Source organism: Polaromonas sp. C04 (assembly GCF_002002705.1).
Taxonomy (GTDB): Bacteria; Pseudomonadota; Gammaproteobacteria; order Burkholderiales; family Burkholderiaceae_C; genus Rhodoferax_A.
Window position 1 is genome coordinate 1 of the sequence record NZ_MUNS01000041.1, and the last position, 113,332, is coordinate 113,332.

98 protein-coding genes, 1 tRNA gene and 10 pseudogenes (1 of these 109 cut by a window edge) are annotated in these 113,332 nt (G+C 63.6%); 60 read left to right on the forward strand and 49 right to left on the reverse strand.

Going from position 1 to position 113,332, the window contains the following annotated elements:
* Positions 1-266, forward strand: a pseudogene (locus B0E49_RS16410) (MmgE/PrpD family protein); the annotation flags it as partial.
* Positions 263-1,126 (forward strand): HpcH/HpaI aldolase/citrate lyase family protein, encoded by an 864-nt coding sequence (locus B0E49_RS16415; protein ID WP_077563409.1) that lies wholly within the window; start codon positions 263-265, stop codon positions 1,124-1,126. The pseudogene B0E49_RS16410 and the gene B0E49_RS16415, both read left to right, overlap by 4 nt.
* A gap of 365 nt (positions 1,127-1,491) precedes the next feature.
* On the opposite strand, the pseudogene B0E49_RS20635 reads toward B0E49_RS16415, so the two are convergent.
* Both B0E49_RS20635 and B0E49_RS16425 read right to left on the reverse strand, forming a co-directional pair.
* A pseudogene (locus B0E49_RS20635) lies at positions 1,492-1,581 on the reverse strand (IS66 family transposase); the annotation flags it as partial.
* Positions 1,582-2,060: 479 nt separating this feature from the next.
* Entirely contained in the window at positions 2,061-3,029 is a 969-nt protein-coding gene (locus B0E49_RS16425) for a LysR substrate-binding domain-containing protein (protein ID WP_077563413.1), read from the reverse strand.
* A 186-nt stretch (positions 3,030-3,215) separates the two neighbouring features.
* On the opposite strand from B0E49_RS16425, the gene torT reads away from it, so the two are divergent.
* The 16 genes from torT to B0E49_RS16505 all read left to right on the forward strand — a co-directional run bounded on the left by torT (position 3,216) and on the right by B0E49_RS16505 (position 18,339).
* Positions 3,216-4,286, forward strand: coding sequence for a TMAO reductase system periplasmic protein TorT (gene torT / locus B0E49_RS16430; protein ID WP_144264604.1), 1,071 nt, complete (start codon positions 3,216-3,218; stop codon positions 4,284-4,286).
* 22 nt (positions 4,287-4,308) lie between these two features.
* On the forward strand, positions 4,309-5,880 hold the full coding sequence (locus B0E49_RS16435; protein WP_144264605.1) for a sugar ABC transporter ATP-binding protein: 1,572 nt from the start codon (positions 4,309-4,311) through the stop codon (positions 5,878-5,880).
* Positions 5,880-6,902 (forward strand): ABC transporter permease, encoded by a 1,023-nt coding sequence (locus B0E49_RS16440; RefSeq protein ID WP_077563417.1) that lies wholly within the window; start codon positions 5,880-5,882, stop codon positions 6,900-6,902. The genes B0E49_RS16435 and B0E49_RS16440 overlap by 1 nt, the downstream gene beginning before the upstream one ends.
* Before the next feature lie 85 nt (positions 6,903-6,987).
* On the forward strand, positions 6,988-8,529 hold the full coding sequence (locus B0E49_RS16445) for a 4-hydroxyphenylacetate 3-hydroxylase N-terminal domain-containing protein (protein WP_077563419.1): 1,542 nt from the start codon (positions 6,988-6,990) through the stop codon (positions 8,527-8,529).
* Positions 8,530-8,563: 34 nt separating this feature from the next.
* Entirely contained in the window at positions 8,564-9,505 is a 942-nt protein-coding gene (locus tag B0E49_RS16450; protein WP_077563420.1) for a VOC family protein, read from the forward strand.
* A 29-nt stretch (positions 9,506-9,534) separates the two neighbouring features.
* On the forward strand, positions 9,535-9,945 hold the full coding sequence (locus B0E49_RS16455; protein WP_077563422.1) for a RidA family protein: 411 nt from the start codon (positions 9,535-9,537) through the stop codon (positions 9,943-9,945).
* 22 nt (positions 9,946-9,967) lie between these two features.
* Positions 9,968-10,561 carry a flavin reductase family protein gene (locus tag B0E49_RS16460; protein WP_286138075.1) on the forward strand — a complete coding sequence of 198 codons (594 nt, stop codon included), beginning with the start codon at positions 9,968-9,970 and terminating at the stop codon, positions 10,559-10,561.
* A gap of 7 nt (positions 10,562-10,568) precedes the next feature.
* Positions 10,569-13,073, forward strand: a complete 2,505-nt coding sequence (locus B0E49_RS16465; RefSeq protein WP_168175080.1) for a xanthine dehydrogenase family protein molybdopterin-binding subunit — start codon at positions 10,569-10,571, stop codon at positions 13,071-13,073.
* Complete coding sequence (locus tag B0E49_RS16470; RefSeq protein ID WP_077563426.1) at positions 13,073-13,381, forward strand: YciI family protein; 309 nt, start codon at positions 13,073-13,075, stop codon at positions 13,379-13,381. The genes B0E49_RS16465 and B0E49_RS16470 overlap by 1 nt, the downstream gene beginning before the upstream one ends.
* A gap of 29 nt (positions 13,382-13,410) precedes the next feature.
* Complete coding sequence (locus B0E49_RS16475) at positions 13,411-14,040, forward strand: SRPBCC family protein (RefSeq protein WP_077563427.1); 630 nt, start codon at positions 13,411-13,413, stop codon at positions 14,038-14,040.
* An 11-nt stretch (positions 14,041-14,051) separates the two neighbouring features.
* On the forward strand, positions 14,052-14,555 hold the full coding sequence (locus B0E49_RS16480; RefSeq protein ID WP_077563429.1) for a (2Fe-2S)-binding protein: 504 nt from the start codon (positions 14,052-14,054) through the stop codon (positions 14,553-14,555).
* The gene (locus B0E49_RS16485; RefSeq protein ID WP_286138076.1) at positions 14,552-15,364 is read left to right on the forward strand and encodes an FAD binding domain-containing protein; all 813 of its coding nucleotides are present in this window, start codon (positions 14,552-14,554) and stop codon (positions 15,362-15,364) included. Before B0E49_RS16480 ends, B0E49_RS16485 begins: the two co-directional genes overlap by 4 nt.
* 44 nt (positions 15,365-15,408) lie before the next feature.
* Positions 15,409-16,272: a fumarylacetoacetate hydrolase family protein gene (locus B0E49_RS16490; RefSeq protein ID WP_077563431.1), complete on the forward strand. Its 864-nt coding sequence runs from the start codon at positions 15,409-15,411 to the stop codon at positions 16,270-16,272.
* On the forward strand, positions 16,269-17,021 hold the full coding sequence (locus B0E49_RS16495; RefSeq protein ID WP_077563433.1) for a ribonuclease activity regulator RraA: 753 nt from the start codon (positions 16,269-16,271) through the stop codon (positions 17,019-17,021). The genes B0E49_RS16490 and B0E49_RS16495 overlap by 4 nt, the downstream gene beginning before the upstream one ends.
* Positions 17,022-17,039: 18 nt before the next feature.
* Positions 17,040-17,477: a cupin domain-containing protein gene (locus B0E49_RS16500; protein WP_077563434.1), complete on the forward strand. Its 438-nt coding sequence runs from the start codon at positions 17,040-17,042 to the stop codon at positions 17,475-17,477.
* 7 nt (positions 17,478-17,484) lie between these two features.
* Entirely contained in the window at positions 17,485-18,339 is an 855-nt protein-coding gene (locus tag B0E49_RS16505; protein WP_077563436.1) for an FAD synthetase family protein, read from the forward strand.
* Between the two features lie 220 nt (positions 18,340-18,559).
* Here the strand turns inward: B0E49_RS16505 and B0E49_RS16510 are convergent, their stop codons facing one another.
* The 6 genes from B0E49_RS16510 to B0E49_RS16535 form a co-directional block, all read right to left on the reverse strand.
* Complete coding sequence (locus B0E49_RS16510) at positions 18,560-19,339, reverse strand: ABC transporter permease (protein WP_077563438.1); 780 nt, start codon at positions 19,337-19,339, stop codon at positions 18,560-18,562.
* On the reverse strand, positions 19,336-20,106 hold the full coding sequence (locus B0E49_RS16515) for an ABC transporter permease (RefSeq protein WP_144264606.1): 771 nt from the start codon (positions 20,104-20,106) through the stop codon (positions 19,336-19,338). Before B0E49_RS16515 ends, B0E49_RS16510 begins: the two co-directional genes overlap by 4 nt.
* Before the next feature lie 16 nt (positions 20,107-20,122).
* Positions 20,123-20,908 (reverse strand): ABC transporter ATP-binding protein, encoded by a 786-nt coding sequence (locus tag B0E49_RS16520; RefSeq protein ID WP_077563441.1) that lies wholly within the window; start codon positions 20,906-20,908, stop codon positions 20,123-20,125.
* A gap of 92 nt (positions 20,909-21,000) precedes the next feature.
* Entirely contained in the window at positions 21,001-21,963 is a 963-nt protein-coding gene (locus B0E49_RS16525; RefSeq protein ID WP_077563443.1) for an ABC transporter substrate-binding protein, read from the reverse strand.
* A gap of 167 nt (positions 21,964-22,130) precedes the next feature.
* On the reverse strand, positions 22,131-22,793 hold the full coding sequence (locus B0E49_RS16530; RefSeq protein WP_286138077.1) for an SDR family oxidoreductase: 663 nt from the start codon (positions 22,791-22,793) through the stop codon (positions 22,131-22,133).
* Between the two features lie 76 nt (positions 22,794-22,869).
* Entirely contained in the window at positions 22,870-24,453 is a 1,584-nt protein-coding gene (locus B0E49_RS16535) for an alkaline phosphatase family protein (protein WP_077563448.1), read from the reverse strand.
* A 169-nt stretch (positions 24,454-24,622) separates the two neighbouring features.
* Between B0E49_RS16535 and B0E49_RS16540 the strand changes: the two genes are divergently transcribed.
* Positions 24,623-25,033 carry a helix-turn-helix domain-containing protein gene (locus B0E49_RS16540; RefSeq protein WP_217349258.1) on the forward strand — a complete coding sequence of 137 codons (411 nt, stop codon included), beginning with the start codon at positions 24,623-24,625 and terminating at the stop codon, positions 25,031-25,033.
* Between the two features lie 47 nt (positions 25,034-25,080).
* Here the strand turns inward: B0E49_RS16540 and B0E49_RS16545 are convergent.
* Positions 25,081-25,740: pseudogene (locus tag B0E49_RS16545) on the reverse strand (Mu transposase domain-containing protein); the annotation flags it as partial.
* Positions 25,741-25,777: 37 nt separating this feature from the next.
* On the opposite strand from B0E49_RS16545, the gene B0E49_RS16550 reads away from it, so the two are divergent.
* Complete coding sequence (locus B0E49_RS16550) at positions 25,778-26,494, forward strand: IS6 family transposase (RefSeq protein WP_077563451.1); 717 nt, start codon at positions 25,778-25,780, stop codon at positions 26,492-26,494.
* Between the two features lie 78 nt (positions 26,495-26,572).
* On the opposite strand, the gene B0E49_RS16555 is transcribed toward B0E49_RS16550, so the two are convergent.
* From B0E49_RS16555 to B0E49_RS16565, 3 genes are read right to left on the reverse strand one after another with little or no spacing between them, the layout of a single operon-like run.
* Positions 26,573-27,493: a hydroxymethylglutaryl-CoA lyase gene (locus B0E49_RS16555; RefSeq protein ID WP_077563453.1), complete on the reverse strand. Its 921-nt coding sequence runs from the start codon at positions 27,491-27,493 to the stop codon at positions 26,573-26,575.
* A complete protein-coding gene (locus B0E49_RS16560) occupies positions 27,490-28,758 on the reverse strand; it encodes a CaiB/BaiF CoA transferase family protein (protein ID WP_077563455.1) in 1,269 nt (422 codons plus the stop codon). Before B0E49_RS16560 ends, B0E49_RS16555 begins: the two co-directional genes overlap by 4 nt.
* Positions 28,759-28,790: 32 nt before the next feature.
* Positions 28,791-29,753, reverse strand: coding sequence for a LysR family transcriptional regulator (locus B0E49_RS16565; protein ID WP_286138078.1), 963 nt, complete (start codon positions 29,751-29,753; stop codon positions 28,791-28,793).
* Between the two features lie 200 nt (positions 29,754-29,953).
* Between B0E49_RS16565 and B0E49_RS16570 the strand changes: the two genes are divergently transcribed.
* On the forward strand, positions 29,954-31,414 hold the full coding sequence (locus B0E49_RS16570) for an IS5 family transposase (RefSeq protein WP_144264607.1): 1,461 nt from the start codon (positions 29,954-29,956) through the stop codon (positions 31,412-31,414).
* Positions 31,415-31,557: 143 nt separating this feature from the next.
* Here the strand turns inward: B0E49_RS16570 and B0E49_RS16575 are convergent.
* Positions 31,558-31,734: pseudogene (locus tag B0E49_RS16575) on the reverse strand (IS6 family transposase); the annotation flags it as partial.
* A 54-nt stretch (positions 31,735-31,788) separates the two neighbouring features.
* On the opposite strand from B0E49_RS16575, the pseudogene B0E49_RS16580 reads away from it, so the two are divergent.
* From B0E49_RS16580 to B0E49_RS20955, 4 genes and pseudogenes are all read left to right on the forward strand, one after another.
* A pseudogene (locus B0E49_RS16580) lies at positions 31,789-32,675 on the forward strand (IS256 family transposase); the annotation flags it as partial.
* A pseudogene (locus B0E49_RS16585) lies at positions 32,671-32,982 on the forward strand (hypothetical protein); the annotation flags it as partial. The pseudogenes B0E49_RS16580 and B0E49_RS16585, both read left to right, overlap by 5 nt.
* Before the next feature lie 371 nt (positions 32,983-33,353).
* The gene (locus B0E49_RS16590; RefSeq protein WP_077563456.1) at positions 33,354-33,878 is read left to right on the forward strand and encodes a winged helix-turn-helix domain-containing protein; all 525 of its coding nucleotides are present in this window, start codon (positions 33,354-33,356) and stop codon (positions 33,876-33,878) included.
* Positions 33,808-34,419 (forward strand): IS630 family transposase, encoded by a 612-nt coding sequence (locus B0E49_RS20955; protein WP_168175081.1) that lies wholly within the window; start codon positions 33,808-33,810, stop codon positions 34,417-34,419. The genes B0E49_RS16590 and B0E49_RS20955 overlap by 71 nt, the downstream gene beginning before the upstream one ends.
* A gap of 88 nt (positions 34,420-34,507) precedes the next feature.
* Here the strand turns inward: B0E49_RS20955 and B0E49_RS16600 are convergent, their stop codons facing one another.
* Genes B0E49_RS16600 through B0E49_RS16615 form a run of 4 tightly spaced genes read right to left on the reverse strand, consistent with a single transcriptional unit; the run spans position 34,508 to position 40,660 of the window.
* Positions 34,508-36,670 (reverse strand): cytochrome P450/oxidoreductase, encoded by a 2,163-nt coding sequence (locus B0E49_RS16600; protein ID WP_077563459.1) that lies wholly within the window; start codon positions 36,668-36,670, stop codon positions 34,508-34,510.
* A 21-nt stretch (positions 36,671-36,691) separates the two neighbouring features.
* Positions 36,692-37,492, reverse strand: coding sequence for an SDR family oxidoreductase (locus B0E49_RS16605; RefSeq protein ID WP_077563462.1), 801 nt, complete (start codon positions 37,490-37,492; stop codon positions 36,692-36,694).
* A gap of 43 nt (positions 37,493-37,535) precedes the next feature.
* On the reverse strand, positions 37,536-39,026 hold the full coding sequence (locus B0E49_RS16610) for an aldehyde dehydrogenase family protein (RefSeq protein ID WP_217349260.1): 1,491 nt from the start codon (positions 39,024-39,026) through the stop codon (positions 37,536-37,538).
* A complete protein-coding gene (locus tag B0E49_RS16615; RefSeq protein ID WP_077563465.1) occupies positions 39,023-40,660 on the reverse strand; it encodes a sulfatase-like hydrolase/transferase in 1,638 nt (545 codons plus the stop codon). Before B0E49_RS16615 ends, B0E49_RS16610 begins: the two co-directional genes overlap by 4 nt.
* Before the next feature lie 277 nt (positions 40,661-40,937).
* On the opposite strand from B0E49_RS16615, the gene B0E49_RS16620 reads away from it, so the two are divergent.
* The 4 genes from B0E49_RS16620 to B0E49_RS16635 all read left to right on the forward strand — a co-directional run bounded on the left by B0E49_RS16620 (position 40,938) and on the right by B0E49_RS16635 (position 45,002).
* Positions 40,938-41,873, forward strand: coding sequence for a LysR substrate-binding domain-containing protein (locus B0E49_RS16620; RefSeq protein ID WP_077563467.1), 936 nt, complete (start codon positions 40,938-40,940; stop codon positions 41,871-41,873).
* 254 nt (positions 41,874-42,127) lie between these two features.
* The gene (dctP, locus tag B0E49_RS16625; protein ID WP_168175082.1) at positions 42,128-43,159 is read left to right on the forward strand and encodes a TRAP transporter substrate-binding protein DctP; all 1,032 of its coding nucleotides are present in this window, start codon (positions 42,128-42,130) and stop codon (positions 43,157-43,159) included.
* On the forward strand, positions 43,156-43,713 hold the full coding sequence (locus tag B0E49_RS16630; RefSeq protein WP_077563470.1) for a TRAP transporter small permease: 558 nt from the start codon (positions 43,156-43,158) through the stop codon (positions 43,711-43,713). Before dctP ends, B0E49_RS16630 begins: the two co-directional genes overlap by 4 nt.
* Positions 43,710-45,002, forward strand: coding sequence for a TRAP transporter large permease (locus tag B0E49_RS16635; protein ID WP_077563472.1), 1,293 nt, complete (start codon positions 43,710-43,712; stop codon positions 45,000-45,002). The genes B0E49_RS16630 and B0E49_RS16635 overlap by 4 nt, the downstream gene beginning before the upstream one ends.
* Positions 45,003-45,348: 346 nt before the next feature.
* On the opposite strand, the pseudogene B0E49_RS20960 reads toward B0E49_RS16635, so the two are convergent.
* A pseudogene (locus B0E49_RS20960) lies at positions 45,349-45,510 on the reverse strand (DUF1304 domain-containing protein); the annotation flags it as partial.
* A gap of 199 nt (positions 45,511-45,709) precedes the next feature.
* On the opposite strand from B0E49_RS20960, the pseudogene B0E49_RS16645 reads away from it, so the two are divergent.
* Positions 45,710-46,057, forward strand: a pseudogene (locus B0E49_RS16645) (transposase); the annotation flags it as partial.
* Positions 46,058-46,317: 260 nt separating this feature from the next.
* Positions 46,318-47,817 carry an amidase gene (locus B0E49_RS16650; RefSeq protein WP_077563474.1) on the forward strand — a complete coding sequence of 500 codons (1,500 nt, stop codon included), beginning with the start codon at positions 46,318-46,320 and terminating at the stop codon, positions 47,815-47,817.
* On the opposite strand, the pseudogene B0E49_RS16655 reads toward B0E49_RS16650, so the two are convergent.
* Together B0E49_RS16655 and B0E49_RS16660 are read right to left on the reverse strand one after the other, a co-directional pair.
* A pseudogene (locus B0E49_RS16655) lies at positions 47,804-48,168 on the reverse strand (transposase); the annotation flags it as partial. The gene B0E49_RS16650 and the pseudogene B0E49_RS16655 overlap by 14 nt on opposite strands.
* Positions 48,169-48,225: 57 nt before the next feature.
* Complete coding sequence (locus tag B0E49_RS16660) at positions 48,226-49,149, reverse strand: ABC transporter ATP-binding protein (RefSeq protein WP_353647363.1); 924 nt, start codon at positions 49,147-49,149, stop codon at positions 48,226-48,228.
* Positions 49,150-49,718: 569 nt separating this feature from the next.
* On the opposite strand from B0E49_RS16660, the gene B0E49_RS16665 reads away from it, so the two are divergent.
* Both B0E49_RS16665 and B0E49_RS16670 read left to right on the forward strand, forming a co-directional pair.
* A tRNA-Arg gene (locus B0E49_RS16665) sits at positions 49,719-49,794 on the forward strand.
* Positions 49,795-50,210: 416 nt separating this feature from the next.
* Positions 50,211-51,683, forward strand: a complete 1,473-nt coding sequence (locus B0E49_RS16670) for an RNB domain-containing ribonuclease (protein ID WP_077563477.1) — start codon at positions 50,211-50,213, stop codon at positions 51,681-51,683.
* Between the two features lie 75 nt (positions 51,684-51,758).
* Here B0E49_RS16670 and B0E49_RS16675 read toward each other — a convergent pair.
* Positions 51,759-51,932, reverse strand: a pseudogene (locus tag B0E49_RS16675) (universal stress protein); the annotation flags it as partial.
* Between the two features lie 120 nt (positions 51,933-52,052).
* Here B0E49_RS16675 and B0E49_RS16680 point away from each other — a divergent pair.
* The 9 genes from B0E49_RS16680 to B0E49_RS16720 all read left to right on the forward strand — a co-directional run bounded on the left by B0E49_RS16680 (position 52,053) and on the right by B0E49_RS16720 (position 59,738).
* Positions 52,053-54,353 carry a heavy metal translocating P-type ATPase gene (locus B0E49_RS16680; protein WP_077563479.1) on the forward strand — a complete coding sequence of 767 codons (2,301 nt, stop codon included), beginning with the start codon at positions 52,053-52,055 and terminating at the stop codon, positions 54,351-54,353.
* Positions 54,353-54,490, forward strand: coding sequence for a cbb3-type cytochrome oxidase assembly protein CcoS (gene ccoS / locus B0E49_RS16685; protein ID WP_077563480.1), 138 nt, complete (start codon positions 54,353-54,355; stop codon positions 54,488-54,490). The genes B0E49_RS16680 and ccoS overlap by 1 nt, the downstream gene beginning before the upstream one ends.
* Positions 54,491-54,570: 80 nt before the next feature.
* Positions 54,571-56,007, forward strand: a complete 1,437-nt coding sequence (ccoN, locus tag B0E49_RS16690) for a cytochrome-c oxidase, cbb3-type subunit I (protein ID WP_077563482.1) — start codon at positions 54,571-54,573, stop codon at positions 56,005-56,007.
* Between the two features lie 11 nt (positions 56,008-56,018).
* The gene (ccoO, locus tag B0E49_RS16695) at positions 56,019-56,645 is read left to right on the forward strand and encodes a cytochrome-c oxidase, cbb3-type subunit II (protein WP_077563484.1); all 627 of its coding nucleotides are present in this window, start codon (positions 56,019-56,021) and stop codon (positions 56,643-56,645) included.
* Positions 56,646-56,664: 19 nt separating this feature from the next.
* Positions 56,665-56,802 (forward strand): cbb3-type cytochrome oxidase subunit 3, encoded by a 138-nt coding sequence (locus B0E49_RS16700; protein WP_077563486.1) that lies wholly within the window; start codon positions 56,665-56,667, stop codon positions 56,800-56,802.
* 25 nt (positions 56,803-56,827) lie between these two features.
* Positions 56,828-57,745, forward strand: coding sequence for a cytochrome-c oxidase, cbb3-type subunit III (gene ccoP / locus B0E49_RS16705; RefSeq protein ID WP_077563488.1), 918 nt, complete (start codon positions 56,828-56,830; stop codon positions 57,743-57,745).
* A 34-nt stretch (positions 57,746-57,779) separates the two neighbouring features.
* Entirely contained in the window at positions 57,780-59,234 is a 1,455-nt protein-coding gene (gene ccoG, locus B0E49_RS16710; protein ID WP_077564160.1) for a cytochrome c oxidase accessory protein CcoG, read from the forward strand.
* A gap of 9 nt (positions 59,235-59,243) precedes the next feature.
* Positions 59,244-59,468: a FixH family protein gene (locus B0E49_RS16715; protein ID WP_077563489.1), complete on the forward strand. Its 225-nt coding sequence runs from the start codon at positions 59,244-59,246 to the stop codon at positions 59,466-59,468.
* A 33-nt stretch (positions 59,469-59,501) separates the two neighbouring features.
* Positions 59,502-59,738 (forward strand): hypothetical protein, encoded by a 237-nt coding sequence (locus tag B0E49_RS16720; protein WP_077563491.1) that lies wholly within the window; start codon positions 59,502-59,504, stop codon positions 59,736-59,738.
* A 26-nt stretch (positions 59,739-59,764) separates the two neighbouring features.
* On the opposite strand, the gene fnr is transcribed toward B0E49_RS16720, so the two are convergent.
* Entirely contained in the window at positions 59,765-60,484 is a 720-nt protein-coding gene (gene fnr / locus B0E49_RS16725) for a fumarate/nitrate reduction transcriptional regulator Fnr (protein WP_077564162.1), read from the reverse strand.
* A gap of 192 nt (positions 60,485-60,676) precedes the next feature.
* Here fnr and hemN point away from each other — a divergent pair, with 192 nt between their 5' ends.
* The 3 genes from hemN (at position 60,677) to B0E49_RS16740 (ending at position 63,260) form a co-directional block, all read left to right on the forward strand.
* A complete protein-coding gene (gene hemN, locus B0E49_RS16730; protein WP_077564164.1) occupies positions 60,677-62,059 on the forward strand; it encodes an oxygen-independent coproporphyrinogen III oxidase in 1,383 nt (460 codons plus the stop codon).
* Between the two features lie 9 nt (positions 62,060-62,068).
* Positions 62,069-62,746 carry a sulfite exporter TauE/SafE family protein gene (locus tag B0E49_RS16735; RefSeq protein ID WP_077563492.1) on the forward strand — a complete coding sequence of 226 codons (678 nt, stop codon included), beginning with the start codon at positions 62,069-62,071 and terminating at the stop codon, positions 62,744-62,746.
* A 109-nt stretch (positions 62,747-62,855) separates the two neighbouring features.
* Entirely contained in the window at positions 62,856-63,260 is a 405-nt protein-coding gene (locus tag B0E49_RS16740; RefSeq protein WP_077563493.1) for a ribonucleotide reductase subunit alpha, read from the forward strand.
* Positions 63,261-63,303: 43 nt separating this feature from the next.
* Here B0E49_RS16740 and B0E49_RS16745 read toward each other — a convergent pair whose 3' ends face one another.
* The 11 genes from B0E49_RS16745 to rsmI form a co-directional block, all read right to left on the reverse strand.
* Positions 63,304-64,101, reverse strand: a complete 798-nt coding sequence (locus tag B0E49_RS16745; protein WP_077563495.1) for a peptidylprolyl isomerase — start codon at positions 64,099-64,101, stop codon at positions 63,304-63,306.
* A gap of 12 nt (positions 64,102-64,113) precedes the next feature.
* Positions 64,114-64,848: a respiratory nitrate reductase subunit gamma gene (narI, locus tag B0E49_RS16750; protein ID WP_077563497.1), complete on the reverse strand. Its 735-nt coding sequence runs from the start codon at positions 64,846-64,848 to the stop codon at positions 64,114-64,116.
* Complete coding sequence (gene narJ, locus B0E49_RS16755; protein ID WP_077563498.1) at positions 64,845-65,552, reverse strand: nitrate reductase molybdenum cofactor assembly chaperone; 708 nt, start codon at positions 65,550-65,552, stop codon at positions 64,845-64,847. The genes narI and narJ overlap by 4 nt, the downstream gene beginning before the upstream one ends.
* A gap of 3 nt (positions 65,553-65,555) precedes the next feature.
* Positions 65,556-67,079, reverse strand: coding sequence for a nitrate reductase subunit beta (narH, locus tag B0E49_RS16760; protein ID WP_077563500.1), 1,524 nt, complete (start codon positions 67,077-67,079; stop codon positions 65,556-65,558).
* 20 nt (positions 67,080-67,099) lie between these two features.
* A complete protein-coding gene (locus tag B0E49_RS16765) occupies positions 67,100-70,882 on the reverse strand; it encodes a nitrate reductase subunit alpha (RefSeq protein ID WP_077563502.1) in 3,783 nt (1,260 codons plus the stop codon).
* A gap of 35 nt (positions 70,883-70,917) precedes the next feature.
* Complete coding sequence (locus B0E49_RS16770; RefSeq protein WP_077564166.1) at positions 70,918-72,333, reverse strand: NarK family nitrate/nitrite MFS transporter; 1,416 nt, start codon at positions 72,331-72,333, stop codon at positions 70,918-70,920.
* 34 nt (positions 72,334-72,367) lie between these two features.
* The gene (locus tag B0E49_RS16775) at positions 72,368-73,624 is read right to left on the reverse strand and encodes an MFS transporter (protein WP_077563504.1); all 1,257 of its coding nucleotides are present in this window, start codon (positions 73,622-73,624) and stop codon (positions 72,368-72,370) included.
* Between the two features lie 163 nt (positions 73,625-73,787).
* The gene (locus B0E49_RS16780) at positions 73,788-74,477 is read right to left on the reverse strand and encodes a response regulator (RefSeq protein ID WP_077563505.1); all 690 of its coding nucleotides are present in this window, start codon (positions 74,475-74,477) and stop codon (positions 73,788-73,790) included.
* Between the two features lie 5 nt (positions 74,478-74,482).
* Positions 74,483-76,405, reverse strand: a complete 1,923-nt coding sequence (locus B0E49_RS16785) for a type IV pili methyl-accepting chemotaxis transducer N-terminal domain-containing protein (RefSeq protein ID WP_077563507.1) — start codon at positions 76,403-76,405, stop codon at positions 74,483-74,485.
* 90 nt (positions 76,406-76,495) lie between these two features.
* On the reverse strand, positions 76,496-76,948 hold the full coding sequence (locus B0E49_RS16790) for an Lrp/AsnC family transcriptional regulator (protein WP_077563509.1): 453 nt from the start codon (positions 76,946-76,948) through the stop codon (positions 76,496-76,498).
* A gap of 268 nt (positions 76,949-77,216) precedes the next feature.
* Positions 77,217-78,140 (reverse strand): 16S rRNA (cytidine(1402)-2'-O)-methyltransferase, encoded by a 924-nt coding sequence (gene rsmI, locus B0E49_RS16795; RefSeq protein WP_077563511.1) that lies wholly within the window; start codon positions 78,138-78,140, stop codon positions 77,217-77,219.
* On the opposite strand from rsmI, the gene B0E49_RS16800 reads away from it, so the two are divergent.
* Genes B0E49_RS16800 through B0E49_RS16810 form a run of 3 tightly spaced genes read left to right on the forward strand, consistent with a single transcriptional unit; the run spans position 78,140 to position 79,823 of the window.
* Positions 78,140-78,544, forward strand: coding sequence for a YraN family protein (locus B0E49_RS16800; protein ID WP_077563512.1), 405 nt, complete (start codon positions 78,140-78,142; stop codon positions 78,542-78,544). The two genes, rsmI and B0E49_RS16800, sit on opposite strands and share 1 nt — an antisense overlap.
* 50 nt (positions 78,545-78,594) lie before the next feature.
* Positions 78,595-79,194 (forward strand): phosphoheptose isomerase, encoded by a 600-nt coding sequence (locus tag B0E49_RS16805; protein WP_077564168.1) that lies wholly within the window; start codon positions 78,595-78,597, stop codon positions 79,192-79,194.
* Positions 79,191-79,823: a BON domain-containing protein gene (locus tag B0E49_RS16810; protein ID WP_077563514.1), complete on the forward strand. Its 633-nt coding sequence runs from the start codon at positions 79,191-79,193 to the stop codon at positions 79,821-79,823. The genes B0E49_RS16805 and B0E49_RS16810 overlap by 4 nt, the downstream gene beginning before the upstream one ends.
* A 58-nt stretch (positions 79,824-79,881) precedes the next feature.
* On the opposite strand, the gene B0E49_RS16815 is transcribed toward B0E49_RS16810, so the two are convergent.
* The 3 genes from B0E49_RS16815 to B0E49_RS16825 are packed head-to-tail and all read right to left on the reverse strand — an operon-like array spanning position 79,882 to position 82,999.
* The gene (locus B0E49_RS16815) at positions 79,882-80,796 is read right to left on the reverse strand and encodes an NAD(P)-dependent oxidoreductase (RefSeq protein WP_077563516.1); all 915 of its coding nucleotides are present in this window, start codon (positions 80,794-80,796) and stop codon (positions 79,882-79,884) included.
* Between the two features lie 3 nt (positions 80,797-80,799).
* Complete coding sequence (locus tag B0E49_RS16820; protein WP_077563518.1) at positions 80,800-81,936, reverse strand: PilT/PilU family type 4a pilus ATPase; 1,137 nt, start codon at positions 81,934-81,936, stop codon at positions 80,800-80,802.
* A gap of 19 nt (positions 81,937-81,955) precedes the next feature.
* The gene (locus B0E49_RS16825) at positions 81,956-82,999 is read right to left on the reverse strand and encodes a type IV pilus twitching motility protein PilT (protein WP_077563520.1); all 1,044 of its coding nucleotides are present in this window, start codon (positions 82,997-82,999) and stop codon (positions 81,956-81,958) included.
* 34 nt (positions 83,000-83,033) lie between these two features.
* Between B0E49_RS16825 and B0E49_RS16830 the strand changes: the two genes are divergently transcribed.
* Complete coding sequence (locus tag B0E49_RS16830) at positions 83,034-83,813, forward strand: YggS family pyridoxal phosphate-dependent enzyme (RefSeq protein WP_077563522.1); 780 nt, start codon at positions 83,034-83,036, stop codon at positions 83,811-83,813.
* Between the two features lie 14 nt (positions 83,814-83,827).
* Here B0E49_RS16830 and B0E49_RS16835 read toward each other — a convergent pair whose 3' ends face one another.
* Positions 83,828-84,796, reverse strand: a complete 969-nt coding sequence (locus tag B0E49_RS16835; protein WP_144264609.1) for a hypothetical protein — start codon at positions 84,794-84,796, stop codon at positions 83,828-83,830.
* 142 nt (positions 84,797-84,938) lie between these two features.
* Positions 84,939-85,421, reverse strand: coding sequence for an Lrp/AsnC ligand binding domain-containing protein (locus B0E49_RS16840; protein WP_077563525.1), 483 nt, complete (start codon positions 85,419-85,421; stop codon positions 84,939-84,941).
* A 97-nt stretch (positions 85,422-85,518) separates the two neighbouring features.
* On the opposite strand from B0E49_RS16840, the gene B0E49_RS16845 reads away from it, so the two are divergent.
* Positions 85,519-88,521, forward strand: coding sequence for an L-glutamate gamma-semialdehyde dehydrogenase (locus tag B0E49_RS16845; protein ID WP_077564169.1), 3,003 nt, complete (start codon positions 85,519-85,521; stop codon positions 88,519-88,521).
* 33 nt (positions 88,522-88,554) lie between these two features.
* Here B0E49_RS16845 and B0E49_RS16850 read toward each other — a convergent pair whose 3' ends face one another.
* The 4 genes from B0E49_RS16850 to B0E49_RS16865 form a co-directional block, all read right to left on the reverse strand.
* On the reverse strand, positions 88,555-91,023 hold the full coding sequence (locus B0E49_RS16850; protein ID WP_077563527.1) for a sensor domain-containing protein: 2,469 nt from the start codon (positions 91,021-91,023) through the stop codon (positions 88,555-88,557).
* Between the two features lie 286 nt (positions 91,024-91,309).
* Complete coding sequence (locus B0E49_RS16855; RefSeq protein ID WP_077563528.1) at positions 91,310-91,702, reverse strand: DUF1850 domain-containing protein; 393 nt, start codon at positions 91,700-91,702, stop codon at positions 91,310-91,312.
* On the reverse strand, positions 91,699-93,756 hold the full coding sequence (locus B0E49_RS16860) for a TRAP transporter permease (RefSeq protein WP_077563530.1): 2,058 nt from the start codon (positions 93,754-93,756) through the stop codon (positions 91,699-91,701). The genes B0E49_RS16855 and B0E49_RS16860 overlap by 4 nt, the downstream gene beginning before the upstream one ends.
* A gap of 73 nt (positions 93,757-93,829) precedes the next feature.
* Positions 93,830-94,789: a TAXI family TRAP transporter solute-binding subunit gene (locus tag B0E49_RS16865; RefSeq protein ID WP_077563532.1), complete on the reverse strand. Its 960-nt coding sequence runs from the start codon at positions 94,787-94,789 to the stop codon at positions 93,830-93,832.
* A 137-nt stretch (positions 94,790-94,926) separates the two neighbouring features.
* On the opposite strand from B0E49_RS16865, the gene B0E49_RS16870 reads away from it, so the two are divergent.
* From B0E49_RS16870 to B0E49_RS16890, 5 genes are all read left to right on the forward strand, one after another.
* The gene (locus B0E49_RS16870; RefSeq protein ID WP_077563534.1) at positions 94,927-98,277 is read left to right on the forward strand and encodes a carboxyl transferase domain-containing protein; all 3,351 of its coding nucleotides are present in this window, start codon (positions 94,927-94,929) and stop codon (positions 98,275-98,277) included.
* Positions 98,278-98,367: 90 nt separating this feature from the next.
* Positions 98,368-99,501: an aminotransferase class V-fold PLP-dependent enzyme gene (locus B0E49_RS16875; protein ID WP_077563536.1), complete on the forward strand. Its 1,134-nt coding sequence runs from the start codon at positions 98,368-98,370 to the stop codon at positions 99,499-99,501.
* Between the two features lie 83 nt (positions 99,502-99,584).
* Positions 99,585-100,865 carry a DUF445 domain-containing protein gene (locus B0E49_RS16880; RefSeq protein ID WP_077563538.1) on the forward strand — a complete coding sequence of 427 codons (1,281 nt, stop codon included), beginning with the start codon at positions 99,585-99,587 and terminating at the stop codon, positions 100,863-100,865.
* Between the two features lie 55 nt (positions 100,866-100,920).
* Positions 100,921-101,769, forward strand: a complete 849-nt coding sequence (asd, locus tag B0E49_RS16885) for an archaetidylserine decarboxylase (RefSeq protein ID WP_077563539.1) — start codon at positions 100,921-100,923, stop codon at positions 101,767-101,769.
* A 62-nt stretch (positions 101,770-101,831) separates the two neighbouring features.
* Positions 101,832-102,608, forward strand: coding sequence for an enoyl-CoA hydratase-related protein (locus B0E49_RS16890; RefSeq protein WP_077563541.1), 777 nt, complete (start codon positions 101,832-101,834; stop codon positions 102,606-102,608).
* Positions 102,609-102,645: 37 nt separating this feature from the next.
* Here the strand turns inward: B0E49_RS16890 and purU are convergent, their stop codons facing one another.
* The 5 genes from purU to B0E49_RS16915 form a co-directional block, all read right to left on the reverse strand.
* Positions 102,646-103,494, reverse strand: a complete 849-nt coding sequence (gene purU, locus B0E49_RS16895) for a formyltetrahydrofolate deformylase (protein ID WP_077563543.1) — start codon at positions 103,492-103,494, stop codon at positions 102,646-102,648.
* 87 nt (positions 103,495-103,581) lie between these two features.
* Positions 103,582-104,388 (reverse strand): ChaN family lipoprotein, encoded by an 807-nt coding sequence (locus tag B0E49_RS16900; protein WP_077563545.1) that lies wholly within the window; start codon positions 104,386-104,388, stop codon positions 103,582-103,584.
* Between the two features lie 11 nt (positions 104,389-104,399).
* Positions 104,400-104,705 (reverse strand): BTH_I0359 family protein, encoded by a 306-nt coding sequence (locus B0E49_RS16905; protein WP_077564172.1) that lies wholly within the window; start codon positions 104,703-104,705, stop codon positions 104,400-104,402.
* A gap of 113 nt (positions 104,706-104,818) precedes the next feature.
* Entirely contained in the window at positions 104,819-105,982 is a 1,164-nt protein-coding gene (locus B0E49_RS16910; protein ID WP_077563546.1) for a DUF3108 domain-containing protein, read from the reverse strand.
* 14 nt (positions 105,983-105,996) lie between these two features.
* Complete coding sequence (locus tag B0E49_RS16915) at positions 105,997-106,803, reverse strand: IclR family transcriptional regulator (RefSeq protein WP_077563548.1); 807 nt, start codon at positions 106,801-106,803, stop codon at positions 105,997-105,999.
* A 119-nt stretch (positions 106,804-106,922) separates the two neighbouring features.
* On the opposite strand from B0E49_RS16915, the gene B0E49_RS16920 reads away from it, so the two are divergent.
* Positions 106,923-107,930, forward strand: a complete 1,008-nt coding sequence (locus B0E49_RS16920; RefSeq protein WP_077563550.1) for a fumarylacetoacetate hydrolase family protein — start codon at positions 106,923-106,925, stop codon at positions 107,928-107,930.
* Positions 107,931-108,134: 204 nt separating this feature from the next.
* On the opposite strand, the gene B0E49_RS16925 is transcribed toward B0E49_RS16920, so the two are convergent.
* Together B0E49_RS16925 and B0E49_RS16930 are read right to left on the reverse strand one after the other, a co-directional pair.
* Positions 108,135-108,452, reverse strand: a complete 318-nt coding sequence (locus B0E49_RS16925) for a high-potential iron-sulfur protein (RefSeq protein ID WP_077563552.1) — start codon at positions 108,450-108,452, stop codon at positions 108,135-108,137.
* A 157-nt stretch (positions 108,453-108,609) separates the two neighbouring features.
* A complete protein-coding gene (locus B0E49_RS16930; protein WP_077564174.1) occupies positions 108,610-109,218 on the reverse strand; it encodes a MarC family protein in 609 nt (202 codons plus the stop codon).
* Positions 109,219-109,320: 102 nt separating this feature from the next.
* Between B0E49_RS16930 and B0E49_RS16935 the strand changes: the two genes are divergently transcribed.
* From B0E49_RS16935 to B0E49_RS16950, 4 genes are all read left to right on the forward strand, one after another.
* Positions 109,321-110,139, forward strand: a complete 819-nt coding sequence (locus B0E49_RS16935; protein WP_077563554.1) for an enoyl-CoA hydratase/isomerase family protein — start codon at positions 109,321-109,323, stop codon at positions 110,137-110,139.
* A 30-nt stretch (positions 110,140-110,169) separates the two neighbouring features.
* Positions 110,170-110,523 carry a DUF2946 family protein gene (locus B0E49_RS16940; protein ID WP_077563555.1) on the forward strand — a complete coding sequence of 118 codons (354 nt, stop codon included), beginning with the start codon at positions 110,170-110,172 and terminating at the stop codon, positions 110,521-110,523.
* A 77-nt stretch (positions 110,524-110,600) separates the two neighbouring features.
* The gene (locus B0E49_RS16945; RefSeq protein WP_077563557.1) at positions 110,601-112,985 is read left to right on the forward strand and encodes a TonB-dependent receptor; all 2,385 of its coding nucleotides are present in this window, start codon (positions 110,601-110,603) and stop codon (positions 112,983-112,985) included.
* A 22-nt stretch (positions 112,986-113,007) separates the two neighbouring features.
* On the forward strand, positions 113,008-113,332 hold the 5' portion of the coding sequence (locus tag B0E49_RS16950) for a YcnI family copper-binding membrane protein (protein ID WP_077563559.1). The gene runs 224 nt beyond the window's last position; 325 of the gene's 549 nt are visible here — the first part of the coding sequence; it begins with the start codon at positions 113,008-113,010; its stop codon lies beyond the right edge, outside the window.

Sequence of the window (113,332 nt, forward strand, 5' to 3'; positions counted from 1 at the left end):
CCGAGGTGGACGGCGCCTACCCGCAGCGCTGGATCGGCAAGGTCACGGTCACCACCACGGATGGCCGCGTGCTGCAAGGCCGCGTCGACGAGCCCAAGGGCGACCCCGGCAACACCCTGAGCCGCGAGGAGATCACGGCCAAGGCGCTGCGCCTGGCCGCCTACAGCGGCGCAGCGACCCTGTCCGAAATGCAGGCGTCAGTCGATGCGCTGTGGCATATCGTCCAAGCCCCCAGCGTGGGGTCGCTGCTCGGGCGCCACGCATGAGCGCGCCGGCGGCATCGGCCATCGCGCTGGCACGATCCTTCCTGTTCGTTCCCGCCAACCGGCCCGACCGCTATGCCAAGGCGCTGGCCTCGGGGGCGGGCGCGGTGATCATCGATCTCGAAGATGCCGTGTCGCCGCAAGACAAGGGGCCGGCCCGCGGCCAGCTCGCAACGGCCTTTGCCAGCCTGGCTGCGGCAGGCCGCGCCCGGATGCTGCTGCGCATCAACGCCAGTGGTTCGCCCTGGCACGATGATGATCTGGCCCTGGCGCGACAGCTTGTGCCGCAGGGGCTGGCCGCCGTGATGCTGCCCAAGGCCGAATCGGCCGGCGCGCTGCAGCAGGTGGCCGGCGCCGTGGGCGCCGCATGTGCGTTGCTGCCTCTGGTGGAATCCGCCGCCGGGCTGGCTGCACTTGATGCGCTGGCCGGCACCGCGCAGGTGCTGCGCCTGGTCTTCGGCAATCTGGACTTCCAGGCCGATCTGGGCCTGGCCTGCGATGCCGACGAGGCTGAGCTGGTGCCGGTGCGCCTGGCGCTGGTGCTGGCTACGCGCCGCGCTGGCCTGGCCGCGCCCGTCGATGGCGTCACGCCCGCCACGGGCGACCTCGCGCAACTGCGCGCCGATGTGGCGCGCAGCCGCCGCGGCGGCTTCGGCGCCAAGCTTTGCATTCACCCCAACCAGGTGGCGGTGGTCAACGCCGCGCTGGCGCCCACGTCCGCCGAACTCGACTGGGCCCGGCGCGTACTGGCGGCATACGAGCAAACCGGCGGCGGCGTGTTCAGCCTGGATGGCCGCATGGTCGACCTGCCTGTGGTGCGACTGGCGCAGCGCATCGTGGACGGCGCGTCGGACAGCCCTTGAATCTGCGTTGACTGGTTTCTTGAGAGTAAAAACGGGCTGCAGCCATTTGCAGATCTCGGCATTAAGCTATTGATTCAGTAGCAAACTCAAGGCGCCGGCGTCTTCTCCTTGAAGTCGCAAAACTGTGCCACGCCGCAGCGCAGGCATTGCGGCTTGCGCGCCTGGCACACAAAGCGGCCGAGCAAGATCAGCCAGTGGTGCGCATCCGCCAGGTACGCGGGCGGCACGTGCGTCATTAACTGCATCTCCGCCTCGGAAGGCGTCTTGCCCGGCGCCAGGCCGGTGCGGTTGCCGACGCGAAAGATGTGCGTGTCCACCGCCATCGTGGGCTCGCCAAACGCGACGTTCAGCACCGCGTTGGCTGTCTTGCGGCCAATCGCAATCGGCCGAATCTGGTTCTCGATCCAGTTGTTGTCCACCGGCAGACGCCCGTCATAGATGGAGCGCGTGAGCGCCAGCTGTATTCCAGCATTTCGTCACGGCCGAGCCGCCCGTGAGCGGTGCAGATGACGGACCCGCCGCAAGATATCCCCCTACGTAAAAGTCAGAAAATTGAAGGCGATTGCCGTTGCCAGCAACAAGCGCGTCGCTTCGTTACCTTAGGGACTGACGTTCATTGACGGTGGTTTGGACGATTTCAGGTCGCAGTCTTGGGACGTCTGTTGGTGTGAACAGGCACTCTGAACAGCAACGTGGACACCCTGAACGTTGTCTTTGTCACGGCCATGAAGGTGCCCGCGATGCGTGAGAGACTCAAGGCTCTACGCCTTGATCTACACGGCACAACAGCCACTGACTTCGGACCCTCGATGCAAGCAGAATTAGCCAAATATTCGAGAGCCCGCGAGCTGTCGGGCGCGAAGATTGAGTCAAGGAATATGCAGTTCAGCAGTATGTGCAGTGAGAGTCAATGCCGCATTCATTGTCCGGAATGTTACCGCGCGAGCGACCGCGCAAAGGCCTCCATCTCCGGCAGCATCTCGTCACGCGTTTCACGAAACAAGCGGCTGACAAGCTGGTAAGCGACCGTCATGCGACGGTTTGTCATCCAAGTGAGGCCAACGCGCATCGTGAGATTCGAGACGTTCAGCGGCAGCACAGACAGTACGCCGAGCGACACAAAATGGCGTGCAATCTCGCCAGCTGTAAAGCCGACGGAATCGCTAAACTGCAGCACACCGATGTTAGTCGCGGTGGACACGGACTCCACATGCCGGCGCGCCGTGCTTACCCCATGTTGCGCAAGATAAGAATCGATCGGCCCACGTGTCAAGCTGTGTTCTGGCGGAAGAACCATCGGATAGCCGGCCAGCATATTCCAGTTCAATTTTCGCTCGTACGTCAGCGGGTGCGCGTGGCGTGCAACGGCGACGATACGGTCTTCATACAGAACCTCGGATTCGAACTCCACGCCAAGCGACTCCGACAAAATACCAACCGTCAGATCCAAATCGCCTGCCCGTAAGCTCGGCAGCAGCGAGCCCATGGCACCTTCGCGCACAGTAACGGCGACGTCGGTCGACTCCGCTTCCAAGCGAACGATGAATCGGGGGATCAAGAGTACCGTAGCGGACGGCAGTGCCCCCATCGCGACGCGGGTCACGCGGCCCTCACTGATGTCACGTAACTCGTCGCGCGCGCTTGACAAATTGCCAAGGATTTGACGCGCATGCCGAATGAGGCATTCCCCATGTTCGGTAGGCTCCATACCGCGCGCCGTGCGTTGAAACAGTGACATATTCAGTTCGCGCTCCAGCGCGCTCAGCGTCTTGGAAACCGCCGGTTGGCTGACGTTGAGATATGCGGCGACACGGCCAACGTTGCGCAACTCATCAAGGGTTACTACTAATTGAAGATGACGAAGCTTCAGGTTAGCGCGAATATACCAATCAAGATGCGCCATGGCTTGACCTAATGCAAAGCGGGGATATGACCAATTCTTCCCGATGCATGCATGCTGCTTTATCTATCAGTTGTGACATAACCTAAAGGTAATGGGCGTAGGGGTTAAATGTCAATAGATTTTATGTTCGTGTGCAGCGAAACTCCAGTCTCAAATCAATTTTCTGGCAACGACATGACACATCACATGAAGACGGTTTCTGCGGCTCGTAGCGTTGGAATAGGTTTCTTGCTGGTCGTTGCGGGCGCAATGGCAGCGCAGGCGGCGGAATGGTTTCCATTGCAAGTTCAATCCGTCGCGTCCGACGGAATAACACGTTTAGTGGATTACGTTCCGCTCACAAGGGCATCCAAGAAATGGTCTATTTGTGTTTCCTTTCCGCACATGAAGGACCCCTTCTTTGTGGCGGCAGACTACGGAATCATTGAGCAGGCAAAACAGCTTGGTGTCAGGGTTCAGGTTTTGGATGCCGGTGGCTATACAGGGTTGGCCAAGCAGGTGTCGCAAATTGAAGATTGCGTGGCGGGTGGCGCTCAGGCCGTTGTGGTGACGGCCATTGCTTACGATGGTTTAAACGATCTTCTGGCAGAGCTAAAGAAGAAAAACATTCCGGTTATTGACGCTATCAATGGTGTTTCGTCCAAGGATGTGGCTGCACACGTGCTGACGATTCCGCGGGCCGAGGCATATCGAGCTGGCGAATATTTGGCGAAGAAGTATCCCAGTGGCACTAAACCCGTCAAGGTGGCATGGCTGCCGGGCCCCGCAGGTGCTGGCTTCGTTCAGGCTTTTGACGCGGGATTTCATGACGCGATCAAGGGTAGTGCAGTGGATGTGGTCGAGACCAAAAACGGGGATGTGGGTAAAGAAGTCCAAGCGCGTCTTGTGGAGGACTTGCTTCAAACCCATAAGGACCTCGATTACCTCGTGGGCACTGCTGTGATGACGGAGGCGGCTGTGCCGATCCTGCAGGCGCGAAATCTGCAAGACAAGGTGAAGCTGGTGTCGGTTTATATGACGCCAGGCACCCTACAGAACCTCAGGAGTAAGCGAATAGAAGCGGCTGGTGCAACACCTGTAGTGCTCTTGGGTCGTGTCATGCTGGACTCCGCCGTGCGTGCATTGGAGAACAAGATCGAGTATCGCGATGTGGGTCTGCTCGGCAAAACGTACACGACGAGCACCATCGGCACGCTCGACGCCAACACGGTTTTGGCGCCGGCTAACTTTAGGCCCGTTTTTTCGCTCAACAAGTGAGTGACCTGACCCACGAGCCCACTTGAAATTCGATTTCCAAAGTAGCGTGTTGGCAATGCTGTCCGAAGCAAGTTTTGAACCGGTAACTGCGCCGGCGTCCAGCGCCGCCGTTTTGCGCGTGCGTGGGTTGAGTAAACGCTATGGGCAGAATTGGGCGCTGTCTCCAGTTGATCTAGATTTTCTGGCTGGCAACGTACATGTGCTGTTTGGCGAGAACGGCGCCGGAAAGTCGACTTTGATATCCATGCTGGCGGGCGCAAATGCCCCGAGCGGCGGAGAGTTTGAAATCGATGGTCATCGTGGTGCTTTTGAGTCGGTCGCCGCAGCGCGCAAACACGGCGTTCGCGCGGTCTTCCAAGAGTTTTCGCTGGTGCCATTTTTGACGGTGGCGGAGAACATTCTTCTGGGCGAAGAGCCTGTCCGCGGCATGGGCATACTTGACAAGAACAAGGCTTTTGACGAGGCGGCCAGGCTGGTGTCGGAACTAGGTTTCCATCTTGACATCCATGCGCGCGTATCGACACTGCCCCGCGGCAAGCAGCAGATGGTTGAAATCTGCAAAGCCTTGCGCGACATGCCGCGGGTGCTCATATTGGATGAGCCGACCGCATCGTTGTCGGAACATGACGCTCAAGCCTTGTTCGGGCTTGTGCGCCAATTGAAGGCGCACGGAACGGCCGTTATCTATATCACGCACCGGATGTACGAGATTCCAGTGCTTGGTGATCAAGTATCGGTGCTGCGCGATGGCAAGCTGGTTGCCACCGTACCTGCTCAAACGCCCGAACGCCGGCTTATCGAACTCATGACGGGGCGCAAACTGGAAAATATCTATCCCAAGCTTTACGACAAGATCGGCGATGTGCGGCTCGAACTGGAATGTGTAACGTTTGCTCGTCAAGAAGACTCGGAAACACCTAGGTCGGTGAATCTAAAAGTCCGTGCAGGCGAAATTGTGGGGGTAGCAGGTCTCGTTGGATGTGGCAAAAGTGAAATGGCGCAGGCTTGCTTTGGGCTGCACCGTTTGACGTCCGGCAGCATACGGATCGATGGCAAGTCGGTTCATCTCAGGCATCCGGCAGACGCCATTCAGAATGGCTTGTGGTACAGCCCGGCAGACCGCAAGGTCGACGGTTTGGCGCTGGACCTGACAGCCGGATTCAATATGTCGCTGTCTGGTTTGCGCTGGGGCGCAGCACGCGGATGGTGGCTTGCCCTGCGCCGCGAGGGGCGACTGCTACGAAACAGTGCGCAACGTGTGGGTTTTCCGATCAGTCGCCTGAGCGAATCAGTAGCCGAGTTTTCAGGGGGTAACCAGCAGAAAGTGTTGCTCGCCAAGGCGTTATCGCAGCCGATCGGCGTGTACGTGCTCGACGAGCCCACCGTGGGCGTGGACGTCGGAGCGCGGGAATCAATCTACAAATGCTTGGTGGAATTGAGCGCAGCGGGCGCGGCCGTCCTGCTGGTGTCTTCCGACCTCCCAGAGCTCTTAGGTATGACCCATCGCATGGTCGTGATGAACAACGGGCAGATTGCCAGCGAATTCCAGCGTGACGAGTACGACGAGCATCGCATTCTCGAGCAATTCTTTTGATGGACAGTATTATCATGAGTACGAGCTCTTCACCTATCGTCGGCGTAGCCGCCGAAGCGTCATTTGCCCTGGGTCCTTGGCTTCAGAAAAGGCGTCAGGCGATAGCGTTGCCACTTATGTTTGCGCTGGTCATCGTCGTCTTTTCAATTTGGGCGCCGGGATTTCTGAGCTCGGACAACATGACCAATGTCGCGCGTCAATCAGTCTTTCTGCTGATCGTCGCGCTTGGCCAGATGATCGTGTTAATTTGCGGCCAGATGGATCTGTCCGTCGGCTCGGTGGTGTCGTTGACTTCAGTGGTCAGTGCCACGCTCATGGCATCCGTGTACGCTGCCTTACCTGAATCCCAAGGCCTGGCAATCGCTGCGGGGCTGGGCGGGGGGCTGATAGTAGCCACGATCGTTGGCGTTCTCAACGGGCTGGGCACCGCCTGGTTGGGTATTCCCTCTTTTATGATGACCTTGGGCATGTCTTTGGTGCTCGCCGGTGTTACTTTGCTGATCAGCGGTGGCGCGCCGCTGTATGGTCTCCCCCCCAAGCTCGGCGACATCTTTGGCGTCGGCCAGTGGGCTGGGGTTCCGGTACCGGTGCTGGTTGCGTTGCTCCTGGTCGTGGCAACCTATGTTCTTCTGGAGTGGACGCGCTTTGGTCGCCACCTATATGCTGCCGGCGGCAACACGCGCGCCGCGCAATTATCGGGCGTGCGGACTGGCCGCGTGATCCTGGCGAGCTTTGTGCTGGCCAGTTTGATGGCAGTCCTGTCGGGCCTGTTAATGACCGCACGTTTGGGTACTGGCGAGTCAACCATTGGTAGCAGTCTGCCGCTGGAATCAATCGCAGCGTGTGTGATTGCAGGCGTTAGCCTGTTCGGTGGGCGGGGCCGAACCGCCGCAGTAGTGGTGGGAACCTTGCTCATCATGCTGGTGGAAAACGGGCTGAACCTGATGCAGGTTGGTGCGTATGCGCAATCGATCACCATTGGTTCCATCTTGATTTTCGCGATGGCGGTCGCGCGTCATTGATATCCGGCGCAATGGTTCTCGCTTGGCAGCAGCAATACCGAGTAGCGAAATTTTAATAGTTGTCCAACTTGTTAGGAGATAAGTGATGAATACACCAACGACGCAAACGGCCTTGATTCCGTTTACTGGGAAGGAGTACCTTGAAAGTTTGAACGACGGCCGTGAGGTCTGGATCTACGGGAAGAAGGTCAAGAACATCACCGAACATCCCGCGTTCCGGAACTCGGCCCGCATGATCGCGCGCATGTATGACGCGATGCACGATCCCGCCCGGCGCGAGATCCTTACGGCTCCAACCGAATGGGGCGGCTTCACACACCGTTTCTTCCAGGCGCCGCACACGGTGGAACAACAGGTCGCATCGCGTGACGCTATCGCTGAGCTCCAGCGTGTCGGCTATGGATGGATGGGCCGATCGCCCGATTACAAGGGGTCTTTCCTCGGCACCCTCGGCGCCAATTCCGGCTACTACAAGGGCTATGAAGAAAACGCCCTTCGCTGGTACCGCAAGGCGCAGGAGCGTACCTGGTACATCAACCACGCGATCATGAACGCCCCGGTCGACCGCAACAAGCCGACCGCAGACACGTCCGACGTCTACGTGCGTGTCGTCAAGGAAACAGACGCAGGCATTTACGTCAGCGGGGCCAAGGTTGTAGCCACAGGCTCGGCACTCACGCACTACACCTTCGTGGCGCACGCCGGCCAACTGCCGATCAAGGATCCCGCGTACTCGCCGATCTTCATGGTGCCCACGGGCGCACCAGGCGTGAAGATGATCTCGCGCATCTCGAACGAGTATCGCGCCGCCGTGCTCGGCAGCCCCTTCGACTATCCGCTGTCGTCGCGCCTCGACGAAAACGATGCCATCCTGGTGCTGGACAACGTGTTCATCCCCTGGGAAGACGTGTTCGTCCACAACAACGTGGATCTGGCGAACCGCTTTGCGCCCGACTCCGGCTTCAACAACCGTGCGGCGATGCACGGTTGCACGCGCCTGGCCGTCAAGCTCGATTTCATCTGCGGTGTCCTGTCCAAGGCGCTGGACCTGACGGGCACCAGCGCATTCCATGGCGTGCAGTCGAAGCTGGGTGAAGTCATCGCATGGCGCAACACGATGTGGGGTCTGTCGGACGCGATGGCTAAGAGCAGCGTGCCCTGGCACAACATGGTCCAACCTGACGCGCGTTTTGCGAGCGCCTATCGCGTGGTTTCGCAGATCGCCTATCCGTCGATCAAGAACATCATTGAAACCATCGTCGCCAGCGGCCTGATCTACCTCAACTCGCATGCGGATGACTTCAAGGTGCCCGAGTTGCGTGCCTATCTGGACAAGTATGTCCGTGGCAGCGGCGGCGTGGACGCCGAGGCGCGCGTCAAAACGATGAAGCTGCTGTGGGACGCCATCGGCACCGAGTTCGGCGCACGCCACGAGCTTTACGAGATCAACTACCTTGGCTCCAACGACGTCACTCGTCTGGCCAACTTGTACGACGCGCAGAACAGCGGCGACCTGGCAAACATGAAAGCCTTCGCTGATCGTTGCATGAGCGACTACGACATCAACGGCTGGACAGTGCCCGACCTGATCAACAACGACGACGTCTCGGTGCTGCGCACGCGCTGAAGCCCAACATCCCCTGCCCGAAGAGCTGACCACAATGCCCAACGCCATTGAAATCTCCTACGTCGTCTACGAGGCGACCGACCTCGACCGCATGGAAGCATTCCTGCGCGACTTCGGGCTCGTCACCGCGGAAAAGACCGCCGACACGTTGTACATGCGCGGTGCCGGCACCGTGCCTTACCTCCACGCCACCCGTCGCTCCAGCCGCAATGGCTTCGTCGGCGCGGCGCTCGACATGGCGAGCCGCGCCGAACTCGATGCCGTCGCCAGACTGCCGGGTTCGTCGGCGGTCGAGCCGAATCCTGGCCCCGGCGGCGGCTGGCGCGTGCGCATGAGCACACCCAACGGCGTGCCGATCGACGCGGTCTGGGGTCGCCAGCCAGCCCAGTCGATTGTGATGCGTGAGCCGAACCCGTACAACTGGGGCACCGTGAAAAACCGCCTGAACTACTCGCTGCGGCCCAAGCGCGTGCCCGGGCTGGTGATGCGGCTGGGACACTTCGGACTGCGGGTGACCGATCATGACCTGACGCGCGCGTGGTTCCGCGACCGCTTCGGCCTTGTCGACTCCGACTACCTGTGCGTGCCGGGCAACGAGGAGCGCGTGATCGGCACCTTCCTGCGCTTCGACTGCGGCGCCACCGCGGTCGACCATCACTCGATGCTGATCACGCAGTCGGTCAACCCGAACGATACAGGCGTGCACCACTGCAGCTTCGAAATGCAGGACATCGACGAACTGTTCGGCGCCCACGATCACCTGCTGGCGCAGGGCCACAAGCTTGAGTGCGGCGTCGGCCGCCACTTGGTCGGCAGCCAGATCTTCGACTATTGGCGCGACCCCTTCGACAACCGCATAGAGCACTACACCGACGGCGACGTTGCCAACAACCAGTACCAGCCGGTGCGCTATGCCGTCGCCGCCGACGACACCACGCAGTGGGGCATGGACCCGCCGCGCGAATTTTTCGACTAATCACTCTCAACCACCACTAGGAGGCCGTCATGGCACTGAAGCAGCAACACCCCGTTTCCCCCAACGTCGCCGAGTACCCGCCGGGTCACTGGTCCAACGTCACCCGCGTCGGTGACCTGATCTGGCTGTCGGGCTTCACCGCCCGCGCCAACGACCTAAAAACCATCCGAGGCGTCGGTAGCGCCTATGAACAGACCAAGGTGATCTTTCAGAAAGTCAAGGACTGTTTGGAGGCGGCCGACGCGCGCATGTCGGACATCGTGACCATGACCATTTACGTCACTAACATGGCCGATAACAAGGAGATCTGGCGCGCACGCCACGAATTCTTCAGCGGTGACTTCCCCTGCTCGACGCTGGTCCAGGTCGCTAGTCTCGCCAATCCCGAGATCAAGCTCGAGATCACCTGCCAAGCGGTGGCCGGCAGCGGCGCGGTCTGACCACCACACCAGGAGCCGGACCGTGCCCCCGATCGATCATGCAGGCCTCGTCGGTGTACAGCCGGCCGGTGTCGACCCGTTGCCGACATTCACCGCACGCGATTTTCGTGACGCGATGGGCGAGTTCACCACCGGTGTGGTGGTTATCTCCACCGAGTTCGAGGGTCAGGCGCACGCGATGACGGCCAACGCGTTCATGTCCGGCTCGCTTGAACCGCCGCTGGTGCTGGTGTCGGTGGCGCACACGGCGCGCATGCACGCGCGCATCCGTCAAGCGCAGGGTTTTGCGATCAGCATCCTGTGCCACACCCAGCTCAACTGCAGCAATCACTTCGCCGGAAAACCGCAGACCGACAACCCGCCGATATTCGAGCGGCTGCACGATCTGCCGGTGGTAGCGGGCGCGTCGCTGCAGCTCGCCACCGCGCTGGTGCACGACTACGACTGCGGCGACCATACGCTGTTCGTTGGCCACGTGCAGGCGCTGCGTGCCCACCCCGACAAGCCCAGGCCGCTGCTGTTCCACGGCGGCAAGTACAACCAGTTGGCTGCAGCCGACCGGAGCGCCGAAAACGTCCCGACCGGCTTCTGGCACGATGGTCATGAGGGCTGGTGAGACCGCAATGAAGCCCGTCGTCAACGCCGCCGTCGAGGCACCGCCAAGCCAGCGCACCGGCACGCATGTCGCCACGCTGGCGCACGGCATCGGCGCGCCGCTGGCGCGGCTCGAGGATCCGCGGCTGCTCACCGGCCGCGGCCGCTTTGCCGACGACGTCAACCGCCCCGGCCAAGCCTGGGGCTACGTGCTGCGCTCGCCGGTGGCGCACGCGAACATCAAGCGCATCGACGTGAGCGCGGCGTTGGAGGTGCCCGGCCTGTATGCAGTGCTAACCGGCGACGACTACCGCGCCGACGGCCTAGGCAACATCCCGTGCGTCAGCATCCCGCCCACGATCACCGGTAAGACCTACCACGCGACGCCGTTTCCGCCGCTGGAAGCCGAGCGCGTACTCGCGGTCGGCACCGGCGTCGCCTTCATCGTTGCCGATACGCTGGCCACGGCGATCGATGCCGCCGAGCGCATTGTCGTCGAATACGAGTCGCTACCGGCGGCGCCGACCGTCGAAGCCGCGATCGCCCACAACGCGCCACTGGTCTGGCCTGGTGCCGAAGGCAACCGCTGCTTCGTGCACGAACTCGGCGACCCCGCGGCGACCGAGCGCGCCTTCGCGCTGGCCGATCGTGTGGTGCGTGCCCGCGTGCGCAGCCAGCGCGTGGCCGGCAACCCGCTCGAGCCGCGCACCTACATCGGCGACTACCACGAAGGTGAGCAGCGCTGGACACTTGTCACATCCACCTCCAACCCGCACCGCATCCGCCTGCTGCTGGCCGAGCACATCTTCCGCGTGCCGGCGCACCGCCTGCATGTCGTTGCGGGCGACGTCGGCGGCGGTTTCGGCACCAAGGGCGGCCTGTACCCCGAGGAGATACTGGTGCTGTGGGCCGCGCAACGCGTCGGGCGCCCGGTCAAATGGGTTTGCGACCGCAGCGAGGCCTTCCTCTCCGACTTCAACGGCCGCGACCAAGTGGCCGATGCCGAGCTTGCGCTGACAAAGGACGGTACCGTGCTCGGCATGCGCGTCGAACTGAATCACAACCTGGGCTGCCAGCTCGGGCCGTCGACGGCGCACCCGCCGCTGGTCGGCGCGCGCATGCTTTCGGGTGTCTACGCCTTTCCGGCGATGCACGTCACGATCAACGGCATCTTCACGCATTCGCGCACCTTCACCACCTATCGCGGCGCCGGCCGGCCCGAGGCCGCGCTCGTCGTCGAACGCATGATGGAACTGGCTGCGGCCGAACTGGGCATCGACCCGGTCGATATCCGCCGCCGCAACTTTATTGCGCCGCAACAGATGCCCTATCGCACCGCGATTGGCGAGCGCTACGACTGCGGTGAATTCGAAGCGGTCATGGACGACGCGCTGAAACTCGCCGACTGGGATGGCTTCGAATCGCGCAAGGCCGTCAGCGCCGCGCGCGGCCTGCTGCGCGGGCGCGGCCTGTCGTGCTACATCGAGGTCTGCGCCACCATCAGCGAGCGCATGGAGTTGCGTTTCGACGCCACTGGAGGCCTTGCCATCCTGGCCGGCACCTTCAGTTACGGCCAGGGCCACCACACTGCCTACGCGCAGATGGTGCACCAGTGGCTGGGCGTGCCGCTCGCGAAGGTCCGCTTCGTGCAGGGCGACACCGACATCATCGCCACCGGCCGCGGCACCTTCGGATCGCGCAGCATGACGGTCGGCGGCTCCGCACTGAAGATGGCCTGCGACCAGGTCATCGAGCGCGGACGGCGCGTCGCGGCGATCCTGCTCGACACGGTGCCCGACGCGCTGGACTTCGACCGTGGCATCTACCGCACGAAGGATTCATCGGTGCGCGAGGTCACGCTCGACCGCGTCGCCAAGGCCACCTTCGCCTGGGGGGCGCCGAAGCCGCTGCCGCCCGAGCTGTGGTCCGGCCTCGAAGGTCGCGGCTACTTCAGTGCCGAGCCGCAGAACTACCCGAACGGCTGCTACATCGCCGAGGTAGAGGTCGAGCCCGAAACCGGCCAGGTCACGCTCGCCGCCGTGACCGGCATCGACGACGTCGGCACGGTGATCAATCCGCTAATCCTCGAGGGCCAGATGCACGGCGGCATCGCGCAGGCCGCGGGGCAGGCGCTGAAGGAGCGCATCGTGTACGGCGACGACGGCCAGTTGCTAACGGGCTCGTTCACCGACTATGCAATGCCGCAGGCGCAGGACTTCCCGCGCTTCAAGCTCGGATTCCATCCGGTGCCGACCAAGACGAACCCGCTGGGCGTGAAGGGCGGCGCCGAAGCCGGTACCATCGGTCTGCCGCCCGCCATCATCGGCGCGATCGTCGATGCGCTGCGTCCGCTCGGCGTCGTCGACATGAGCTTGCCCGCCACGGCGCAAACGGTGTGGAACGCGATCCGCGACGCGCGCGAGCGCCACGCCGGCAAGCCGCCGGGCACACGGTTCCATACGCATCCGCACCCGGACGGACAACAAAGCGACGGCGATGCGCTTCCGAAACCAACCGACAACGAAGACGCCTGATGAACCTCTATATGGTCTACCGGCTGGACCGCAGCGACGGCCAGGCCGAAACAATCCGCGCCTTGACGCGCCCGGCGCACCGCGCCTACATGGACCACTTCGCCGCGAGTGTCCGCCTCGGCGGCCCGGTGCTGGACGCCGCGGGCCAGGCCTGCGGCGGCCTGATGGTGATCGAGGCTGAAAACGAGGATGCGGTGCGCCGGATGGTCGCCGAGGATCCGTTCGAGGTCGCCGGCTTGTCATCGCGCATCGACATCTACCCCTTCCGCTGGCAAACCAAGCGGCCCGACGACTTGCCGCCGCTGTAAAGCGTGGCGCCGAAAAGAGAGATTCGACAATGGAACTCACCGGACACCAACTGCTACCGATCCCGCGCGACCGCGTGTGGTCTGCGCTGCTAGACCCCGAGACCCTGCGTGCCGCCATCCCCGGCTGCGAGTTCGTCACTGACGAAGGCAACGGCCTATACACTGTCGGCGTGCTAGCCGCGGTGGGGCCGGTGAAGGCGCGTTTCAAGGGCCGTATGCAGCAGCAGGACGTGCAACCGCCCAACCGCTACACGCTCAGCTTCGAGGGCGATGGCGGCATTGCCGGCTTCGCCAAGGGCAGCGCCGAGGTCGAGTTGCTGGAAGAGGGCGAGGGGCGCGATAACACCCGCCTGAACTACCGCGCGCAGGCGCAGATCGGCGGCCGGCTGGCGCAGATCGGGTCGCGGCTGGTCGATGCCGCCGCGGCCAAGATGTCGGCGCAGTTCTTCGATCGCCTGACGCAGGTGATTACAGCGCCTGCCGGAGCGCCCGAGGCCGCTGGGGCCGAGGCGCAAGTCGTCGCGCGCCCGGCCGCCGTCGGCGTGCCGGTCGCGGTGCAGGCCGCGCCAGGCATGGTCACGATCCAGATGCCCGCCTGGGCCTGGGCCTTCACGCTGGCCGCGCTGGCCGCGCTGATCGGCTGGCTGGCCGTCAACTGAGGCGCGACTTCATGCCTACGCTGAACATCACCCTCGCCGTCAACGGCCAGGTGCAGTCGCACGAGGTCGAGGCACGAACGCTGCTCGTGCACTACCTGCGCGACCACTGCGGTCTGACCGGTAGCCACGTCGGCTGCGACACCACGCAATGCGGCTGCTGCACCGTCCATCTCGACGGACGCGCCATCAAGTCGTGCACGGTGCTGGCAGCGCAGGCGCAGGGCGCCGAGATCACGACGATCGAAGGCATCGGCAGCGTCGAGCGGCTGCATCCGCTGCAAGACGCTTTCCGTCGCCACCACGCGCTGCAGTGCGGCTTTTGCACGCCGGGCATGGTGATGCAGGGCATCGACATCGTGCGACGAGGCCGTGGCGGCGACGAGGCCGCGGTGCGCCACGATCTGGAAGGCAACCTGTGCCGCTGCACCGGCTACCAGAACATCGTCGACGCGATCATGGACTACGCCGGCAGCGCTGCTGGCGACGCTGCGGTAGCGGTGGAGGGGCGGCGATGAGCAACGCGATGATTGACTTCGGCTACGTCCGGCCGCGCTCGGTGGCCGAGGCGGCGAAGCTGCTGGCCGACGAGCCGGAAGCCAAGGTGTTGGCCGGTGGCCAGTCGCTGATCCCGATCCTCAAGCAGCGGCTGGCGCGGCCGAGCTTGCTGGTCGACGTGCAAGCGCTGGACGCGATGCGCGGCATCGAGATCGACGACAGCCATGTGCGCCTGGGCGCCTTTACCCGCCACGCCGAGGTCGCGGCGAATGCGCGCATCGCCGAGGCGCTGCCGGCGCTCGCGCACATGGCGCGTGGCATCGCGCACCCGCAGGTGCGTCACATGGGCACGATCGGCGGCTCGCTCGCGCACAACGACCCGGGCGCCGACTATCCCGCAGCCGTGCTCGGGCTGGGGGCGACAATCGTTACCGACCGCCGTCGCATTGCGGCCGACGAGTTCTTCACCGGTCTGTTCGACACGGCGTTGGCGGCGGGCGAATTGCTGCTGCAGATCGAGTTCCCGCGCCACCGCCGCAGCGGCTACTGCAAGATACCGCACCCGGCGTCGGGCCTGGTCAACACCGGCGTGTGGATCACCCGGCTGGGCGACGGCGTGCGTGTTGCCGTCAACGGCGCGTCGCCCTGCGTGTTCCGCCATGGCGAGCTCGAGCAGCGGCTGGCGGCGCACTTCGACCCCGCGAGCCTGGACGACTTCCAGCAGCCGGCGCAGGGCCTGAATGCCGACATGCACACCAGCGCCGAGTACCGCGCCCAGCTGGTGGAGGTGGCCGCGCGGCGTGCGCTGTCGATGGCCCTGTCGCACTGAGCCGGACGCGTTTTTTTCTCTTCCCCCACATCGAGTCCGATACCATGAAACTCCTTTCCTTCGTCTCCCCCACGCGTGCGAGCTTCGGTGTCGTCGACGGCGACCGCGTGATCGACATGGGCGTGCGCCTGGGCACAACCTGCCCCGACCTGAAGAGCGCGCTGCAGGGCGGCGCCCTCGAGCGCATCGAGCGCCTGGCCGCCGGCGCGCCGGCAGACTACCGTCTCGACGAAATCCGCTTCCTGCCGCTGATGCCCAACCCCGGCAAGATCGTCTGCGTCGGCCTGAACTACGTCGCGCACCGCGCCGAAGGCGGCCACAAGACCGAGTCGCCGGCGCCGGTGATCTTCCTGCGCGTGCCCGAGTCGCAGGTCGGCCACGGCCAGTCCATGCTATGCCCGCGCGAATCGCACCAGTTCGACTTCGAGGCCGAGCTCGCGGTGGTCATCGGCAAGGCCGGCCGGCGCATTTCCGAGGCCGACGCGATGTCGCACATCGCCGGCATCAGCTGCTACAACGACGGCTCGGTGCGCGACTGGCAGCTGCAGACCCCGCAGTGGTCACCGGGCAAGAACTTCCCCGCCACCGGCGCTTTCGGTCCATGGTTGGTGACGCCCGATGAGGTCGATCCGGCGCGCTCGCTGCGCCTGTCGTGCCGCCTGAATGGGCAGACGATGCAGGACACGACGACCGATCTGATGATGTTCCCAATCCCCAAGCTCATCAGCTTCATATCGACCTGGACCACGCTGGAGGTCGGCGACGTGATCGTCACCGGCACGCCGGGCGGCGTCGGCCTGCGGCGCAACCCGCAGGTCTGGATGAAGCACAGTGACGTGGTCGAGATCGAGCTAGAGGGTGTGGGCGTGCTTCGCAATCCGATCGTCAAGGAAGGACCGGCGGCATGAGCCAGCAGACCAGCCAGCAAGCCTTCGTCCCGCTCAGCGACGAGACCCGCGCGCGCCTGGCGCGCTGCGGCGCCGCGACGCTCGCCAACGCGCTGTTGACGCGGGGCTTGCGCAACGCCTTCCTGCTCGGCCTACACGCGGTGGCACCCGACCAGCCGGCGCTGATCGGCCCGGCGTGGACGCTGCGCTTCATTCCTGCGCGCGAGGACAAGGACAGCATGGCGCTGTACGCACGCAATGACAGCCTGCACCGGCGCGCGATCGAGGAATGCCCGCCCGGCGCGGTGCTGGTGATGAGCACCGGCGGCGACCTCTCGGCCTCGTGCATGGGCGACATGATGGCGCTGCGGCTGAAGGTGCGCGGCGCCGCCGGCGTTGTCACTGACGGCGGCTACCGCGACACTCCGGGCATCATCGCCACCGGGCTTCCCTGCTTCCAGCGCGCGCCTTCGGGCCCGGCAACGCCGATCGCGCTGCACCCCGTGGAGTTCAACGCGCCTATCGGCTGCGCCGGCATCGCGATCTACCCGAACGACGTGATCGTCGGCGACGGCGAAGGCGTGGTCGCGATTCCGCGCCACCTGGTCGACGAGATCGCCGCCGAGTGCGGAGGCATTGCCGACTACGAGGCGTTCGTCTCGATGCATATCCGGCGCGGGCGTTCGATCTTCGGACTGTTCCCGGCCACGCCGGAGAGCACCCAGGAGTACCAACGTTGGGTCGCGGACGGCCGGCCCGCCCTTAACTGAAACGCAAGGAGAGAAACAATGACGAAAGAACAACACCCCCACGTCTTACTGGCGCACACACTCGAGGTGCTGCTGCACCGCGAGCAGTTCGACGACAGCAAGTGGGTCAATTTCCCCGAGTACGGCCTGCGTCAGTACTTCCTCTGGAAGAACCCCGACACCGGCGCCTCGATCGCGTTGCTGGAGTTCGACCAGGGCGGCCGCATCCCGGTCAAGCACACGCACGCGTCGAACCAGTTCATGTACTGCATCTCCGGCGACTACGAGTACACCGACGTCGGCCTGCGGCTGAAGCCGGGCTCGTACTACATGAATCCCAAGGATCACCCGCACGGCCCGACCATCGCTCACGAGAAGAGCGTGCTGATCGAGATCTACGACGGCCCGCACTACTACGAGAAGCCGATGTTTCACACTGACGAGACGATCGGCGACTTCCTGGCGAAGAAGACCTGAGCCGCGCATGCAACGCCTGGATGCCACCGGTCCCGCGCTGCCGCACGGCTCCGTCGTGTCGATCGGCATGTTCGACGGTGTGCACCGCGGCCATCGCGGCGTGCTAGAGCGGCTGGGCGAGCAGGGTAGGCGCTTCGGCCTGCCGACGGTGGTGCTGACCTTCGACCCGCATCCGCGCGCGGTCCTGAACTCGTCCGCCGCGCCGCGAATGTTGTCGCCGCTGGCCGACCGGCTCGAACTCCTCGCTGCTACCGGCGACGTCGACCACTGTCTGGTGCTGCCATTCGACCGCCGGCGCAGCGAGGAGCCGGTCGAGTCCTTCGTGCAGGACACGCTGCTCGGTCGGCTGCGGATGCGGGCGTTGGTGGTGGGCGAAAACTTCGCCTGCGGGCGCGGCCGCAGTGGCGACGTGCGACGCATGCGCGCGCTGGGCGAGCGGCAGGGGTTCGAGGTGCACGCGATCGCGCTGCACAGCGTCCCGGTGATCGATCAACTCGGCCCGTGCTCGTCGACCGCGACGCGTAGGCTGATCCACAGCGGGGATGTGCGCGCCGCGTCGCTGCTGCTCGACCGGCCGCATGAACTGACCTGCGCCGTGGAGGCTGTCTCGGCGATGCCGATCATGGCACTGGACGCACGCGTACCGGACGACATGTGCGCGCCACCGGCCGATCATTACGCAGGTGCCGTACGCAATCGGCGTAGTGGCGCTGGCTGGACGCCAGCGGTACTGCACATGCGCGAGGATGCTCGTACGCACCGGCGTTTGGTGCGCATCGAAAATGCGCTGGCGGCCGAATGTGGCGATCTGATCTCGCTGCGCTTCTTCGACAAGGCCGCTCCTTCAGAGCGGTTCGCTTAGCCTGCATATTTTCAGTGCACCTTGTCACGGCAAGCTGTAATATGCAGGGTAGCCGTTGCGTCCGTTGACTTGAACGCCCTTGCCAATCGAATCCGGGAACCGTCATTGACACCTTGGGTAGCGGCGGCAAGATGTTTTCGACATCCATGGCGCCCTGTTCATCGAAATAACGAGGCGAATCCTCTGAGGTTCCTGCGTGGCCCCCACCATTCAATGGAGATCAGTTCGACGTTGTCGAGGCCTGCCTGGCATGGTGCCAACGCAATGCGCGCCGTTCGATCCGCGCGACAACGCCATTGATGATGAGCGCCGTCACTGCGATGACAATCAACGCAGCCATTCCTGCGGCAACACGGAATGTCTCCTGCGAACGCATGATGAAATTACCGATCCCATCGGTCGAGAGCAGCATCTCGGCACTGACGCTTATCAAGAGCGCCAGTGCTACGGCAATTCGGATACCCACCATGACCTGCGGCAACGCTGCCGGCAGATCGATCTCAAACATGGTCTCGCGGCGTGACATGCGCAGGCTGCGTGCAACGTTCGACAACATCGGATGTGCGCCACGCACGGCGTCGATCGCGCTCAGAATGATCGGAAATGAAACGCTATAAAAAATCACCATGACCTTTGCGCCGCTGCCCACGCCAGCAAACAACATGGCAACCGGCACTATGGCTAGGGGGGGCAGGGGTCGGAGCATGTCGATAACGGGCTCGATAAAATCGCCCAAGGCGCGAAACCGGCCGATGAAAACGCCCAAAGGCAACATCGTTACCAAGGCAAGTAGCAACCCCGCTGCGGCTCTCCAGAGGGTGACCCCCATTTCTCTGAGCAATGTGGGACTCACTTCCCCAAGTTTCGATAGTACGGTCAGAGCGCCAGGAAAATTTGGAGAAGCGACCTGGCGGGCTGCCACCTCCCAGATCAGGAGCAGGCCAAGCAAAAAAAGGGTTCCCGGCCAAGCGGAGTCACGCAGTTGCGACAGTCTGTTCATCGCGCGTCTCCCAAATGATTGAGTGCATCTTGCCAGCCCGCCAAGGGCCGGCGTGCCCACAGCACGAGTTGATTGAACAGAATGCCGTTCAACGCCGCCATCAGCATCACGGCGAACATCGCGTTGGTGCGAAGCGAAAATGCAGTATCAAAAAGCAGGAAGCCCAAGCCGTCTTTGCCGGCGAGCATCTCCGAGGCGACGGAGGCGATCAGCGCCCCGCCGGCCGCTACCCGTATGCCCGTAAAAATCTCTGGCCACGCCGCCGGCAGACGCACCAAGAATAGCGTTTCCAGTCGACTGTAGCCCAAGGTTCGTGCCGCGTTGATCTGCACTGGTTCGGTGTTGATCAATGCGTTCAGCGCGGGCAGATAGACCATAGTAATTCCAGCGAACACCACGATGCCGATGAACAGCTTGGGCGTCAGGCCGAGTGCAAAGATGCCCAGGGGTACCAACGCAGCAGGCGGCACGGACCGCATGATTTCGACCAGCGGCGCCCACATGCGCGCGAGCAGCGGATAGCGCGCCGCGAGGATTGCTAGGCTAACGGCCAGGCCGATCGCCAACAGGAGCCCGACCAGTGCGCGCATCAGTGTCTGGCCTTCAGCCTGCAGCAGTTCACCGCTTAACAGCATCTCGCGCGCCGCAAGGGCAACCTGAGTTACGGTTGGAAAGTACTGATTTGGTACCAAGCCGCTATGGGCAACGCCTTCCCAGGCCAGCAGGAACAGGCCGACCCCTACGCTTTTTTTCATCCACGAGTTCACGTCCCACTCCTTCGCGTCAATGAGCCACTCGCATCGACCGAATCAGCGTGATCACTTCATGCCGTAGGTCTAAATATGTCCGATCTTCCCGGGTCCTCAGCTGGTCGCGCGGTTTTGACAGCGCAACGGGGATGTCCGCCACGACCGTCGTGGGGCGCTTCGAAAGGACAACAATGCGATCGGCCATGTAAACTGCTTCATCGACGTCGTGAGTCACCAGCACGCAGGTTTGGTCGTATTTTCTTGCCAAATCCAGCAGCAGATCCTGCATTTCAGCGCGCGTCTGTGCATCAACTGCCGCAAGAGGCTCATCGAGCAATAGCAGGCGCGAGCGCGCCGCAAGTCCGCGTGCGATAGCCACCCGCTGCTGCATACCGCCTGACACCTGCCATGGATAGCTCGCTTCGAATCCTTTCAGTCCTACGTTCGCTATCAGCTCGGCTGCCCAAGCATGTTTGCCGGCGGTATCCATGTCGGTGATGCGCTTCATCCCGAAGAGCACGTTGTCAAAGTTGGTCTTCCACGGTAGCAGGGACCGGCTGTAGTCCTGAAAAACGACGGAAACGCCTTCCGGCGGCGCTGTGACCGGCTTACCGTCAAATACCAGTTGACCGCCATCGACGGTATATAAGCCGGCAAGGCACATCAGGAGTGTCGTCTTGCCGCAACCGGACGGGCCTACGACGGAGACGAACTCCCCGCGTCGCGCTTCGAACGAGACCGAGCCAATGATCTGGGTAGATTGCTTTGCGTTGCCAAGTGCCTTGGAAATTCCTCGCACTGAAAGTAGTTGCGTGCTCATTTGATTACTTCATGTTTTCTAGGCACCAGCGCGTTGCCGGTTGACGATTCACCTTGATTCGGTGTCGATGTTCTTTTGCAGGATCGGTTTGGCTACTTCGAGTCTGCGAACATTTCTTGTGCCTTCATGGGGTTTTTTAGGATACCGACACTAAGCGCAGCATCCATCACCGCCTGAACGCCGGCAGGGTCGATCGTCGCGGTGTATGGGGGCAAAGTCAGCGCCGCTACCACATCGGCAGGCAACCTCAGGCGCTGCACGAGAATCGTCTTCGCTTCTGCAGGATTGGCCTTGATGAAGTCGTTGGCCCTATCAATTGACCGCTTCAGACGCGCCAACGTGTCAGCGTTGCCGTTAATCCACTGTTCGGTGGCGTAGAACACGCCAACGGGAACGGCCTTGGTCAAGTCCTTGTCTTTCACATACCCGCGGGCAATGACTTTTCCGAGTTTTGCTTGCAGGATGGCCGTCCGGAATGGCTCGACCGTAGCTACTGCGTCGGCATTTCCGATCTGAAGTGCGGCCTGCATTTGCGGGAACGGCACTGCCAGAATCTTGACAGACTCAATCGGAATGCCAGCCTCTGCGAGTTTCAACCGAACTTGCTGGTCGTTTACGCCACCGGCGTTATTCACCGCGATCACCTTGCCTTTCAGGTCAGCCGGCGAGTTGATGCCCAACTTGTTGCTGGCAATGATCGCAGTGTCGCTGGAAAGGGGGGCCTGCTCGTAGTAACCGCCCATCACGAACCGAAAGGGGATACTTTGAGAGCGTGCCAGGATGATGGGCAAGGCGCCACCATAACCCACGTCGGCGCTGTTGCTGGCGACTGCCGTCGCGGCGCCAGGACCGGTATTGATTGGTATTTCTTCTAAATCGAGATTTTCTGCTTTGAAGAAGCCCTTGACAGCAGCTACATAGATGGACAGGCAGCCAATACCCGGTACCAGCGCGATTCGCAGCTTTCTCACCTCTTGCGCTTGGGCAGGAGAGATTAGGGCGGCGCCAATGAGCGAGGCGGTAAGCCATGTGGCGAAGTGTCTTCTGGTATTCATCTGGATTCTCCTGAGAATGGGGACATTGATGGAATATAGCTGTCCGTAACTTGCTATCAGTTGCCGTAGTGGCGCATTAATCGGATCCGTTAGTCTTTAGAGTGCATGAGCCCAAATCTGCTCAGCCCGCTGGCGCTCATTTGCTAGCGCAGTTTCTTCAGCCGAACTCACCATGGAATCGACTCTCCGTCGTAGTTGCGGAAGCTACCGGTGTCGCTCGAATTTAAACTAGCAATCACCTTGCGCATCCCGGCAACGCTGTCGGCCACATCAATATCGGCAGCGACGCCGCCCATGTCGGTCCGCACCCAACCGGGATGAAGGCTAACGCATGTGGCGCGATGTCCGAGTGCAAGCGAGACGTCTTTTAGTATTGAATTCAAGGCCGCCTTCGATGCTCGGTAGACCCACATACCTGTTTGTGTTCGGCCACCAATTGAGCCCAGCCGGGAAGACAGCACGGCGACTTTTGCGCCAGGCGCCAAGGCGGTGACGACGGACGGTATGACGCGCATCGGACCCAGCACGTTGGCGTGCATGATGCTGTCGAATGCCGCTTCAGTCGGTGCTTCGAGCGCCTCCAAGTGCGAGGCGGCCCCAGCGCAGATGATCACAACGTCGAACCAGGAAGGTTTGAGCTCCGACGCCAGTCCTGAAACGCAGGCTTCGTCGACGACATCCAGGCGCAACGCGCTCGCACCAAGCTGCCGCAGACGGTTGAGGCCCGCGTCGTCGCGTGCGGTTGCGGTGACTGCACAATGATCCGCCCGGTACTGGCGCACGAATTCAAGACCGATACCACGCGACGCTCCAATGATGAGGACATTCATCGCCATACTTTGAGTTCTTTCCGGGTAGCCACAACAGACCCTTTGGAGCGATGACCGGTTGATGGATTTATCTGCTTCACCAGACGCCGATCTGCATATCGAGCGCTTTCCACCCCTCGGTGGTGCGCTCCACCGTCGCGTTGTCCAGCGTAATGCGGCGTTTGCGAGTCATCAGCCAATCGGCGAGCCGGTCCTTCAGCTCACCGCGCACGGTTGCAAAAATGGGGTCGGCACCCAGATCATGGAGCTCCTGCGGGTCTTCCTGCATGTCAAACAGCTGGGGACGCAAGCCTTGGTAGTGCACGTATTTCCAGCGTGCGTTGCGGACCATCCAGGCGTAACACTCATCGGGCCCTCGATTTAGCGCGCGTCGCGCGTCGCGGAACGCATAGTCCAGTTCGCTGAATACACAGTCGCGCCAATTTTCGACGTGAGCTCCATGCAGGAGCGGTACCAGCGAGCGCCCTTCCAGTAGATGATCCGGCTGCGGGAGACCCAGGGCATCAAGGATGGTGGGCAGCACATCGATAGCTTCGACAAAACGGCTCTCGGCCGTGCCGCGGGTGCTGTCTGCTGCGGCGCGAGGGTCGACCACAATCAATGGGGTACGCACCGCCTGTTCATAGAAGAGTTCTTTCTCGCCCAATCCGTGGTCGCCAAGCTGATCACCGTGATCGGAGCAGAAGATGATCAGGGTATCGTCAAGGCGGCCGAGTTGTTCCAGTTCAGCAATCAGCCGGCCGAGATGGTCATCCACTTCTTTGATCAATCCCATGTAGGTAGGTCGCACGTGCCGGACAACGCTTTCCTGTGCGTAACTCAGGCAATCCTCGTGCGCCGTACGGTAGGCCGCCAGCACCGGGTGCGGTGGACGCGTCTCGGCGCTGACCGCGATGATCGGGCCCGTATCCGCGTCGCGGTACAAATCGTTGTACGGCGCTGGAGCGAGCAATGGCCAGTGCGGCTTGACGTAGGACAGGTGCAGCACCCAGGGTTGATCGCCCTTGGCGCGAACGAAGTCCAGTGCACGATCGGTCATATACGCCGTTTCGGAATGATTGCGGTCGACACGCGCCGCAAGATGGGCGTTGCGCAGCAACCAGCCAGTGGCGAACTTGCCTTCTTCGTCCAGCGCGCCAATGGCGAAATCGGACCAAGGGTCGTCACTTTCATATCCCTTGCTGCGAAGGTAGTCGGCGTACCCGCTTTCGGCACCTGGCGGCGCGTGACCATCGTAGCGATCCATTTCGACGAACCCGCCTTCCAGATATCGGCGGCCGCGGGTCGACTCGGGGTCCATGCCGAAGCGCTGCAAGCCCAGCCGATCTGGAATGACGTGGGTCTTGCCGGCCAGGACCGCGTCCAACCCGGCGGCTTCGAGAAAGTCGCCGAGGGTGCGCTGCACCACCGAGAGTGGCACGTAGTTCCACGTCGATCCATGGCTGCTCACATAGCGGCCGGTGTAGTAGGACATTCGCGACGGTACGCAGACGGCGGATTGCACATACGCGGCGTCGAAGCGGACCCCACGCTTGGCCAGGTTGTCGATGTGTGGCGTTGCGAGCGTCGGATGTCCGTAGCAGGACAGGTAGTCCCAGCGCAGTTGGTCGCACATGATAAACAACACATTGCGGATGGTTTTCCGGTCGGAAGAGATCATCGGTCGCGCCTTACCTTGCCAAGAGTCATGGTGCAGAATATCTCAGCTAATCTCGTGGCGGGCCAATGAAATTTGGCATCTCTGCCATAACCTAACCGTAATACTCCTGTCGGGAGTAAATGATTTGTCCGGTCCGTAGCAAGTAATCTGTCCGGTTTGTGGAGGAGCGATGCAACACGTCCTCATGAGCCCCCGCTACATGCAGGAGAACCGGAAGATGAGATTCAACGAGGCCTTGGATGGCTGGACACAGGGGCAACTGACGCCGGCCGAGGCGGCCTTGTTACTGGGGCAGTGCGAACGCAGCTTTCACCGCCATATCGAACGTTGCCAAGCCGATGGGTTGGACGGGTTGCTGGACAAGCGGCTCAGCCAGATCTCCGGGCGTCGAGCCAGTAGGGCCGAGGTTGATCACGTCGTGGCGCTGTACAAGAGCGGCTTTGCGGGCTGGAACGTGGCGCACTTTCACACCAAGTACAAGGCCGAGTGTGCCGTCGCGCGCAGCTACAGCTGGCTCAAGACCGTGCTGCAGAGCGCCAGTGCGGTCAGGGCGTCCAAGCGCCGGGGTAAACACCGGTAACAAAACAGCTGAGTCAATGCGTGTTGGCGCTGTAATTGACGCCGTGCTCATAGGGCCGCCTCAAACAGGTGGTAATAAACGGCCAGCGTTGGCAGTGTCACGACCACCTGCGGAACATCTCCTTTGGGCGGTGCCAGCAACTGAGTCAAGGCGTTGAGGTCTGGCAATTGGTCCAGCTCAATTAACTGCTCCAGTTCCTGGGCCAATTGGGCTTCATGCCCGTCAGCGGCCAGGACCAGCAGGCTCACCATGGTTTTGCAGGCTTCGCGTTCCGGCCTTTGGGCGGCCAGTCGCTCCCATGTCTGGCGATACACCGCACGAGGGAAGGCGGCATCGCGCAGCACCCAGCGGGCAAATGCACCAGGCTTGCGTTTCAAAGCACCCACCAAATGCCGGTAGTCGATTGCGCGTCCAACGCGCTGCCCCTGAGCAGGCGTTGCCCTTGGTAACTTGAGGACGCATTGGCCGCCCAGCCAGCACTCCACATGCTGGGCATACTGGCGCACCATCAGCCGGTGACCAATGAGCGGGCTCGGCACGCTGTACAGAACCCCCTTGAGGGTGAAGACGGCGTATTTGCTGACCTTGGCAGGAATCTCTTCAAACTCGGCGGTGCGGCGCACCGGCAAGGGTTTGAGCATGGCGCGCTCGGTGACCAGGAACTTGGCCGCACGCGTATTCATGCGTTGAACGATGGTGTAGACAAAGGCGCTGTTGCAGCAAGCATAAACGACAATCTGGGCCATGCTTGATTTCGGCCAAAGTCTGATTAACAACAGCCTGCGCAAGGTCCTCAAACGGCTGCACTATCCGTTTGAGGTGATGCTCACCTGTGTGCGCTGGTATGTTGCTTACCCTCTGAGCCTTCGCCACATCGAGGAGGTGATGCAGAAGCGCGGTGTTTTCGTGGATTACGTCACGGTTCATCGCTGGGCGATTAAGGTGCTGCCGGTTCTTGCTGCCGTGTTCCGTCTACGCAAGCGCCCCGCGGGTCGAAGCTGGCACATGGATGAAACCTGCATCAAAGTTTCAGGCCAGTGGAAGTATCTCTATCGCGCCGTCGACCGCGCGGGTGATACGGTGGATTTTCTACTCACTGCCAAGCGGGATCTGGCTGCAGCCCGGCGGTTCTTGGAGCGCGCCATCAGCTTGCACGATGTGCCAGAGAAGATCTCCATTGGCAAGAGCAACGCCAACACGGCCGCCATTGAAAGCGTCAAGGCCGACGCGGGCGTCGATATCCTGATGCGTCAAAACAAGTACCTCAACAACATCGTCGAGCAGGACCACCGGGCCATCAAGCGGATCATCCGACCAACGCTGGGCTTCAAATCATTCTGGAGCGCCAGGATCATCATCGTGGGAATCGAAACCATGCACATGATCCGCAAGGGGCAGTTGGGCTGCCCCGAGGGCCAAACCATGTCCGCGGCACAGCAGTTCTACAGCCTGGCGGCTTGATCAACAGGCCGACCGCGCAACTCTTTTCGCCTCGGCCCCACTATCGCAACAAAACCGTCGATCATGCTGACGCCCTCCTCAGTTCGACGACGGACGCTGGCGCGGATACAGGTCAGTGGTGAGCCCGGCCTTCACCACCTGGCCCGGCACGTCGTGGCCCACGACCTGCGGCAGCCGGCGTGCCGCGGCCAGCAGCCGATGCATGTCGACGCCGGTGTCGTAGCCGACCGCCTCGAGCATGTGGATCGCGTCCTCACTGCTGATGTTCCCGCTGGCGCCGGGCGCATAAGGACAGCCGCCCAGGCCGCCCAGTGAGCCGTCGAAGCGGTCGATGCCGGCCTGTGCCGCGGCCATGACGTTGGCCAAGCCCATGCCGCGCGTATTGTGGAAATGGAAGGTGAGCGGCAGCGCGCCGAAGCGCTCGCGCAATGTCTGCGCCGTTCGGGTGACCTGCGCGGGGTGGGCCATTCCGGTCGTGTCGCAAATCGTCAGGCCGCGCACGCCCAGCTTGGCGAAACGCTCCGCCCAGCGTACCACTTCCTCATGCGGCACGTTACCTTCCATCGGGCAGCCGAAGCACGTCGACAGTGACACGTTCACCGGCACCTTGCCGGCGGCCATAGCGATGACCTCCCTCAGTTCGGAGAAGCTCTTCTCGCGCGGCATGCGCAGGTTGGCGAGGTTGTGCATCTCGGAAATCGACATGACCAAGTTGAGCTCGTCGGCGTGCGACTCGAGCGCACGTTCGGCACCGCGCACGTTCGGCACCAGCACGGTGTACTCTACGCCGGGCACGCGGCGGATCCGGCCCATCACTTCTTCCGCGTCACGCAGCATCGGGATGGCCTTGGCAGAAGTGAAGGAGGTCACCTCGATTTTGGTCAAGCCGCACAGGCTCAGCTCGTCGATCAGCGCGACCTTCGTATCGGTGGGGATGAACTCGGGTTCGATCTGGAAACCGTCGCGCGTAACGACGTCGTTGAAGTATATGCGTGTCATGCCTGCGGTCCCGCGACGATGCCCTGGGCCCTAAGTTGATCGATCTGCTGGGGCGTGAGGCCGATTTCGCGAAGGATGGCGTCGGTGTCCTGGCCGAGCTGCGGCGCGTTGCGCCGGTGCATCCCCGGAGTGAGAGACAGTTTCGGCACGATGCCCGGCACCGTGAGGCTGGTGACGTCATTTATGCGCACTTCGTCCAGCATGCCCCGCGCCTTGTAGTGTGGGTCGGCGGCGATGTCGGCCACGGTGTAAATGCGGCCGGCAGGCACCGACGCTTCGGCTAGGGCGTGCAGCACATCGCCCACCGTGTGGCTGGATGTCCAGGAGCCGATCACTTCGTCGAGTTCTGCGACGCGCGCCACGCGGCCGGCGTTGTCCGCCAGGCTGGGGTCATTGGCCAGGTCGTCCCGGCCGATCACACCCATTAGGCGGCGGAAGATGCTGTCACCGTTGCCGGCGATCAGCGCATAGCCGCCATCTTTGCAGCAGTAAGCGTTGCTCGGTGCGATGCCGGGCAGAGCGCTGCCGGCGGCGCCACGCACCGTGCCGAACGCGCTGAATTCAGGAAGCAGGCTCTCCATGCAGTTGAACACCGCCTCGTACAGCGCGACGTCGATGATCTGGCCTCGCCCCGTTGTATACCGGTATTGCAGGGCGATCAGGATCCCAATCACCCCGTGCAGCGCCGCCAGCGTGTCGCCGATGCTCACGCCCACGCGCACGGGCACCCGGCCGGGCTCCGCTGTCAGGTGGCGCAGCCCGCCCATGGCCTCGGCAACCACACCGAAGCCCGGCTGGTTCCTGTACGGCCCGGTCTGGCCGAAGCCGCTGATGCGCAGCACGATGAGGTGCGGGTTCAGCGCCAGCAGGTCTTCCGGCGCCAGATTCCACCGCTCCATCGCGCCGGGGCGGAAGTTTTCGATCAGCACGTCGGCTTCGGCGGCGAGTTGCCGCACGATCGCCTGGCCTTCCGCCTGGCGGAGGTCGAGCGCCAGCGAGCGCTTGTTGCGCGATTGGATCTGCCACCACACCGAGGTTCCGTCCTTCAACATCCGCCACTTGCGCAGCGGATCGCCCGCGCCCGGCGGTTCGATCTTGATGACGTCCGCGCCGAAGTCGGTGAGCGTCTTGGCGGCAAAGGGGCCTGCGATGAGCTGGCCGAGCTCCAGAACCTTTAGGCCCGCCAATGCAGCGGGGCTGGTGTGTTGCGTGTGCGTGTGTGAGGGTGAGGGTGAGGGTGAGGGTGAGGGTGAGGCAGTGTCCATGCGGCGAGTCTCCGCCGGATGCTTCCGTGCGTCTATTTGGATTTCGTCGAGGGAGTTTTCGCTTTTTGCGAAAGCGGCGCGCAGAGGAAATCGCGCAAGGCCGTCACCGCCGCATCACAATCGGGCTTGGTCGCGGCCAACAGGCGCCGCTTGGCCCAGGGGTCTGAGAAAGGGCGGAAGGTGAGCTTCATGGCACGAATGATCGGAAGTGTGGCGTCCTTGGGTAGCGCGGCGATGCCGAGGCCGGAAGCCACAATATGCGCCATGGCGTCGAAGCTGCGCACTTGCATGCGAAGCTTAAACGTGCGGCCGGCCGCGAGCGCCGCCTGTTGCTGCTGCTGCAGCATGGCGGCGCCGGCGTTTAGACTGATCCACTGCTCATCGAGCGTGTCGACGAACGAGATCGGGCTGCGGCCTGCAAGCCGGTGCCGCGGCGGCAGGACCAGTACCAGTTCATCGCGCCGGAAGTCACGCACTTCCAGGCCGCTGGTGTCAGACCCCTCGACGAACACGCCGACGTCGGTGCGGCCTTCCCGCACCGTCTTGACCACGACCTCGGAAACCTGTTCGTCTACGTCGATTCGGATCTGCGGATGCACCTCGGCATAGTGTGCCAGCAGCGGCGGCAGAAACTGGTTGATCGCCGCAGTGCCAGCGCTCATGCGAATGTGTCGCGCCACGCCCTGGCGCATGTCCGCCAGCTCGTCGACAAGGCTGTCCATCTCCTGCAGTAACGCCACCCCCCGCCGCACGAAGGCGCGCCCCGCCGCCGTGGGTGCGAGCCCGCGGGAATGGCGCTCGAACAGCGTGTCGCCCAGCGCGATTTCCAGCTCGCGAATGCGCCGGCTGGCGGCAGCGACCGCCAGATTGCACTCGTGCGCCGCGGAGGTCAGGCTGCCGCTCTGCGCGCACGCCACGGCGAGGCGAACTGAGACGAAGTCGAAGCGGGCGAGGTTGTAGCGGGGCGTGGGCAGAGAATCCTCCTCAAATTTCAATGGTAGGAACTTACATCAAATCGAGCCGGCCTGGTCGGATTAACGTCTGCTTCGGGTCTATCGTATTGAGTCGGCCCTGCAAAAGCTCTGAACCCCGCATAAACAAAGGCTCTGCGGGTAACTTCGATGTCTCGAATCCCTCAGATTTTGGATAATAGGGACTCAAAAGCTGAGAGTTTTCAGCCCTATTCTGAAGCACCATGACCGACGATTTTTTCCGCGCCAGGTTGGATGCCATGATCGATCCCAAGCATGCACTGGCCGTTTTGGCGCATCGCCTGCCCTGGGCTCAAATCGAGCGTGCCATCGCGCCTTGCTTTGCACGCAAGGCCCGCCCAGAGCAGTTGCAGATGCACGAGGACTTCTTCGGGGCCACTGCGCAATTGGCCGGTGGCGGTGTGAGCAACGCCGGGCGAGCGCGCCGTCCTATGCGCTTGATGATTGCGCTGACGCTGCTCAAGAACAGCTTTGACCTCAGCGACGAAGAGCTCGTGCAGCGCTTTGCCGAGAACGTGTACTACCAGTACTTCGCGGGCTACGAATACTTTGATCCCACGGCGCCGTGCGACCCGACACAGATTGGGCGGTTCCGTGGAGCCCTGGGCGAGGCCGGGATGGAGGAACTACTCAAGGCCACCATGGAGACTGCGCTGGACGTAGGCGCGGTGCGCAAGAACGAATTTGAGCGAATCATTGTCGACAGCACGGTCCAGGAAAAAGCCATTGCCCACCCGGTGGACAGCAGGCTGCTGGAGATCGCGCGCCACAAGGTGGTGACGGCGGCGAAGGCGGCTGGGATTGTGCTGAAGCAGACCTTCGCAGCCGAGGGCAAGCTGCTTCGCCGCCAGGCCGGGGGTTACGCTCACGCCAAACAGTTCAAGAGACTGCGCAAGGCAGTCAAACGCCAGCGCACGATCCTGGGCATCTTGATTCGAGAGGTGACACGCAAGCAGTCAATGGTGACGGGCAGCGCCAGTGCTGTGGCAGCACTGGGCGTGTGGCTGGAGCGCGCCGAGCGCATTCGCACCCAGCAGCGCAAAGACAAGAACAAGCTCTACGCCCTGCATGCACCAGAGGCAGAATGCATCGGAAAGGGCAAAGCGCGCAAGCCCTACGAGTTCGGTGTCAAGGTGAGCGTTGCCATCACGCACAAGCAAGGGCTGATGGTGGGCGCCAGGAGCTTTCCCGGCAATCCGTGGGACGGCCGCACGCTGGCCGAACAGATCGAGCAGAGCACCATCTTGCTCGAAGACATCGGCGTCAAACCCAAGCAGGTCGTTGTTGATTTGGGCTACCGTGGCAAAGAGGTGGACGCGGCCAACCCGGGTGTTGAAATCATTCACCGGGGGCGCTACAAAACAATGAGCAAACACGAGCGCAAATTGCTCAAGCGCCGCCAGGCCGTTGAGCCGGCCATCGGGCACCTCAAGGCCGACCACCGCATGAACCGGTGCTGGCTCAAGGGCAGCATTGGCGACGCGTTGCAAGCGCTCAGTTGTGCGGTGGGCTACAACCTGCGCTGGCTGATGCGGGCTGTAGTGCGCCTGGGCCTTACAGGCTTTTTGTTTGCCTTACTTTTGACGCGCTGGATGGCGTCGTTGGCCAGTCGGTATGTCGTCTATGAGCCGCAAACTGCTCCCGCGAAAATGGTGCAGGCTTGATGCAGCCTGGTCGTTGGCTGATTTGAGTGGAAAATGAATTTTGCAGGGCCGACTATTGAAGAACTCCGTTTGGCCGCCGGACGCTAGGGTTTTGTTGCGACAGTGGGGCCGAGGCGAAAAGAGTTGCGCGGTCGGCCTGTTGATCAAGCCGCCAGGCTGTAGAACTGCTGTGCCGCGGACATGGTTTGGCCCTCGGAGCAGCCCAACTGCCCCTTGCGGATCATGTGCATGGTTTCGATTCCGGCGATGATGATCCTGGCGCTCCAGAATGATTTGAAGCCCAGCGTCGGTCGGATGATCCGCTTGATGGCCCGGTGGTCGAGTTTGTCCTGAATTTTGTGTTTGAGGCATAAATATGACCTACAGGACCATTTATGCCAAGCAAGACGAAGTTGAAGAACGCGGCCATCGCGGCCAGGAGTGCGGCGCTGCCGAAGATCCCCAAGGAACGGATTGACCAGTTTGTCACTGGGCCGATGACCGGGGAGGCCGTCAACGCGGCCTCCATGGCCTTCAAGAAAGCCCTGATCGAGCGAGCCATGGGCGCCGAGTTGGGCCACCACTTGGGCTACAGCGCCGGCGCGGCCAAGCCCGAACCTGCGGCGAACCAACGCAACGGCAGGAGCGCCAAGACCGTGCTCACCAGTGAAGGGCCGCTGCGCATCGAGGTGCCACGTGACCGCGACGGCAGCTTCGATCCCATCCTGATCCCCAAGCACGAACGCCGCTTCACTGGCTTTGACGACAAGATCATCGTCATGTACGCGCGCGGCATGACCATGCGCGAGATCCAGGGCTATCTGGCCGAGATGTACTCGGTCGATGTCTCCCCCGATCTCATCAGCAAGGTCATTGATGCCGTCATGAGCGAGGTCACTGCCTGGCAGGCACGGCCACTGGAGACGATGTACCCGGTGGTGTTCTTCGACGCCCTGCGCGTGAAGATCAAGGAAGACGCGGTTGTGCGCAGCAAAGCCGTCTATCTGGCGCTGGGCGTCTTGCCGGACGGCAGCCGGGACATTCTGGGCCTGTGGATTGAGAACACCGAGGGCGCCAAGTTTTGCGATGTTGCGTCTTCAACGAGCTCAAGACCCGAGGCTGCAACGACATCCTGATCGCCGTCACCGACGGCTTGAAAGGCATGCCCGAAGCGCTTGGCGCGGAGACGTGCATCGTGCACCTGATCCGCAACTCTCTGGACTATGCCAGTTCGAAGGACCGCAAGCTGCTTGCTGCGGCGATCTGGCCGATCTACACGGCTGAACGACCTGTTTGAAGGCGAACTCACGGATCAGGACAAGCTGGTCTATGTGAACAACGTCATCAAGGGCAAGCTGCTGGAGTCGACCACGCTGCAGCAGCAGGCGACCAACAATACCAAGGAGCAGTTTGCCAACTCGCCCGACCTCAAGACCGAGCTGCTGAACGCCATCATGGGCGCGCTGGATGCGCACACGGCCATGAGCACGCAGGCGCTGAATTCAGCATCGGTGCAAGGGGGGCTCAAGGACATCTTGCTGAATCACGCCCAGCTGTACGAAACGCTCAGGGAGCGGGCGGCCGGCTAGCGGACGGCAGCACAGTCATAGCGCCGGCGGAAGCAAAAGTTGCGAGGTTGACCGCGGGTCCACTCCTGATCGAGGCTGATGGCATGGTTCCCAGAGGCAACTCCCGGCCATGACCGGGCCACCGGGTCGTCGAAGCCACTGCCTGAAAAAGACTGAGTGCGGTCGGTCAGCTTTGCACGTTGAATGACAGCGGCCGCCTGAAGCTGCCGTTCGACTTCCGGCCGAGTGGATGATCGCTGTTCCCAAGGACCTATCAGGCGTTGGCGCTCAAGGATAGCGCACCCATGGCTATCCTCAAATTCCCCACTTATACCAATTTGCGTTCAACGAATTAGATATTATGATCATACTCAGACTTTGAGGAGTTGGGCATGAAAGATCTGATTGCTTGTGACAAGCCGACGATTGCAGCGCTGGCGGATCGACTCAAGCGAGCCGCCAGCCATGCCGAATACCAGCGCATTCAGTGCGTGCTGATCCGCGCCACGCTGGGCAGCACGGCCGCCGAGATCGCGCAATTGCTGGGCTGGTCAACCGCTACCGTGCACGTCATTCATTCGCGCTGGGCCAAAGAGGGCGAGGCACTGTTCGAACTGCGCGGTCGCGGTGGCCGGCGCCATCAGCACATGAGTGCCGAGCAAGAGACTCGGTTATTGGCTCCGTTCGCCGCCAAAGCGCATGCCGGTGGGCTGCTCCATGTCAGCGAGATCAAGCAAGCCCTGGAGCAACAGGTGGGCAATACGGTGGCCGCCTCTACCGTCTATCGAATGCTGGACCGCCATGGCTGGCGCAAGGTCGTGCCTCGCCCGCGCCACCCCAAGGCTGATGGGCAAGCGCAGGGCGCCTTTAAAAAAACTGCGCCGCCTGGTACGCCAAGAGGTCGTGCGCCAGGCTGAGCGGGGTCGCCGCGTACGCTTGATGTTTCAGGACGAGGGGCGCTTCGGTTTGTTGGGCAAGCCCAGGCGCTGCTGGGCTCCCGTTGGGGTGCGGCCCGTGGTGGGCGCACGGCTTGTGCGCAAATTCAGCTACGCCTTTGCCGCGGTCAGCCCGCACGATGGTGTGATGGACAGTCTGATCCTGCCGTGGGTCAACGCGCACACCATGTCGCTGTTCCTGTGCGCCGTGGCGCAGCGCCACCCCAATGAATTCATCGTCATGGTGATGGACCAGGCGGGCTGGCACATCGCGCACGACCTGGAGGTGCCCCAGAACATGCGTCTGGTCTTGCTGCCGCCCTGGAGTCCCGAAATCAATCCGGCAGAACACATCTGGGAGGCGCTGCGTGAGGACTGCGTCGGCAACACCGTCTTCGCCAGCCTCGATGCCGTCGACAAGGCGCTCAGCGTCGGATTGCTATCCCTCGAATTGGACACCTCACGAATGCACAGTCTTACCGGATTCAAATGGATAACTTCTATATCATTGAATGCACATTAGTATTAGTCAGCGGCGACATGAACAGCCAGTTGTATTGCGACTTGGAGTTGGAGCTGTTTGTCACGTTCCGCCTTGGTGAAATCGGCATCTACACATCCAGCACCAGTCGGCGCGTCTTTGATCGCGAACAGCACACGGTGATCGTGCGGTTGCTAGCCTTTTCGGAGTCGGTCTGCACGAAATCGCGGTGATCTGGCATACCTTCGAGCACACGCGTGATGCAAGTTCCGCACACGCCAGACTGGCATGACATCGGCACTTCGATACCGTACTCGAGCAGCTTCTCAGCGATACGTTCCCCCGGCTGCACTTCGAACGACACCTTGCTGCGCGCGGCCACCACTGTAAACGGAGCGCCGTCGGTGTTGACTTCGGCGCCAAAGCGTTCGAGATGCACCTGCTCGTTCTGCCATCCTTGGCGCTTCGCTGCCGCCGTCACGAAATCCATGAAGCCGTTGGGCCCGCAGGCGTACAAGTGGCGCGAAACCGATGGCACGGCCAGCACGTCATCGACGTGCAGCAATTGCGCTGGCTGGCCGTCGTCGAGGTGGACTTGCACGCGCTCGCCGAATTGCCTCAGGTCGTCGAGAAAGGCCAAGCGTGACGCACTGCGCCCGCAGTAGTGCAGCTCGAACGCACGGCCGGCGGCCTGCAGCGCAAATGCCATCGACAGAATCGGCGTGATGCCAATGCCGCCGGCAAAAAGGATGGTGTGTTGGGCATCAAGCGTCAGCGGAAAATTGTTGCGTGGTCTGCCGATCTCGATTACTTGACCTTGATGGAGATCGGCATGGACGGCAGCCGACCCGCCGCGCGACTTCGGGTCGAGCAGAATGCCCAGCCGGTACCGACCGCGCTCCGCTGGATTGCCGGCCAGCGAATATTGGCGCAGCAAGTCGCTGCGTGCGCGCAGATCGACGTGGGCGCCGGCGTCGAATGACGGAAGCGGCTGGCCGTTGGCACTCTCAAGCTCGAGCGAGACGATGTCCTGTGCCACGTCTCGGCGCGCGACGATGCGCACCTTGATGGGGCCTTGCGGCGCCAGGGCCTCCTGCGTCGCGACAACTGTGCCGGCGGTGTCGGGCTCGACGACCACTGGCAGTGACGCCCAGGCGCGGATCGTATTGTTCATCGCCACCACCGGCTCACCGACCAGTGCGATGGTCTTGACCCGCCGAGTCAATGATTGCAAGAGACTGATGATTTCCAAGCGCGCCAGGTGCATACCCATGCACATGTGCACGCCGGAGCCGAAGCCCAGGTGATCATGCACATCGCGCGTGACATCGAAGCGGTCGGGGTCCTTGAACTTGCGCTCGTCGCGGTTGGCCGAGGCGTACATCACCATCACGCGCGCGCCCTTCGGAATCGTCACTCCGGCGATCTCGGAATCTTCGGCAACATAGCGCGTGAAGGCGCGAATCGGTGAGGCCAGTCGTACCACCTCTTCGACGGCATTCGGGATCAGCTCGGGGCGCTCGCGCACCAGCTTCCATTGATCCGGCTGATCGGCGAAGAACTTGATCGCCTGGCCGGTGGCAGAGATCGTGGTGTCCAGACTTGGGTTGATGTAGTCGCGCATCAATTGGGCGCAGGTGGCATAGGGGATGCCTCGCTCGGCGCCGACCTTGAAGATGCGATGGGCCCAGCCGTCCGGTTTGAGCTTTTCCGGTGTGCCGTATTCGTCGAGGAAAGCCTTCAGGTCACGCAGGTCTTCGAATGCCGCCTTGGAACGGGCGTTCTCTGGACCAAACAGGTTGAAGGTCGCCGACGCCCAGGTGAGCATTTTTTCGCGCCCTTCGGCTGGCAGGCCGACCAGTTCGGCGACGATGGTCACTGGCAGAAACTGTGCAAAGTCGGCTATGGCATCGAAGCGCCGGCGTTCGACGAGTCCGGCCACCAGCGTGTCGGCGGCCTGACGGATGCGCGGGGTGATCGCTTCCAGCGCGCCGGGCAGCAGCGGCTCGGCGGTCACGCTGCGCGTCTGGTCGTGCTCAGGGGGGTCGGAGTTCAGCGTATTGCCGGAGAGCATTTCATTGACCTTGACGTTCAGCGACACGCCGCGTGAATTGATGAAACGTTTGGGCTGGCGCAACGCACTGGCCACTTCGGCATAGCGCGGCAGCGCATAGACGTCGTGCTGCTTCATGTAGACCACAGGCCCCATCGCACGCAGTTGCGCATAGACGGGATCGGGGTCGCGGATTACCGCGTCTGCATAGAAATCATCGTTGTAGATGGGTGCTTTCATGTTGATACTCCCTGGATGCCTTCAGAGGCGAAGATCGGCCAGCGCCAGCGCATCGCCGACGGCAAATGCGCCCATGCCACCGTCCGGCGAAATCTCTGCGCCGCGCAGCCAGGTGCTTTGTGGCGAAAGCAGGAACGCCGCGATCGCCGCAATCTCTTCGGGCTTGCCAGGCCGACCCGCACGCGCCACATTGCGCGCCATCTGTTCGCCAAAGGCGGCGGCGAAATCATCGAGCAGGCCCGTCGCAACCGCGCCCGGGCACAGCGCATTGATGCGCATGTCACGACCGGTCATGGCTTCGGTTTCGGCCAATGTCCAGACAATCATCGCTTCCTTTGATAGGTTGTAGGCACGCACATGGTCGATGCCCTCATCGCGGATGAAGGTCGCCAAATCCTTGGCTGGATCTACGGCGAACAAGCGTTTGACTTGTTCGATGTTGTCGCGCCAGCGCGCACCGGCACGCGACGCCATGTTGACGATCGACGCTCCTGCGCCCAGCTGTGGCAGCATCGCCTTCGTGAAGCTGCGTTGCGCGAAGAAATTGACAGTGAGGATCACGGCCTCGCGTCCGGGCTTGGGCGACAAACCAGCGTTGTTGCACAGGCCGTCGAACGGACCTTCGACGTTCGCCACTGCGGCCGCAATCGAGCCAAGGTCGCCCAGGTCGATGCAGTGGCATGTGAACCCAGCCTTAGCCGGCGGCGCAATATCAAATCCGGTTACGCGTGCGCCGGCTGCCAGCAGCTGCGCAGCCAAAGCTGCCCCAATACCCGTGGCAACGCCGGTGACGGCAATGTGTTTGTCCTTGATCGAGTTCATCGTAATTCCTTCAGGTCGAGAATTGAGTTGCAGACTGGTGCGGTCACACCAGCCATCCGGCGGGACCGGAAATCGAGTGGTGGCCCTGGAATTGAGTCACGCCCTCGTAGCCCATGTTGCGTCCGATGCCCGAGTGCTTGAATCCGCCAAACGGCCCACGGCCATCCTGCACGGAAGGGCCATGTGCATTGAGATAGGTAAAGCCGGCTTCGAGCTGACGTGCGATCTTGACTGCGCGATCGCGGTCTGGCGTCCAGACCGACGAGCACAGTCCGAACTCCGAGTCGTTGGCCGCCGCGATGACCTCGTCCTCATTGTCGAATGCCATGATCGGCAGCACCGGGCCGAACTGCTCTTGGCGCACCACCCGTAGGCGCGGGTCGGCGTTGAGGACAAAGGTCGGCCGTTGGAAGTAACCGGCCTCGTAGAGTGCTTGGTCGGGCACGTCGCCGAACTCCTGGACGTCGGCACCGGCAGCCCGCGCTTCTTCGATCATGCCTCTGACGACGCCAAGTTGCTTGGCATTGTTTAGCGGCCCCATTGTCGTTTCCGGCAGCAAACCGTCGCCAACTACCTGTCTGGCCGCCACCGCAGTGATACCGGCCACCACTTCGTCGTAGCGCGAGCGGTGCACATACAGGCGTTTGAGCGCCATGCAGATCTGCCCGGCGGACATGAAGGCACCCATATACAGGCGGGTGAACGCCGCCTCGTCGAGCACAGCGTCTTCGAGCACAATGCCGGGGTCGTTGCCGCCGAGTTCGAGCGTCACCGGTGTCAGGTTCTCTGCCGCGACCTTCATCACATGGCGCCCGATGGCGACTGAGCCGGTGAAGTTGACAAAGCGTGTCAACGGGTGGCCGGTGAGCCGGTCGCCGATGCGCACAGAGTCGCCGGTCACGATATTGACAACACCAGGTGGCAGCGCTGCGGCGATCATGTGAAGCGTGATCGTCGGCGCCAGAGCCGCGTTCTCGGACGGCTTGACGACTACGGTGTTGCCAGCGATCAGCGCCTGTGGCAGCTTGGCGCCAAGAATGGCCAGTGGCCAGTTCCACGGCACGACCAGCACGGCCACGCCACGTGGGTGGCGCGTCACGATTGTGTCGAACGGCGGTCCAGAGATGTGCTCGTCCTGCGCCAACCGGCTGGCATAGGCCGCGTTCTGGCGAAAGCGGTCACCCAGGCGGGTGATCTCAAGCATAGTCTCGCGGCGGATCTTGCCGTGTTCGCGGGTGAATAACTGGGAACGCGCGTCGACCTCCGCCTCGTTGGCAGTCAGCAGGTCGGCAACGCGGTTCAGCATCGCCGCGCGTTCGTCGTACGACAGCGCCGCCCAAGCCGGGAAGGCACGATGTGCCGCCTCCACCGCAGCATCGACATCGCCTTCAGTGCCGGCGGCAACATGGCCCACCAGTTCGGCTGGCCTGGCGGGGTTGTGCAACAGATAGGTGCCGCGATCCGACGCCGGACGAGCCTCGCCGTTGATAAAAAGTTGCGTGGAGATTGGTGCGTCTGACATTGGCTTTTTCATGCGGTTACTCTGATTGCTGGCGGCCGTTGCGCCTCGGGTACTTCGGACTCCGACCAGAAGCCGATCAGCATCCCCTGGCGCGCGCTTTTGCCAGTAAGTGACTTCATCTGTGCCTCGTCAAGAGCGGTGCGATTGCGCAGGCCGGCGGACCAGTCGAGCATCAGATCCTTCATCCGTTCGCGCACGGCGGCGAGCCCTGGGTCGCGGCCGCGATCGTGCAGTTCCTGCGGGTCTTCCTGCAGGTCGTAGAGCATCGGAGCAAAGCCAAGTGCGTGAATGAATTTCCAGCGGCCGTCAAAGGCCATCGTCATGCGCGCCTCCAGTGGATCGCGCCCAAGGGCCTGAGCGACTGGCAGTCGTGCATAGTCACACTCGCTGAATATCCCATCGCGCCAGATCGCCGGCTGCTGGCCGTGCAGCCAAGGCAATAGCGAGCGTCCTTCGAGAAGCTGTCGCGGCGGCATGCCACCGAGGGTTTCAATGAAGGTCGGGATCAGGTCGATGGCGCCGACCAGGGCTTTGCAACTGCTGCCGCGGGTCGCCTCGGAGGCGCTGCTCGGATCAACGACGATCATCGGCAGCTTGGCTGAGGCATCGTGGAACAAGTCCTTCTCACCCAGACCGTGATCACCGAGGTAGTCGCCGTGGTCGGCGGTCAACACGATCAACGTATCGTCGAGTCGGCCGCACTCGCGCAGAAAGGCCGTCAGCCGGCCGATCTCGTCGTCGACTTGGCGAATCAGCCCCATGTAGGCGGGAATAGCCCGTGCGCGAACTTCTTCGCGTGCAAAGGTCTGCGCCACCCTTTGCTTGCGGAAGGCGGCGAGGATCGGATGGGCATCCTCCGCACCGGCTGGTGTGTGTACGGCCGCAGGAACATCGTCCGCACCGTATAGCTTGTGATATGGCGCTGGCGCGATCAGCGGCCAGTGCGGCTTGATGTACGACAGGTGCAGACACCAGGGCTTGTCGCCGGCGGCGGTGATTGTCTCGATTGCGCGGCTCGTCATATAGGCCGTTTCGCTGTGTTCGGCTGGAACACGTGCCGGACGATGTGCATGCTCCATGAAAAAGCCGTTCAGCACCCGGCCCTGCTCGTCCTCGGCCGAGTTTGCCCATTCCAGCCAGGGGTTGCGTCCACCCATGCCGTGCCTGCGCAGGTAGTCGTTGTAGCGTGGCTCCTTGGCCGAGTAGAAACCCAGCGGCCCCTCCGGATACAGGCCGTCGTCTCGTTCGCCTGCAACAAATCCGCATTCGGCTAGTGCGTGGCCGACGCCGTCATCTGCAGTCAGGTTCAGCCGCGCGAGGCCATTCGCATCGGCGCGCATGTGGGTCTTGCCCATCAGGATGGTCTGAAGGCCGCGCTCATGCATGTACTCGCCCAGCGTGCGCTGGTTCAACTCGAATGGAATGTCGTTCCATGTTGCGCCGTGGCTGCGGACATGGCGGCCGGTGTAAAAACTGGCGCGTGAATTGCCACAACTGGTACCTTGTGCATAAGCCCGATCGAATCGGACGCCGCGCGCTGCCAAGGCATCGATGTTCGGTGTCTGCATCGGGCTTTTGCCGTAGCAAGAGAGATAGTCCCAGCGCAGCTGGTCGACCATCAGGAACAGAATGTTCCGAACAGACATCAGGCGCCTCTCATCGCTTCTGGCCTGGAAAGTTTGTGGGCTGCGAACTCGAACTTGGTGCTGCCAGCGCCGGCCCGCAGCGGGAGATGGAAAAATCGTCGGATCATGGTTTGTCCAGTTACGCTTGTTTAGGAACAAACGTTGAGCTTATGGACTGCAGCCAAACTCGGAAAGATGGAGAATGCAGCCGGTAGATAATTAATTCACATCAGGGTTAACCCTGAAAATGGTGCATGGAGATCGGCGAACCGATCTAGAGTGACGAGGAAAGACGCGCATGAAATTGGCCTCCGTACAAGCCTTTGTTGAGGTAGTCAAGGCCGGCAGCATTCACGCTGCCGCGCGGCAGCTCGGTCTGTCTCAGCCTGCGTTGTCCAAGAGCCTGCGTGCATTGGAGGAGGACCTGGCCGCTCCCTTGTTGACCCGCAGCAGCTACGGGGTCGAACTAACCACCTATGGCAAGGTCTTCTATCAGCGCGCGCAGGTTGTGATTGATGAGTTGCGAAAAGGCAGAGAGGATGTTACGCAGCTGCGGGGGCCGTTCGAGGGTCGTTTGACCGTAAGCATCGCCCCTGCCAGCACCATGCAACTTGCTCCGATGGCGATTGTCGACTTCTGCCGCGAGTGTCCGGATGTCGAATTGCACATCGAGGAGGGAATATGGCCAGTGGTGTCTGAATCCCTCCGCGATGGCTCCATCGACATTGCCATTGGGCCGATGCGGGACGAACATCCACCCGCCGAGGTGGTGTTCGAACGTTTGCTTGATGTGCAAATGGCGATCGTACTGAGGCCCGGACACCCGCTAGCTGGTGCCACTTCACTCCGGGAACTGGTTGGGGGCCGCTGGCTTCATCAAGGCGTGGGCGGCTCCGGCTCCGCCAGCATCCTGACCAAGCGCATCTTCGCGGATCACGATCTACCCGTCCCGGCGGTCAGCGTGGAGAGTCGGTCCTTGACCGCGACGATCATGATGCTGCAGCGAATGGATCTCATAGCCGTCATGCCGCGGCGAATTCTGGATCTTCCAGGCGTGCGCGATGCGTTGGCGATAGTCGATCTCAAGGAGACCTTGGGATCAAACTTGATCGGCTTGATCTACCGGGGCGACCGTCCGCTTACTCGTTTAGCGCAGATTTTCGCCAAGCACACGCGCCGCGCCGCGGCGCATCTGGCACGAGAGCGCAACCAAGGTGAGGAATCGCGCAGTTAGCCTGAAACACCACGTTGGCTGCCGCTTCAAGTTGATTGGAATTTAAGGGAAGCCCCCGTGGCTCGAAATCCTAATGGGAGGAAGGAGGAAATACGTCGGCCAGACTACTGAAAGGTCGGCCGACCTGCATGCATCGTTATTGAGGGTTAACCCCAATGTGGATTAATTATCTAGCAGCTGAATTTTCCATCTTTGCGAATCCTGACGCAGCCCCTAAGCTCCATTCGCGTTCCTTAACAACCGTCAGGACATTCATGAATTACACGACTCGAATCCTCTGCAATGCGCTTGGCTTTTCCGCCTTACTTGCACTGAGCGCAGCCCCTGCGTGGGCCGACACCACGCTCGTCATCAACGCCTTCCTGCCCGCGCAGGACACGATGAACACCCAGATTCTCCGGCCCTGGGCAGACGCCGTGACCAAGGCCACCGATGGGCGCGTCAAGGTGCAGATTCCACCAAGCAGTGTGGCGGCTCCCGATCAGTTGTGGAATTCGGTACGCAGTGGCGTGGTCGATGGCGCTTATCTCTATAACGGTCTGTTGCCGAACCAATTGAAGCTGATGCAAATGCCCCAGTTGCCGTTCCTCGGCACAAGCGCCAAGGCCAACTCGGTCGCGCTGTGGCGCACCTACGACAAATACTTTAAGGCCGCCGATGAGTACAAGAGCGTGCATTTGCTGGGGGTCATGGTGATGCCGAGCGGGATTCTGTACAGCCTCAAAGGCCCGATTGAATCTGAGCATGACCTGCAAGGCGTCAAGGTCTGGGCGTTGCCCGGCGTGCCGGCCAAGATGATGGCAATGGCAAAGGCGGGCGTGAATGCCACGCCGGCGGCCAGGATGAGCGAGATTGTGGCGGGGGGCATGGTCGACGTCATGGTCGGCAACCCTGACATGTATTCGGATACCTTCAAGGTGATGCGCTACGCCAAGAGTGCCACGATGGTGCCGGGGGGATTTTCCACACCCTCTTGGTCTCTGGTTCTAAACCGCCCGAAGTGGGAGTCAATTTCACCGGCCGACCGCGAAATCATCACCAAACTTTCGGGCGAAGCACTTGCCGAACGGGCAGCGGCTTTTGATAACGTGGAAGCGGCGGCCCACGCTGCAGCCGTGCAAAGTGGCGTGAAATACCTATCCGCCTCGCCGCAATTCGTGACTGCCTTGGAAAAGAGCGGCGCGGTGTTGACAAACCAGTGGCTGGCAACTGCCAAGACCGAGAAGGTAGACGGCGCCGCTGCGCTGGCGTACTACAAAGCACAGTCTGCGGTAGTCGGCAAATGAATGCCGCCAAAGTGCCCCCTGGCGGGGGCACGCACGGGGTGGCGACCGCAGACGAGTCCGGCTTCGTCGGAACCTGCGCTTTCATCCTGCGCGTTATGTGCGCCGCGGCCATGCTGTTCATCATGGGCCTGACTTTCGTCGACGTGCTCATGAGTTACTTCTTTGCGTTCCCCATCACTGGCAGTGCCGAATTAGTCATGTTCGCGATGGCGATTCTCATCTTCTCGGCCTTTCCGCTGGTGACCCTGCGTGAGCAACACATCTCAGTGGGCATTTTGCACGGGCGCCTGCACGGCTTCTGGCTCTGGCTGCAGCGTCTGGTCATCCTTGCCGTGAGTCTGCTGGCCTGCACCGCCATGTCCTGGCAGCTGCTGCATGACGGCCATCAACTGGTGAGCGATCAGCAGGCGACGATGGTGCTGCAACTGCCTTTGGGTCCGCTGAGCTACTTCATGGGCGCTTTGAGCGGCGTCAGTGCGCTGGCGCTGGTCCTGCTGCTGGTGCGGCATTTGCGGGCGGGCGTCCCCCCCAACGCCCTGGAGAATCCGTCATGACCATGGCACTGATCGGCTTTGCGCTGGTGTTGCTACTGGCCTTCTATGGCGTGCCGCTGGGTTTTTCGATGCTCACGCTGGGCGTCTCGCTGTTCGCGCTGACGCGGGGTTGGGGGCCAGCCTTGGCGATGATGGGGCAAACCATCGCTGATCTGGCCGCCAACGACAGTCTGTCGGTGCTGCCGATGTTCATCCTGATGGGCACCTTCATCTACAAGGCCGACATGGCCGAGGAGTTGTACGACGCGGCCAACTCCCTTCTCGGGCATTTCAAGGGCGGGCTGGCCTATGCCACGGTGCTGGCCAGCGCCGGTTTCGCTGCCATCTCGGGGAGCTCCATTGCCACCGCTGCTACGATGACCAAGGTGGCCATGCCGCCGATGCGCGCGCGCGGCTACTCGGACAGCATGGCCAGCGGCTGCGTCAGCTCGGCTGGTACGCTGGGTGCGCTCCTGCCCCCCAGCGTGCCGCTGCTGGTCTACGGCATCATCACGCAGCAAGACATCGGCAAGCTGTTCATCGCGGGCATCATTCCCGGCGCGCTGCTGGGGCTGATGTTCATGGGCGCGATCTGGTGGACGGTATTTCGGCATCCTGAGCGCGGACCGGCGGGCGCGCACACGGCATGGCCCCATCGTCTGCAGGCATTGTCCAAGGTTTGGGGTGTGCTGGCCTTGTTCCTGCTGGTCGTCGGCGGCCTGTACGGCGGCTTCTTCACGGCTACCCAGGCGGGCAGCATCGGCGCCTTTGGCGCGCTCTTGTTTGCGCTGGCACGGCGCAAGCTGAGCCTGCGCATCGCATTCGAGGCTCTTTTCGAAGCGGCCAGAACCACCGGGATGATCTTTGTCATTGTGTTTGGCGGCAAGGTGTTCGCAAATATGGTCTCGATCTCAGGCCTCACCAGTCAACTGGTCAGCACCATTCAGTCCTTGCACCTGCCCGCCGTCGGGGTGATTCTGGTGATCGTGCTGATCTATATCGTGCTGGGCTCGTTGATGGAGGGGCTGTCCATGATGCTGCTGACCGTGCCCGTGTTCTCGGCCATCGTGCAGCCGCTGGGTGTCGACATGGTCTGGTTCGGCGTCTTTGTGGTGATGATGATGGAGATCGGTCTGATCCACCCGCCGGTAGGCATGAATATGTTCATGGTCAAGACCGTTATGCCCGATCTGTCGCTGAGAACCATCCTGATCGGCACCATTCCATTCTTGTTCGCCAACATCATCGCGCTCGCACTGTTGATTGCGTTCCCAGCCATTGCACTGTCGCTGGGAAGGCTGCTGGGGTGAGGAAAATATTCGATACCCCCCGAATACCGGAAAGGGCGAGCGGCTCTCATCAGTATAGCCTTCAAGGGAATAATGAAAATATGTCCGGCAGTTGACGCTGGATAAAGTGACCACGAGCTAGACTGAGTCCCAGTTGCAACTTGTGGATCGAGATCGCAAAATGGGTGAAGCAAAATGGCAGCAACTGGCATTGCAGAGGCAGGCGTTGCAGTGCATTGCGGTGGAGACTCCGGTCGGGCGAATTCTTGTGCATTGGGATCACGATGCCAGCGCCACGCCCAAAGCACGGTTGACTTTTTCCGCCGAACTCCTGGCAAACGCGGGGGCTACGACGCCCGGGTCAACAGTTATACACACCTTGATCGGCTGCGAGAACTTTGGTCGCAACTGCGACTTCCGGGGTTTGCCGAAAGGCTTTGAGCCCGGCAGGTTTGTCCCAAAGAAACATTTCGAGCACGAGAATATAAGCGTGTAACAGAGGGATGAGACCGATCACGACGCTTGCAATTGCGCCCACGGTCGTCTACTTTGAGGTAGCGATTTCTGACGACAGCTTACCCGCTTGCATCTGTATGACCGCAATGTGTCCGAGAGCGGGATTTCAGCGCGCCGCCGCCACCGCCCGCAACCGCTGGAGGCTGTGTGAAAACTCCTTGAACCTTGCAGGGGATTTGTTATCACATATCGAACCGTGGGGAGGGTTGGATATGGCGAGATTCATTGAGGGCGCGGATCGGCAACAAGTCACGCTGCTACCGGAGTGCTTGGACGACTTCATCACTGAAGACAACACCGTTCGGGTGGTTGATGCGTTCATAGGTGAGTTGGATATGGTGGCCCTGGGTTTCGAGGGAGCAACCCCGGCTGCAACGGGTCGACCTTCGTACCACCCATCAGTGCTGTTGAAACTCTACCTCTACGGTTACCTCAACCGCATCCAGTCCAGCCGCCGCCTGGAGCGCGAATGCCAACGAAATGTGGAGCTTATGTGGCTGACTGGGCGCCTGGCCCCTGACTTCAAGACCATTGCGGACTTTCGTCGTGATAACGGCAAAGGTACCTACGTAAACAAGTTCATTCATGACAGTTCTCCGGCTCCCAGCCTAATTAATACGAAATGTGTTCGATCAACCATTCGGGATGCAGCAGAACAAAGAGACCACCACCGTGCGCTTTGTGCTTTTGTACGGGCTCGCGCCCGAAGGAGACTCAAGCTGCACGACGGTGAGTCAACCCATTCAGCAATCAAGCCTGTGACCACAGGCTCCATGCCTGAAGTTTGAATCAATTTAAAGATATTAGGAGACACGATCCGATGGAACCATTGAAGGAATCAATTGATCATGCGTCACGCGGCCTGCCGGAATCTCTGCCGTTCTGGCAGTGGAGCGGTACCGACATGGCCCAGGCTGTCCGGACTGGAGTCGTGTCAGCGCGCGAGCTCACGCTGGCGCACCTGGAACGCATTGCGCAGACCAATCCCGTCATCAACGCGCTCGTCGAAGTCTCGGGTTCAGAGGCGCTGGTCATGGCGGATGCCGCCGACGCTGCGGTGGCGCGTGGCGAGCAGTTGCCGCCCTTGCACGGTGTTCCCGTCGCGATCAAGGTGAATGCGGACCAGCAAGGCCATGCGACGACCGACGGTATCGTTGCACTCAGCGAAAACGTTGCAGCATCCGATGGCCCCCAGGTGGCGACACTCAGGCGCGCGGGCGCGGTATTGATCGGACGCAGCAACACGCCTTCGTTTTCACTCCGATGGTTTACTGAGAACGATCTCCATGGCCGCACGCTGAACCCGTGGGATCCGGCACGCACACCGGGCGGCTCGTCGGGTGGGGCGGCCGCCGCGGTCGCAGCCGGAATGGTGCCAATCGCGCAAGGCAGCGATATCGGCGGCTCGATCCGCAACCCTGCGTATTCGTGCGGAGTTGTCGGACTTCGTCCCACCGCAGGCCGGGTGCCGGGCTGGTATGGACCCGTGGGTGCGGATCCCGCGCTCTCTTCGCAGCTGATGCTGGCGAACGGACCTTTAGCCCGTTGTGTAAAGGATCTGCGACTCGCGCTGTCCGTGATGAGCCGCTTTGATCCGCGCGACCCGCTGTCCAGCCCAGTCGTACCATGCGCACAGCCACTGAGCCACGCCTTACGCGTGGGCCTGGTTCGCGGGGACGATGTGGCGCGGCCGGCAGCTGCCGTCAACTCTGCGCTCGATAGTGCAGCGAAGTGGCTATCGGATGCCGGTTACCAGGTCGATGAAATCGCCCTGCCGCAGCTGCAAGAGGCGTACCGCCTGTGGTACCTCATCGCGCTGGAAGAATTTCGGCAGGTGCTACCTGAGATGCGCCGCGTGGGCGATTCGCGCGTATGCCGCGCCGCAGCACATTACTTCGCCATCGCGCGTGGCTGGTGGGGCAAAACCCCCGGACTGGAAGCCTACATGACCGGATATGCGCGGCGCGGGACGCTGATCGCGCAACTTGAACAGTTGCTTCATGACACTCCCCTCATCCTGCTGCCGGTTTCGAGCGAACAAAGCTTCGAGTATGACCTGGACATCGTCAGCGTCGATAGCATGCGCCGCGTCGCGGCCGCCAACTGGTCCATGATGGCTATTGCGCTTCTGGGTATGCCGGCGGCGGCGGTGCCGACCGGCATTGCGAACGGCCTGCCGGTCGGGGTGCAGCTGATGGCAGGCCGCTGGCGGGACGAGCTGGTCTTACACGCCGCTGATGTGATTGAAGAGCGTGCGGGTGTGATCACCCCCATCGACCCCATCGGGCGCGCACAGCCGACGGCTAGACCACGCGGCTGAGCTGGATCACAGCGCAGGCCTTGCGCATGCTGGCTCCATATCTCTTCATCAGATTGGTGGCCAGTTCACGCTTGCGCGAGGGCTTCAGAGCTTTTCTGCCAGAACGTCCTGCAGCATGGCCTTGTCCAGGCTCAGATCGGCCACCAGGCGCTTGAGCTTGGCGTTCTCTTCTTCGAGCTGGCGCAGCCGGCGCAGCTCAGACGGGCCAAGCCCACCGTACTTCTGACGCCACTTGTAGAACTTGGCGTCGCTGATTCCGATCTTGCGGCAGATCTCATCGACCCGGGTGCCCAGCTCCGCTTGTTTGAGGGCAAATGCGATCTGCTCCTCGGTAAACCTGCTTCTCTTCACGACATGTTCTCCTTCTCGCAAGGTGAAAATCATGCCGGATTTCCTACTTTTGGATGGTCAGTCTTCAAGCAGCACCACGCGGGCGGGGTCCAGGCCCACCGTGATCGTTTCACCCGGCGCTACCGTTTCGCGCGCGGTCGCCGTCGCAACGACGGATTGGCCGTCGGCGAGTCGTAGCCGGTGATCGACCGTGGTCCCCTTGTAAACTACTTCCTCGAGCGTTGCGGTCAGCTGGATCGGCTGGCTCGCACCCTGCGTAGCGAGTCGCAGATCCTCGCAGCGGATAGCCAGCCCGCGGACGCCACCGGCGGCGGCGGTCGCGCCGGGGACCGGCACCGCGATTCCGCCGAAAAGGACCGCGGCCCCGGGACCAGGATTCTGCACCGACGCGTCGAGCACGTTGCAGCTGCGAAAGAAGTGGGCGACGAAGCGGGTCTGCGGCCGGGTGAAGATCACCTCGGGTACGTCGCATTGGACGCAGCGACCGCCGTTGAGAACGGCGACCCGATCGCTCATGGTCAATGCCTCTTCCTGGTCGTGGGTGACATAGAAGAAAGTGGTTCCGGTACGGCGCTGGATGTGCTTGAGTTCGAGCTGCATCTCGCGTCGGATCTTTTCGTCCAGCGCGGACAGCGGCTCGTCCAGCAGCAGCATCTGCGGTGATGGCGCCAGGGCCCGAGCCAGAGCGACGCGTTGCTGTTCGCCGCCACTGAGCAGGGTGGCGTTCTTGTCACCTTTGCCAGTCAGTCCGATCAGGTCGAGCATCTCCGCCACCCGGTCGCGCTGGGCTTGCTGTGGCATCCGGTGCGCCTTCAGGCCGTAAGCAACGTTCTGGGCGACGCTCATGTGCGGAAAAATCGCGTACTGCTGGAACATCATTCCCAGGTTGCGGTTCCAAGGGGCGACGCCGACGAGGTCGCGACCCCCGTACAGGACCCGGCCCGAGTCAGGCTCTTCGAGCCCGGCCACCATGCGCAGGATCGTCGACTTGGCCTACCCGAGCCAGGGCCACGAGATGCTGTTCGACGCCCACACGAGGTCGTTCGCAGCCTTGGGCGGGGTGGCGCGCCGCGGGATCTACGACAACATGCGCACCGCGGTAGACAAGGTACACAAGGGCAAGGGCCGCACCGTCAATGCGCGCTTTGCGGTGATGTGCGCGCACTACCTGTACGACCCGGACTTCTGCAGCGTGGCCATCGCTTCTTGCACAGCAGCGCCAGCGCGAAGAAGCGTGTCAAGGCCAGGGAGCAGGCCCGCAAGGCTGGCGCCAACGCCGCAGCCACCGACGAAGGCAGCTGAATCGCCGCACGTGGCAAGCCGCTATGGGCTACGCCCTTCGCTTATTGCCACGTGCACCCATCACCAAGTTCGGGAGGTTAAAGACCAGGGAGAGACTTACACTTATCCACAGCCGGGCATCAAAAAACCGGTTTCCACCCCTGGCTCACGATTCAATCGGCACGGTGGCTCAGATTTACTTCGGCGCGGACAGTCTTGCTTGATGTTGCGGGTATTCGCACAGGCTCACGGTTATAATGAAACACGATGCGGCTGTAGCTCAGTGGATAGAGTATCGGCCTCCGAAGCCGAGGGCCGTGGGTTCAATTCCCGCCAGCCGCACCAGTGGTTTTTTTGGTCCAAATATTGGTCCAAAAAACTGGGTTCTGGATTCCGAAGCTTGCCGACGGTTTCCGAACATTTCTCATGTGCAACAATGAGTTAGGTCCAGTTCAGAGTGGTGGGTGCCAGTAGAGACTTGGCCTCCGAAGCCAAGGGTCGTGGGTTCGATCCCCGCCAGCCGCACCAGAGCGCAATGGACCTCAGTATTCATGCGGGGTTCCCGCCAATAGGGCCTCTCGATGGGTTCAGCGCCGCTGCCCGGCAGCACGCGGCCAATGCCGCGCCGGACGTGGGAGCCGATGGTGATCGGGGCGGCATTCCAGCGCTTGGCCGTGTCGACCACTGCCTCGCCCAGGCGCTCGCGTTGCCGACCGGGGAGGTGATTTCGGGTTTGAGACGTCGACCTAGTACAGTGCCTTATGGACATACGCCACACTTTCCGCCGCGACGATCTGGTTCGTATTGCCACTGAAGCCATGAAAGCGCGCGGGCTCGAGCCCGAGTTTCCGGAGCGTGCGTGGCAGCAACTGACGGCGATCGATGGGCCAGGCCGCGAAACCGATCCGCACATCCGCGACCTCACGGCGCTGCCATGGTGTTCCATTGACAACGACGACTCGCTCGACCTCGACCAACTCACGGCCTGCGAATCGCTGGAGGGCGGCGCCGTGAAGATCTTCGTGGCCGTGGCCGACGTGGATGCACTGGTCAAGAAGGGCTCGGCCATCGACGAGCACGCGCGCATCAACACCACGTCGGTCTACACCTCGGCGCGGGTGTTTCCGATGCTGCCCGAGCGCCTCTCCACCGGCCTGACCTCGCTCAACCCGCATGAAGATCGGCTGGCCGTCGTGACAGAAATGGTGATTGGTGCAGACGCTGCCGTTACCCACTCCACCGTGTATCGGGCGAAGGTGCGCAACCACGCCAAGCTGGCCTACGACGCCGTGAGTGCATGGATTGACGGTGCAGGCGCCTTGCCCGAGGCGGCGCGCGCCGCCCGCGGCATGGATGTGCAGTTGCGCACGCAGGACGCGGTGGCCCAGCGCATGCGCGCGCGGCGGCGCGCCGAAGGCTCGCTCGAATTCGAAACCTTCCAGCCCCGGGCCGTATTCGACGGTGACCGGGTGGTCGATATCCGTCAGCAGGTGCAAAACCGCGCACGCCAGCTCATCGAAGAATTCATGATCGCCACGAATACCTGCACGGCGCATTTTCTGGCGCACCACGGTGGCAGCTCGCTGCGCCGGGTGGTGCGCTCGCCCGAACGCTGGCTGCGCATTGTGGAGGTGGCGGGAAGATACGGCGAAGCCCTGCCCAAAGACCCCGATTCGCGCGCGCTGGAGGCGTTCCTGGCGCGACAGCACCAGGCGGATCCGCTGCGCTTTCCCGATCTGTCGCTGGTCATCATCAAGCTGATGGGCTCGGGCGAGTATGTGGTCGAGCGCCCCGGCGGCGAGCCCATTGGCCACTTTGGGCTGGCGGTGCGCGACTACACGCACTCCACGGCGCCGAACCGCCGCTATCCCGACCTGATCACCATGCGCATGATCAAAGGTGTGCTCTGCGGTGGGCGTTCGCCATATGCCGGCGCCGAGCTCGAAGCCCTGGCGGTGCACTGCACCCGGCAGGAGGACGCGGCAAAAAAGGTGGAGCGCAGCGTGCGCAAGTCCGAGGCGGCGCTGTACCTGCAGGACCATGTGGGCCAGGGCTTTGACGCCATTGTCACGGGCCGCACGCAAAGCGCTACCTGGGTGCGCATCTTCACACCGCCGGCCGAGGGCCTGCTGGTGGCGGGTGAGCCCAATCTGGACGTGGGCCGGAAAATTCGCGTGAAGCTGGTGAGCACTAACGTCGAGCACGGCTTCATCGACTTCGAGCAGGCGCACTGAGCCGGATCCGAGGTGGATGGCGTTCCAGTGACAGCGCTCGGTATTCGCAGGCTCGTTTGATGGGGTAGTTTGCTATTATAAAAATAGCGTAATGTGCTGATGTGGTATGGGCTTGGACCCGATTTGCCTTAAAATCAGCACCGGAATGTGCGAATGCGTCAGCACATGCTGCGTCTCGCCACCCAGCAGCAGGCGCTTGATGCCGGGCCGCCCGTGCGAGGCCATCACGATTACGTCGCACTTGTACGTCACTGCCTTGACCTTGACGTTCCGGGCCAGTTCGATGGCGCTGGAGGGTATCGTGAACATTGGCTTTTGTCTTGATTCAGGTCAAGCCCCTCGCGTGCAATGCCTTGTAGGCTTGTCAACATGCAGTCTGTCAGCCTTTCAATCCCGGGCTCAACCGGGGTTTCGCACGAGTCTTTGCGCCTGCTCGACGACCCGCAGGAATGGTCCTCATTCAGCCGGCTGGCCGGCCCCGGCGCCGCCTCCTGGGAGTCCAGCGTCATCATCGAAGGGATGCACTGCGCGGCCTGTGCCCTGACGCTGGAGCGTGCGCTGCTGGCGGTACCGGGTGTCGCCAGCGCGCAGGTCAGCGCGGCCAGTCACCGGGCCCGGGTGGTCTGGTCCGCCGAGCGGGTGCAGCCGTCGGGCTGGATGCAGGCCATCAAAAAGGCCGGTTACCAGGTGCTGCCCGCCAATGACGCGTTTGCCAGCGAGCGGCGCCAGCGCGAGAGTCGCCAGGCGCTGTGGCGCTGGCTGGTGGCGGGTCTGTGCATGATGCAGGTCATGATGTACGCCCTGCCGGCATACGTGGCCCGCCCGGGCGACATGACGGTGGACGCCGCCGGGCTGCTGCGCTGGGCTTCATGGGTGCTGACGCTGCCCGTGATGCTGTTTTCATGCGGTCCGTTTTTCGCCAGTGCGCTGCGCGACGTGCTGCATCGCCGCATCAGCATGGACTTGCCGGTGGCGCTCGGCATCGCGGTGACGTTTGCCGTCAGCAGCATGGGCACGTTCGATGCCGCGGGCATTTTCGGTCGCGAGGTCTACTTCGATTCGCTCACGATGTTCGTGTTTTTCCTGCTGACCGGGCGCTGGCTCGAACTTCGCCTGCGCGATCGCACTGCCGGCGCGCTGGAGGCCTTGATGAATCGGCTGCCGGACAGCGTGCAGCGCCGATGCCCGGATGGCCGCTTTGAACGTGTCGCCGTTCGCCGCTTGACCGCCGGTGATGTCGTGCTTGTCTTGCCGGGCGAGTCCTTTCCTGCCGATGGCGTGCTGACGCAGGGCCAAACCCACGCTGATGAAGCCCTGCTGACCGGCGAGTCGCGGCCTGTGCCCCGCTGCGCGGGCGAGCGGGTGATGGCGGGCAGCCACAACCTGTCGGCGGCCGTGCAGATGCGGGTCGAGCATACCGGCGAGGGCACCCGTTTCGCCCAGATCGTGGCACTGATGCAGAGCGCATCGCTCGACAAGCCCGCGCTGGCGCGGCTGGCCGATCGCATTGCCAGGCCATTCCTGGTCGTCGTGCTGCTGGCGGCTGCGGGCGCCTGCGCATTCTGGTGGCAGCGCGATCCGGGCCACGCACTGATGGTGGCTGTGGCGGTGCTGATCGTGACCTGCCCCTGCGCCCTGTCGCTGGCCACGCCGGCCGCCATGCTGGCGGCGGCCGGTGCACTGGCGCGCCGCGGTGTTCTGGTGCGCCGCCTGCAGGCCCTGGAGGCCCTCGCCGGCATCGATACCGTCGTGTTCGACAAGACCGGCACGCTCACCAGCGACGCCATGGTGCTGTGCGCCACTCGCACCCGTGACGGCGTCAGCGAAGCACAGGCGCTTGCCATGGCGGGCGCGCTCGCGCAGCATTCGCTGCACCCGGTATCGCGCGCGCTGGTAGCGGCCGGGCTGGCCCATGCGCAGATCGGCGCATGGGTCGCCGACTCGGTCGACGAAGTCGCGGGGCAGGGGCTGTCAGGACCGGTGCGCCGGGCTGCTGGCGCTGCTGCGGCATGGCTGCGCCTGGGCTCGGCATCGTTTTGCGGCGTGCAGGTGCCCGCGGTGCAGGCGTTGCACGCCTGTCTGAGCGATGGGCAAGGCTGGCTCGCCACGTTCGAGCTGACCGAGGCAGTGCGCCCCGATGCCCAGGCGATGCTGCACGCGCTGCGGGCCGACGGGATCGAGGTCTGCCTGCTCTCGGGCGATACGCCCCTGGCCGTGGCCCGCCTTGCGGCGCGGGTCGGCATCGAACAGGCCAGGGGCGGTTGTTCTCCTTCGGACAAGCTGGCGTTTTTGCGCGAAGCCCAACGGCGGGGCCGCAAGGTGGCCATGGTGGGTGATGGCCTCAACGATGGTCCCGTGCTGGCCGGCGCACATGCGTCATTTGCGTTTGGCCAGGCGGTTCCGCTGGCGCAGGCGCAGGCCGACTTCGTGGTCATGGGCGACCGGCTGGAGCCTGTGGCGCAGACCTTGCGGCTGGCGCGCCGCACGATGCGCGTCGTGCGTCAAAACCTGGCTTGGGCCGCGATCTACAACGCCGTCGGCATCCCTCTGGCCGTGCTGGGCTGGCTGCCGGCCTGGCTTGCCGGGCTCGGTATGGCACTGAGCTCCCTGATCGTGGTGCTCAATGCCTTGCGCCTGTCGAGCGACCCCAAACCGCTGAAGGCAAGTTGATGGACATCCTGTTTTTGCTGATTCCGTTGTCCGTCGTCCTGGTGTTCGTCATTCTGGGCGCGCTCTGGTGGGCCGTGCATCGTGGGCAATTTGACGACGTCGAGGCGGAAGGCGAGCGAATTCTCCACGATTCTTGAATGCCCTTGATATGCATCAAATTCGAGGCGGCATCGCTCTCTGAAACTCGAAACGAAGCCATTAATTTGAGGGGAATCTGATGAATTTGCCAAACAGGCAGGCAACTGAGTACAACGATACGGTGGTGCGGCAATTCGCCATCATGACGGTGATCTGGGGTGTCGTCGGCATGTTGGTTGGCGTGTTCATCGCGTCCGAACTGATCTGGCCCGACATCAACATGGGCATTCCCTGGCTCAGCTACGGCCGGCTGCGTCCGCTGCACACCAATGCGGTGATCTTTGCGTTTGGGGGGTCTGGCCTGTTTGCCGCCTCCTACTACGTGGTGCAGCGCACCAGCCAGGTTCGGCTGTTCGGCGACAAGCTTGCCGCATTCACTTTTTGGGGCTGGCAGGCCGTCATCGTGGCGGCGGCCATTTCGCTGCCTCTGGGCTATACGCAGGGCAAGGAGTATGCCGAGCTGGAATGGCCCATCGATATCCTGATTACCCTGGTCTGGCTGGCGTACGCCGTTGTGTTCTTTGGTACGGTCGGTACCCGCAAGGTCCGCCATATCTATGTGGCCAACTGGTTTTTCGGCGCCTACATCATCGCCATTGCGCTCTTGCATGTGGTCAACAGCGCGGCCATTCCGGCCGGGTTCATGAAATCCTACTCGGCCTATTCCGGCGTCCAGGACGCCATGGTCCAGTGGTGGTACGGCCACAACGCGGTGGGATTTTTGCTCACGGCGGGTTTTCTGGGCATGATGTACTACTTCATTCCGAAGCAGGCGGAGCGGCCGATTTACTCGTACCGGCTGTCCATCGTGCACTTCTGGGCGCTGATCTTCACTTACATGTGGGCGGGCCCGCACCACCTTCACTACACCGCGCTGCCGGACTGGGCGCAATCGGTGGGCATGGTGTTTTCGCTGATTCTGCTGGCGCCCAGCTGGGGCGGCATGATCAACGGCATCATGACGCTGTCGGGCGCCTGGCACAAGCTGCGTGACGACCCGATCCTGCGCTTCCTGATTGTCTCGCTCTCGTTCTACGGCATGAGCACGTTCGAGGGGCCGATGATGTCGATCAAGACCGTCAATGCGCTGTCGCACTACACCGACTGGGGCATTGGCCACGTGCACTCGGGGGCGATGGGCTGGGTCGGTCTGGTCACCATGGGCAGCATGTACTACCTGATTCCGCGCGTGTTCGGGCGCAGGCAGATGTACAGCGTGAAGGCCATCGAGCTGCATTTCTGGATCGCGACCATCGGCATCGTGGCCTACATCTCCGCCATGTGGATTGCCGGCGTGATGCAGGGCCTGATGTGGCGCGCCGTGAATCCCGACGGCACGCTGACCTATACCTTTGTCGAAGGCGTGAAGGCAACGTATCCGTTCTACGTGCTGCGTATGCTGGGCGGCCTGCTGTACCTCAGCGGCATGCTGGTCATGCTCTGGAACACGTTCAAGACGGTGGCCGCGGGTCGTTCGGTCAATGTCACCATTCCCGCCGCCGCGGCGCACGCCTGAGGAAACGCATCATGTCGAACAACAATAGTGCCGGTGGTTTCTCCCATGAGAGGATCGAGACCAGCAATTTCCTGATGATCGTGATGATCCTGCTGGTCCTGGCCGTTGGCGGGCTGGTGGAGATCGTCCCCTTGTTTTTCCAGAGATCCACCACCGAGCCGATCGAGGGGGTGCATCCGCGCACGCCGCTGCAGCAGGCGGGATTTGACATCTACCTGCGCGAGGGCTGCTATGGCTGCCACTCGCAAATGATTCGTCCGTTCCGCTCTGAAACCCTGCGCTATGGCCACTACTCGGTGGCCGGTGAATCGGTCTATGACCACCCGTTTCAATGGGGCAGCAAGCGCACCGGACCGGACCTGGCTCGTGTCGGCGGCAAGTACAGCGACGAGTGGCAACGCATCCATCTGAACAATCCGCGCGATGTGGTGCCCGAGTCCAACATGCCGGCGTATTCCTGGCTGGCCACCAGCAAGGTGGATGCCGATGCGCTGCCCCGGCACCTGAGGGCGCTGCGCAGTGTGGGCGTGCCCTATACCGATGCGCAGATTGCCAGTGCCGCGGACGAGGTCAGGGGCAAGACCGAAATGGAAGCGTTGATTGCCTATCTGCAAGGCTTGGGCCTTGCCCTCAAATAACCGTCAGGGAGATCACCTCATGAGTGTCAACACCGTGCATGCCATCGCCTACCTCATCAGCTTTGCCACCTTCATCGGCATCATGGTCTGGGCCTGTTTGGGGCGCAATGCGAAGGCATTCGAGGAAGCGGCCAATTTGCCGTTCGAGCAGGATTGAGTAACCGCGAAAGGGCAATCAGCAAATGAGTGACTTCACAAGCAACTTCTGGTCGGTCTATGTCGCGGCCATCACCCTCATCGGGATCGTGGCGTGCTTGCTGCTGCTGTGGTTCAGCGGCAAGGCCAAGGCGAACACGGCCGGTGACAACACGACGGGCCATGTGTGGGACGGCGACCTGCGTGAAATGAACAACCCCTTGCCGCGCTGGTGGGTCGGGTTGTTCATCATCACCGTTTTGTTTGCGCTGGTGTATCTGGCCCTGTACCCGGGACTCGGAACGTATCCGGGCCTGCTGGGCTGGACCTCGCGCGGCCAGTATCAAACCGAGGTGAGCAAGGGCAACGCAGAAGTGGCGCCCTTGTATGCCAGGTATTCCAGCATGAAGCCTGAAGATGTTGCGGCCGACGCGCAGGCCATGGCGATTGGCGAGCGCCTGTTCATGAACAACTGTGCCCAATGTCATGGATCGGATGCGCGCGGCGGCAATGGCTTTCCCAATTTGACGGACAGCGACTGGCTGTATGGCGGCACGCCCGACAAGATCATCGAAACGATCACTCATGGCCGGATCGGCAACATGCCGCCCATGGCCGCCGCCGTGGGCTCGGCGGACGATGTGAAGAACGTGGCGCAGTACGTCCTGAGCCTGTCGGGGAGCCCCCACGACTCGCTTCGGGCCGCGCTTGGCAAGCCAAAATTCGCGGTCTGCGCCGCCTGTCACGGCGTTGATGGCAAGGGCAATCAGGCCATCGGCGCGCCGAACCTGACCGATGACATCTGGCTCCACGGGTATGGCGAAAAGGCGATCGTGGCGATGATCAACAACGGCATGACGAACCAGATGCCGGCGCAGGAAAACAGGCTGACCGAGCCCCAAATTCATGTGCTTGCGTCATATGTCTGGGGGTTGTCCAACAAGCCGTCCCCTGTCTCCCGGTAGGCTATCTGGTGATCGCCAGGCACGCCTTTTGACCATGTCCGACCCGAGCGCGAGAAAGATCATCCCGATCACGGTGCAGTCCGCGCCGAAAGGCGGCCCCGCTGAACCCGGTCCGGCCATGCACTCGTTGTACGAGGCCCAGAAGAAGATTTACCCGCGCAGCGTCGCCGGCTTGTTCACCCGCTGGCGCTGGGTCATGGTGGCTTTGACCCAGTTGGTGTACTACGGCCTGCCGTGGCTGAATTGGGGGCAGCGCCAGGCCGTTTTGTTCGACCTGGGGACACGCCGGTTTTACATTTTCGGGCTGGTGCTGTATCCGCAGGACTTTATCTACCTGACGGGCCTGCTTGTGATCTCGGCGCTGTCATTGTTCCTCTTTACAGCGGTTGCCGGGCGGTTATGGTGCGGCTATACCTGCCCGCAAACGATTTACACCGAAATATTCTTGTGGATCGAGCACAAGCTCGAGGGCGATCGCATGGCGCGCATGCGGCTGGATGCGGCGCCTCTGTCGGCCAACAAGCTGCTGCGCAAAGGCAGCAAGCATTTCGTGTGGATCGTCCTGTCGTTGTGGACGGGCTTCACCTTTGTCGGCTACTTCTCGCCGATCAGGGCGCTTGGGACTGAATTTCTGCATGCCCAGGTGACGTCCTGGGAAGTGTTCTGGACGTTCTTTTATGGGTTTGCAACTTATGGCGCGGCTGGATTCATGCGCGAGCAGGTCTGCAAATACATGTGCCCCTACGCCCGCTTTCAGAGCGCGATGTTCGACCGGGACACGTTGATCGTGACCTATGACACCGCACGCGGAGAGCCACGGGGCCGGCGCGCACGCAGTGCCGACCCGGCGACGCTCGATCTGGGCGCCTGCATCGACTGCACGCTGTGTGTGCAAGTGTGTCCCACCGGCATCGACATCCGCGAAGGGCTTCAATACGAATGCATCGGTTGCGGAGCCTGCGTCGACGTGTGCGACACAGTGATGGACAAGATGGGCTACGCGCGCGGGCTGATCAAATATTCGACCGAAAATGCCGTCGAGCAGCGTTGGTCGCGCTCGCAGATATGGCGCCGGGTACTGCGTCCACGGGTCCTGGTATACAGCGCCATCCTGGCCGCCATCTCCCTGGCCGTGGTGTTCAACCTGGCGATGCGCACCCCGTTCCGGGTGGATGTGGTGCGGGATCGGGGCACGCTGGCGCGCGTCGTGAACGGCGGCCTGGTGGAAAATGTGTACCAGCTCCAGATCATGAATGCCACCGAGTCGGCCCAGCACTACCGCATCACGGCCACCGGCTTGCCGGGATTGAGCGTGGTGACCGACAACACCGTGATGGTCGATGCAACGAAGTCGCGCTGGGTGGCGCTGCGCCTGCAGCTCCCCCCGGATGCAGCCCCGGCGGGATCCCACCCGATCCGGCTCGCCATCGAGGCGCTGGATTCACCGGGGCGGCTGGTCGAAAAATCTGTGTTTCTGGTCCCCCGGTAAGGAGTAAATATGAAAGACGATCGTGCGCGGCGACCCTGGTGGAAATTCGGCCTTCTCTGGATGGTGATTGCGGGCCCTGCCTTGATGGTCATGATCAGTTTCACATTGGCCTACCTTGCCGTTACCTTCCCGGACCCCGTGGAAGACAGTTACTACCACCAGGGGGCCGGGACCCACCGCGGCGCGGCCACGCTCGGGGCTGTACCCAAGGCGCCCGTGGCGACCCAACCCTGAGGTGCGGCGGTGCACCAGCAACGGGAGAAGAGCATGTGGACGCGAAGGTTGATGTGGATCGTATGGCCGGCATTTCTGGTGGCCGGCGCGTTGGAGATGCTGGTGTTTGCCGTGGTGGATCCGCAAGATCTGCGCTGGTTTGGGCAGCCGGTCGCGATGTCCAGTCTGGGCGTTTACACCCTCGCGTTCTTCGCCTTCTGGGTCATTACCATGGTGTCGAGCGCGCTGACCGCGCTGCTGGCGATGTCAGCGGCCGAGGTCAATCACTGAACCCCGGCCGGTGCCGGCGCACCGGTTTAGTGGCAGGCCACGGGATGGGCCATGTGTTGCAAGGCGGGCGTATTCAGAATGCGGATATGGCGCTGCCTGACCTCGACAATGCCGTCTTCCGCAAATTTCGAGAATGTGCGGCTGACCGTTTCCAGCTTGAGGCCGAGGTAGCTGCCTATTTCTTCGCGCGTCATGCGCAGCACCAGCTCGGATGGCGAGAAGCCGCGTGCATGCAGGCGCTGCGCCAGATTCAGTAAAAATGCCGCCAGGCGCTCTTCGGCCCGCATGCTGCCCAGCAGCAGCATGACCCCGTGCTCGCGCACGATCTCGCGGCTCATGATCTTGTGGACATGGCGCTGCAGGGCATTGACTTCGCGCGACAGCTCCTCGATCCGCTCGAATGGCATGACGCAGACTTCGGCGTCCTCCAGTGCGACGGCATTGCAGGTGTGATGATCGTTGACGATGCCGTCCAGCCCCACGACTTCTCCGGCCATCTGGAAGCCCGTGACCTGATCGCGCCCGTCCTCGGCCGCCACACAGGTTTTGAAGAAACCCGTGCGAATGGCATAGAGCGCGTTGAACTTCTCACCATTGTGGAACAACGTGGCCCCGCGCTTGACCTTGCGCCTCGTGGTCACCAGCTCGTCGATACGGCGCAATTCTTCGGCATTCAGATCCAAAGGCATGCACAACTCCCGCAAGTTGCAATTGGAGCAGGCGACCTTGATGGTTTGCGGCTTCATGTTGAGCGGTACGACGCCAGCTTTGAAAACTGCGACGGGTTCCTTCGTTGGATCGGCAATGGGAATAAACATGCTGTCCTCCTGATGTGGCTCAATTGTTGATGAGCAAGTATCGCTCCAGGTTGACTTATGTCAATCGACTTTTGGGCAATCGACGGCACAGTGGGAACATGCAAGAACAGGATGCCGTTGATGAATGTTGTTTCGCCCGAGTTGCTTGCCCAGTTTGACGTACCGGGGCCGCGCTACACCTCATACCCGACAGCAGATCGCTTTGTCGAGGCGTTCACTGTAGATGACTATGAACTGGCACTCAAACAGCGCCGCAACGGGGGCGCCGCGATGGCGTTGCCGTTGTCAATTTACGTGCATATCCCGTTTTGCGAGTCGCTGTGTTACTACTGTGCCTGCAACAAAATTATTACAAAACACCATGAGCGATCAGCGCCCTATCTGCGTTACCTGAGTCGTGAAATCGATCTTCATACGGCGCAGTTGGGCAAGGGCCAGGTCGTCAGCCAATTGCATCTGGGCGGTGGCAGCCCGACCTTTCTCAATGACGCCGAGCTGCGCGAGTTGATGACCATGTTGCGGCGCAGTTTTTCGCTCGCTCCGGGGGGTGAGTATTCCATCGAAATCGATCCGCGAACGGTGAATGCTTCGCGTCTGGCGACATTGGCGGAACTCGGCTTCAACCGCCTGAGCTTCGGCGTTCAGGACTTCGATCCGGCGGTCCAGAAGGCCGTGCACCGTGTGCAGCCCGCCGAACAGGTGTTTGCGCTGGTGGATGCCGCCCGGCAGCAGGGATTTGAGTCGGTCAATGTGGACCTGATTTACGGTTTGCCGCAGCAAACGCCCGAGTCGTTCGACCGCACACTGACCCAGGTGGTGGCGCTGCGGCCGGATCGCATCGCGCTGTATGCCTATGCCCACCTGCCGGAGCGCTTCAAGCCGCAGCGTCGCATTGTCACGGAGGATTTGCCTGCGGGGGCCGCCAAGGTGGAGATGCTGTCTCGCTCAATTTCGGCCTTTCTGGATGCAGGTTATGTTTATGTAGGCATGGATCATTTTGCGCTGCCGAACGACGCCCTGGCGGTGGCCAAGCGCCAGGGGCGGCTGCACCGCAACTTCCAGGGCTACAGCACGCAGCCCGACTGCGACCTGATTGCGCTGGGCGTGTCTGCGATTGGCCGCATCGGGGCCACCTACAGCCAGAACGCCAAGACCCTGAACGAGTATTACGACCATCTGGACCAGGGGCGTTTGCCTATCGTACGGGGCTTGGCGCTGAACCGCGACGATCTGGTGCGCCGCGCGGTCATCATGGCGCTGATGTGCCAGGGGGAGCTGCAGTTTGAGCCGATCGAGCTGGCGTTTTTGCTGGATTTCCGGCGCTACTTTGCCGCCGAGCTCGGAGCCTTGCGGGCGCTGGAGGAGCAGGGTTTGGTGGAGTTCGGCGACGCAGGTCTCCAGGTCACCGCCCGTGGCTGGTTTTTTGTGCGGGCCGTGGCCATGGTCTTTGACCGCCATTTGCAGGCGGACCGCAACCGTGCGCGGTACTCCAGAATCATCTGAAACGCGTCCATGCAAACCTCGCTTGCCGTGACCGCATTGCTGATGGGCCTGGTGGGCGGGCCGCACTGCCTTGCCATGTGCGGTGCCGCCTGCGCGGGCCTTGGACAGGCGGCCGGTGCGCGCCCATCCCTCGCCATGGGAACATTCCAGCTGGGGCGGCTGTTGGGCTACTCTGCGCTGGGTGCGGTTGCAGCCGCTTCGCTGCAGGGGGTTGGCTGGCTGAGTACCCAATCGGCCGCCCTGCGACCGGTCTGGACGCTCTTTCATGTGGCGGCCGTCGTGATGGGACTGGCCTTGCTGTGGCGGGCCCGCCAGCCGGTCTGGCTGGAGGCGCCTGCCCGCAAGGTCTGGAGCAAGGTCAGGGCAGTCAACGCAGCGTGGGGGCACGGCGGCCCCTTGGTGATCGGCGCACTATGGACGTTCCTGCCGTGCGGTCTGCTTTATTCGGCGTTGCTGGTGGCCGCATTGACCAGCCGCCCGCTGGAAGGCGCGGCGGTCATGGCGCTTTTTGCGCTTGGCAGCAGCGTCTCACTGATGGCTGGCCCCTGGCTGCTGCTGCACCTGCGTGGCGATGGCTCGGGCCGCTGGGGCATCCGTGTGGCGGGCATGGCACTGGCGGCCACCTCGGGCTGGGCATTGTGGATGGGCTTTGCGCATAATACGGCGCCATGGTGTCTCACCTCCTGAGGGCCTCGCCCAGCTTGAGCGCCAGGTCATTTGGGCGGTCGACGTCTCCGGAGAACAGGGGAGACATTTTTGTGGCGTTCGCCGAACCTCAATTCAGTGGAGAGAACCGATGATGATTTCGAGCTTTGAAGACTTGTTGCTGGCGACCCGACAGCAGGTCGAGCCGCAGCGCTTGCTGTTTGTATTCTCGGGTGCGGATCTACCGGATGACGCCACCCCGGAACAACGCTCCCGTTTTCAGTCAGGAATGGGGGGCGCGTTGACGCCGCTCATGTGTGTGGACAAGGCGCCGGAAGAGCTGGGCGCGTTTTCCGCACTGGTCGAAGAGTCGCGCGAGTTCGGGCATGAATGGGCCATTGTGTTTGTCGCTGCATTGGCGGGGCGCGGTGGCGTGGCGCCGACCAGCGAGGATGCGCAGGCGCCATTGCAGCGCATGGTGGAATCCATCAAGGCCGGCTTGCTGGACTCCTTGATCCCGTTCGACCGCCAGGGACAGCCCGTGATACTGAGCTGACACGGGTAGCCGCCGCAAAGGCCGCCGGCCCGACGTGCTGGGGTTACTGCACCAATGGCGTGTCGGCTGCGTCGAGGTCGATGCCTTCAAGACGCGCCGCACCGGCCAGCAGGCGCAGGTACTGACGCAGTGCGGTGACATACGCCTGTTGTCGCAGCGACATCGTCACCGCGCCGCGTACCGACTCAAACGGCTGCGCGGTGCCGGGCTCGCGTTCCAGCACCTCCACCACGTGCAGTCCGAAGCGGCTGTGCACCAGGCGTGGCAACACCCCCACTTCGATGTGGCCAAACAATTCACGGGCGAATTCGGGCGCGCAGTCGCTGGCACTCAGCCAGCCCAGGTCGCCACCCTCGGCGCCGCTGGGACAGTTGGACAGCTCGCGGGCTGTGCCCGCAAAGTGATCCATATCGCCGTTGTGGCAGCGTACGTCGAGCAGCGCGGTTTCCGCGCGTTTGCGCAGCGCCACGACGTCAACGCCCGGCGTCACCGCAAACAGGATGTGCCGCACGCGCACTTTCTCGCCCGTGCGGTAGGTGCCCTGATGCGCGGCGTGATGGCGCCGACAGGCCTCCTCCGACGGTTCAGGCACCTTCAATTGCTGCTCGATCAAGCTGTCAATGGCCTGCGCCGCCAGTTCGCTGATAACGCCGTCAAAGGATGGCGCATCGTCATCGGCGAGGAGTCCGGCGACTTGTGCGGCCTGGCGCAACAGTTCGGTGCAACCGCGCTGGCGCAGTTCGTCGGGCGTGACCACTTCGTCGGGGCGGTTCAGGGCCACGCCGTTGACGTAGGCTACGGCAATGTCGGAGACGGGAGGTGTCAGGGTGTCGGTCGGCATAGTGGCTCCTGGTTACACGCCGGCGCCGGGCTGGCGTGGCAGGTTCTGGCCCTTGGGGACGTTCAGCCTGCGGCTGCGCACCACCTGATAGGGACGGACGAGATAAGTGATCGATGCAAATCCGCTCCATACATGCACCAGCCGGGTGAACGGAAAGATCAGGAAGATGGTCATGCCCAGGAACATGTGGAGCTTGAACACCCAACTCGCACCGGCAAGAAGTTCAACGGCGCCGGGACGGAAGGTCACGATGCGCTGCGCCCACTCGGCCAGAAGCAACATCATGCTGCCGTCCAGATGTTGGGCCGAGAGGGGAATCGTGGCCAAACCGAGCGCGAGCTGGAGCCAGAGCAAAACGACGATCGTGATATCGCTGGTTTTCGAAGTGGCCCGGATGCGCGGGTCGGCCAGGCGGCGATGCAACAGGATCGTCAGGCCAATGAAGCCGAGCACCCCGGCGATGCCGCCGCTCACCATGGCCGTCAATTGCTTGGCGCCGGCGCCGATGAAGTGCTCGTACACGACGTGGGGGGTCAGCATGCCAAAGAAGTGGCCGAAGAACAGGAACAGCACACCGATGTGGAAAAGATTGCTGCCCCAGCGCAGTTGCCCGGTGCGCAGAAGCTGCGACGAGTCGCTTTTCCACGTGTACTGGTCACGGTCAAAACGCAGCAGACTGCCAAGCAGAAAGACGGTCAGGCAGATGTACGGGTAGTAGCCAAACAGGAAGGTGTCGAGGGCGTTCATACGGAGGCTCCTTGCCCGGAAGTGGTCTTGGGCCTGGAGCGGCCGGGCTCCGCTCTGACAATGTGAATGGGCTGCGGTTGGCCGGGTTTGGCCTGTCCCTGCGATGAGCAGCCATCGAACGCCAGGGGCTCGACCCAGCTGGCATCCAGCGCCTCCTCTGGCGCCTGCTTGACCGGCTGGGCCTTTTCACCCGCCAGCTCCAGCAAGGCGCCGAGGATGCTGGCATAAGCGCTCTGGCGTTGCTGAAGAGCGCCAAACAAGATGTTGAAAATATGCGCCATCTCGGCCAGAAAGGCCCGGGCTTCCTTTGGTGGCTGGGTCGAGACAAACTCCAGCACTGCGGGCAGATAGTCGGGCAGTTCGTCGGGCGCCAGGTACAGCCCGGCCTTTTCATAGGTCTGCGCCAGATCGATCATGGCAGGACCGCGATCCCGCGAGTCCCCGTGGACGTGCTCGAAAAGATGAAGCGAGGTGGAGTGCCCCCGATCGAACAATTCCACATAGGCGGCTTCCGAGTCCATGGCGTCTGCCTGAATCAGCGAGTCGATCAGGGCGTCGAGCTCGACAAGCCGGTCAGCGCCGACGGCGCGCTCGTTGTGCAACACGTCGCGCATGGCGCCCAGGTGTGCGTGTAGTTCCGCGCCGGGGTAGGACAACAGCCTGGCGAGGACGCGCAGGGTCAGACTTGCATTTTGGATCGTCATGGTTTAGACCTCCGCCTTGATTGGGATCGTGCGCTTCTTGGTGCCGCCAAACAGGCTCGTTTCGCTGGCGCCGTCCGAGCACCCGTTGCCAAACGAGAAGCCACAGCCCCCCCGCATGTCGAACGTGTTCTCCGCGTATTCACGGTGTGAGCTCGGGATGACGAAGCGGTCCTCGTAGTTGGCAATCGCCATGGTCTGGTACATGTCTTCCACCACGGCCTGGCTCATCTGGACCTGATTCAGCGCCGTGAGGTTGATGCGGCCGTCCACATGCTTTTCACGCTGGTAGGCCCGCATGGCCAGCATGCGCTCGAGGGCGCGCACCACGGGCATGGTGTCGCCGGCCGTCAGCAGGTTGGCCAGGTACTTGACCGGAATTCGCAATTGGCTGACGTCGGGAATCTCGCCGTTGATACCCACTTGCCCCGCGTTGGCGGCGGCCGTGATCGGCGACAGCGGCGGCACGTACCAGACCATGGGCAGCGTGCGGTATTCGGGGTGCAGAGGTAGCGCCACTTTCCACTGCACCGCCATTTTGTAGACGGGGCTCTTGCGCGCCGCCTCCATCCATGCGTCGGGAATCCCGTCAGTGCGCGCCTGCTCGATCACCTTGGGGTCGAACGGGTCGAGGAAGATATCGAGTTGCGCCTGGTAGAGGTCGCGGTCGTGTTCCACGCTGGCCGCTTGCTGGATGCGGTCCGCGTCATACAGCAGCACGCCCAGGTACCGGATGCGACCCACGCAGGTCTCGCTGCACACGGTGGGCTGGCCCACCTCGATGCGCGGATAGCAGAAGGTGCACTTCTCGGCCTTGCCGGATTTCCAGTTGTAGTAGATCTTCTTGTAAGGGCAGCCACTCACGCACATGCGCCAGCCGCGGCACTTGTCCTGGTCGATCAGGACGATGCCGTCTTCCTCGCGCTTGTAGATCGAACCCGATGGGCAGCTGGCGACGCACGCCGGATTCAGGCAGTGCTCGCACAGCCGGGGCAGATACATCATGAAGGTGTTTTCGAACTGGCCGTAGATGTCCTTCTGGATGTCATCAAAATTCCTGTCCTTTGAGCGCTTGCTGAATTCCCCGCCCAGTATTTCTTCCCAGTTCGGGCCCCACTCGATTTTTTCCATGCGCTGACCGGTGATGAGACTGCGGGGCCGCGCGGTGGGCGTCGCCGTCATTTCCGGTGCCGATTGCAGATGGGCGTAATCGAAGGTGAAGGGTTCGTAGTAGTCGTCGATCTCCGGCAGATTGGGGTTGGCAAAGATGCGCATCAGCAATTTCCACTTGGCCCCCTGGCGCGGCTCGATCTTGCCGTTGGTCTTTCGAATCCAGCCGCCATTCCACTTGTCCTGGTTTTCCCATTCCTTGGGGTAGCCAATGCCGGGCTTGGTCTCGACGTTGTTGAACCAGGCGTATTCCATGCCGGGGCGGCTGGTCCATACGTTTTTACAGGTGACGGAGCAGGTATGGCAGCCGATGCACTTGTCCAGATTGAGGACCATGCCGATTTGGGCGCGTATTTTCATGCGGATTCTCCTTGTGCGGGTCAGGCGGTCGCGGGGGCCACGGGGGCGGGTGTGTCCAGCCAGTCGACCTTGGCCATTTTGCGAACCAGCACGAATTCGTCGCGATTGGTGCCGATCGTGCCGTAGTAGTTGAAGCCGTAGCTGAACTGCGCGTAGCCGCCGATCATGTGCGTCGGCTTGAGCACGATCCGCGTCACCGAATTGTGAATACCGCCGCGCGCGCCGGTGATCTCCGAGCCCGGTGTGTTGATGATTTTCTCCTGGGCGTGGTACATCATGACCATGCCGGGCAGCACCCGCTGGCTCACGACGGCCCGCGCCGTGAGCGCGCCGTTGACGTTGAACAATTCGATCCAGTCGTTGTCCACGATCCCGATGCGCTTCGCGTCGTCTTCGCTGATCCACACACAGGGCCCGCCGCGGCTGAGCGTGAGCATCAGCAGGTTGTCGGTGTAGGTGGAGTGAATCCCCCACTTCTGGTGCGGCGTGATGAAGCTCAGCGCAATCTCGGGATTGCCGTTGGGCTTGATGCCCTGCATACCGGCGGTCGTCTTCAAGTCCACCGGCGGGCGGTAGCTCGCCAGGCCTTCGCCGAACGCAATCATCCAGGGGTGGTCGAGATAGAACTGCTGGCGCCCGGTCAAGGTGCGCCAGGGAATCAGCTCGTGCACATTGGTGTAGCCGGCGTTGTACGAAACGGTCTCGGATTCGATGCCGCTCCAGGTGGGCGAGCTGATGATCTTGCGGGGTTGCGCCTGGATGTCGCGGTAGCGGATTTTCTCATCCTCGCGGTGCAGCGCCAGGTGGGTATGGTCAATACCGGTCTGCTTGCTCAGCGCAGCCCAGGCCTTGACGGCCACATGGCCATTGGTTTCCGGCGCCAGCATCAACACGGTCTCGCAAGCGTCGATGTCGGTATCGATCTTCGGCATGCCGCAGGTGGCACCTTCCGCCGTGACCAGGCCGCTGAGTTCGCCGAGTTGCCTGACCTCCGTCTGGGTGTTCCAGCCGATGCCCTTGCCGCCGTTGCCAACCTTGCCCATCAGGGGGCCCAACGCCGTGAAGCGCTTGTAGACATTGGGGTAGTCGCGCTCGACCACCTGAAGGTTCGGGGCCGTCTTGCCCGGAATCAAATCGCATTCGCCGCGCTTCCAGTCCTTCACCTCGAAGGGTTGGGCCAGCTCGGACGGGCTGTCGTGCATCAAGGGTGTGAGTACCAGTTCGCGTTCCATCCCCAGGTGTCCCACACAGATCTCGCTGAACTTCCTGGCGAAGCCCTTGTAGATTTCCCAGTCGCTCCTCGACTGCCAGGCCGGATCCACGGCGGTGGACAGCGGATGGATGAAGGGGTGCATGTCGCTGGTGTTGAGATCGTTTTTCTCGTACCAGGTGGCGGTGGGTAACACAATGTCGCTGTACAGGCAAGTGGTGCTCATGCGAAAGTCCAGCGTGACGAGCAGGTCGAGTTTGCCTTCCGGGGCCTTGTCGTGCCACACCACTTCGGTGGGCTTGGCCTGGTCCGCACCCAAATCTTTTCCCTGCACGCCATGGGTCGTGCCGAGCAGATGCTTGAGGAAGTACTCGTGTCCCTTGCCGGACGAACCCAGGATGTTGGAGCGCCACACGAACATGTTGCGCGGCCAGTTGTCGGGGTGATCGGGGTCGGTGCAACTCATCTTCAGGGAGCCGTCTTTCAGACCATTGACCGCGTAGTCCCTGGGATCGACTCCTGCGGCCTGTGCATCGCGCACGACCTGCAGCGGGTTGGTTTGCAGCTGCGGTGCCGATGGCAGCCACCCCATGCGCTCGGCGCGCACGTTGTAGTCGATCATGCTGCCGCCATATGTTTTCTTGTCGGCCAGTGGGGACAGTACTTCTTCCAGGCCGACTCTTTCGTAGCGCCACTGGTCAGTATGCGCGTAGAAAAAACTGGTGGAATTCATCTGGCGCGGCGGGCGGATCCAGTCGAGCGCAAAGGCGAGGGCGGTCCAGCCGGTCTGTGGCCGCAGCTTCTCCTGGCCCACATAGTGGGCCCAGCCACCACCGCTTTTGCCGATGCAGCCGCACATCATCAGCATATTGATGATGCCGCGGTAGTTCATGTCGCAGTTGTACCAGTGGTTCATGCCCGCGCCGATGATGATCATCGACTTGCCCTGGGTTTTTTCCGCGTTGTCGGCAAACTGCCGTGCCACCGTGATGACCTGCTCGCGCGGCACTCCCGTGATTTGCTCCTGCCAGGCCGGTGTGTACGGCGCGTTATCGTCATAGCTTTGCGCGGCGTGCTCGCCAGGCAGTCCCCGCGCGATCCCATAATTGGCTGCCAGCAGGTCGAACACGGTGGTCACGAGGACCTCGCGCTTGTCGCCCTCTTTGCCGAGCGAAATCAGGTGGGCCGGGACGGTGCGCACGGTGATGTCATCGCCGGGGTTGTTGGTGTAGTGCGGGTTTTCGACGTTGCCGAAATACGGAAAACCGACCTGGGCCGTGGTGGTGCCCAGTTTGTCGCCCTCCAGCAGTGACAGTTTGAGTTTCACCTCGTTGCCGTGACGCGCTTCCTTGGCTTCGAGATTCCACTGGCCCTCATCGGCGCGGCCTTCGGGACCCCAGCGAAAGCCTATCGCGCCATTCGGCAGCACGACCTTGCCCACCTCATCGAAGGCAACGGTCTTCCATTCAGGGTTGTTGGCCTGGCCCAGCTTGCCGTTGAAGTCCGAGGCGCGCACATAGCGATCCGGCACCATGATCTTGTCGCCGGCGGCAGTCGTGTGCTCCTTGAGCATCACCAGCATCGGCAGATCGGTATAGCGCCGTGCGTAATTGTCGAAGTACGCACTGCGCTTGTCGAAGTAGAACTCCTTCAGGATCACGTGGCCCATGGCCATGGCGACGGCTGCGTCGGTGCCCTGCTTGGGATGAAGCCACAGGTCCGCCAGCTTCGCGACCTCAGAGTAGTCGGGCGTGATCGAAATAATCTTGGCGCCCTTGTAACGCACCTCGGTGAAGAAGTGCGCGTCGGGCGTGCGCGTCTGCGGCACATTCGAGCCCCAGGCCATGATGAAGGTGGAGTTGTACCAGTCGGCCGATTCGGGCACGTCGGTCTGCTCCCCCCACACCTGCGGGCTGCTGGGCGGCAAATCGCAGTACCAGTCGTAAAAACTCAGGTTCACGCCGCCGATCAGCGACAGATAGCGGCTGCCCGAGGCGTAGCTGATCATCGACATCGCGGGAATCGGCGAGAACCCGACAATGCGGTCCGGCCCATGCTTCTTGATGGTGTAGACGTTGGCGGCCGCGACGATCTCGTTGACCTCGTCCCATGTGGAGCGCACAAAGCCGCCGAGCCCGCGCACGCTCTGGTAGTCGCGCCGTTTGGCGTCGGACTGGACAATGCTGGCCCACGCATCAACCGGGTCATGTGCGATACGTGCTTCGCGCCAGGACTTGAGCAGCCGGCCGCGCACCATGGGGTACTTGACGCGGTTCGCGCTGTACAGATACCAGCTGTAGCTGGCGCCGCGCGAGCAGCCGCGCGGCTCGTGATTCGGCATGTCCCAGCGCGTGCGCGGATAGTCGGTTTGCTGCGTTTCCCAGGTAACGATGCCGCCCTTGACGTAAATCTTCCAGGAGCACGAACCTGTGCAATTGACGCCGTGCGTGGAACGCACGATCTTGTCGTGCGCCCAGCGGTTGCGGTACGCATCTTCCCAGGTCCGGTCTTCTCCGGTGGTCACCCCATGATCCCCGGAAAACGTTTCTTTGGGGTTGGAGAAATAGTTCAGTCGATCGAGAAAGTGGCTCATCTTGTTTCCTCAAAGTAAGGGGTTGCGAGTGCGGTTCAGCACGGCCGTTCTGCGCCGCGGCGGGCGTAGAACCACCAGGTGATCGCGATGCAGGTGATATAGAAAACGATGAACCACCACAGCGCTGCATGAGGGCTGCCTGTCATGGCGATGGAGGTTCCATAGCTTTTGGGGATAAAGAAGCCGCCATAAGCGCCCATGGCAGCGGTAAATCCGAGGACGGCTGCGCCCTGCTTGGTGCCTTCCTTGGCCGCTTGAGCCTGCGCCTCGGGGCCTTGGCCGCGCACGGCGTCCAGGCATTCATCCATGAAAATCACCGGGATCATGCGAAACGTGGAACCGTTGCCGACGCCCGAGGCGAGGAACAGCGCCATGAAGCACAGGAAAAATCCGGTCAGATTCCCGCCGGCGCCGCCGTGCGGCAAATACTGCATCACGCCATAGACGCCCGCGGCCATCGCGACGAAGGTCCACAGACTCACGCGGGCGCCCCCCATCTTGTCGGCCAGCCAGCCGCCCACAGGCCGGATCAAGGCGCCTAGAAATGGCCCCATCCAGGCGAATTCCAGCGGATTTACGCCGGGGAACTGGCTCTTGATCAGTAGCGGGAACCCGGCTGAAAAGCCAATGAAGGAGCCGAAGGTTCCCAGGTACAGCCAGCACATCACCCAGTTGTGCTTGCGCTTGAAAATCACGGCCTGCTCGGAGAAAGAGGCCTTCGCGTCGGCGATGTCGTTCATCATCAGATAGGCCAGCAGCGACGTGATCAAGATTGGAATGACCCAGACGAAGGCTGCGTTTTGCAGCCAGATCTGCTTCATGACGCCGCCGGGCATCTGCACGGTTCGGGCGTCGCCGCCGAACCAGCCAAAAATCCCGACGGAAATCACCAGCGGCACCATGAACTGGACGGCGGAAACCCCCAGGTTGCCCAGTCCGGCGTTGAGGCCGAGGGCCGAGCCCTTGCGCTCCTTGGGAAAGAAGAAACTGATGTTGGACATGCTGGAGCTGAAGTTGCCGCCACCGAAGCCGCACAAGGCGGCCAGAGTGAGCATGACCCAGTACGGCGTTTGCAGGTCTTGCACGGCAAACCCGATGCCGATGGCAGGAATCAGGAGCGACAGTGTGGAGAGCACGGTCCAGCGCCGCCCGCCGACGATGGGCACCATGAACGAATAAAAGATGCGCAGCGTGGCGCCTGCCAGCGAGGGCAGGGCGGCCAGCCAGAACAGCTCGTCCGTGCTGTATTTGAAACCGACGGCGGGCAACTGCACGACCACGGCGCTCCACACCATCCAGACGGCGAAGGCGAGGAACAGGGCGGGAATGGAAATCCACAGATTGCGGTTCGCGATGGCGTTGCCTTCTTCTGCCCAGAAGGCCTTGTCCTCCGGAGTCCACAGGGTCAGCAGCTTGCCGGTACCGGTGGTTCCTGATGCCGATGTTGTCATGGTGAATTCCGTTTCTTGGTGGAAATGTTTGCCTTCAGCCTTGCAGGCCAAGGTCTTTGGCCTGATCGCCGACCACGGCGGCGCGCCTGACCTCGGTGAAATACATCCAGATGAGCGAGACCCAGACCACGCCGTACAGCAGCATGAAGGCGCTCGAACGGATGCCCGTCAGGTCCATCAGAACGCCGAACAGGATCGGCAGCACAAAACCGCCGAGCCCGCCAGCCAGGCCGACCACGCCCGAGATGACACCGATGTTGGCGGGGTAGTCGTCCGCGATGTACTTGAACACGGAAGCCTTGCCGAACGCCCAGGCAATGCCGAGCACAAACATGAGTGCGGTGAAGGCCCAGACATTCAGGCCGACATGGAATGTTTTCTCGCCGTTCGCGGTCAGAATGGTGAAGCTGGTTTGCGGGTAGCTCAGCAGAAACAGGCAGATCCAGCTGACCCACAGGACCCACCAGGTCACCGAATGGGCGCCGTACTTGTCCGACAGCCAGCCGCCGGCCGCACGCAGCACGCCGCCGGGCAGCGAGAAACAGGCGGCGAGCAATGCAGCGGCGCGAATGTCGAAACCATATTCACCCACGTAGTACTGCACCATCCACAGGCTCATGGCGACATAGCCGCCGAACACGATGGAATAGAACTGGCAGAGTTTCCAGACCTTGGGATCCTTCAGGGCGGCGAGCTGCTCGCGCCAGGTAATTTTCGAGTCGACCCGATGGGCCGGATCCTGGTAGCTGAAAAACCAGAACAGCAATGCGGCTGCGAGCATCACGACCGCATACACCTGGGGCACGACGGCCCAGCCAAAGGCCACCACCAGCGCCGGCGCCACGAACTTGTTGACGGCGGCGCCGGAGTTGCCGGCACCGTACACACCCATGGCAAAGCCCTGGCGGTTTTTGGGAAACCAGCGTGCGACGTAGGGCGTGCCGACCGAAAACGAGCCGCCGGCCAGACCGACGAAAAGACCCAGCGCGAGGTAGTGCCAGTACAGCGTGGCGTGGGAAATCAGGTAGATGGGCACGACGCACAGCAGCATCAGCGCAAACATCACGATGCGCCCGCCGAACTTGTCGGTCCACATGCCAAGCGGCACGCGCACCAGGGACCCGGTCAGCACGGGCATCGCGGCCAGCAGGCCGAACTCCGTGGCATTCAGGTGGAGTGCTTTTTTGATCGGGATGCCGATCACGCCAAACATCATCCACACCATGAAGCACACGGTGAAAGCCAGTGTGCTGACGATCAGCACCGACAGCGCCTGACTTTTCCTGCTCATGATCCAAACGCTTGTTTTCGCATGAGCTGACTCTAGGAGTCATTCGCCGGCTTCAACATCCTCCTGTGGAGCCACATGGGCACTTCAAAAGGATGAGAAGTGAGGCGACGACATGGTTCCAAAGAACCACCCCGCGGGCAATAAGCCCCTTACTTGCGCTGGATCAAGTCAGGCCGCCTTCGGTTGCGATAACCGCGGCGTGCACGCGTGAGCTCACATTGAGTTTGCGCAGCACCTGCTGCACATGGTTCTTGACGGTTGTTTCCGCAATCCCGAGGTTGCGGCCAATTTCCTTGTTGCTCGCGCCGTGTGCAATGCCGCGCAGGATCTCGAGCTCACGCGGCGACAGCGCATCAAACGGCGTTGCCGCCGCTGCCTCCTGCGCGGGCGTGTCATGCCCGGGCGCGCTGGCGGCGTCACGGTAGGCCGCGACAAGCTTGCCGGTCATCTCGTCGGCCACGATGCTCTCTCCGCGCATCGCGCGCTCGATGGCAGCCGCCAGGTGGTCGCCTTCGATGGTTTTGAGCAGGTAGCCACAGGCCCCACCGCGCAGGGCGGCCGCCAGATCGCGCTCGTCCTCGCTCACCGTGAGCATCAAGATGCGTGCTTGCGGTGCCGCCTCGCGCAGGGCCGGCAGGGCGTCCACGCCGTTCACGCCAGGCAGGTGGTTGTCCAGCAAGATCACGTCGGGCTGGAGTTCCTGGGCGCGCCGCTGGGCCTGGCCCGCGTCGGCGGCGTCGCCGATCACCTCGAATTGGGGCTCGCGCGAGAGCAGCGCGGTCAATCCCCGGCGGAACAGGGAATGGTCGTCCACGACAAGAATGCGGATCGGGGCAGAAGGGCTTGACAACATCGGGTTCAGCTCAGGGCAGTGGCACCGGACCTGGTAGCCGGGGCAAGGGCTGACAGAGTGCTGGGCAGCGGTGGCAAGGTCAGCACTATGGAGGTTCCACGGCCGCGGGTGGAAAGCACGTCGAGCCGTGCGCCGATGCGCTCGGCACGTTCGGCCATGATGCGCAAACCCACATGGGTGTCGTCGAAGGGGCTGCCGTCGACTTCGAAGCCGATGCCATCATCACGCACTTCGAAGCGCCATTCGGGCTGCTGCTGCACGTCCAGCCAGACTTGCGATGCGCGTGCATGCTTGCGAACATTCGACAGCGCTTCCTGCACGATGTGCAGCACCTGGATCTGCAGGTCGGGGGGCAGGGGCACGCCATAGCCAGTCGTCTGCAGGCTTGTTTTCAAACCGCTCTGGTGCTCGAACTTCTGCAATGTAGTGGCCAGCGCCGGTTCAATGTCTTCCGTGTTGGTGCGGGTGCGGAAGTGCAGCAGCAGTTCGCGCACGTCACCGTAGCTTTCACGCACACCGGTGTCAATTTCATCCAGAACCTGTTCCATCTGGCGCCGGTCGAGCGAGCGCACGGCGTCCCGCATCAGCTGCACCTGTATTTTCAGGAAGGCCAGCGACTGTGCGATGGAGTCATGCAGCTCGCGGGCCAGCAGGTGGCGTTCCTGCGAGACGGCCGCCTCCTTCTCCAGGGAGTCCAGGCGTAAATTTTCCATCGCACTGGCCAGATGACTGGTGAGCGCCTCCAGCAGGGATCGCTCGCTGCTGGACAGCGCGATGCGGGCGTGAAAGAACAGGTCCACCTCACCCATGACCCGCTCGTGCAGGCGGACGGGGATATTGATCACCGTCTCGAAGCCCGCCTTCGCGCAGTGCAGCGGCGTGGTCCGTGGCTCACCCTGGATGGGGATGATCCGCAAGCCCGGCAGGTGCGTCGGTGTACCGCAATGACAGTCGCCGTTGTGGATGCACTGCTCTGCCTCCAGCATGTAGGCGGGCAGCCCTTGCGCCGCCAGCATCAGATAGCGCTCGTTGGCATGGCTGGACCAGCGCAGTGCCACGCCGTCCGCCCGCGCAATGCGCTGGATGCTCTGCGCGAAACCTTTGGCGAGTTCGTCGAGCGAATCCGCCTGGGTGACCAGCATATTGACCTCATACAAGCTCTCCAGCCGGACGCTCTTTTCTTCCAGCTGCGCCGTTTTCTCGGCGACCTTGCTCTCCAGTGTGCGGTACATCGTTTGCAGGTGTTGCGCCATGTCGTTGAAGCCTTCGGCCAGCGTGCCGAACTCGTCGCTGGTGACCTTCTCGACCCGTGCATGAAAGTCGCCTCCCTGAATCCGCTCAATGGCCCTTTTCAGCTGCTCGACCGGTTCGAGCACGTACAAATAACCGCAGTAAAGCAGAAGGATCGTGCTCACGACGGCCAACGCCATCATGGCCAACTGGAGGAGATGCAGCAGGGTCGTCCAGCGGGACATATGAGCCTCGATGCCGGTCACAAGGGCGTCGATATGACTGGCGAACGCCATCGTGTCGGCCCCCAAATCCGCCGTGGCGTCCGGTCGGGTCAACACCCAGTGCTTGCGAAAAGCCGCCCATTCGCGCTCCACCACGGCAAAGCGGCTTTGCACGGTTTCGTCCCAAGGCACCAGCAGCGGGCGCTCCGGGTCTCCGCGGCGCAGCAAATTCAGCCTGTCGTCAAGTTCCGCCGCCTGCCGGGACAGGGCCTGCGCGTTCGCGGTGCTGACCGACAGCGCCATGGCGTATGCCTGCATGCGCATGCGGCCGGCTTCGTTCACTGCGGCGGCGCCTCCATCGAGCTGCCATGACACCCAAAGGGTGGAGGAAATCAACAGTAGCGCCATCAGCAGAAAAGGTGTGCCCAGCAGAACCAGCTTGGTGCCCAGGCCCCATTGCTTTTTTGAACTCATGGCGGGAGTGTGCCCTCGATTTCCCGAATAGGCCATGCTGCATCCCTGCCGATTTGACTTGTATCAAGGCTCGGTGTGGCGTCCTGGCTCTCAGCCCAGTGGCAAATCCGACCTTTTCAGGGTGCGCAGCACGAAGCTGGACTTGCTGTGGCGGATGCCCTTGATCTTGTACAGGCGCTCGCGCAGCAGCCGCTCGTAATCGCGGGTGTCGCGCACGGCGATGCGCAGCAGGTAGTCGTAGTCGCCCGACACCAGATACGCCTCCATCACTTCCGGAATGCTGGCCAGGGTTTCGCCGAATTTCTCCAGCGTGTTGTCCGAGTGGCTGTCGAGCGTGACCTGCACCAGTACCGTGTCGTGCAGCCCCAGCGCCTGCGGGTTCAGGCGCACGGTGTAGCCCTCGATCACGCCCGCCTCCTCCATCTTGCGGATGCGCCCCCAGCAGGGGGACGGGCTCAGGCCCACCGCCTGCCCGACCTCTTGCAGGCTGGCGCGGGCGTTGCCCTGCAGGACTTTCAGAATTTTCCGGTCGATCGTATCCATGAAGACGGATTATCTTTAGAAATCAATAAATCCGCATGATTTTCTTAAATAATTCAGAATTTTCAAAAGATAAGCAAATCTTTCCTCTCCGATGCCGCGATACTCTCAAACCAAGGCACCCATTACCGGTGGGTGTTGGCGGCAAAGCAGCCAGCGGGTTACCGCTTGTCTGGCAGGCTTGGGCCGGGTCGTACCTCATGAGGGCGGGCTTGTTTGTGGCCACGCTCGCCGGCGCCGATGCAAGGGGCGACGCGCGAGCCGGGTGCCGTCAGTCGCCCGATTCATCCTTCTTCAGTGCCAGTGCGGCGTCATACAGGGCATTGCGCGAGGCGCCGGTGATGTCGGCGGCCAGCCGTACGGCGGTCTTCAGGGGCAACTCCGACAGCAGCAATCGAAGAATTCGCTGCTCGCTGGCCGACTCGGCGGCCACCACGGCCGAATGCAGTACCAGCACGAATTCACCGCGCGTGCGCTGGGGGCCGTTCATGAACCATTTCGGCAAATCCGCAGCATCGACGGTGGCGATTTCCTCGAACTGTTTGGTCAGCTCGCGTGCCACTGTCACCGGGCGCTTGCCCAGGACCGCCAGCGCGCGCGCCAGCGCCTCGATGCGGTGCGGTGCTTCCAGCAGCACCACGGCGCGCGGCTCGCCGGCCAGCCCTTGCACCGCCGCCTCGCGCTCTGCCGCCTTGGCGGGCAGAAAGCCGGCAAACACAAAGCCGCTGTCCTGCGCGCCGGGTGTCACGATGCCCGCCACGCTGAGCGCGGCAGTGATGCTGCTGGCACCCGGCAGCGGCACGACGGCCCGGCCGGCGGCGCGCACAGCGGCCACCAGCCGGGCGCCGGGGTCGCTGATGGCGGGTGTGCCGGCGTCGCTCGCGTAGGCGATGCGCTGCCCTTGCTGCAATCGCTCGACGACGAGGTGCGCGGCCTGCGCTTCATTGTGCTGATGCACGGCCAGCAGCTGGGCCGGCGCCTTGTCGATGCCGTAGGCCCGCAACAGCGCCTGCGTGTGGCGCGTATCTTCGCAGGCAATGGCGTCGGCCAGCGCCAGCACATGCAGCGCACGCAGGCTGATGTCGGCCAGGTTGCCGATGGGCGTGGCCACCACAAACAGTGTGCCTTGCGGATAATGCTGGGCAGATGCTGCCTCGTGCGCGGCACTCAAGGCGGAGGCATAGGTCGCAGTCAATGGAATTCCTCAAAAAGAACACGCAAGCGGGCGGCGCAGGCCAGCCGTCCACGACAAAACAGGCTGGCGACGCCGCGGAAGAGCAGGCGCTTGAGCATTTGCAGGCGGCGGGCCTGCGCCTGCTGCAGCGCAATTATCGGACGCCCGGGCGCGGCGGCGGCGAAATCGACCTGATCATGCGCGACGCCGCCGGCACCCTGGTGTTTGTCGAAGTGCGCCAGCGCGCGAGCGCCTCGCACGGCGGCGCGGCTGCGAGCGTGGGCAGCGCCAAGCAGCGGCGCATCGTGTTCGCGGCCCGCTACTACCTGATGCGCCTGCGCGAGCCGCCGCCGTGCCGCTTCGACGTGGTCACCATCGAGGCCGGCCGCCTGGCGTGGCTGCAGGCGGCTTTTGACGCGTTCTGACGTCATTGGCCTACATTCTGTTTCAGGCGGCGCGGTTATCATCCACGCTCATGCTAGAGCTCCGAATCCAACAGCATTTCATTGACAGCGCCGACCTGAAATACCAGTCCGCCCAGTCCCTGAGCAAACCCATCGCAGCGGCCGTGCAGGCCGTGCTTGCCTGCGTCACGAGCGGCGGCAAGGTGCTGGCCTGCGGCAACGGCGGCTCGGCCGCCGATGCGCTGCATTTTGCAGCCGGGTTCGTGGGTCGCTTCGAGCGCGAGCGGCCCGAGCTGGGCGCCATCGCGCTGGGCGGCAACAGCGCGGTCCTGACGGCGCTGGCCGATGACTACGGCTTCGACGCGGTGTTTGCCAAGCAGGTGCGCGCCTTGGGGCAGGCCGGTGACGTGCTGCTGGCCATTTCCACCAGCGGCGACTCGGCCAATGTGCTGGCCGCCATCGAAGCGGCGCACGAGCGCGACATGACCGTGGTGGCACTGACCGGCCGCGGCGGCGGCAAAACGGGCGCGGCACTGCGCGAGACCGACGTGCACGTATGCGTGCCGCACGAGCGCGCGGCACGCATCCAGGAGGTGCATGGCCTGGTGCTGCACTGCATTTGCGACTGCGTCGATACCCAATTACTAGGTGAACAGGAGACTTCGGCATGACAAGGTTCAATTCGAGACGCACGGTGATGACCCTGCTGGTGGCATTGGGGGCGGCGGCGTCCTTAAGCGGCTGCTTCCCGCTGGTGGCGGCGGGCGCCGCGGGCGGCGCCCTGGTGGCCACCGACCGGCGCACCTCGGGCACCCAACTGGAGGATCAGGGCATCGAGATGCGCGCGGGCAAGGTGCTGCGCAACAGCCCGGTGGAGCCGGCGCACATCGATGTGACCAGCTACAACCGGCGCGTGCTGCTGACGGGTGAAGTGCCGAATGAGCAGGACAAGCAGCTGGCCGAACAACTGGTATCGCGCGTCGAGAACGTCCAGGCGATCGTGAACGAGCTGCAAGTGGGGGAAAACGCCTCGCTGACGCAACGCTCCTCCGACACGCTGATCACGGGCAGGGTCAAGGCCTCGTTCGTGGATGCCAGGGATTTGTACGCGAATGCCTTCAAGGTTGTCACCGAAAACGGCACGGTGTATCTGATGGGGCGGGTGACGCAGCGCGAGGCCGAGCGCGCCACGGACATTGCGCGCAGCATCAGCGGCGTGCGGCGCGTGGTGCGGATCTTCGATATCGTGGGCGAGGCAGACCTGCTCCAGCAGGAAGTGCCGCAGCAACCCGCGAAATAAGCCCGGATGGCATGACCCCCAAAGGGACTTGGCCGCCTCGGGGCGGCCCTGCAGAGGCTTAGCGCAAGCGCTTGATCAGGCTCGACGTGTCCCAGCGCTGGCCACCCAGCTGCTGGACGTCGGCATAAAACTGGTCGACCAGCGCCGTGACCGGCAGCTGGGCACCGTTGCGTCGCGCTTCGTCCAGCACCAGCCCCAGGTCCTTGCGCATCCAGTCGACCGCGAAGCCGAAGTCGAACTGGCCCGCGACCATGGTCTTGCCGCGGTTGTCCATTTGCCAGCTTTGCGCCGCGCCCTTGCCGATGACCTCCAGCACCTGGGCCATGTTCAGCCCGGCCTTGGCGCCAAAGGCGATGGCTTCGGCCAGGCCCTGCACCATGCCGGCGATGCAGATCTGGTTCACCATTTTGGTGAGCTGGCCTGCGCCGCTCGCGCCCAGCAGCGTGAAGGCGCGCGCGAACGCCATGGCCACGGGGCGCACGGCCTCGAAGGCCGCGGCTTCTCCGCCGCACATCACGGTGAGCTGGCCGTTCTGGGCGCCTGCCTGGCCGCCGGACACGGGCGCATCGATGAACTGCAGTCCGAGGTTCTTGGCAGCCGCAAACAGCTCGCGCGCGACGTCGGCGGAGGCGGTGGTGTGATCGACAAAAATCGCCCCCGGGGCCATGCCGGCGAACGCGCCCTCGGCGCCCAGTGTTACGGCGCGCAGGTCGTCGTCATTGCCGACGCAGCAGAACACGATGTCGGCGTCTGTCGCTGCCCCGCGTGGTGTTGGGGCATGTTTCAGGGCCGCAGCCCCCGCGAACTCTGTGCACCATGCTATTGATTTGGAAGTGGTCCGGTTGTACACCGTGACCTGGTGGCCGGCATGCGCCAGGTGGCCCGCCATGGGATAGCCCATGACACCGAGGCCGAGAAAGGCGACTTTGCGCGAGGGAGCCGCTTCGTAGGTTTTGGGGTTGATGCCGGGCATGGTTTAAACGATCGAGAGGTGTTCGGTGCCTGCGGACAGGTCCTGCGATTTGGCGCGCTGCGAGTTGAGCTTGATCTGCAGCCGCAAATCATTCAGCGAGTCCGCGTTGCGCAAGGCGTCCTCATAGGAAATCACGCCGTTTTCGTACGCATCGTAGAGCGCCTGGTCGAAGGTCTGCATCCCGAGGTTGCGGCTCTTTTTCATGATCTCCTTGATCTCGCTGACCTCGCCCTTGAAGATCAGGTCGGAGATGAGCGGCGAATTCAGCATGATCTCGACGGCCGCCGAGCGGCCCTTGCCGCTTTGCTTGGGCACCAGTCGCTGCGACACCAGCGCGCGCAGGTTCAGCGACAGGTCCATCAGCAATTGCGAGCGCCGTTCTTCGGGGAAGAAGTTGATGATGCGCTCCAGCGCCTGATTCGCGCTGTTGGCGTGCAGCGTGGCCATGCACAGGTGGCCGGTCTCGGCAAACGCCATCGCGTGCTCCATGGTCTCCCTGTCGCGGATTTCGCCCATCAGGATCACGTCGGGCGCCTGGCGCAGCGTGTTCTTCAGGGCGGCCTCCCAGCTGTCGGTGTCGATCCCGACCTCGCGCTGGGTGATGACGCAGTTCTTGTGCGCGTGCACAAATTCAATCGGATCTTCCACCGTGATGATGTGGCCGTAGGAGTTCTCGTTGCGCCAGTCGATCATGGCCGCCAGCGTGGTGGTCTTGCCCGAGCCGGTGGCGCCGACCAGGATGCACAGCCCGCGCTTGGACATCACCACGTCCTTGAGGACCTGCGGCATGCCCAGGCCATCGAGAGTGGGGACCGCGTTCGGAATGACGCGCAGCACCATGCCGACCATGCCCTGCTGCATGAAGGCGTTCACGCGAAAGCGGCCGATGCCGGCCGGCGCGATGGCGAAGTTGCACTCCTTGGTGCGCTCGAAATCCGCCACCTGCTTGTCGTTCATGATGGAGCGCGTCAGCGCCAGCGTGTGCGCCGCGTTGAGCGGCTGCGGCGAGACCTTGGTGACCTTGCCGTCCACCTTGATGGCGGGCGGAAACTCCCCCGTGATGAACAGGTCGCTGCCGTTGCGGCTGACCATCAGTTTGAGCAGGTCGTTGATGAACTTGCTGGCTTGATCGCGCTCCATCAGAGCACCTCCTGTTGTTCTAGCCGGGGAAATTGTCCGGGATTTTGGCCTTGCCGCGCGCCTCGGCCGGGCTGATCATGTTGCGCTTGACCAGGTCGGTGAGGTTCTGGTCCAGCGTCTGCATGCCCATGCTGTTACCGGTCTGGATGGTCGAGTACATCTGCGCCACCTTGGCCTCGCGGATCAGGTTGCGGATGGCGCTGGTGCCCAGCATGATCTCATGCGCCGCGACCCGGCCGCTGCCGTCCTTGGTCTTGCACAGCGTCTGCGAAATTACCGCCTGCAGCGACTCTGACAGCATGGAGCGCACCATCTCCTTTTCTTCGGCCGGAAACACGTCGATGATGCGGTCGATGGTCTTGGCGGCGCTCGAGGTGTGCAGCGTGCCGAACACCAGGTGGCCGGTTTCGGCCGCCGTCATGGCCAGCCGGATGGTTTCCAGGTCGCGCATTTCGCCCACCAGGATGGCGTCCGGGTCCTCGCGCAGGGCCGACTTGAGCGCGGCGCTGAAGCTGAGCGTGTGCGGGCCGACCTCGCGCTGGTTGATCAGGCATTTCTTGGATTCGTGCACGAACTCGATCGGGTCTTCCACCGTCAGGATGTGGCCGTACTCGGTCTCGTTCAGGAAGTTGACCATGGCCGCCAGCGTGGTCGATTTGCCCGAACCGGTCGGGCCGGTCACCAGCACCAGGCCGCGGGGTTTTAACGCCAGTTCGCCAAAAATCTTTGGCGCACCGAGCTGCTCCAGCGTCAGGATCTTGGATGGGATGGTGCGGAACACCGCGCCGGCGCCGCGGTTCTGGTTGAAGGCGTTGACCCGAAAGCGCGCCAGGCCGTCGATCTCGAACGAGAAGTCGATCTCCATGAACTCTTCGTAGTTCTTGCGCTGGGAGTCGTTCATGATGTCGTACACCATGCCGTGCACCTGCTTGTGGTCCAGCGCATCGACGTTGATGCGCCGTACGTCGCCGTTCACGCGGATCATCGGCGGCAGGCCGGCGGACAGATGCAGATCGGAAGCTTTGTTTTTAACGCTGAAAGCAAGCAGTTGGGTGATATCCACAGCTCTCCCGGTGGTTTGATATTCTTGAAGGATTATGACCATGATTGGCGACAACCTCCAGAGGGTCCGCGCACGCATTGCGGCGGCCTGTCGGGCTGCCGGGCGCGACGCGGGGACGGTCACGCTGCTGGCCGTGTCCAAGACCTGGGGCGTTGAGGCGGTGCGCGAGGCCTTTGCGGCGGGGCAGATCGCCTTTGGTGAAAACTATCTGCAGGAGGCCGTGGACAAGATTTTGGCGATCCGCCAATGGGAAGCCGAAAGCCTGCGGCTGTCGGCTTCTCGCCATTCCTGCGGGTTCCGATCCCCGCAAGCGGGGCCCCTCTCCAGCCCTACGGAATGGCACTGCATCGGCCCGATCCAGAGCAACAAGACCCGGCTCGTCGCCGAGCACTTCGACTGGGCTCACACCATCGACCGGCTCAAGATTGCGCAGCGTTTGAGTGAACAGCGACCTTCGGAGCTGGAGCCGCTGCAGGTATGCATCCAGGTGAATATCGACGGGGGGCCGACGAAGTCGGGCGTGGCGCCGCAAGCTGCGCTGGCATTGGTGCGCGAAGTGGCGAAATTGCCACATCTGCAGGTGCGCGGGCTCATGACCATCCCCGAACCCGCCCCCGATTTTGCGGCGCAAGTGGCGGTGCACGCCAGGGCCAGGGCCTTGTTCGAGCAAATTGCGGCGATGGTCGGGCCGGAGCTCGATCACTTCGATACGCTGTCGATGGGCATGACGGCGGACCTGGAGGCCGCCATCCAGGCCGGCAGCACGATGGTGCGCGTCGGCACCGCGATTTTTGGGAGTCGCCCCAGGCCGTAGGCGAGCACCGGGACTCAGCGCTGCCAGCCTGGCAGCCAGCCCAGCATGTGGCCGAAGATGCGCTGCGCCGACAGTCCCGTGGACACGGCGTGTGTGGCCTGACTGATCGCCAGGCCCGCGAGCGCGCGCGTCAGCGTGGGCTCCGGCAGTTTGCATTTGCTGCGCAACTGCGCCACCGTGAGCGGGGTTTGGTCCAGCTCGCCCAGAATCATCTGGCTTTGCTCGTCGAGGTCGGCCATGGGGATCGGCAACGGGCTGGCGCGCATCAGCCGCGATTTGAGGAGCGCGGGCGGCAACAGCCGCGGCAGGGCCTCTTCGTTGCAGCGCCGGGCCAGCTCCCACAGCACGGAGGCCATGGGAAGGGTCTCGAACTCGGGTGAATGCGCCACGGGGCGTGCCGGCAGGACCTGCAGGGCGACGCGTTCGATCTGGATCGCGGTGGCCGAGCGGCGCAGGTGCACCCGTCCGCTGGCCGGGTCGATCATCGCCATGACCTGGCCATGGCTGAGCAGGTGCAGCCGGCTGGTGGCCCAGGTGTCGCGGTTCAGCCACGCCGCGCGCGCCAGTGCATAGCGAATGCGCTGGCGCGAGAGCTGGGCCGCCGCAAAGCGCAGCCCGGCATTGAGCTCGCCAATGGACTCCGCATCTTTCGAGTTCCAGGCCAGGTGGTTGTTTTCGCAGCCGCCGACCAGGCACACCGGGCGCCCCTGGTAGCGCCCGCGCTCGTCCACCACGACGCGAGGCGGATAACGGTCGATGCTCCAGGGCGGGATGGAGTCGGTGCCGTCTTCGGGCAAATCGACCGAGCGCAGATGCGCCACATACACATCCGGCGCGCTGTCGGGCGGCGGCCGCTGCCATTGCACGGTGCTGTTGTTGCGGCCGGCCAACGCCAGGATGGCATTCGCCTCGACCGGCGACAGTCCCACGGGCTCAAGATAAGCCAGTGGAGTGGTTGCCAGGTCGGTACGAGGAGATGCCATGAGCCGTTTGTTGATTAAACACCTGCACTTTACGCAAGTTGCCGTCATTCTGGCGAGAAAAAAGAGAAAAGAGGCGGGTTTGCGGCAATAGTACACAGCCTTTGTGAGGGCAAGCGTGACACGCGTGCGACGCACAAAGGCTTCAATGCGCCGGCAGTGGCAGGCGCGTGGTGTTCTTCACCTCTTCCATCACCGCGTAGGTGCGGGTCTCGCGCACACCGGGCAGCTGCCACAGCACGGTGCCGGCAAAGTCGCGGTAGGCCGCCATGTCGGCCATGCGGGTCTTGAGCAGGTAGTCGAAGCCGCCTGCCACCATATGGCATTCCATGATGGCTTCGTGCACCTGCACCGCGGCCTTGAAGGCCTCGAACACGTTGGGCGTGGTGCGGTCCAGCAGCACCTCGATGAACACCATCATGCCGCGCCCGAGCTTGAGCGGATTGAGGCGAGCCTCGTAGCCCAGCAGGTAACCGTCGCGCGTGAGCCGCTGTACGCGCGCCAGCACCGCGGTGGGGGACAGCGCCACGGCCTCGGCCAGCTTCAGGTTGGAGGTGCGGCCGTCGTCCTGCAGCACCTTGAGGATCTTCAGGTCGATGCGGTCGAGGTCGGGGGTGGTCTCGCTCATGGATAGTGAATTATCCAGTCAATTCGAGAAATTCAGTCAAAAATTCAATGTTGATTGATTCAACATGGCGGTATTCACCAAAGTACCGGAGCCCACCATGCGCCTGCCTTTTCCCTACCGGCCCGAAGACCAGATCGTGACCCAGCGCCTGCAGTCACTGCAAGGCGCGCTCGACTGGGCCGCCGCTGCCCAGGCCGCCCGGCCCTGGGTGCAGGCCGTGCGGCGCCATCCGCCACCGTTCTGGGCCATGGAAAGCCTGCTCAAGGAATATCCGATCTCCAGTGCCGAGGGGCTGGCGCTGATGCGCCTGGCCGAAGCCCTGCTGCGCGTGCCCGACGCCGAGACCGCGATTGAACTCACCGCCGATCAGCTGGGCCGCGCCGACTTTGACCACGCGGGCGACAAGGCGCTGGCGCGGCTGTCGTCCGCGGCGATCGCGCTGTCCAAGAAGTTCCTGCCGACAGCGACGAATTCAGGACAGGCGGATGAGCAGCAGCCGGGTCTGTTCGCCAGGCTGGGCGCGCGTTCGGTTGTGGCCGCCACGCTGCGCGCCGTGCAACTGCTGGGCCGCCAGTTCGTGCTCGGCCAGACCATCGGCGAGGCGATGCAGGAGGCCGCCGCGGCCCGGCGCAGGAGCGCCGGCCTGTGCTTCAGCTACGACATGCTGGGAGAGGGCGCGCGCACCGACGCGGATGCGCTGCATTATCTGGACAGTTATACGAATGCTATTGAAAAAATAGCGACTCATGCAGACCCTGCATCGGCTTGCGAGCGAAATGATGGAATCTCCATCAAGCTCAGCGCGCTGCACCCGCGCTACGAAGACGCACAGAAGGCGCGCGTCATGATGGAGCTGGTGCCGCGCGTGTGGGGCCTGTGCGAGCTGGCCGCCACGGCCAACCTGAACCTCACGATCGATGCCGAGGAGGTGGACCGGCTGGAGCTGTCGCTCGATGTGTTCGAGGCGCTGGCGGCTAGAGTGGCCCAGCACTTCCCGCAGTGGCGGGGCTTTGGCCTGGCCATGCAGGCCTACCAGACGCGCGCGCTCGAACTCATAGCGCACATCACGGCACTGGCGCGCAAATACCGGCTGCGCCTGATGTGCCGCCTGGTCAAGGGTGCCTACTGGGATGCCGAGATCAAGCGCGCGCAGGAGCTGGGCCTGCCGCATTACCCGGTGTTCACGCACAAGCACCACACGGACGTGAGCTACCTGGCGTGCGCGCGCGCGCTGCTGGCCGCGCCCGACGCGATCTACCCGCAGTTCGCCACGCACAACGCGGGGACCATCGCGGCGATTTTGCAGATGGCCGAAACAACGGGAGGCGCATTTGAATTGCAGCGGCTGCACGGCATGGGCGAGGGCGTGTACCGCGAGGTGATGAAGGCTCCCCCAGCGGGGGAAGGAGCGATACCGGTGCGTGTGTATGCCCCGGTCGGCCGGCACAAGGACCTGCTCGCCTACCTGGTGCGCCGGCTGCTGGAAAACGGGGCCAATTCCTCATTCGTGCACCAGCTCGCCGACGAGTCGGTGGGCATGGACGAGCTGCTGATCTCGCCGCTGCGGCTGGCGCCCGAGTCGTCACTGCCTTTGCCTGCGGATCTGTACGGCGCCGCGCGCAAAAACAGCGCCGGGCTGGACCTCACCGTGGAGCCCATGCGTGCGCCGCTGCTCGCTGCATATGCCGCCACCGCGCTGGCCACCGTGCCCGAGTTTGATGTCAAAACAACCTCTAGCGCTTATCAGGCAAGTGCTGTCAGCTATCAAAAATGGAGCAAAACACCGGTTCACGAGCGCAGCGCCATCCTGCGCCGCGCCGCCGACGCGCTGGAGGCGGAACTGCCGCGCTTTTGCGCGCTGATGGTGAAGGAGGCCTTCAAGACCTGGGGCGACAGCGTGGCCGAGGTGCGCGAGGCGGCGGACTTTCTGCGCTACTACGCGGGCGAGGCCGAGCGCATCATGGCGCCGGTGGCCCTGCCGGGGCCGACGGGAGAAAGCAACGAGCTGCGTCTCACCGCGCGGGGCGTCTGGGTCTGCATCAGCCCGTGGAACTTCCCGCTCGCCATCTTCACGGGCCAGGTCGCCGCGGCGCTGGCCACCGGCAACACCGTGCTGGCGAAACCGGCCGAGCAGACGCCTGCTGTGGCCCTCGAGGCGGTGCGGCTCTTGCACCGCGCAGGCGTGCCCGAGGGCGCGCTGCAACTGGCGCACGGTCCCGGCGACACGGTGGGTGCGGCGCTGGTGGCGCAGCCCGGCATCGCCGGCGTGGTGTTCACCGGCTCGACCGAGGTGGCCAGGATCATCAACCGCGCGCTGGCCGCGAAGGACGGCCCCATCGTCCCGTTGATTGCCGAGACCGGCGGCATCAACGCCATGCTGGTGGACAGCACCGCACTGCCCGAGCAGGTGGCCGACGCGGTGCTGCAGTCGTCGTTTCGCAGCGCGGGCCAGCGTTGCTCGGCGCTGCGCCTGCTCTGTGTGCACGAGGGCATCGCTGATGGCGTGATCGGGATGATCCGCGGTGCCGCCCAAGAACTGGTGGCGGGCGATCCGGCCGATCTGGCCACCGATCTCGGCCCGGTGATCGACCGCCAGGCGTGGAGCGCTATCCGGCGCCATCTCGAACGCCTGGGTTCAACATCAAAACCGGTCACAGCCATTGAGGACTCTACGCAATCAGCTACAAACCCAATAGCAAACCTGATTCCACCGAGTGCCTTCGAGGTGGCGGCGGTGGCCGACGTGCAGCAGGAAATCTTCGGCCCCGTGCTGCACATCGTGCGCTGGCGCGGCGACCCGCAAGCGGTGATCGACCAGATCAATGCGCTCGGCTACGGCCTCACGCTGGGCATCCAGACGCGAATCGACTCGCGTGCACAGGCGCTGGCCGCGCGCGCCCGCGTCGGCAACGTCTACATCAACCGCAACATGATCGGCGCCGTGGTCGGGGTGCAGCCGTTCGGCGGCGAGGGACTCTCGGGCACCGGCCCGAAGGCCGGCGGGCCGCACTACCTGGCCCGCTTTTGCGCGGAACAGACCGTCACCGTGAACACCACGGCGGCGGGCGGCAACGTGCAGTTGCTGGCCTCGCCCGCCTGAGCGTGTGCGCAGGGCGCGCCGCGCCGCGCCGGTTCACTGCGCGATGCTGCGCATGAAGACTTCGAGCTGGTCGATGGGCAGCGCCCGGCAAAACAGATGACCCTGGTAGCAGTCGCAGCCAAATTGGGACAGGAGTTGGCGCTGGGCTTCGGTCTCGACCCCTTCGGCCAGCACCGACAGACCCAGGCTTTGCGCCAGGCCAATGATGGTGCGGGCAATGGCCGCGTCGTTCGGATCGGTCAGCATGTCCTTCACGAAAGAGCGGTCGATTTTCAGCTGGTCCAGTGGCAGGCGCTTGAGGTAGGACAGCGCGGAATAGCCCATGCCAAAGTCGTCGATCGACAGTGTCACGCCGGCCTTCTTGAGGATTCCCATCTTGGCAATGGTGACCTCGATGCCGGTGGCCAGCAGGCTCTCGGTGAGTTCCAGTTTGAGTCGCTGCGCACGCACGCCGGTTCGCCGGATCACGTTCATCACCTGATCGACAAACTCCGGGTTGCGGAACTGGCGCACGCTCACGTTCACGGAAATGCTGAGCTGTTCGGTGTCGGGGCGAGCGGCCCACAGGGCCAGTTGCGCGCAGGCGCTCTCCAGCGCCCACTGGCCCATCGGCAGGATCAGTCCGCTGTCTTCGGCCTGAGGAATGAAGGCGTCGGGCAGCACCAGGCCGCGTTGCGGGTGCTGCCAGCGCATCAGTGCCTCGACGCCCAGCATGCGTCCGTCGCTGCCGACCTGCGGCTGGTAATGCAGCACGAACTCGTGGTGGCGCAGGCCATGCCGGAGCTCCGAGGTCAGCGCCGCATTGGCCGTGGCCACGGCCTGCATCTCGGGGTCGAAAAAGCACACTGCGTTGCGTCCCGCGGCCTTGGCCTGGTACATCGCCAGATCGGCCTGTTTGAGCAGGTCTTCGATGCTCACCTCGTCCTCGTTGAACGAGGTGACGCCGATGCTGCAGGTGCCGTGGTACGAGTACCGGGCCAGATCGTAGGGCTCGCCGAGCATGGCCAGGATTTTCTCCCCGACCGCCAGCGCGCGGGCGTTGGCCGCCGGCAGGTTGTCTCCCAGGTCTTGCAGCATGACCACGAACTCGTCGCCGCCCAGTCGCGCCACGGTGTCGTCAGGGCTGATGCACGAGGCCAGGCGCGACGCCGCCTTTCGCAGCAGCATGTCGCCGCGCGAATGCCCCATGGTGTCGTTGAGCAGTTTGAAGTGGTCGAGGTCGACGAACATCAGTGCGCCGATTTTCCGGTCGGTCTGGGCCAGCACATGCCGCAGCCGGCTCATCAGCAGCTGGCGGTTGGGCAATTGCGTCAGTGCGTCGTAGAACGCCAGGTGTTCGATCTCGTCCTCGGACGCCTTGCGTGTGGTGATGTCGCGCGCCACGGCGATCCAGTGGGTGAGCCCGCGGTCGAAATAATCGACCGGGACGACCTCGAGTTCCATCCAGAATTGCTCTCCATCCTTTTTGTAGATGATCAACTCTGCGCGCACCGGCTGCGACTGTGCCAGGGCCTCGCGGATGCGTTCGAGTTCGGCGCGCTGGGTCAAAGGGCCTTGCAGCATGCGCGGCGTCTGGCCCAGCACCTCGTCACGGCTGTAGCCGGTGCGCCGCTGGAAGGCGTCGTTGACAAAGACGATGCGTGGATGCGGCGCGTCCGGCGAGCCGGCGTCGGCGATCACCACGATGTCGTTCAGGCGGTTGATGCTGGTCTGCAGCAGCAGCAACTGCTCCTTGGACTGCTGCCAGGCGCTGACGTCGCGCAGGTACAGGGCAATGCCTTCCTCGAACGGATAGGCGCGCAGCTCCAGCCATATTCCCAGCACGGGAAAAAATTCTTCAAACTCGACGCTGAGCCGGCTGTTCTGGACGGCACGCAACTCGCTGCGCAGCCGGCTGCTCCCGTCGTCGTCCAGTACACGCCAGATGGTGTGGCCCAGCAGCTGGACGCTGCTGCGTTGCAGCAGGCGCTCGCTCTCGCGATTCACATAGGTGAAGCGCCCTTCATGATCGAGCGTCACGCTGGCCAGCGTCGAACTCAGCCGCACGGTGGCGTTCAGGGACTCCTGCTCGGCGCGTTTTTTTTCCGTCAGGTCCTGCAGCAGGCCCTGCACGCACACAACAATCCCCGAGGGATCGCACAGCGCCTTGCCGACCGTGCGCACCCACAGGCGATCGCCCTGTGCCGTGATGATCTCCGCCTCCCGGTCGAACGGCACCGCCCTCTCCACGCAGGCCTCGAACGCCGAGGTCATCAGCGCCCGCGACTCGGGCGCGTAAAGGTCCAGCGCCTGCGCCAGCGGCAGTGAGGGCGCCGAGTCGTGCGGCAGCTTGAGCAGCGCGGCGAGCCGGCGCGTCCACGTCACGCGGCGCTGCGGCAGCTCCAGCATCCACGCGCCCGCAGCGGTGCTCCACTCCACCAGGTCGAGCAGCTGTCCGGCGGCCGCCGCGGCGCCGGTGCGGGGAGGGTGTTGTTGCAGCGCGGGAGAGTTAACTGGCGGCATCGTGTGAGTGGTCTAGAGCGAATCCCAAAGTGAAGCTGGCAACCAGCCATGAAACAGGGGGCTCCCGGCCCCCCGTACGCCGGCACGCGACCAAACGTGCGCATGACCGGCCATTCGTGTTCGCGCCGGTTGCGCTACGACCCCGGGGCAGGAGGCCAGCGCTGCGGCAGTCGGGCGTCGATGAGTGTAGTTCCTTTCCCCCGCGTTTGGCTATCGGGGCCCGGCCAGCCCTGCGGTGGGGCCTGCCAGCGAATGGACGACTTGGGTACTCTCCCGGACAGGGAACTCAGGACGAGGGGCATGCAGACACGTCGACCAGCGGCGCCGCCGACGGTGGGCCAACCAGTTCTGCCAGGGGATGGCACTTGCCGCCCCAGCAGAGTTGGTAATCGGCGACATAGTCCGAGCGCGTCAGATGCAGCCGCTCGAGCGGCGCCAGCGGCGGGCGGTAATGCCATACGCCGTTCTTCAGCACGGCATCGGGCGGCGGCTCCATGCCGGCGCCGGAGCCGCGGATGCGCGCTTCGGTGAGTTGCAGGCGTGCGCCGCCGGCCGTTTGGACGACCTGGTAATCCTCTTCCCAAAGGATTTTTTCGATCGAATGGGTCCAGTTCAGCGTGAACGCCTGCAATGGCAGGCTGATGGCCAGGCCGGCCGCGGCCAGGCACACCGCGATCATGCAACCGCCAGCCGGCGCCGTTGCCAGACGTGCCAGCCGATGAAAATGGCCGCCATCACGAATCCGATCTGGTCGCTCAGCGTGCCCGCCGTGACCAGCATCAGCGCGGCGATGCCGGTAAATACCCGCTCGTGGATTTTCAAAGGCGCCAGCAGGTAGCCAACGGCCGTTGCGCCCCACAAGGCGATGGCCAGCAGCGCCTTGCCCACGATGTACAGCACCGCCACCACCGTCCAGTGGCCCTGCAGCATCAGCGCGGGCGTATAGACCGCCATGTACGGAATGACAAAGCCGGCAATGGCGATCTGGGTTGCCTTGAAGCCGATACGCATGGGTGACGCCTTGGCGATCGATGCCGCGGCAAATGCTGCGAGCGCCACCGGCGGCGTCAGGTCCGCCATGATGCCGAAATAGAACACGAACATGTGCGACACGATCAGCGGCACGCCCAGGCTGAGCAGCGCGGGCGCCGCAATCGAGCTGGTGATGATGTAGTTCGGGATGGTCGGAATTCCCATGCCGAGGATCAGGCACACGATCATGGTCAAAAACAGCGACAGGAACAGGCTTTTTTCACCGACGGTCAGGATGAATCCGGCAAAGCTGGAGGCGGCGCCCGTGAGGGTCAGCACACCAATGATGACACCCACCACGGCGCAGGCGACGCCGACCGGCAACGCCTGCCTGGCGCCGTCGATCAGGCTCAGGCGCACCGCACGCAGGGTGTCACGACCGCCCTTGACCCTGAAACAAAGCAGCACCAGCAGTGCGATCACGGCGAGGATCGCATAAATGCCAAACTCGACAAAGCTTGCCGCCGCCAGGCCCAGGGCCAGCCAGAACACGTAGCGAAACGCCGTGCCCGACAGGCGCGCTGCCACGGCTGCGCCGAGAATCAGGATCACGGTGAGCGCCAGGCCGGTGAGTCCGGCAAACATCGGCGTGAAACCATGAAACAGCATGCCGACCAGACCTGCCAGCGGCAGCACCAGATACCAGCTTTCCTTGAGCGCCTTCACCGGGCTCGGGCACTGGTCTTTCGGCAGACCCACCAGCCCCATGCGGCCGGCTTCCAGATGCACGATCCAGAACGCCGTCACGTAATACAGGATCGCCGGAATCACGGCCGCCTTGACGATGTCCACATACGGCACGTTCAGCGTCTCGGCCATGATGAACGCCACCGCCCCCATGACCGGTGGCATGATCTGGCCGCCCATGGAAGACGTGGCCTCGACCGCGCCGGCAAAGATCGAGCTGTAGCCAAAGCGTTTCATCAGCGGGATCGTGAACTGGCCGACGGTCAGCACGTTCGCCACGCCGGAGCCCGAGATGGTTCCCATGAAGCCCGACGAGATCACCGCCACCTTGGCCGGCCCGCCCTTGGCCCTGCCGACCAGTCCCAGCGCCACGGAGTTGAACAGCTTGATCATGCCGGCGTGCTCGAGAAATGCGCCGAACAGGATGAACAGGAAGATATAGGTCGCAGACACCATGACGGGGATGCCCAGAATGCCCTCGGTGCCCAGCCACAGCTGATTCACGATCTGGTCAAACCCGTAGGCCCGATGCGCGAGCGGGCCCGGCAGGTACTGGCCGAAAAGGCCATACAGCAGGAATGTTCCGCACACCAGGGGCAGGGCCAGTCCGAGGATCCGGCGCGTGGCCTCGAACACCAGCACGACCATGATGGTGCCGACCACCAGATCGGCGGTGGTTGGATCGCCCGAGCGCTGGATCAGGTCGGCCTCGAAAATCCAGTGATAGAACGACAGCGCGAACCCGGCGGCGGCCAGCAGCCAGTCGTACCACACGATGGAGGTCAGCTTGCCGCTCTTCAATGCGGGGTACATCAGGAAGGTCAGCAGCAGCAGGAAGCCGACATGCAATGAGCGCATGGTCAGCGACGACAGCGGCGAGAAGCCGGCGACGATCAATTGATAGGTCGAGAACGTCAGCGCCGCGCCGATCACGATCTTCAGCGCGGTGCCGCTGAGCGTGCGTTGTGCGCCGTGCTCCTGAAATTCGTCGGCAGGCGTATGGAGGGAGGTCATGTCCGATTGGTTCCTGGCGTGTCGTGGCCGGCGGACGGGCGCGGCGGCCCGCCCGCAAAGGCCACAGGTTGGCTTACTTGATCAAACCGATTTCGCGGTAGTACTTCTCGGCGCCCGGATGCAGCGGCAGCGGCATGCCTACCAGCGCTGTTTCCTTGTGGATCGCCTTGGCGGCGGCGTGCGCGGCGACCAGGTGGTCGAGGTTCTCAAACATGGCCTTGGTCATCTTGTAGACGGTGTCCGTGGGGACGCCTTCATGCGTGACCAGGAAGTTCTGCACGAATGCGGTTGGTACGCTCGCGGCCTGTCCTTCGTAGGTGTTGGCCGGGACGACGCCGGCCTGATAGGCCGGATCCCCGACTTTCGCGATCACGTCCGCCGTGATCGGTACGATCACGATCTTCACCGACGTTGCCAGGTCCCGCAGCGAGGAGACGCCCAGGCCGGCCGATTGCAGCGTGGCATCGAGCTGGCGGTTCTTCATGAGCTCCACCGACTCGCCAAAGGGCAGGTATTCCACCTTGGCGAAGTCGGCGTAGGTCAGGCCGGCGGCCTTGAAGATGGCGCGCGCATTGAGTTCGGTGCCGGATTTGGGCGCGCCCACGGAGATGCGCTTGCCCTTCAGGTCGGCCAGCGTCTTCACGCCTGAATCGGCCGACGCCACGATCTGGATGTAGTTCGGATACATGCCCGCGATGCCGCGCAATTTTTTCAGGGGCGTCTTGAAGCCGGCGTCAGCATTGCCCCGCCAGGCGTCGGACAACGAGTCCCCGAGCGTGAAGGCCACTTCTCCGCGTCCGGCTTGCAGCAGGTTGAGGTTTTCCGCAGAAGCCTTGGTCGCCTGCACCGTGCATTTCGCGTCCGGCATCGCCTTGGTGTAGATCTGCGACAGTGCGACACCCATCGGGTAATACACGCCGCTGGTGCCGCCGGTCAGCACGGTGATAAATTGCTGTTGTGCCTGTGCCGGCGCTGCTGCCAGCAGGGTCGCGCCGGCCAGGGCCAGCAGTGCGCGCAAAAATCCAAACTTCATTGTTGTCTCCTTGAGTAGGTGAGAAAGGCAATAAGCCCTGTGCATTCTATGGGCCAATAGTTGCACGATGTGCGGGCCGCCAGCGCGGTGATGCGGGTCTCGGTAAAGTCGAACACACCAACCCTGAAGGAAACCCTGTGTTCAAAAAGATCCTGATTGCGAATCGCGGCGAGATCGCGCTGCGGCTGGTGCGCGCCGTGCACGATCTGGGCAGCCGCAGTGTCGCCGTCTATGCGCCGGACGATGCGCAGGCGCTGCATGTGCGCCAGGCGGATGAAGCACTGGCGCTGGACGCCACAGGGCCCGCTGCCTATCTGGACATTGCCCGCCTCATCGCGCTGGCGCGGCAAACCGGCTGCGATGCGGTGCACCCGGGCTATGGTTTTTTGAGCGAGCGCGCCGACTTTGCGCAAGCCTGCCTGGACGCCGGCCTCACCTTCATCGGGCCCACGGTGGAGCAGCTCGCGCTGTTCGGCGACAAGGCGCGCGCCCGCACGCTGGCCCGGCAGTGTGGCGTGCCCTTGATGCCCGGCAGTGCGGGCGCGGTCACGCTGGCCCAGGCCCAGGCCTTCTTTGCGGCCCAGCGTGCTGGCGCGCTGGGTGCCGGCGTGATGATCAAGGCGATCGGTGGCGGCGGCGGCCGTGGCATGCGCGCCGTGCTGCAGGCGGCAGAGTTGCCCGAAGCCTATGCGCGCTGCGTGTCCGAGGCGCGTGCGGCCTTCGGCGTGGAGGGCGTCTATGTCGAGCGCCTGATGACGCGCGCGCGCCATATCGAAATCCAGATCATCGGCGACGGCACGCAGGTGATGTCGCTGGGTGAGCGCGAATGTTCGCTGCAGCGGCGCTTCCAGAAGCTGGTCGAAATGGCGCCGAGCCCCTCACTGACCGAGACGCTGCGGCAGCAAATCACACAGGCGGCGTTGAAGCTGGCGCAGGCCGTGCGCTACCGCAGCCTGGGCACCTTCGAATTTCTGGTCGACGAAGACACAAGCGATCTGCCCTTTGTCTTCATCGAGGCCAATCCGCGCCTGCAGGTGGAGCACACCGTCACCGAGGAAGTGACCGGGCTCGATCTGGTGCAGCTGCAAATCCAGGTGGCGGCGGGCCGGAGCCTGGCGGCGCTGGGGTTTGACGCCAAGGCGCCGCCGCGCGCGCAGGGCTTTGCCGTGCAATGGCGCGTCAACGCGGAGACGCTGGATGCGCAAGGCCAGGCCAGGCCCTCGGGCGGCTCGCTGGTGCGCTTCGACATGCCCTCGGGCCCCGGCATCCGGGTCGACACGCAGGGTTACCCCGGCGCTGCGCCATCGCCGCATTACGACACGCTGCTGGCCAAGCTGATCGTGCGCTCGCGCAGCACCGACTTTGCCGACGCGGCGCGCCGCTCCCGCCGGGTGCTGGCGGAATGCCGCATCGAGGGCATGGCCACCAATCTGTCGTTGCTGCGCGCGCTGGCAAAGCGTCCCGAGTTCGATGCGCAGCAGGTGCACACGCGCTTCGTCGAGGCGCACCTGCCGGAGCTGCTGGCCGCAGCGCAAGCGATTGATAGTCAGGATGCTACAAAAAATAGAGCTGCCAGTGCAGATGGGGTAAGGGCTACAGCTTCATTTGGTGTTGAATCCGGGCAGGGCGACGACGGACTCAGCGCGGTGCGCGCGCCCATGCCGGCCAAGCTGGTGCAGCTCGACGTGGCCGTCGGCGATGTGGTGCCCGCCGGCGGCCAGATCGCCGTGCTGGAGGCCATGAAGATGGAGCACCTGCTGCTGGCCCATGCCCCCGGCCGCGTGGTGGAGATCCGGGCCGCGCCGGGCGACCACCTCGTGGAAGGCCAGCCCCTCGTGCTGCTGGAGCCGATGGAGGTCGCCGCGGGCATTGCCGAGGCCGCCCGCAGCCTCGATCTGGAGCAGATCCGCCCCGACCTGCAGCAGGTCATCGCCCGCCACGCGTTCACGCTCGATGCGAACCGCCCCGCCGCCGTGGCCAGGCGCCACGCGCAGGGCGGGCGCACCGCGCGCGAAAACATCGCCGACCTGTGCGACCTGCAGGACGACCCCGGCAGCTTCATCGAGTACGGCGCGCTGGCGATTGCCGCGCAAACCCGGCGCCGTTCGCTGGAAGACCTGGTGGCCAACACGCCGGCCGACGGCATGGTGACGGGCCTGGGCAGTGTCAATGCCAAATTGTTCGGCGCGGAGCAATCGCGCTGCGCGGTGCTGGCCTACGACTACACCGTGCTGGCCGGCACGCAGGGCATGCGCAACCACCACAAGACCGACCGCCTGCTGGGCCTGGCGCACCAGTTGCGGCTGCCGGTGGTGCTGTTTGCCGAGGGCGGGGGCGGGCGCCCGGGCGATACCGACATGCCCATCGTGGCCGGGCTCAACAACCACACCTTCAGCCGCTTTGCCGCGCTGTCGGGCCAGGTGCCGGTGGTCGGCATCGTGCACGGGCGCTGTTTTGCCGGCAATGCGGCGCTGCTGGGCTGCGCCGATGTCATCATCGCCACCGAGGCCAGCAACATCGGCATGAGCGGCCCGGCCATGATCGAGGGCGGTGGCTTGGGCAGTTTCAAACCCGAGCAGATCGGCCCGAGCAGCGTGCAGTCCGGCAATGGCGTGATCGACATCCTTGTAAAAGACGAGGCTGCAGCGGTGCGCGCCGCCAAGCGCTACCTGTCGTATTTCCAGGGGCCGATCGATCCCGCCGTGCAGCCATGGACCTGCGCCGACCAGCGCGCGCTGCGCCATGCAGTGCCCGAGAACCGCCTGCGCGTGTACGACATGCGCAGCGTCATGCAAGGGCTGGTGGACAGCGACTCGCTGCTGGAGCTGCGCGCGGGCTTTGGCGCCGGCATCCTGACCGCGCTGGCGCGCATCGAAGGCCGCCCCGTGGGCATCCTCGCGAACAACCCGCGGCACCTGGGCGGCGCCATCGATGTGGATGCCGCCGACAAGGCCGCGCGCTTCATGCAGCTGTGCAACGCGCACGGCCTGGCGATGGTGTCGCTCACCGACACCCCGGGCTTCATGGTCGGCCCCGACATCGAGGCCCAGGCGCAGGTGCGCCATGTGTGCCGCATGTTCGTGGTCGCCGCGCACCTCGCCGTGCCGTTCTTTGCCGTGGTGCTGCGCAAGGGCTATGGCCTGGGCGCGCAGGCCATGACGGCCGGCGGCTTCGACGCGCCGGTGTTCACCGTCTCCTGGCCGACCGGCGAGTTCGGCGCCATGGGGCTGGAAGGCGCCGTGCGCCTGGGCTTTCGCAAGGAGCTGGAGGCAGCAAAGCCCGGGCCTGAGCGCGATGCGCTGTACCAGAAGCTGGTGGACCAGCAGTACGCCAACGGCCAGGCCACGAATATGGCGCAGACGCTGGAGATCGACGCCGTCATCGACCCGGCGCAGACGCGCGCGTGGCTGGTCCGCGGCCTGGCGTCGGCGGCCGCGTCAAAGGTCGTGCCGGCAGCGCCCGGTGCGCGCTTTGTCGACTGCTGGTGAGGGCGGTCTGGCGAGGTGCGTGCTAAGCTGAGAGGCCCGATGGCGGGGCTTGTGCGGCCCGCGCCCCTCTCACTGACAAAGGAGATACCCATGCCCGGCCTGTTGCCCCACGTCGATCCTGACGGCCTGCTCGAATTTTCCGTGGTCTACACCGACCGCTCGCTCAACCACATGTCCAAACGCTTCGCGGGTGTGATGCGGGACATCATCGCGACGCTGAAAAACGTGTACCACGCGCACAGCGCCGTGATCGTGCCCGGCAGCGGCACCTTCGGCATGGAGGCCGTGGCGCGCCAGTTCGCCAACGACCGCAAGGTGCTGATTGTGCGCAACGGCTGGTTCAGCTACCGCTGGAGCCAGATTTTCGAGGCGGGTCGCATGGGCGCCAGCGCCGTGGTCTGCAAGGCGCGCCGCGTGGGTGAGGGCGCGCAGGCGCCGTGGCAGCCCGCGCCGGCCGCCGAGGTCGCCGCCGCCATCCGCGCGGAGAAGCCCGCCGTGGTGTTCGCGCCGCACGTGGAGACGTCCAGCGGCATCATCCTGCCCGACGACTACCTGCGCAGCGTGGCCGAGGCCGCGCACGCGGTGGGCGCGCTGTTCGTGCTCGACTGCGTCGCCTCGGGCGCCATGTGGGTGGACATGCAGGCCAACGGCGTGGACGTGCTGATCTCGGCGCCGCAAAAGGGCTGGAGCAGCTCGCCCTGCTGCGCCATGGTCATGCTCGGCGAGCGCGCGCGCCAGGCCATCGAGGGCACCACCAGCTCCAGCTTCTCATGCGACCTCAAGAAGTGGCTGCAGATCGCCGAGGGTTACGAAAAAGGCCAGCATGCGTATCACACGACCCTGCCCACCGACGCGCTGGTAGGGCTGCGCGATGTGATGCTGGAAACCCGCGACTATGGCTTCGACAAGGTCAAGGCGGAGCAGACCGAGCTGGGCGCCAAGGTGCGCGCGCTGCTCGAATCGCGCGGCTTCCCGAGCGTGGCGGCCCAGGGCTACAAGGCGCCGGGCGTGGTCGTGAGCTACACCACCGACCCCGGCATCCAGAACGGCAAGAAGTTCATCGAGGCCGGCCTGCAGACCGCCGCCGGCGTGCCGCTGCAGTGCGACGAGGGGCCCGATTTCAGCACCTTTCGCATCGGCCTGTTCGGCCTGGAAAAATGGCACAACGTGGATCGCACGGTGGGGCAACTGGCCGCGGCGCTGGACCGCGTGGCGCCGCGGTAAGTCTGCCGCATCCCGCGGCAGGCCCGGGCCTCACGGCGGCGCGCCGGGCTGCCGCACCTTTGACCGACAAGGAGTTGCCCCGCATGGACAAGCCGGCTGAACTGGCGCGTTCCAAGCGCCAGGCGCTGGGACTGCTGCTGCTCGTGACGGCCGTGTTTGTGACGACCAGCTGGCTGCCGCGCAGTCTGGGCGTGGACATCGTCAAGGCCATGGCCGAAGCGGCGATGGTGGGCGCCATGGCTGACTGGTTCGCGGTGGTGGCGCTGTTCCGGCGCATTCCCATTCCCTTTATCGCGCGCCACACGGCGATCATTCCGCGCAACAAGGACCGCATCGGCGAAAACCTTGCGGTGTTCGTGCGCGACAAGTTCCTCGACCCGCCTTCGCTCGTCACGCTGATGCGCCGGCACGACCCGGTGGCGCTGGTGGCGCAGTGGCTCACGGCACCAAGCCATGCCGGCCTGCTGGGGCGGCAGGCCGTGCGCCTGCTGTCGGCGGCGCTGGACATGGTGGAGGACGCGCAGGTCGAGCGCTTCATCAAGCGCGCCGCGCGCGCGCTGATCGGGCAGATGGACCTGCCCGGCTCCATGGCCACCGTGCTCGCGGCGCTCACGCAGAACGGGCGCCACCAGGCGCTGCTGGACGGTGCGCTGGCGCACCTGACGCAGCTTCTGCAGGAGCCGCCATCGCGCAGCCTCATCGCGCAGGCCATCGTGCAATGGGTCAAACGCGAGCACCCGCACACGGAAAAAGTGCTGCCCACCGCCTGGCTGGGTGAGCAGGGCGCGGGCATGGCCGCCCACGCGCTGGAGAGCCTGCTGGCCGACGTGGCGCACAACCCCCGCCATCAACTGCGCGAAAAGTTCGACGCGGCGGTGCAGCAGTTGATCGACAGGCTGCGTACGGACCCCGAATTCGCACGCAAGGGCGAAGAAATCCGCCGCTACCTGCAGCATGACGCCACGCTCGGCACGTATGTGCAGGGGCAATGGCAGGGCATGCGCGCTGCACTCAAGCGCGACCTGGCCAACGAGAAATCACTCGTCGCGCGCAACGCAGGCGCCATGGGCCGCTGGCTGGGCCAGTCGCTGGCGCAGGATGCGGACTTGCGCGCGTCGCTGAACCAGCGCCTCGAAGACTGGGTGCATACGCTCGCGCCCGAGGTGTCGCAGTTCGTGGCGCAGCACATCCAGGACACCGTGCAGCGCTGGGATGCGCAGGAGATGTCGCACCTGATCGAGCTGAACATCGGCAAGGATTTGCAGCACATCCGCATCAACGGCACGCTGGTGGGCGGTGTGATCGGGCTGGTGCTGTTTGCGCTGTCGCACCTGCCCGAGCTGGTTCGCGCGCTGCGGGGATGACGCCCGGCGTGCGCTGGGTAGAATACGCCCCCATTCGCCACTACCGGTCGCTGCCTTGCCTGATCGCCTTTCCGTGCTGCCGCAGTACCTGTTGCCCAAGCGCGCACTCACGGCTTTTGCCGGTATCGTCGCATCCAGCCGTGGCGGGCGCTGGACCACCGGCCTGATCCGCTGGTTTGTCGGCAAATACGGCGTCGACATGAGCGAGGCGGCCGATCCCGATATCGCCAGCTACCCCAGCTTCAACGACTTTTTCACGCGGGCCCTGAAGCCCGGTGCGCGGCCTTTGGCAAGCGCCGACCTGATTTGCCCGGTGGATGGCGCGATCAGCCAGTTCGGCGCGATCGAGCGCGACCGGATTTTCCAGGCCAAGGGGCATCACTATTCGACGACGGCGCTGGTCGGTGGCGATGCGGCGCTGGCCGCGCAGTTCGAAGACGGCCATTTCGCCACGCTCTACCTGAGCCCGAAGGACTACCACCGCATCCACATGCCCTGTGCTGGCCGCCTGATGCGCATGATTTACGTACCGGGCGCGCTGTTCTCGGTGAACCCGGCCACCGCGCGCGGCGTGCCCGGCCTGTTCGCGCGCAACGAGCGCGTCGTCTGCGTGTTTGAATCAAAGCACGGCCCGTTTGTGCTGGTGCTGGTGGGTGCCACCGTGGTCGGCAGCATGGCGACGGTCTGGCATGGCGTCGTGAGCCCGCCGCGCGGCGGGCCGGTGCGCGAATGGCAGTACGGCGACCACGATGTGCGTCTGACGCAAGGCGATGAGATGGGCCGCTTCCTGCTCGGCTCCACCGTGGTGCTGCTGTTTCCCAAGGGGCCGCTTCAATTCAATGCCGCGTGGCAGCCCGGCCGCGCCATTCGCCTGGGTGAAAAGATGGCCGATCTGGCTGCCTAGAGTCCCCGTGCGGCGCCCGCTCGCAGCGCGCCGAAAACCAGGCGTTCTGCCACAATGTTTCGATGAACTACGAACACTTGCTGGTCGCCACTGACGGCCCCATCACCACCGTCACGCTGAATCGTCCGGACAAGCGCAATGCGCTGGCACTGGACGTCATGCGGGAGCTGACGCAGGCCCTGCGCGCGATTTCCCGCACCGAGGCGCTGGGCGTGATCCTCGCGGCCAACGGGCCGGTCTTCAGCGCGGGCCACAATTTTGCGGACATGGCCGGCGCCACGCTAGAGCAGGCACGCGAATTGTTCGCCGTCTGTACCGAGATGATGAACACGTTGCAGGCCCTGCCGCAACCGGTGGTGGCGCGCGTGCATGCGCTGGCCACGGCGGGGGGCTGCCAGCTGGTCGCGAGTTGCGACCTGGCGGTGGCGGCCGATACCGCCTCGTTCGCCATTCCGGGCGGCAAGGCGGGGCTGTTTTGCCACACGCCGCTGGTCGCGGTCGCGCGCAACGTGGGGCGCAAGCGCGCGCTGGAAATGGCGCTCACGGGCGACGCGATCGATGCCGCCACCGCGGCCGACTGGGGCCTGATCAACAAGGCGGTGGCGCCCGACCAGCTCGACGCCGCGACGCTGGATTTGATCAATCGGGCCACGCGCGGCAGCGCGCTGTCCAAGGCCTGGGGCAAGCAGGGGTTTTATCGCCAGATCGATCTGCCGCAGGATCAGGCCTATGCCTTTGCGGTCGAGCGCATGGCCACGGCCTCGCTCACGCCCGACGCCCAGGAGGGCATCCGTGCCTTTCTGGAAAAGCGCCCCGCGAAGTACACCCAGCGCCCATAGCCACCCAGCGACAAGCGCGGGGGCCAGTTAAACGAAGCTATTTGAAAACCACGGTCTTGTGGCCGTTCAGCAGCACGCGGCGTTCGCTGTGCCATTTCACGGCGCGCGCCAGCACCTGGCTCTCGGTATCGCGGCCCATGGCGGTCAGGTCTTCCACGGTCTTGCTGTGGTCGGCGCGGGCCACGTCCTGCTCGATGATCGGGCCCTCGTCGAGATGGGCTGTCACGTAGTGGGCGGTCGCGCCGATCAGCTTGACACCGCGGTCATGCGCCTGGTAGTAGGGCTTGGCGCCCTTGAAGCTGGGCAGAAACGAGTGGTGGATGTTGATGGCGCGGCCCGCCAGTTTGGTGCACAGCTCGTCCGACAGGATCTGCATGTAGCGCGCCAGTACCACCAGCTCGGCGCCCTCGGATTCGATGATCTCGTAAGCGCGGGCCTCGGCCTGTGCCTTGGTGGCCGGCGTGACCGGGATGTGGTGGAACGGCACGTTGTAGCTGGCCGCCAGCTGGTAGAAGTCGCGGTGGTTCGAGATGATGGCGCGGATGTCCAGCGGCAGCAGGCCCGACTTCCAGCGGAACAGCAGGTCGTTGAGGCAGTGCCCCTCCTTGCTGACCAGCATGACCGTGCGTACCGGTTGCGCGGTGGCGTGCAGGTGCCACTGCATCTTGAACGGCTCGGCAAAAGACCGCAGCTGCTGGCACAGTTCCGCGTGCGTGAGCCGGTCGCAGGCGAACTGCACCCGCATGAAAAACAGGCCGGTGCCATGGTCGTTGTACTGGGCGGCTTCTTCGATGTTGCCGCCGCGCTCGAGCAAAAAACCCGAGACGGCGTGCACCAGTCCCAGCCGGTCAGGGCAGGACAGGGTCAGGATATAGACGTGATTCATAGAGCCCGAATTGTCGCAGCATGAGGGGGCCATGCCGCGCAGCCAGGCCTGGTCGCGCCATGGCACTCACGCCCACGGCCTTGCGGCTTATCGAGGCGGAGGCGGCGTGGCCTGCAGGGTGCGCTGCAGTTCAGCGCAAGGGTCCTTGAGCGGCAGCGCAGCGGTTTTCCACACGGCATCTGCTCCTGAATCAATAGCTGATTGCCCTTGACCTGCCTGGGCTACGACCACTTTTAATGTTAAATCGGCAGGCAAATAGACCGGCACGCCGAGCCCGCGCCGCACGTGCCCGGCCCCGGCAATCAGCAGCACGGTCTGGCCGCTCTGGTGTGCGCCGGCAACGGTCTGCGCCATGGCCCTGTCGCGCGCCACCTGGATGCGGGTCATGGGAGAGATCTGGTTTTCCGGCAGCAGGCCGCAGTGGCCGATGCGGATCTCCTGCTGCTGGGCCTTGAGCGCGGGGCCGGGCAGTTGCCTGTCGAGGCTTTGATCGGCCATGGCGCCCGCCATCTGGCTGCGCGGCAGGTTCGCGCCCAGCACGGGTACGCCGGCGCGCACGGCCGCCATCACCACCGGAGCGTAGGCGGCCCAGGGCCAGCCGGCGCTGCGCCAGTGCAGCGCGGCCTGCACCTGCGCCTCGCTCGCGCCCGGTGCCAGTCCTGTGGTGGTGTTGCCCTGTTCGGCCATCTCGATGGCGACCGCCGCCAGCACGCCGCGTGCGGCCAGCGACCGGACCACGTCGCGCTCGATGCGCTGGTGCTCGGGCGCATCGTGCTGCTCGCCCAGCAAAATCACGTCGGCCGGGAGCAGTGCATCGATGCGTTGCGCGGTGTTCGGGCCCGTGCCGGCGCAGGACGCCAGCACCACGGCCCCCAGTGCCAGCGCGAGCCGCATGCGCACCGTGTTCAGTGCAGGATGACGGGGTTCTGGGCCAGTTCGGCGTAGCCCTCGAGCGTGTCTTCCACCTCTTCCTGGGTCGGGGTGTTGGCCTGCCAGGCCGAGATTTGTTGCTGGAACAGTTCGGCCCACGAGCCGTCGAGGTACACCTCCTTGCCCGAGCGCTTGTCCACGATCTCGAAACCGTGGCGTGTCAGCGACGGCATGCCGGGCGCTGGCGCGGCATGCACTTCGTCCCCGGCCGCGCTTTGCAGTTCGGCGTCGGGGAGCACGTGGACCACCACGAAGGATTCTGAGTCGTAGAGCATTTGCATGATTTTGGTGTCCTGAAACGTCATCACTACAGTTAACAACGTTTGAGCCGGTTTCAAGGGGGACAGCGGCCGCGAAATCCCGCGTTTTCGTGAAATCCGGGAGGTTTTGGCCATTAAGGGCTGTCGCTCGCGCGCAAACGCTGGTCGAACCGGTCGCCGTTGGCCTGCGTCAAGCGGATGCGCACCGGCAGGTAACCCATGGAAGGCGCCAGCCACATCTCCACTTTGGAGTCGAATTCGCGCCGCGGGTTCCGCGTCAGCTTGATCGCGCCGAGCTCGCCAATGGGCAGGCGCAACTGCTCCATATCGCCCACGGTGAACAGCCAGGTATCGGCGTCGCGCGGGCCCACGATCTGCAGGCTGATGGTGGTGCCGCTCGGGTACTGGTCGGGCGCGCCGGCCAGCATGGCCCCCAACTGCAAAAACACGCTGAGCCGGTCCTGCGCCCCGGGCAGCAGCGGCGCCTCGGGCGTGTTCGCGCTGAAGATGATCTTGCCGCCCACGCCACCGGTCGCGCGCTCGAAATGCGCGGCCAACTCGCTGCGCGCCTTGTCGGAAAAGCGCGTGGGCGCCAGCCCCTCGGGCGTGATGCGCCCCACGCTGGTCTGGCTGCGCGTGCCGAGCAGGGGCAGGGTCAGGTCCAGCCGTGCCTCGTACGCGCCGTCGTCGTGGCGCCAGAGCAGTTCGCCCAGCGCGTCGAGCGACAGGCCGCGCGCCTGCGCGCGCACGTCGTAGTGCAGTCGCGCCGATGCCGGGACCTTGAACGCCGCGGCCTGCAGGCTGTGTGCCGGCGTGGCCGCGGGCGGCGTTGTGGTCGTTGTCGCGGGCGTGGCATCAAGCGGTGCCCCGGCAGGCGACGTGAGTGCCGGCGGCCCAGCAGACGCTACTGAATGGATAGCTGTATGTGAAGACTCCGTATGGGGTTTTGCCGTATTTCTCTTGAATTTCGAGACATCACCCGAGTCCTGGACCGGTCGCTCGGATGAGGCGCGGCCTGGCGTGACGCCGCGCGCCCCGCGGCGAGGTGGCGGCGCGGCGGCGGCCATTGCCGGCGCTGCGGCCGTCGATGCCGTCTCGGGCGCTGGCGCCAGCGCTGGTGCAGGCGTCAGCGCGACCGGCGGTGTCTCGATCGCACGCGTGCTGAAGGGGCGCGCCCATGCCGGCTCCTGCGGGCTCATCGTGCCTGGTGCTGCCTGCAGCAGCGCGAAATGCGCGAGCAGCACCGCCGCGGTCAGCGCCAGCAGCGGCAGGATCCGGGTGGAACGGGTCGGGCGCACGCCGTCTCGCTCCGCTACCCGCCGCCGTACCCGAGATCACTGGAGAGTTGCGCGGCGGCCGCGCGCAGCGGCGTGGCCACGGCTCCGTCCCAGGCCGGATCGAAGGTCGCGGCCGAGCCCAGTGCCACCATGCCCAGCACCATGTGGCCGTCGGAATCGAACACCGGGGCGCAAAAGCCCACGATGCCCGGCAGCAGGGTGTCCATCACGCGGGCCATGCCGTGCTCGCGCACCTCGCCGAGCAGCCGCTGCACTTCGGGCATCGTGGTCGGCAGATCGCTGCGCCCCGAGAGGTTCGGCAGTTTCGCGGCGTGCGCCAGTTCTTCCTGCAGCAGGAGCGCGATCTTGTCGAGACGGGTCTGTGTCGACAGGTAGGCCGCAAAGCAGCGCCCGGTGGCCGAGGTCAGCAGCGGCATCACGTCGCCCAGGCGCAGGTTCACGGTGACCGCCTGCGACGACTCCTCCCAGTGCACGATGGTCGGGCCGTGGTTGCCCCACACGGCCAGCGCCAGCGTATGGCCAATCTGCTCCACCAGTGCGCCAACGCGCTCGCGCGCCAGCTTCACCGCGTCCAGCCGTGACAGCGAAGCCAGGCCCAGCCGGAGCGCGGCCGGGCCGAGGTCGTAGCGGGTGTTGCCGGCGTCCTGCGTGACCAGCTCCAGCCGCTGGAAACTCACCAGGTAACGGTGCGCCTTGGCCGCGCTCATGCCGGCGGCCGCGGCCAGATCGCGCAGCATCAGTGGCCGCGCGGCGCGTGCCAGCACGTCGAGCAGGGCAAAGCCGACCTCGACCGATTGAATCCCTGCGCGCTCTTTGGTCATTTAAACTAGAATTCCCGGCGTTGATCAAAATTTCGATTAGTTAAATCGATTTAACAATGCGTAATTTACACGCAATCGGCGCGCCGTAGCGCATTCACCTCGACGGGAACTCCATTTTCATGAAACTTGCCACCTACAAAGACGGCTCACGCGACGGCCAGCTGGTCGTCGTCTCGCGCGACCTCGCGGCGGCGCATTATGCGACCGGCATCGCCGCCCATCTGCAGCAGGTGCTGGACGACTGGGGCTTTCTGAGCCCGCAGCTGCAGGACCTGTACGACGCGCTCAACGCCGGGCGCGCGCGCCACGCGTTCCCGTTCGACCCGGCGCAGTGCATGGCGCCGCTGCCGCGCGCCTACCAGTGGGCCGACGGCTCGGCCTACCTGAACCACGTGGAGCTGGTGCGCGCCGCGCGCCACGCCGAGGTGCCCGCCACCTTCTACACCGATCCGCTGATGTACCAGGGCGGCAGCGATGACTTCATCGGCCCTTGCGATGACGTGGTGGTGCCCAGCGAAGCCTTCGGCATCGACTTCGAGGCCGAGGTTGCCGTCGTCACGGGCGACGTGCCCATGGGCGCCAGTCCCGAGCAGGCGCTGGACGGCATCCGGCTGCTGATGCTGGTGAACGACGTGTCGCTGCGCAACCTGATCCCGGCCGAACTCGCCAAGGGCTTTGGCTTCTTCCAGAGCAAACCCGCGACCGCGTTCGGCCCGGTGGCCGTGACGCTGGACGAAGTGGGCGAGGCCTGGGACAAGGGTCGCCTGCACCTGACGATGCAGTCCACCTGGAACGGCCGCAAGGTCGGCCTGTGCGACGCCGGCCCCGAGATGACCTTCCACTTCGGCCAGCTGATTGCCCACATCTGCAAGACGCGCAATGTGCGCGCCGGCGCCATCGTCGGCTCGGGCACGGTGAGCAACAAGGGCGTGCAGGTCAATGGCAAGACCGAATGGCCCAAGGGCTACAGCTGCATTGCGGAGAAGCGCTGCATTGAAACCATCCAGGACGGCCAGCCCACGACCGAATTCATGAAGTTCGGCGACACCATCCGCATCGAGATGAAGGGCCGTGACGGCCAAAGCGTGTTCGGCGCCATCGACCAGAAGATCGTGGCACCTGCATAAGCCGGGCAGCGCACGGGGGGCGAACGCCGCGAAGGGCCGCCCCGAGCAAGTTCAGCCCCCTTGGGGGCCGGGCCGAAGCGTGATGCCTCGGCACGTGCATAGCGTAGGCCCGGCATGGGCTCGCTCCGCTGTACAGCTAACGCGCACGGACGCTACGCGAGCCCAGCGCCGTACACGAAGTGACGAGCGTGGGGGCTAGTGCCTTTAGGCCTTCTTGGCCCAGGCGCTGCACCAGCCCGTGGTGTGCACCAGTTTACCGGCAAACAGCGGGCAGTGGCCCGTCGCGGCCGCGCCCATGGGCTGGAACAACTGGCAGTTCGCGCAGTGCTGATCGGCTGTGTGCTTGGGGTATTTTTTCGCGTCGACCTGGGTCGTGTTTTTCTTGTAGCCGAGCGCGACGGCCTGCGGATCGGTGTCGAGCAATTCCGGGTCGGCGGCCAGTGCCAGGTTTTGCGTCGCCGCCAGGGCCGAAGTGCCGGCCGCCACGGCCATTAGAAATACGCGTCGATTGGTGCTGCTCATGGAGTCTCCTGTATGAGGTGATCGAGATCAAAAAAAGTGAAATCCTGCTCCTAATAATCGCACCAATCAAGCCGCATCGCCAGCTTTGCGCCCCAATGCCTGCGTGCGTTGGGCAGTTATTTGAGGAAAATCAAGATGGAGTGCGAATCACTCGCGTTCAGGATGCTGCGGATGCAATCTGCCGTACAAAAAGCGTGAGCCCGCGCAGCAGCATCTCGACCGCGATGGCGACCAGGATCAGCCCCATCAGGCGCTCGAAGGCCATCACCACGCGCTCACCCGCGAGGCGCTGAATCCGCTCTGCCAGCAGCAGCACCACGGCGCACACCGCCATCGTCACACTCAGCGCGGCCACCCATTCCAGACGCCGCTCGGGCGCCTGCGACACCAGCAGCATCACGGTGGCCAGTGCCGAGGGTCCGGCCAGCGCGGGAATGGCCAGCGGCACGATCAGCGGCTCGCCTTCGGGCATGGCCAGGTCGGTCGGGGGTCTCGGAAAAATCATGCGCAGCGCAATCAGGAACAGCACCACCGCCCCGGCGATTTGCAGCGAGAGCTGGCTCAGGTTCATGACGCGCAAAAACCCGTCGCCGACGAACATGAAGCCCAGCAGCAGCACGAAGGCGATCAGTACTTCGCGCACCGTCACCCAGGTCCGGCGTTCGGGCGCCACCCCGCGCAGCGCACTCGCAAAAATCGGAATGTTGCCGAGCGGATCGGTGATCAGCAGCAGCAAAATGGTGGCCGAGGCGAAGGTATAGCTCATGCGGTGCATTATCGACAGGCCGCCCGGGGCCCGCGGCGATGCCAAGGTCCCGCGCACGATTGCCTGCACAATGTTGGCTCGAAAACCCACGGAGACACGACGATGAGCACCACACCCGACTACCAGCGCTACCAGACCCTTGCGATTACGCGCCGTGGCCCCGTCGTGGCGGGCCAGGGCTGCGTGCTCGACATCCAGATGAAGGCGCTCAACGGCAAGCTGCCCACCGCGGGGCACGACGGCCACTGGGAGCTTGCCGAGATCTGGCGCGATGTCGGCGCCGACGAGTCGGTGCGCTGCGCCGTGCTGCGCGGCGAGGGGCTGGGCTTTTCGGGCGGCGGCGACCTCGCGCTGGTGCAGGACATGGCGAGCGACTTTGCCGTGCGCAGCCGCGTCTGGAAGGAGGCGCGCGACCTGGTCTACAACGTGATCAACTGCGACAAGCCGATCGTCTCGGCCATGCACGGGCCCGCCGTGGGTGCCGGTCTCGTGGCGGGCCTGCTGGCCGATATTTCGATTGCCAGCAAGAGCGCCAAGATCGTCGATGGCCACACGCGCCTGGGCGTGGCGGCCGGCGACCATGCGGCCATCGTCTGGCCGCTGTTGTGCAGCATGGCCAAGGCCAAGTACTACCTGATGCTGTGCGAGCCGATCAGCGGCGAGGAGGCCGAGCGCATCGGCCTGGTCTCGCTCGCGGTGAACGACGACGAGCTGCTGCCGAAAGCCTACGAGATTGCGGACCGGCTGGCGAACGGCTCGCAGAGCGCGATCCGCTGGACCAAGTATTCGCTGAACAACTGGCTGCGCCAGGCCGGACCCACCTTCGACACGTCGCTCGCGCTCGAATTCATGGGCTTCGGCGGGCCCGACGTGCACGAGGGCATCGCATCACTGCGCGAGCGCCGGCCGCCCAGGTTCTGACACTGCTGATGGCGTGTGGATAATCGGGTGATGCACGCGCTTCGCCACGCCCACTTTCTTGCCCGCTGGGTGCTGGCGTGCTTTGTGCTGGCGATCGGGGTGGCCGTGGCGTCGCCACTGGTCAAGCCGCAGACCATGGAACTCGTGTGTTCCGGTGCGGGTGCCATGAAGCTGCTCATCAAGACCGATGACGGCGGCAGCGTCGGCCACCACACGCTGCACTGCCCGTTGTGCGCCTCGCTGGGCGCGCCGCCGCCGCAACTGCGCGTGGTGGCCGAACCGTACCAGCCTTTGTCGCATGTGTTGCGACCCACCCCGGCCGCGCACATCGCGGCGCTGACCGCCGCACCGCTGCCCGCGCGCGGACCTCCCGTTTTCTCCTGATCTATCAAATTCATAGCGCCTGGTCCATGTTGTGCATGGGCTAGGAGCCGATTTCGTTGATAACAGGAGATTTTCCCATGCGGAAAAACCGTCTCGCCATGGCGTTTGCCCTGGCCTTTCCCCTTGCGGCGCCGACCGCCCTTTTGTTGAGCGGCGTGGCCCATGCCCAAGGGCAACCACCATCGTCCGGCGCACCATCGCCCGATGCCCAGACCAAGTCGCTCGGCATCGTCACCGTCAACAGCGGCCAGCCGACTTCGCTGCCCACGCAGATCCCCACCACCATGGAGGGCATCACGCGCGAGCAGATCGAGCAGACCATCAACGCCAGCGACAGCGAGGACGTGCTCAAGTACTTTCCCAGCCTGCTGGTGCGCAAGCGCTACATCGGCGACTACAACCACGCTATCCTGTCGAGCCGGGCCTCGGGCACCGGCAACAGCGCGCGCTCCGCCGTGTATGCCGACGGCATCCTGCTGTCCAACTACCTGGGCAACGGCGTGGGGGGCCTGAGCTTCCCGCCGCGCTGGAACATGGTCACGCCCGCGGAGATCGAGCGCGTGGACGTGATGTACGGCCCGTTCTCGGCCGCCTATCCGGGCAACTCGGTCGGTGCCGTGGTGGACTACGTCACGCGCATGCCCACGCGCTTCGAGGTCCATGCGCGCGCCGGCTACACCAGCCAGCCGTTCGATCTGTACAGCACGAATGCCACCTACCGCGCCTGGGAGAGCAGCGCCTCGGTCGGCAACAGGAGCGGCGAGCTGGCGTGGCTGCTCGCCTTCAGCCACACCGACAGCGACGGCCAGCCGCTCACCTTTGCCACGCGCCTGAAAAGCAGTGGCACGCCAGGTGCCGCGGGCACGCCCGTGGCGGGCGCCGTGCCCGGCCTCAACAATGCCGCCAGCCCGTGGTACCTGCTGGGCACGGGAACGCAATACCACAGCGTGCAGGACCAGTTCAAGCTCAAGCTGGCCTACGATTTCACGCCCGTGGTGCGCGCGACCTACACGCTGGGTTTGTGGCAGAACACCTCGCAAGGCACGCCGGTCTCGTACCTGCGCAATGCCGCCGGTCAGCCCGTTTACAGCGGCCCCATCAACATCAACGGGCTGGCCTTCACGGGCACACAGGCGCTGGGCGGGGGCGATTTCGCGCTCACCAGCCAGAGCAGCACGCATTACATGCACGGCCTGTCGCTCAAGAGCCACACGCAAGGCAACTGGGACTGGGAGGTGCTGGCCAGCCTGTACGACTATGCGCAGGACACGCTGCGCCAGAACGCCGCCGGCAACCCGCTGCCGGGCGCAGCCACGGGCGGCGCCGGCACCGTGGCCGACGGCAGCGGCAGCGGCTGGAACAATCTGGCGCTCAAGGGAACCTGGCGCCCGGATGGCCTCCGGGGCGCGCACATCGTGGACTTCGGGGCGCAGCAGGACAACTACAAGCTGCAGTACCTCACCTCCAGCATCGCCGGCAACTGGCTGGCCGACCCGGCGGGCCCGCTGGCCAGCAATGTGCAGGGCCGCACGCAACTGCAAAGCCTGTACGCGCAGGACGCCTGGGCCTTTGCCCCGCGCTGGAAGACCGTGCTGGGCCTGCGCGCCGAGCAGTGGCGCGCCTTCGACGGGCTGTCCGCGTTCTCGGCCAGCAGCGCGCTCACTTATGCGTCGCGGCGCGAGAACTACCTCTCGCCGAAGGCGGCGTTGTCGTACCAGTGGGCGCCCGATCTGGTGCTCAAGGCCTCCACCGGCCGCGCGGTGCGCATGCCCACGGTGAGCGAGCTGTATGGCGCCACTTCGACCACCAACTCGCAATACATCAACGACCCGAACCTGCAGCCCGAGCGCTCGTGGACCACCGACCTGACGGCCGAGAAGGACCTGGGCAACGCGCTGCTGCGCCTGAGCTTCTTCACCGAGGACACGCACGACGCGCTGTACTCGCAGACCACGTACGACCCGGTGGCCAACCGGAACATCAGCCGCGTGCAGAACGTCGGGCGCATCCAGACCAATGGCCTGGAGGTGGCCTACAGCGGCACCGATGTCTGGACGCGCGGGCTGGACCTGAACGCCAGCGTCACCTATGCGGACTCCATCATCCGGAGCAACGCGGGCTTCGTGAGCGTGCCGGGCGACACCCTCGGCAAGCAGCAGCCCAACATCCCGAGGTGGCGCGCCACGGCGCTGGCGAGCTACCGCGTCAACGACAAATGGACCGTGGCCTACGGCGTGCGCTACAGCGGCACGCAGTACCGCACGCTCAACAACAGCGACGTCAACGGCTACGCCTACATGGGCGTGAGCAAATACTTCACCACCGACCTGCGCGTGCGCTACCAGCTCACGCGCCAGTGGGCGGCCGCCTTCGGCATCGACAACCTGAACAACTACCAGTACTGGAACTTCCACCCCTATCCGCAGCGCAGCTACACGGCCGAGCTGAAGTTCGATCTGTAATCCTGCTCCACGAGGTATCCTCATGCGTTTTTCATCAACTACAAAATTCATAGCAATCTGCGCATCCATGGCGGGGGCTGCAGGCGTATCGGCTCATATTGTTCTGGATGAGCCGGCGGCGCTGGCCGGCACCAGCTACAGGGCCGTGTTTCGCGTCGGCCATGGCTGCGCGGGCTCGCCCACCACAGCCATCAAGGTGCTGATTCCGCCCGGCTTCAAGGGCGCCAAACCCATGCCCAAGCCGGGCTGGGTCTTGTCCACCCGGCGCGAGAAGCTGGCCCAGCCGTATGACGACCATGGCAAGTCCGTGACCGAGGCGGTGACGGAGATCACGTGGAGCGCCGCCA

What these genes read in the sequence shown, in the direction of transcription:
- B0E49_RS16770 (WP_077564166.1), bottom strand. Translation starts at nt 72,333, where the DNA reads ATGACAACATCGGCATCAGGAACCACCGGTACCGGCAAGCTGCTGACC.
- B0E49_RS16480 (WP_077563429.1), top strand. Translation starts at nt 14,052, where the DNA reads ATGCCTACGCTGAACATCACCCTCGCCGTCAACGGCCAGGTGCAGTCG.
- ccoG (WP_077564160.1), top strand. Translation starts at nt 57,780, where the DNA reads ATGTCCGACCCGAGCGCGAGAAAGATCATCCCGATCACGGTGCAGTCC.
- B0E49_RS16570 (WP_144264607.1), top strand. Translation starts at nt 29,954, where the DNA reads ATGACCGACGATTTTTTCCGCGCCAGGTTGGATGCCATGATCGATCCC.
- B0E49_RS16735 (WP_077563492.1), top strand. Translation starts at nt 62,069, where the DNA reads ATGCAAACCTCGCTTGCCGTGACCGCATTGCTGATGGGCCTGGTGGGC.
- B0E49_RS16550 (WP_077563451.1), top strand. Translation starts at nt 25,778, where the DNA reads ATGCTTGATTTCGGCCAAAGTCTGATTAACAACAGCCTGCGCAAGGTC.
- B0E49_RS16905 (WP_077564172.1), bottom strand. Translation starts at nt 104,705, where the DNA reads ATGCAAATGCTCTACGACTCAGAATCCTTCGTGGTGGTCCACGTGCTC.
- B0E49_RS16560 (WP_077563455.1), bottom strand. Translation starts at nt 28,758, where the DNA reads ATGGACACTGCCTCACCCTCACCCTCACCCTCACCCTCACCCTCACAC.
- hemN (WP_077564164.1), top strand. Translation starts at nt 60,677, where the DNA reads ATGAATGTTGTTTCGCCCGAGTTGCTTGCCCAGTTTGACGTACCGGGG.
- B0E49_RS16765 (WP_077563502.1), bottom strand. Translation starts at nt 70,882, where the DNA reads ATGAGCCACTTTCTCGATCGACTGAACTATTTCTCCAACCCCAAAGAA.
- B0E49_RS16800 (WP_077563512.1), top strand. Translation starts at nt 78,140, where the DNA reads ATGGAATTCCTCAAAAAGAACACGCAAGCGGGCGGCGCAGGCCAGCCG.
- B0E49_RS16840 (WP_077563525.1), bottom strand. Translation starts at nt 85,421, where the DNA reads ATGAGCGAGACCACCCCCGACCTCGACCGCATCGACCTGAAGATCCTC.
- torT (WP_144264604.1), top strand. Translation starts at nt 3,216, where the DNA reads ATGAAGACGGTTTCTGCGGCTCGTAGCGTTGGAATAGGTTTCTTGCTG.
- B0E49_RS16465 (WP_168175080.1), top strand. Translation starts at nt 10,569, where the DNA reads ATGAAGCCCGTCGTCAACGCCGCCGTCGAGGCACCGCCAAGCCAGCGC.
- B0E49_RS16630 (WP_077563470.1), top strand. Translation starts at nt 43,156, where the DNA reads ATGAATGCCGCCAAAGTGCCCCCTGGCGGGGGCACGCACGGGGTGGCG.
- ccoS (WP_077563480.1), top strand. Translation starts at nt 54,353, where the DNA reads ATGGACATCCTGTTTTTGCTGATTCCGTTGTCCGTCGTCCTGGTGTTC.
- ccoN (WP_077563482.1), top strand. Translation starts at nt 54,571, where the DNA reads ATGAATTTGCCAAACAGGCAGGCAACTGAGTACAACGATACGGTGGTG.
- B0E49_RS16540 (WP_217349258.1), top strand. Translation starts at nt 24,623, where the DNA reads ATGCAACACGTCCTCATGAGCCCCCGCTACATGCAGGAGAACCGGAAG.
- B0E49_RS16455 (WP_077563422.1), top strand. Translation starts at nt 9,535, where the DNA reads ATGGCACTGAAGCAGCAACACCCCGTTTCCCCCAACGTCGCCGAGTAC.
- B0E49_RS16445 (WP_077563419.1), top strand. Translation starts at nt 6,988, where the DNA reads ATGAATACACCAACGACGCAAACGGCCTTGATTCCGTTTACTGGGAAG.
- B0E49_RS16650 (WP_077563474.1), top strand. Translation starts at nt 46,318, where the DNA reads ATGGAACCATTGAAGGAATCAATTGATCATGCGTCACGCGGCCTGCCG.
- B0E49_RS16485 (WP_286138076.1), top strand. Translation starts at nt 14,552, where the DNA reads ATGAGCAACGCGATGATTGACTTCGGCTACGTCCGGCCGCGCTCGGTG.
- B0E49_RS16890 (WP_077563541.1), top strand. Translation starts at nt 101,832, where the DNA reads ATGAACTACGAACACTTGCTGGTCGCCACTGACGGCCCCATCACCACC.
- B0E49_RS16845 (WP_077564169.1), top strand. Translation starts at nt 85,519, where the DNA reads ATGCGCCTGCCTTTTCCCTACCGGCCCGAAGACCAGATCGTGACCCAG.
- B0E49_RS16875 (WP_077563536.1), top strand. Translation starts at nt 98,368, where the DNA reads ATGCCCGGCCTGTTGCCCCACGTCGATCCTGACGGCCTGCTCGAATTT.
- B0E49_RS16615 (WP_077563465.1), bottom strand. Translation starts at nt 40,660, where the DNA reads ATGTCTGTTCGGAACATTCTGTTCCTGATGGTCGACCAGCTGCGCTGG.
- purU (WP_077563543.1), bottom strand. Translation starts at nt 103,494, where the DNA reads ATGAATCACGTCTATATCCTGACCCTGTCCTGCCCTGACCGGCTGGGA.
- B0E49_RS16720 (WP_077563491.1), top strand. Translation starts at nt 59,502, where the DNA reads ATGTGGACGCGAAGGTTGATGTGGATCGTATGGCCGGCATTTCTGGTG.
- B0E49_RS16850 (WP_077563527.1), bottom strand. Translation starts at nt 91,023, where the DNA reads ATGCCGCCAGTTAACTCTCCCGCGCTGCAACAACACCCTCCCCGCACC.
- B0E49_RS16740 (WP_077563493.1), top strand. Translation starts at nt 62,856, where the DNA reads ATGATGATTTCGAGCTTTGAAGACTTGTTGCTGGCGACCCGACAGCAG.
- B0E49_RS16930 (WP_077564174.1), bottom strand. Translation starts at nt 109,218, where the DNA reads ATGAGCTATACCTTCGCCTCGGCCACCATTTTGCTGCTGCTGATCACC.
- B0E49_RS16605 (WP_077563462.1), bottom strand. Translation starts at nt 37,492, where the DNA reads ATGAACTCGATCAAGGACAAACACATTGCCGTCACCGGCGTTGCCACG.
- ccoP (WP_077563488.1), top strand. Translation starts at nt 56,828, where the DNA reads ATGAGTGACTTCACAAGCAACTTCTGGTCGGTCTATGTCGCGGCCATC.
- narJ (WP_077563498.1), bottom strand. Translation starts at nt 65,552, where the DNA reads ATGACGATCCAAAATGCAAGTCTGACCCTGCGCGTCCTCGCCAGGCTG.
- B0E49_RS16780 (WP_077563505.1), bottom strand. Translation starts at nt 74,477, where the DNA reads ATGTTGTCAAGCCCTTCTGCCCCGATCCGCATTCTTGTCGTGGACGAC.
- B0E49_RS16860 (WP_077563530.1), bottom strand. Translation starts at nt 93,756, where the DNA reads ATGACCTCCCTCCATACGCCTGCCGACGAATTTCAGGAGCACGGCGCA.
- B0E49_RS16555 (WP_077563453.1), bottom strand. Translation starts at nt 27,493, where the DNA reads ATGACACGCATATACTTCAACGACGTCGTTACGCGCGACGGTTTCCAG.
- B0E49_RS16830 (WP_077563522.1), top strand. Translation starts at nt 83,034, where the DNA reads ATGACCATGATTGGCGACAACCTCCAGAGGGTCCGCGCACGCATTGCG.
- B0E49_RS20955 (WP_168175081.1), top strand. Translation starts at nt 33,808, where the DNA reads ATGGGCAAGCGCAGGGCGCCTTTAAAAAAACTGCGCCGCCTGGTACGC.
- B0E49_RS16715 (WP_077563489.1), top strand. Translation starts at nt 59,244, where the DNA reads ATGAAAGACGATCGTGCGCGGCGACCCTGGTGGAAATTCGGCCTTCTC.
- B0E49_RS16470 (WP_077563426.1), top strand. Translation starts at nt 13,073, where the DNA reads ATGAACCTCTATATGGTCTACCGGCTGGACCGCAGCGACGGCCAGGCC.
- B0E49_RS16495 (WP_077563433.1), top strand. Translation starts at nt 16,269, where the DNA reads ATGAGCCAGCAGACCAGCCAGCAAGCCTTCGTCCCGCTCAGCGACGAG.
- B0E49_RS16505 (WP_077563436.1), top strand. Translation starts at nt 17,485, where the DNA reads ATGCAACGCCTGGATGCCACCGGTCCCGCGCTGCCGCACGGCTCCGTC.
- B0E49_RS16535 (WP_077563448.1), bottom strand. Translation starts at nt 24,453, where the DNA reads ATGATCTCTTCCGACCGGAAAACCATCCGCAATGTGTTGTTTATCATG.
- B0E49_RS16415 (WP_077563409.1), top strand. Translation starts at nt 263, where the DNA reads ATGAGCGCGCCGGCGGCATCGGCCATCGCGCTGGCACGATCCTTCCTG.
- B0E49_RS16440 (WP_077563417.1), top strand. Translation starts at nt 5,880, where the DNA reads ATGGACAGTATTATCATGAGTACGAGCTCTTCACCTATCGTCGGCGTA.
- B0E49_RS16680 (WP_077563479.1), top strand. Translation starts at nt 52,053, where the DNA reads ATGCAGTCTGTCAGCCTTTCAATCCCGGGCTCAACCGGGGTTTCGCAC.
- B0E49_RS16855 (WP_077563528.1), bottom strand. Translation starts at nt 91,702, where the DNA reads ATGATCGCGGTGTGCCTGGCCGCGGCCGGCCTGGCCATCAGCCTGCCA.
- B0E49_RS16900 (WP_077563545.1), bottom strand. Translation starts at nt 104,388, where the DNA reads ATGCGGCTCGCGCTGGCACTGGGGGCCGTGGTGCTGGCGTCCTGCGCC.
- B0E49_RS16700 (WP_077563486.1), top strand. Translation starts at nt 56,665, where the DNA reads ATGAGTGTCAACACCGTGCATGCCATCGCCTACCTCATCAGCTTTGCC.
- B0E49_RS16815 (WP_077563516.1), bottom strand. Translation starts at nt 80,796, where the DNA reads ATGCCCGGCATCAACCCCAAAACCTACGAAGCGGCTCCCTCGCGCAAA.
- narH (WP_077563500.1), bottom strand. Translation starts at nt 67,079, where the DNA reads ATGAAAATACGCGCCCAAATCGGCATGGTCCTCAATCTGGACAAGTGC.
- narI (WP_077563497.1), bottom strand. Translation starts at nt 64,848, where the DNA reads ATGAACGCCCTCGACACCTTCCTGTTTGGCTACTACCCGTACATCTGC.
- B0E49_RS16745 (WP_077563495.1), bottom strand. Translation starts at nt 64,101, where the DNA reads ATGCCGACCGACACCCTGACACCTCCCGTCTCCGACATTGCCGTAGCC.
- B0E49_RS16915 (WP_077563548.1), bottom strand. Translation starts at nt 106,803, where the DNA reads ATGACCAAAGAGCGCGCAGGGATTCAATCGGTCGAGGTCGGCTTTGCC.
- B0E49_RS16805 (WP_077564168.1), top strand. Translation starts at nt 78,595, where the DNA reads ATGCTAGAGCTCCGAATCCAACAGCATTTCATTGACAGCGCCGACCTG.
- ccoO (WP_077563484.1), top strand. Translation starts at nt 56,019, where the DNA reads ATGTCGAACAACAATAGTGCCGGTGGTTTCTCCCATGAGAGGATCGAG.
- B0E49_RS16835 (WP_144264609.1), bottom strand. Translation starts at nt 84,796, where the DNA reads ATGGCATCTCCTCGTACCGACCTGGCAACCACTCCACTGGCTTATCTT.
- B0E49_RS16935 (WP_077563554.1), top strand. Translation starts at nt 109,321, where the DNA reads ATGAGCACCACACCCGACTACCAGCGCTACCAGACCCTTGCGATTACG.
- B0E49_RS16670 (WP_077563477.1), top strand. Translation starts at nt 50,211, where the DNA reads ATGGACATACGCCACACTTTCCGCCGCGACGATCTGGTTCGTATTGCC.
- B0E49_RS16820 (WP_077563518.1), bottom strand. Translation starts at nt 81,936, where the DNA reads ATGGAGCGCGATCAAGCCAGCAAGTTCATCAACGACCTGCTCAAACTG.
- B0E49_RS16810 (WP_077563514.1), top strand. Translation starts at nt 79,191, where the DNA reads ATGACAAGGTTCAATTCGAGACGCACGGTGATGACCCTGCTGGTGGCA.
- B0E49_RS16790 (WP_077563509.1), bottom strand. Translation starts at nt 76,948, where the DNA reads ATGGATACGATCGACCGGAAAATTCTGAAAGTCCTGCAGGGCAACGCC.
- B0E49_RS16475 (WP_077563427.1), top strand. Translation starts at nt 13,411, where the DNA reads ATGGAACTCACCGGACACCAACTGCTACCGATCCCGCGCGACCGCGTG.
- B0E49_RS16880 (WP_077563538.1), top strand. Translation starts at nt 99,585, where the DNA reads ATGGACAAGCCGGCTGAACTGGCGCGTTCCAAGCGCCAGGCGCTGGGA.
- B0E49_RS16520 (WP_077563441.1), bottom strand. Translation starts at nt 20,908, where the DNA reads ATGAGCACGCAACTACTTTCAGTGCGAGGAATTTCCAAGGCACTTGGC.
- B0E49_RS16525 (WP_077563443.1), bottom strand. Translation starts at nt 21,963, where the DNA reads ATGAATACCAGAAGACACTTCGCCACATGGCTTACCGCCTCGCTCATT.
- B0E49_RS16510 (WP_077563438.1), bottom strand. Translation starts at nt 19,339, where the DNA reads ATGAACAGACTGTCGCAACTGCGTGACTCCGCTTGGCCGGGAACCCTT.
- B0E49_RS16945 (WP_077563557.1), top strand. Translation starts at nt 110,601, where the DNA reads ATGCGGAAAAACCGTCTCGCCATGGCGTTTGCCCTGGCCTTTCCCCTT.
- B0E49_RS16530 (WP_286138077.1), bottom strand. Translation starts at nt 22,793, where the DNA reads ATGAATGTCCTCATCATTGGAGCGTCGCGTGGTATCGGTCTTGAATTC.
- B0E49_RS16600 (WP_077563459.1), bottom strand. Translation starts at nt 36,670, where the DNA reads ATGAAAGCACCCATCTACAACGATGATTTCTATGCAGACGCGGTAATC.
- B0E49_RS16785 (WP_077563507.1), bottom strand. Translation starts at nt 76,405, where the DNA reads ATGAGTTCAAAAAAGCAATGGGGCCTGGGCACCAAGCTGGTTCTGCTG.
- B0E49_RS16500 (WP_077563434.1), top strand. Translation starts at nt 17,040, where the DNA reads ATGACGAAAGAACAACACCCCCACGTCTTACTGGCGCACACACTCGAG.
- B0E49_RS16940 (WP_077563555.1), top strand. Translation starts at nt 110,170, where the DNA reads ATGCACGCGCTTCGCCACGCCCACTTTCTTGCCCGCTGGGTGCTGGCG.
- B0E49_RS16620 (WP_077563467.1), top strand. Translation starts at nt 40,938, where the DNA reads ATGAAATTGGCCTCCGTACAAGCCTTTGTTGAGGTAGTCAAGGCCGGC.
- fnr (WP_077564162.1), bottom strand. Translation starts at nt 60,484, where the DNA reads ATGAAGCCGCAAACCATCAAGGTCGCCTGCTCCAATTGCAACTTGCGG.
- B0E49_RS16450 (WP_077563420.1), top strand. Translation starts at nt 8,564, where the DNA reads ATGCCCAACGCCATTGAAATCTCCTACGTCGTCTACGAGGCGACCGAC.
- B0E49_RS16635 (WP_077563472.1), top strand. Translation starts at nt 43,710, where the DNA reads ATGACCATGGCACTGATCGGCTTTGCGCTGGTGTTGCTACTGGCCTTC.
- B0E49_RS16490 (WP_077563431.1), top strand. Translation starts at nt 15,409, where the DNA reads ATGAAACTCCTTTCCTTCGTCTCCCCCACGCGTGCGAGCTTCGGTGTC.
- B0E49_RS16425 (WP_077563413.1), bottom strand. Translation starts at nt 3,029, where the DNA reads ATGGCGCATCTTGATTGGTATATTCGCGCTAACCTGAAGCTTCGTCAT.
- B0E49_RS16775 (WP_077563504.1), bottom strand. Translation starts at nt 73,624, where the DNA reads ATGAGCAGGAAAAGTCAGGCGCTGTCGGTGCTGATCGTCAGCACACTG.
- B0E49_RS16925 (WP_077563552.1), bottom strand. Translation starts at nt 108,452, where the DNA reads ATGAGCAGCACCAATCGACGCGTATTTCTAATGGCCGTGGCGGCCGGC.
- B0E49_RS16590 (WP_077563456.1), top strand. Translation starts at nt 33,354, where the DNA reads ATGAAAGATCTGATTGCTTGTGACAAGCCGACGATTGCAGCGCTGGCG.
- B0E49_RS16865 (WP_077563532.1), bottom strand. Translation starts at nt 94,789, where the DNA reads ATGAAGTTTGGATTTTTGCGCGCACTGCTGGCCCTGGCCGGCGCGACC.
- B0E49_RS16610 (WP_217349260.1), bottom strand. Translation starts at nt 39,026, where the DNA reads ATGAAAAAGCCAATGTCAGACGCACCAATCTCCACGCAACTTTTTATC.
- B0E49_RS16920 (WP_077563550.1), top strand. Translation starts at nt 106,923, where the DNA reads ATGAAACTTGCCACCTACAAAGACGGCTCACGCGACGGCCAGCTGGTC.
- dctP (WP_168175082.1), top strand. Translation starts at nt 42,128, where the DNA reads ATGAATTACACGACTCGAATCCTCTGCAATGCGCTTGGCTTTTCCGCC.